Source organism: Pseudomonas sp. IT-P171 (genome assembly GCF_949767765.1).
Classification (GTDB): domain Bacteria; phylum Pseudomonadota; class Gammaproteobacteria; order Pseudomonadales; family Pseudomonadaceae; genus Aquipseudomonas; species Aquipseudomonas fluorescens_B.
The window spans coordinates 283055-395491 of the sequence record NZ_CATKQN010000057.1 but is presented as its reverse complement, the minus strand read 5'-3'; the positions used below and the strand labels follow the sequence as shown (position 1 = coordinate 395491).

Below are 112437 nucleotides of genomic sequence, written 5' to 3'. Positions count from 1 at the left end.
CATTCTTGTACAGCGCACCAATGGCTTTTTTGAAGTTGCCCTTGCTGACGCCAAACATGCTGGTGATCACTGTCGGGTCACTCTTGTCGCTCACCGGCAGCGTGCCGTTGTTTTCACGCAACTTGGCGAGGATCTTCGAGTTGAGGCTAGTGGCCGCTTCTTCACCCACCGGTTGCAGGCTCAGGCTGATCTTGCCGTCGGCCCGGACTTCTTTGATGAAGCCCTTCTCTTCCTTGCCGGCGCGCATGAACTTGAAGATTTCGTTCTTGTGGATCAGGCCCCAATGCTTGTTGTTGATGATTGCCTTGAAGCCCATGTCGGTGGCTTCGGCAACCAGCAGATCAACTTCCTGGCCGGGTGTGTAATTGGCCGGGGTCTTGTCCAGATAACGGTCCAGACGCGCGGTCGCAGTGATGCGACGGGTGTGCTTGTCGAGGTAGACGTGCACCACGACATACTCGCCAGCAGTCATCTGACGCTTTTCTTCGGAATACGGCAGCAACAGATCCTTCGGCAAACCCCAATCCAGGAAAACACCGATGCTGTTGACTTCAACGACTTTCAAACTGGCGAATTCACCGACTTGAACTTTCGGCTTTTCGGTAGTTGCGATAAGTTTGTCATCGCTGTCCAGATAAATAAAAACGTTGAGCCAGTCTTCATCTTCGCTGGGAATATCTTTGGGAATATAACGATTAGGCAGAAGGATTTCGCCATCCGCGCCACCGTCCAGATATAAACCGAAGTTAGTGTGTTTAACCACTTGCAAACTGTTGTAACGCCCGACTAAAGCCATGTCCAATACCCTCATTGCGTGGGCGGCATTCTACCCGTTTTTGCACGCGGCGTTCGACGCCCGGCCAAGAGGCTCGAGAAAAATCCTGTGAAGGTCTTAATTTTCCAGGGATTTGTCGGTCGCGTCCGGCCATTCGTCAGGCCGATCAGCGGATTTTCGTCCCTTCCAGCCAGGCAAAAATCCATTTATACGCACTGATGTTCTTATTCAAAACAGCAGGTTACGGGGATATTTCGAATAATAACTTGCGACGTATCCTGCTTTTGTGATGTGTATTTCAGGGGGATATTTACCAAGCAATTGTCAAGTATTTCCTGTACGATGCGTGGCCAAGTTAATTTTCTACAGGTTAATGGCCGCCATGCGTGTAAAAGCATCCAACAGCAAAGCAAAGCCAGCTCCAGCCGTTGAAACCAGCGAATCGATCAACAACCAGATTGCTGCGTTCCTCAAGTCCGGTGGCGAGATCCAGCAAATTGCCAAAGGCGTCAGCGGCCAGACGTTCGGCCCGTCCAAGCAGATCACGCTCGGCAAAAAGTAACACCGTTACAGATCCTCGCGTCACCTGGTCCGTAAGCGCTTTGAGCTTCGAAGCGCTTGGACTGGAACCCTCTCGCAACACCCCCGATAAATACATCAATATTTCAAAAATCGACGAACGGCCATCGATGCCGAGCATTCGCCGGTATGCTTGCACACGTCTGGATTAAGCGTTTCAGCAGTTTTTCGTTTCTGCTCCTCGCTGTCATGGAGTGACGCATGCTCAAACCCTTTCTGTTTTTGCTCAGCGGCCTGCTGTCATCTTCGGTCGCCAACGCGCAAATCTTCCAGCGTGAACTGGGGGACTTCGATCTCAAGTTGGGCACCACCCCCAGTCGCAGCATGGCCCAGGGGCTGGTCAAACCCTCGACCATCGGCTCCTTTCACGGCGGCCTCGACCTGAGCCATGACAGCGGCTTCTACTTCGGCCAATGGTCACCGAGCATGGGATTGAGCCAGGGGAACAACCTCGAAGTCGATTCCTACATGGGTTTTAAACAACCCTTCGACCAAACCCTCGGATACGAAGTCGGCATGATCCGCTACAGCTATCCGAAGGTGGACACCCTCGACACCCAGGAACTCTTCGGCGGCCTGACCCTGCTGGGCAGCCGTTTCGGCGCAGCCTTCAGCAACGACCCGGACAAACAGAACAGCACCGTGTTCGCCGACCTGGGCGGCAATCAGCCATTCGGCGTCGGGATCAGCATGAAATACACCACCCACCAGCTCAATACTCCGGTGTCGGTGGACGGCGGGTATGTAGGCAGTTTCACCGACTGGTCGTTGACGCTGTCCCGGCCGTTCATGGGTATCGACCTGGACCTGATCTACAGCGACTCAAGCCTCAGCGGCAGCGATTGCTCCGCCTACTCCGGGCACAACAGTCAGTGCGACGGACTCGTCACCCTCAAAGCCGAACACGCGTTCTATTGATCGGCTGAACTGGCGGGCTCATCCTGCGTTCACATGAGAACCTACGCTTTCGCAAGGACTCGCCCATGTCGCGCTGGTTAAAGTGTATTGCCGTCGCCCTCACCCTCAGTCTCGCCCTCGGCGCCTGCAGTCGCGTGGGCCTGGCCTATCGCAACCTCGACGTGATCATTCCGTGGACCCTCAGCGATTACCTGGACATGAACGGCGAGCAAAAAGGCTGGTTCAACGAGCGCCTGAAAGAGCACCTGAGCTGGCACTGCACCACGCAACTGCCGGGTTACCTCGACTGGCTCGACCGTTTGCAGGTGATGGTTGAGACCAATCAGGTGACCGACAACGCACTGCAAACCCGCACCCAGGAAGCCAAACAAGCCATCGCCCAGACCGCACGGGAAATCACCCCGTCGGCCATCGAGTTGTTGCAGGGGCTGGATGACAAGCAAGTCGCGGAGATGAACGACGCCTTTGCCAAGGACCAGCGCAAACGCCAGCAGGATTACCTGAAACCGTCCCTCGATCAGCAGATCAAGGAGCGCGGCGAGCGCATGGAAAAACGTTTGAAAGACTGGCTCGGCCCGCTCAGTCCAACCCAGCGACAACGTGTCGTCGCCTGGTCGAATGCCTTGGGTGACCAGAACACGCAATGGATCGCCAACCGCGCCCATTGGCAGAAGCAGTTCAGTGCCGCAGTGGCGCAACGTCAGAGTCCGGAATTCCCACAGCGAATCGAGACACTTCTGGTGAATCGCGAGAGTTTATGGACGGCCGATTACCGCAAGGCTTACGCCAACACAGAAGCACAGGCGCTAAGCCTGTTCGCGGATTTGATGGCGGAGAGCAAGCCGACCCAGCGTGAGCGGTTGTTGAAGAAAATCGAAGGGGTTCGCAAGGACTTCAATGATTTGAAGTGCCTCAAGGCCGCGAAACAGAGCTAAGAATCAAAAGATCGCAGCCTTCGGCAGCTCCTACAGAGTTCTGTGTACACAGGCAGGAGCTGCCGAAGGCTGCGATCTTTTGCTTTCACCAACGCAATCAGGCGATCTGCGCCTTGGACGCCACCACATCAAACGTCACTGCATCGAGCGCGTCTTCCTGCTCATCCAGCACCTGCCGTGGATGATCATTGCCAGGAATGCTGCTGTCGATCAGGCTCAATAAACTCGAACCCCGTGGCGTCAGCATGTAGTTCGAACCGGTCCCACCCTGCTCTTCAGGCCGAGGTTCGATATAACCCCGCTCCAGCAGCAACTTTTCATATTCACCGGCCACCGCTTTCAGGTGATCCAGGTTTTCAGTCTGCTCGCCCTCCGCACCTTTTTCTGCCGCGTACTCTTCTGCATAGGGCCGCGGCGTGAAGCTGGGGGCCGCGTTTTGCACTTCGTGCAGCAAGCGTTCAATCAAATCCCAGTTATAAGTCGTCATCCTGTCCAACCTCCAAAGCCCGTGAATGTGATGGCCTTCATAGGTTGTGACCGGCAGCGCGCGCAGCCGTTCAGCTTAGGTTTTGAACGGCGCTGACCGGCGGTATGTCGAATTCGGCACAGGTCAAACGACAAGCTTGTGTCAGTCACCTCCCAGCATTGCGCAGGAGAAAACCCGATGAACGTTCAGAACCATCAAATCGTGTCGCGAGAAGAATGGCTCGTGGCCCGCAAACAACACTTGGCCCACGAAAAAGCCTTCACCAAAGAACGGGACAAACTCAGCGCCGAACGTCGCGCCCTGCCCTGGGTGAAAATTGACCAGGACTATCGCTTCCAGGGCCCCAACGGCGAACTGAAAATGGCCAATCTGTTCGGCGGTCGCAGCCAGTTGGTCATTTACCACTTCATGTTCGCCGACGGCTGGGACGAAGGTTGTCCCGGTTGCTCCTTCCTGTCCGACCACATCGACGGCGCAAACCAGCACCTCGCACATCACGACGTGGCCGTAGTGGCCGTTTCCCTCGCGCCATTCGCCGAATTCCAGGCATTCAAACGGCGCATGGGCTGGAAGTTCGATTGGGTGTCGTCAGCAGGCAGCGATTTCAACTACGACTTTGGCGTCTCGGCCCGAGCAGAAGATGTCGCTGCCGGCAAGGCAACCTACAACTACGAAAAATCCGACGGTGCCGAGGAAGAACTCCCCGGCCTGAGCGTGTTTTATCGCAACGAAGCTGGCGATATTTTCCACACCTACTCCACCTATGCCCGAGGGTTGGACATGCTGGTGGGTGCCTACAATTACCTCGACCTCACGCCCAAGGGGCGCAATGAAGAAGAAATCATGGAATGGGTAAGGCATCACGATCGCTATGAAGACAAGGCTTCTTCAAGCTGCTGCCATGGGGGATAGAGCGCATTGTTTGCAAGCAAATGCTATGAGCAAATAAAAAGGGCAACCTGTTGGTCGCCCTTTTGCGTATGTGCAGACACGTGTGGAAAAGCGCTAACTCAGGCATGCCAATCAAATGTTTTGATTGGCGATGGATCACTCATTTACCGCGTGCGACTACTTCACCGGAATATACGAATACCCCTTCACCATGGCTTTCCCTTCCTTGGCGTCCCGCACCCGGACCATCTCGGCCGCGTACTCTTGCGTGTATTCAACGAAGTATTCCTTGCCCGGCTCGACCTGCAGGTTCAAGTACACATTTCGGGGATGCGGGCGCGGTCCGGCTGAGACCTTATGCAAGCCCGGGCTCACCAGAACCCAGGAATAGTTTTTGTCATTGAGCCCCACCACGGCGCTGTCATTGATGCTGAACACGCTGTCATAAAAACTGCCTTGAATGACCTGGGTCCGCATCATGTAAACCAGCGCCTTGCCCTGCGGTGGCGCCGGCGGCTCGAAATACGGCTGGCTGGGGCTGGTATGACCGCATCCGGTCAACAACAGCATGAGCAATAGAACCGGGATACTTTTCATGGCTGCGCTCATTTGTTTTGCCCCAGTAACTGGTTGATCACCGGCCCCATTTTTTCCTCGACCGGCGCGACTTTCGACGGATCGAAGCCGCCCTCACCGGTCAGGTGGTATTGACCAAAGCCGATTTGTTGATCGCCCTTGAAGAGCCGGACACTGGCATCGGACAAGTACGGGGAAAAGTCCCAGGAACGGATGGCGGTGTAGGTCAGACGGTATTCGCAACTGCTCGGAATGGGGGCGGCGTACAAGCGACTTTCGATGTTGTGCTTGCGCAAAAGCGTTTGCAGGCCATCGACGAAATCGCCCACCACCACTTTCGGGTTCTCTTCGATGCAGAGCTGAGAGATTTTGTATTGAGGAGCAACTGGCTCGACGTTGACGTTGGTGCAACCGGTCAATGCCAGTAGAAGGCTTGCCGTGACGGCCCTGAACAGCATGGTCGATCCCTGATTTGCGAGTGATAGCACAATGATACCAGTCTACTAGATTGGCGTCCTTTTTCGGTCAATTGACGGATTCGCTATCAGCCAGCTGCGTGAACAAAAGATGCCAGCGTGCTGAACTTTCCCCTGACCTCAACCCTCAACCGGATAACCCGCCTTAACCGGAACCGAGGCCCACCCCCATGAAAACCCTGCTGAAACTCACCCTCGCCGCCACCCTCGCTTGCGCCCTCCCCGCCTGGGCCTGCACGCCGGAGGAAGCCACCGCCAAACGTGAACAGCTGGCCAAGGAAGTCGCCAGGCTCACGGAGCAGAATCCGAAGAAAGCCAAAGAGATCAACGATGAGTTGCAGAAGATGGATCTGGATACGGCCAGCGCCGATCTACCGGACAAGTGTCAGTTGATAGACCAGCGTTTGAAGGAGTTGGGATCGGCGGAGAAAAAAGCCGAGGGTTGAAGAGAAGATCGTAGCCTCGCTTCGCGCGACAGCTCCGAGGATTCAGGTGCACTCGGAATACCAGGTCGCACACGCTTCATGCAGGAGCTGGCGAAGCCTGCGATCTTTGGACGAAAAAAAACCCGGACAATGTCCGGGTTTTTACTGGATCGCTACCGCGCCTTATTCAGCAGCCGGCGCTTCCGGCTTGCGGCGCTTCAGCGGGGCCATGCCGTCCTTGCTGACCAGCGACAGCGCGTCGGTCTTCGGGCGGTTGGCAATTTTGCGCTTGGTCGGTGCCTTGGCGCCGGTTTTCTTCTTCTCGCCCTTGGCGTCGACCTTTTTCTTCTTCACGCCAACGGCTTTGCCCGAGGCCTTGACCTTTTTCGGCCCGCCGTAGGTGCCTTTGACTTCCTTGATGGTGCGGCGCTCGAAGCTCTGCTTGAGGTAGCGCTCGATGCTCGACATCAGGTTCCAGTCGCCATGGCAGATCAGTGAGATGGCCAGGCCATCGTTGCCGGCACGACCGGTGCGACCGATACGGTGAACGTATTCATCGCCACTACGCGGCATGTCGAAGTTGATCACCAGGTCGAGGCCGTCAACGTCGAGGCCACGGGCGGCAACGTCGGTGGCAACCAGAATTTTGACACCGCCCTGCTTCAGACGATCGATCGCGAGCTTGCGGTCTTTCTGGTCCTTGTCACCGTGCAGGACGAACGCTTTGTATTCCTGCGCCACCAGGCGGCCGTAGATGCGGTCGGCCATGGCCCGGGTGTTGGTGAACACGATGGCCTTCTGATAGGTCTCGTTGGCCAGCAGCCAGTTCACGATCTGCTCTTTGTGCTGGTTGTGGTCAGCGGCGATGATCTGCTGACGGGTGGTCGCGTTCAGATCGCTGACGTTGTTCAGCTGCAGGTGTTCCGGGTTGTTCAGGACCTTGGCGACCATCTCGCGCAGGCCCGAACCGCCCGTGGTGGCGGAGAACAGCATGGTCTGCTGGCGATTGGTGCACTCTTCCACCAGACGCTGCACGTCTTCGGCAAAACCCATGTCGAGCATGCGGTCGGCTTCGTCGAGCACCAGCACTTCGACTTCTTTCAAGTCGAGGTTGCCGGCGTTCAGTTGCTCGATCATCCGGCCCGGCGTACCGATCAGGATATCCGGCACCTTGCGCAGCATGGCGGCCTGGACCTTGAAGTCTTCACCGCCGGTGATCAGACCGGACTTGATGAACGTGAACTGAGCGAAACGCTCGACTTCCTTGATGGTCTGCTGGGCCAGCTCGCGGGTGGGCAGCAGGATCAGGGTCTTGATGCTGACGCGGATTTTCGCCGGGCCGATCAGACGGTTGAGGATCGGCAAGACGAAGGCGGCGGTCTTGCCGCTGCCGGTTTGCGCTGTCACCCGCAGGTCACGCCCTTGGAGCGCCAGCGGAATAGCCGCTGCTTGCACAGGCGTTGGCTCGACAAATTTAAGCTCGGCCACGGCTTTGAGCAGGCGTTCGTGCAGGGCGAATTGGGAAAACACGGGTGCTACCTCGAAGAAATACAAAAAAACAGCTGCATAGGGTAACGGTTTCGAGCGCCGAGGCCGAGTTTCTTTATGCAAACGACCGTAAACAGTGGCTTTTTTGTTGCCTCTTTTGTCCTCAAACGTCATCCAAAGCGTCTTAAATGCTCTAATCGCCCCGACGCGTCCTATAGAAGAACGGTTTTACCCATGGATATCAAACAGCTCTGGCTCAACGTCCAAGACCTTTGGGGTGCTCTCGACCAGCATCCTCTCCTGCATTCCAGCCTCGGGCTGCTTTTGTTGCTGCTGGTGGCACTGGCCCTCGGACGAGTGGCGCGCTATCTCATTCTTCATGCGACCAAAATGCTGGGCCGTCAACCGGCGTTGCACTGGGTCAATGACTTTCGGCAGAACAAGGTGTTTCATCGCCTGGCGCAGATGACGCCGTCGCTGGTGATCCAGTTCGGCCTGCACCTGGTGCCGGAACTGAGCAAAACCAGCTTGATCTTCCTCGGCAACGTGGCGCTGGCCTTCACCATTCTGTTCCTGGTGCTGGCCATCAGCGCCCTGCTCAACGCGTTGCTGGACATCTATGCGCGCACGGAGCATGCCCGAACCCGCTCGATCAAGGGCTACGTGCAACTGGCGAAGATGGTCTTGTACGTGTTCGGGGCGATCATCATCGTCGCCACGCTGATCGACCGCTCGCCGCTGTTGCTACTGTCGGGCCTGGGCGCCATGTCGGCGGTCATTCTGTTGGTCTACAAGGACACCCTGTTGTCGTTCGTCGCCAGCGTGCAGCTGACCAGCAACGACATGCTGCGGGTCGGCGACTGGATCGAGATGCCGCAAGTCGGCGCCGATGGCGATGTGGTGGACATCACGCTGCACACGGTCAAGGTGCAGAACTTCGACAAGACCATCGTTTCGATTCCGACCTGGCGCCTGATGTCCGAGTCGTTCAAGAACTGGCGCGGCATGCAGCAGTCGGGTGGGCGACGGATCAAACGCAGCCTGTTCATCGACGCAAGCGGTGTGCGATTCATCCGTGATGATGAAGAGCAGAAGCTGTCCCAGGTGCATCTGCTGACCGATTACATCAGTCGCAAACAGGCTGAACTCAAGGCGTGGAACGAGGCTCAGGGTAACGTCGCGGCCATGTCGGCCAACCGGCGGCGGATGACCAACATCGGGACCTTCCGCGCCTATGCGCTGGCGTATTTGAAGAGCCACACGGAGATTCAGCCGAACATGACCTGCATGGTCCGGCAGATGCAAACCACGGCGCAGGGGATTCCGCTGGAAATCTACTGCTTCACCCGCACCACGGCGTGGGCGGATTACGAGCGGATTCAGGGGGATATTTTCGATTACTTGCTGGCGGTGCTGCCGGAGTTCGGGTTAAGCCTTTATCAGCAGCCGAGTGGCGGGGATCTCAGGGCCGGGTTGCTCCCGGCCATGCTGGGCGCCAGCCACATTCCAGAGCCTGAAAAACACGTCATGTAACTTCAGGTCTCCCCTTGTGGGAGCGAGCCTGCTCGCTCCCACAAGGGTTTAGTGCGCGACTGCCGGTTGGCGTATACCCAACCGGCTAATCCACACCGCCATCAAAATCACCGAACCACCCAAAAACAAGCGCCCCAGCTCTTCATGCTGATTCCAGATCAGCAGATTGATCAGCAACCCCACCGGCACATGCAGGTTGTTCATCACCGCCAGCGTCCCGCCATTCACCAGGCACGCGCCCTTGTTCCACCAGTACAACCCCAACGCGGTCGAGACCAGGCCGAGGAACACCAGCACGCCCCATTGCAGCGGTGCTTCGGGCAGGAAATTCTGTTTGCCGAACAGCAGAAAGGCCGGCAACGCCACCGCCAATGCGCCGAGATAGAAAAAACCGAAGCGCCGGTAATGCGGCAGATCGCTCGGATGACGCGCCACTAGATGCTTATAAAACACCTGCCCGGCGGCATAGGTGAAGTTGGCCAGTTGCAGCAGCAGGAATCCCATGAAGAAATCCGGGTTGATCCGGTCAAAGCGGATCACCGCTGCGCCGAGCACTGCCACCAGCGCTGCGACCAGCGCCCATGGATTGAAGCGCCGGTTCAGCGCATCTTCAATCAACGTCACATGCAGTGGCGTGAGGATGGTGAACAGCAAGACTTCCGGCACCGTCAGCACCCGGAAGCTCAGGTACAGGCAGACGTAGGTCACGCCAAACTGCAACGCGCCGATCAGCAGCATGCCGCGCATGAACGCCGGTTCGACCGAACGCCAGCGCGTCAGCGGAATAAACACCAAACCCGCCAGCAACACCCGCACCAGCACTGCGAAGTAACTGTCGACATGACCGGCCAGGTATTCGCCGATCAGACTGAAGGAAAACGCCTGGATCAGCGTGACAAAAAGTAGATAGCCCATGCTCGCCTCGTTTTGAATGGCGGCGACGATAGCGGGTTTTGCCGGCGATCGCGAGAACACACATAAACCTGCGGGCAAGCCCGCACACAGGGATCTGTGTCCGCCATCAAACCGCAGACAAAAAAAAGCCCGATCTCGCTAAAGCGTTCAATCGGGCTACAGCACTCAGGAGCAACAAGTGCAAAGGGAGGTCGATGCGCGTACAGGCTTGAAGGGTTGCGCCAGGTCACTAGACCATCCAGCGATTATCTGGCGATTAACGGGTCAGGCGACCTGGGAAAGCTTGGCGTTGGCCTGGTTCAGTCCCTTCTCCTGGAAGTCGCCGCCCAGGTTCATGCCTTCGGCGTGGATGAAAGTCACGTCGTGAATGCCGATGAAGCCCATGACCTGGCGCAGGTAGGGTTCCTGATGATCCGCGGTGCTACCGGCGTAGATACCGCCGCGAGCGGTCAACACGTAAGCGCGCTTGCCACTGAGCAGGCCTTGCGGGCCGGTCTCGGTGTACTTGAAGGTCACGCCGGCACGCAGCACGTGGTCGAGCCAGGCTTTCAGCGTGCTCGGGATCGCGAAGTTGTACATGGGAGCGGCCATGACCAGCACGTCAGCGGCCAGCAATTCATCGGTCAACTGGTTGGAGCGCTCCAGGGAAACCTGTTCGATGTCGCTGCGCTGCTCGGCGGGTTTCATCCAGCCGCCCAACAGGTTGATGTCCAGGTGCGGCACCGGATTGACGGCCAGGTCACGCACGGTGATCTGATCGTTGGGGTGGGCGGCTTTCCACTGGTTGATGAAGGTCTGGGTCAGTTGACGGGACACCGAGTCTTGCTGACGGGCGCTGCTTTCGATGATCAGAACGCGGGACATGGGATGTAGGCTCCATCTGAGAATGCTGTAAGTCGATGGAGTGAAGGTTAAACAGAGTCATATCGATGAAAAAGCGCAAATAATTGCTATAACCCATCAATAAATTCGTTTATAAGCTGGATACACCCTGAGGGAGCAGGCTCGCTCCCACAGGATTTTGGTGCTTATTTCGGGGTGCAGGTCAGATTGATGCGCATCTTGATGATGGTCCGGTTGAACTTGGCGGTGGCATTTTTGTGCTTGCCGGCAGCCACTTCGATATTGCGGGTGCGCGGCGCTTCCGGGCCGTTATTGAAAACCACCTTACAGACTGCATCGGTGCTGCCGTAGTTGTTCACCTGAATGGAGGCGATGTCGGTATCCGTGTCATACGTGTTGTAGTCGATGCTCAAGCCGTTCAACTGTTTTTGTACGTCGATCGGGTAAGCAAAGGCAGTCAGCGGCAGCATCGCCAACACCACACAACAGAATTTTTTCATTCGGCAGTCTCCAATAAGGACTGCCAGCTTAGGACAAGAGGAGCTCAACATGAAAGCGCCCCGCGTGACCCTTGATCAATGGCGAACGCTGCAGGCCGTGGTCGACCACGGCGGTTTCGCCCAGGCCGCCGAAGCGCTGCACCGCTCGCAATCGTCAGTCAGCTACACCGTGGCGCGCATGCAGGACCAGCTCGGTGTGCCGCTGCTGCGCATCGACGGCCGCAAAGCCGTGCTGACCGAAGCCGGCGGCGTGTTGCTGCGCCGCTCGCGCCAACTGGTGAAACAGGCCAGCCAACTGGAAGACCTGGCGCATCACATGGAGCAAGGCTGGGAAGCGGAAGTGCGGCTGGTGGTCGACGCAGCCTACCCGAGTGCCCGCCTCGTCCGCGCCCTGACCGCGTTCATGCCGCAAAGCCGCGGCTGCCGGGTGCGGCTGCGCGAAGAAGTGTTGTCGGGCGTGGAAGAAGTCCTGCTCGAAGGTGTGGCCGACCTGGCAATCACCGGCTTCAGCATTCCCGGTTACCTGGGCGCGGAATTGAGCGACGTCGAATTCGTCGCCGTCGCCCACCCCGAACACGCCCTGCACCGCCTGAACCGCGAACTGAATTTCCAGGACCTGGAAAGCCAGATGCAAGTGGTGATCCGCGACTCCGGCCGTCAACAGCCACGGGATGTCGGCTGGCTCGGCGCCGAACAGCGCTGGACCGTCGGCAGCCTCGCCACCGCCGCGACATTTGTCGGCAGCGGGCTGGGTTTCGCCTGGTTGCCCCGGCACATGATCGAACGCGAACTGAAGGAAGGGACGCTCAAGCTGCTACCGTTGGACCAGGGCGGCAGCCGTAACCCGAGCTTCTACCTGTATTCGAACAAGGACAAACCGCTGGGCCCGGCGACACAGATCCTCATCGAACTGCTGCGCACGTTCGACACCGCGCCGCTGGATGCGCCCTTCGCCGCCCCTGAACAAGCCTGACACGGAGTGAACCCATGGCCTATTTCGAACACGAAGGTTGCAACCTGCACTACGAGGAATATGGCCACGGCACGCCGTTGCTGCTGGTCCACGGGCTGGGTTCCAGTACCTTGGACTGGGAAAAGCAGATCCCGGCGCTGTCCGCCCGCTACCGAGTGATCGTGCCGGATGTACGCGGCCACGGTCGCTCGGACAAACCCCGCGAGCGCTACAGCATCGCCGGATTCAGCGCCGATCTGGTCGCCTTGATCGAGCATTTGAACCTCGGCCCGACACATTATGTGGGCCTGTCGATGGGCGGCATGATCGGCTTTCAACTGGCGGTGGATCAGCCGCAACTGCTCAAAAGCCTGTGCATCGTCAACAGCGCGCCCGAGGTCAAATTGCGCAGTCGCGACGATTATTGGCAGTGGTTCAAGCGCTGGAGCCTGATGCGCGCGCTCAGTCTGGGCGCCATCGGCAAAGCCTTGGGCGCCAAGCTGTTCCCGAAACCGGAGCAGGCCGAATTGCGTCAAAAGATGGCCGAACGCTGGGCAAAAAACGACAAACATGCTTATCTCGCCAGCTTCGACGCGATCGTTGGCTGGGGCGTTCAGGAACGACTTTCCAGAGTGTCCTGTCCAACCCTCATCGTCAGCGCCGACCGTGACTACACACCGGTGTCGCTGAAGGAGACTTACGTAAAACTGCTGCCTGATGCGCGGCTGGTGGTAATCGCCGATTCGCGTCACGCCACCCCGCTGGATCAACCCGAACACTTCAACCAAACCCTGCTCGAGTTTCTCACTGCAGTCGACACCACTACACTCAGGATCACTGACCCATGCTGAAAAAAATCGCCCTCGTCGCTGGCTCCGTTCTGTTTGCCGCCAACCTGATGGCCGCCACGCCCGCCAAGGCACCGCACGTGCTGCTGGAAACCACCAACGGTCAGATCGAAATCGAACTGGACCCGGTCAAGGCGCCGATCAGTACCAAGAACTTTCTTGAGTACGTCGACAGCGGTTTCTACAACAACACGATTTTTCACCGCGTGATTCCGGGCTTTATGGTCCAGGGCGGTGGTTTCACCCAACAAATGCAGCAAAAAGAAACCAAGGCACCGATCAAGAACGAGTCCAAAAACGGCCTGCATAACGTGCGTGGCACGCTGTCCATGGCCCGTACCTCCGTGCCGGATTCGGCCACCAGCCAGTTCTTTATCAACGTCAAGGACAACGACTTCCTGGACCAGGGCGATGGCTATGCTGTCTTCGGTAAAGTCGTGAAAGGCATGGATGTCGTGGACGTCATCGTCAACTCGCAAACCACCACCCGTGGCGGCATGAAAGATGTGCCTGCCGATCCTGTGTTCATCAAGTCGGCCAAGCGCATCGACTAAGTCCAAAACGCACAGGGAGTGTTGAGCGGCCGCCGGTATCCGGCGCCGTTCAAATCGTTTAAAGGAGAGCCCGCACGCGGGCGGAGAACAAATGCTTTATCGCCGTTTTGAAAAACTGATCGACATATTCCGTGACGCCCCGACGGCGGCTCCGCCCGATCGTGTTCTCCCCTTCTATACCTATTACCTGAAGCAAGTCTGGCCAATGTTTGCGGTGTTGCTGATCGTCGGCCTGTTCGGTGCGCTGATCGAGGTGGCGCTGTTCAGCTACCTGAGTCGCATCATCGATTTGACTCAAGGCACACCCAACGTCGACTTCTTCAAGATCCACGGCGTGGAACTGGCCTGGATGGCAGTGGTTGCGCTGATTCTGCGTCCGCTGTTTCTCGCCTTGCATGACATGCTGGTGCACCAGACCCTGAGCCCGAGCATGACCAGCATGATCCGCTGGCAGAATCACAGCTACGTGCTCAAGCAGAGCCTGAATTTCTTCCAGAACGACTTCGCCGGGCGCATCGCCCAACGCATCATGCAAACCGGCAACTCGCTGCGCGATTCGGCCGTGCAAGCGGTGGACGCGCTGTGGCATGTGCTGATCTACGCGATCAGTTCGCTGGTGCTGTTCGCCGAAGCCGACTGGCGCCTGATGATCCCGCTGCTGACCTGGATCGCCGCCTACATCGGCGCCCTCTGCTACTTCGTGCCACGGGTGAAAGAACGCTCCGTGGTGTCTTCGGATGCGCGTTCCAAACTCATGGGGCGGATCGTCGACGGCTATACCAACATCACCACGCTGAAGCTGTTCGCCCACACCAACTTCGAACAGCAATACGCCAAGGAAGCCATCGAAGAACAGACCGTAAAAGCCCAGCTGGCCGGCCGCGTGGTCACCAGCATGGACGTGGTCATCACCAGCATGAACGGCTTGCTGATCGTCACCACCACCGGCCTGGCGTTGTGGCTGTGGACCCAGTCGCTGATCACCGTTGGCGCCATCGCCCTGGCCACCGGCCTGGTGATCAGGATCGTCAACATGTCTGGCTGGATCATGTGGGTGGTCACCGGCATTTTCGAAAATATCGGCATGGTCCAGGACGGTTTGCAGACCATCTCGCAACCGGTCAGCGTCACCGACCGTGAAGCGGCAAAACCGTTGGCCGTTACCCGTGGTGAAGTGCGCTTCGAGCACGTGGATTTTCACTACGGCAAGAAAAGCGGGATCATCGGCGACCTCAACCTGACGATCAAACCCGGTGAGAAAATCGGCTTGATCGGCCCGTCCGGCGCCGGCAAATCGACCCTGGTCAACCTGCTGTTGCGCCTCTATGACGTGCAGGGCGGGCAAATCCTGATCGACGGCCAGAACATCGCTGACGTCGCTCAGGAGAGCCTGCGCGAGCGCATCGGCATGATCACCCAGGACACGTCGCTGCTGCATCGATCGATCCGCGACAACCTGCTTTACGGCAAACCCGATGCCACCGACGCCGAACTCTGGGAAGCGGTGCACAAAGCCCGTGCCGACGAGTTCATTCCGTTGCTGTCGGACGCCGAAGGGCGCACCGGGTTTGATGCGCATGTGGGTGAGCGCGGGGTGAAACTTTCTGGCGGCCAGCGTCAGCGGATCGCCATCGCACGGGTGCTGCTCAAGGATGCGCCGATCCTGATCATGGACGAAGCCACCTCCGCGCTGGACTCGGAAGTCGAAGCGGCGATCCAGGAAAGTCTCGAAACCCTGATGCAGGGTAAAACCGTGATTGCCATCGCCCACCGGCTTTCGACCATTGCGCGGATGGACCGGTTGGTGGTGCTTGAGAAAGGCCAGATTGCCGAGACGGGGACCCATGCTGAACTGCTGGCGCAGGGCGGGTTATATGCGCGGTTGTGGCAGCATCAGACTGGGGGGTTTGTCGGGATCGATTGAGGCTGTTTTGTTGGGTGAATATCCGTTACCAAAACAACGGATATGCCTCCAATCCCAAGCCAACCCAATAAACCGCCATACCCCACCAACCACAAGCTCTGGCACTTTCCCCATCCGCACTGGAATTCCAGAAAAACCCTGCTGTACTCACCCAAGGTCCTGAAGATGAACCTGTCGTAAACCCGCAGGATGCGTCACTCGATTCAGACTCGATAGCTCGCCTATCAAGGAAGATCTCATGTCTCTGTTCAAACGTTCAGTCACTGAGTTGTTAGGTACGTTCTGGCTGGTGTTGGGAGGTTGCGGCAGTGCGGTCCTGGCCGCGTCGTCTCCGCTGGGAATCGGCGTGCTCGGTGTGGCCATCGCGTTTGGCCTGACCGTGCTGACCATGGCCTTCGCCATCGGCCACATCTCCGGTTGCCATCTCAACCCCGCCGTATCAGTCGGTTTGTTCGTCGGTGGTCGTTTCCCGGCCAGGGAACTGCCGGCTTACATCGTTGCGCAAGTCATCGGCGGGATCATCGCCGCCGCGCTGATCTACTACATCGCCAATGGCAAGGAAGGCTTCGACCTCTCAGCAGGCCTGACCTCCAACGGCTACGGCGAACACTCCCCCGGCAAATACTCGATGGCCGCAGGCTTTGTCTGTGAGCTGGTGATGACGGCGATGTTCGTGCTGATCATCCTCGGCGCCACCGATAAACGTGCACCCGCCGGGCTGGCACCAATCGCCATCGGCCTGGCCCTGACGCTGATCCACCTGATCTCGATCCCCATCACCAACACCTCGGTCAACCCGGCCCGCAGCACCGGCCCGGCACTGATTGTCGGCGGCTGGGCCATCGCGCAATTGTGGATGTTCTGGGTGGCGCCGCTGCTCGGTGCGGTGATCGGTGGCGTGACCTATCGGTGGCTGGGCAAGGAAGGCACTTGAGCCCAACGGAGAAGGATCAGCCTTGCCGATAAGGCAAGGCGGTCCTCGCTTCCTCGGCATACGCCAGCACGCCGAGACGTTCCTGCTGCAGGAAGTCCTTTACCGCCGCTTTCAGCCCGGGATGACGCAAGTAGTGCCAGGAATGGGTGATCACCGGTTCAAACCCGCGAATCAATTTGTGTTCACCCTGAGCACCGGCATCGAAACGCTGAAAGCCGTTGGCAATCGCGTAGTCCATGCCTTGATAGAAACACGTCTCGAAGTGCAGCCGGTCGAACTCCGCCAGACAGCCCCAGTAACGGCCGTAAAAACTGTCGCCACCGACGAGGCTGAAGGCCATGGCCACCGGGCGTGAGCCTTGTCTGGCCAGCACCACGCGAATGGACTCCGGCATGCGTTCGGCCAACAGGCTGAAAAATTCCCGCGTCAGATAAGGTCGTTGCCGACGCACTGCGTAGGTGTTGGCGTAACAGGCGTAAACGAAATCCCACTGCGCCTGATCCAGTTGCCGGCCTTCCAGCCATTCGAATTCGAAGCCCTGCCCCGCCACCTGCTCGCGTTCTTTGCGCATCTGCTTGCGTTTGCGTGAACTGAGGGCGTCGAGAAAGTCCTGAAAATCCCGATATCCGCGATTCTGCCAGTGGTACTGACAGCCGATGCGTTGCAGCCAGCCAGGGTGTTCGGCCAGTGCCGCGTCGGTGAACGGGTCCGTGAAGTTGATGTGAGCGCTGGAGAGCTCTTCGATTTCAAGGTAGCCGGGCAAACTCTTCAGCAGTTCGAAACCGTCTTCAACCGTGGCGGCCAGCAAACGCGGGCCGCTGACCGGGCTGAAGGGCACGGCAGTCAGCAGTTTGGGGTAATAGTCGATGCCGGCACGCTCGCATGCATCGGCCCAGGCGTGATCGAACACGTACTCGCCGTAGGAGTGCCATTTGCGGTAGCTGGGCAGCGCGGCGATCAACCGATCACCTTCCATATGCAGCAAATGCTCGGGCTGCCACCCGGAATGCGGACCGACGCTGCCGCTGTCCTCCAGTGCGCTGAGAAAGGCATGACGCAGAAACGGCTGATCATCCGGCACCAGGGCATCCCAGGTGTGCGGCGCTATATCGGACAGACTTTCCAGACGTTGCAACGGCATCACTTCCTTCCCCACTTCTTGGCGTAAAAGCCTCGCGAGTATCGCCTATAGCGTCGCAATCCACACCCGCGATTCGCCGACAGAGCCCGGAATAGAAAGTTCATTCCGATTTTGTATCGTCATCGAGACGCCATCACATTGCCACTGCTTTGTCATAAACCATCGCGATACTGGCGCCTGTTTTTAGAGCGCCGGGTTATAGCACCCGGCCACTGTTTTCCGTCCCTTTGCGGCCGGTTGTGCCCCGGATGGCTCAGTCATCCCCTCTCATCTTCGGAGATTGATATGCGTCTTGCTTCCACGAAAACTGCGGCGGCCCTGTGTGGCGGCCTGCTGCTGGCCATGAGTGTTCCGGCCAGCGCCGCAGTCGACGGCAAACTGCTCGACATGCTGAAGGCTAACGGTTCGATTACCAACGCGCAGTACAGCGAACTGCAAGCCGAACTGGCCCGGGATCAGAAAGAACAGCAAATCGCCCGTCAGGCTCAACAAGAGACCAACGAGCAGATCGCGGCCACCGCGAAGAAAACCGAAGCACTGAGCACCTTCGACCAGAAGCTGGCGTGGGCTGCCAAGACCCAGTTCAAGGGTGACGTGCGTTTCCGTCAGGAGACGGTCAAAAACGATGGCGTATCGAACACCGGCGACCAGGATCGTCAACGTATCCGTGTCCGCCTGGGTGCCTATACGGCAATCAACCCGCAAGTGGACACCGGCATCCGTATCGCCACTGGCAGCGACAACGACTCTCGTTCCACCAACCAGAGCCTGGATGGCAACTTCACCAAGAAGGATATCTGGCTGGACCAGGGTTACGTCGACTACCACCCTGATGCCATCAAGAACCTGCACCTCGTTGGCGGCAAGATGCCACAGCAATGGGTGAGCATGGGCGACATCATCTGGGATAGCGACATCAGCCCGGAAGGTCTGGCACTGACTTACAAATACCCGTTGGGCGGCAGCACCGAGCTGTTCGGCAGCGCCGGCCACTACACCCTCAAGGACAACGTCGACGGCGAAGGCAAGCAGTTCCGTCACGACCTTCGTCTGTACGCAGGCCAGTTGGGCGCTCGTTTCGCGATCACTGACAACCTGAAAATGACCCTGGGTGGCAGTCTCTACGCTTACGACAACGACAACGACATCAACAACACCTGTGCGGCGAACACCTGCCGCCTGGCCATTAACGGCAACACGGCGAACGAGCAGTTCAAACTGTACGAAGGCTTTGGTCAGCTCGACATCGGCGGCCTGCCAATGCCGCTGTCGATCTACGGTCAAGTCGTCAACAACGACGATGCCAGCAACGATCAGGACATGGGCTGGCTGGCCGGTGTCAAGACCAACGTCTTCGGCTTCGGCGTGGACTACAACTATCGCGACGTACAGCGTAACGCGGTGGTCGGCGCCTTCACCGACTCCGACTTCGCCAACGGTTTCACCGGTTCGCGCGGCAGCAAGTTGAAAGTGAGCTACGAGATCGACAAGAACTTCGCCCTCGGCGCGACCTACTTCATGGCTGATTCCGACTACACCAACGCCACGCTGCGGGACTCGAAAATCAACACCCTGCAACTGGATGCTGAAGCCAAGTTCTGATCCCGGCTACACGGCCCGGGCAAGGAAGCCCGGACTGCTTTTACAAACTCGCGTTGCAGTATCGGTCCCCATCATCCGTCCGATACTGCAACGCGAGTTTTTTTGTGCAAAAAAAAGATCGCAGCCTGCGGCAGCTCCTGCATGGGATTACGTAACCCAGTAGGAGCTGCCGCAGGCTGCGATCTTTTAAAGCGAACTCAGCGCTTGCGCAGAATCACGCTGCCAATCGAGTAACCGGCGCCAAACGAGCTGAGCACGGCCAGCGAACCGGCGGCCAGATCGTCCTGGTTCTTGTGAAACGCAATCACCGAACCGGCGGAGCTGGTGTTGGCGTAGGTGTCGAGAATCACCGGCGCTTCTTCTTCGGTGGCTTCGCGACCCAGCAGTTTCCTGACGATCAAGTGGTTCATGCTGAGGTTGGCCTGGTGCAGCCAGAAGCGCTTCACGTCGCCAACATTGAGCTGGTTCTCTTCCAGGTGCGCACCGATCAGCTCGGCAACCATCGGGCAGACTTCCTTGAACACCTTGCGGCCTTCCTGCACGAACAGTTTGTCCCTGGCGCCGATGCCCTCTTCCGCCGCGCGGTTGAGGAAGCCGAAGTTATTGCGGATGTTGTTGGAGAACTTGGTCAGCAATTTGGTGCTGACCACGTCGAACTGGAACTTGGACGTTGCCAGGTCGGCGCGCTCGATGATCACCGCGGTGGCCGCGTCGCCGAAGATGAAGTGGCTGTCGCGGTCACGGAAGTTCAGGTGTCCGGTGCAGACTTCCGGGTTGACCATCAGGACGGCCCGGGCCTGGCCCAGTTGCACGCTGTTGGCGGCCGCCTGAATACCGAAAGTCGCCGAGGAGCAGGCGACGTTCATGTCGAAACCGAAACCCTGGATGCCCAGCGCTTCCTGGACTTCGATGGCGATGGCCGGGTACGCGCGTTGCAGGTTGGAGCAGGCAACGATCACGCCGTCGATGTCGGCGGCGGTTTTGCCGGCGCGCTGCAAGGCTTGTTCGGCCGCGCCGATGGCCATCTGGCAGAGGACCGACCACTCGTCGTTCGAGCGCTCCGGCAGGCGTGGCGCCATGCGTTGCGGGTCAAGAATGCCGTCCTTGTCCATGACGAAGCGGCTTTTGATGCCGGAAGCTTTTTCGATAAACGCTGCGTTGGACTCGGTCAACGCTTCGATTTCGCCACGGGCGATGGCATCGGCGTTGTCGGCGTTGAACTGCGCGACGTAAGCGTTGAAAGACTGCACCAGCTCTTCGTTGGAAATGCTGTTGGCCGGGGTGTACAGGCCGGTGCCGCTGATGACGACGTTATGCATGGTCGTTTCTCTAATCTGTTCAGGCAGAAAGCATTGGCACCGACGTACCAATACACAAAGGGTCTGTTCCCGTGAGAGGAGTCAAACCTGGCATCGCTTTATTCCGTTCCGCCCGAACCTGTGGAGGCTCAAAACCGCGGGGCCGGCGTTTATAGGCGCGAAGTTTGCCATAAACGTTGGGTTTTGGCGCCTTTTGCGAAGTAGCGGCGTATCTCTGTCAGCCTTTTGTGGCGAGGGGATTTATCCCCGTTCGGCTGCGAAGCAGTCGCAAAACCAGCGCACTCGGTGTAACTGATACATTGAGTGCGCTGATTTCAGGGCGGCTTCGCCACCCAACGGGGATAAATCTCCTCGCCACAAAGTCCTCTCCCAAAGGGCCTACGGTTCGACCTGGGTCCATTGTTTGTTCAGGCGCTTGTCGGATATCGGCACTTTGGTCCCCAACTGTTGGGCAAACAGTGAAACCCGGTATTCCTCCAGCCACCAGCGGTACAGCTCAAGCTGCGGATCGCGCTTGCCTTCCTGGGCGTGTTTGCTGGCGCGGGCCTGGTATTGGGTCCAGAGACCGGACAACTCGCCACTCCACACCCGGTCCTTCTGCACCTGCGCCCCGAGTTTCTCGAAGCGTTGCTCGATGGCTTTCAGGTAACGCGGCAGTTCCTTGAGCCACTGCATCGGCGTTTCGCGGACAAAACCCGGATACACCAAATGACTGAGCTGCTGCTTGATGTCATTCAGGGCCACGGCCTGCGCCAGATCGATCTTGCCCTTGAAGCGTTTTTGCAGGCCGTGCCAGAGCTTCAGAATCTCCAGCGTCAATTTGGCCAGCCGCTCGGCGTGCTCGGTCCAGCCGCCGCGTTTGCGCTCGGCCAACGCCGCCAGCCCGGCGCCATCACGCGGCAGCGGGTCTTCGCCGTCGAGGATACAACTGTCGAGACTGGCCAGCAGAATGTCTTCCACCAGACTGTCGACGCGCCCCATGTCGCGGTACATCAAACCCAACTCGGTCAGCCCCGGCAACTTGCCGCGCAGGAATTTCGCCGGCTCGGCCAGCTGTTGCATGAGCAAGCGCTGCAAGGCACGGCGATGCTGGAACTCGGCTTCGGCCGGCGTCGAGAACCGCCCTTCCTTGACCGTGCCGGCCTCTTCCACCAGCGCCGGATACACCGTCATCGACAGCCCGGCAATCTTCTGTTGGGTTTTTTCCGCCACCGCCGCGAAGACTTTCGCCTCCACCGGCTGCTGACTTTTCGCCGTTTGCGGAACGGCCAAAGCCGCCTGGCTCGCTTCAGCGAATCGTGCGGTCAGTTCCGCCAGATCCCGTCCTTCGCCCAGGAACTTGCCCTGGCCATCGACGATTTCCAGGTTCATCCGCAAATGGCTTTCGACTTGCTGCGCCGCTTCGGCCCAGGCTTCATCACTGACCCGCGCCCCCGTCATGCGCAGCAGTTCGCGACCCAGCGCCTGAGGCAACGAGCCCTCGGCAAAGGTCATGCGCTGCAACGCGGCTTTGACGAAGTCCGGCACCGGCACGAAATTCTTGCGCAGCGCCTTGGGCAGGTTGCGCACCAGCGCGATGCACTTGGCCTCGATCACACCCGGCACCAGCCACTCCAGACGCTCCGGCGGCAACATCGGCAACAGTGGCGCCGGCACCCGCAGCGTCACGCCATCACGCGGATGGTTCGGTTCGAAGTGGTAACTCAATGACAGTTCCAGATCACCAATGTGCAAGGTGTCCGGGTAATGTGCGGCGGTGACTTCACTGGCCTCGCGGGCCAGCACGTCTTCTTCGCGCATGATCAGCAGCTGCGGATCTTTCTGGCTGTTGACCCGGTACCAGCTGTCGAACGTCGCGGTCTGATGAATCTCCGCCGGCAGCCGTGCGTCGTAGAAGGCGAACAGGGTTTCTTCGTCGGCCAGAATGTCGCGGCGACGGGCCTTGGCTTCCAGTTCGTCGAGTTGTTCCAGCAGTTGTTTGTTGGCGGTCAGGCATTTGGCCTTTGACTGAATCTCGCCACGCACCAGCCCTTCACGAATGAACAACTCGCGGGAGACCACCGGATCGACCGGCCCGTAATGCACCGGCCGGCGACCGACCACGATCAGCCCGAACAAGGTGATCTGCTCGAACGCAACGACCTGTCCGCGCTTCTTCTCCCAATGGGGTTCGAAGTGGTTTTTCTTGATCAGGTGCCCGGCGAGCGGCTCGATCCAGTCGGCGTCGATCTTGGCGACCATGCGCGCGTAGAGCTTGGTGGTTTCCACCAGTTCGGCGGTCATCAGCCATTGCGGACGCTTCTTGCCGAGACCCGATGACGGGTGAATCCAGAAACGCCGTTGACGGGCGCCGAGGTAATCGCCGTCCTCGGTTTTCTGCCCGATCTGGCTGAGCAATCCGGACAGCACGGCTTTGTGCAGTTTCGGGTAATCCGCCGGCTCTTTGTTGAGGCTCAACTGCATGTCGCGGCATATCAGGCTCAATTGACGATGAGAGTCGCGCCACTCACGCAGTCGCAGGTAATTCAGGAAGTTCTTGCGGCACCAGTTACGCAGCGGACTCGCCGTCAGCGCCTGGCGCTGCTCTTCAAAACCACGCCACAGATTGACCAGCCCGGCGAAGTCCGAGTCCACGTCTTTCCATTGGGCGTGGGCCTGATCCGCCGCTTGTTGACGCTCCGGCGGACGTTCGCGCGGGTCCTGGATCGACATAGCGCTGGCGACGATCAGCACTTCCTGCAAGCTGCCGAGTTTCGCCGCTTCCAGCAACATGCGGCCCATGCGCGGGTCCACCGGCAGCCGCGCCAATTGGCGACCGAGCGGAGTGAGCTGGCTGTTGCGGTCCACCGCCGAGAGTTCTTGCAGCAGGTTGAACCCGTCGCTGATGGCCTTGCCATCCGGCGGCTCGATAAACGGGAAATCGGTGATTTCGCCGAGGCGCAGATGGAGCATCTGCAAAATCACCGCCGCGAGGTTGGTCCGCAGGATTTCCGGGTCGGTAAATTCGGGGCGACCGAGGAAATCTTCTTCACTGAACAACCGCACGCAGATGCCCGGTTCGACCCGCCCGCAACGGCCTTTACGCTGGTTGGCGCTGGCCTGGGAAATCGCTTCGATGGGCAGGCGCTGGACCTTGGCGCGGTAGCTGTAACGGCTGATGCGCGCGGTGCCGCTGTCGATCACGTAACGAATGCCCGGCACGGTCAGCGAAGTTTCCGCGACGTTGGTCGCCAGGACCACGCGACGACCCGGGTGCGACTGGAAAATCCGCTGCTGTTCAGCCGGCGAAAGCCGTGCGTACAGCGGCAGGATTTCAGTGTGTTTGAGCTGGGCTTTGCGCAGCATGTCGGCGGCGTCGCGAATCTCGCGCTCGCCGGGCAGGAACACCAGCACATCGCCAGGGCTCTTGCGTTCGCTGCGTTCGAACGCGGCGATTTCGTCGAGGGTGGCGAGAATCGCCTGGTCCACGGTCAGATCGTCTTCGACGCGGTTGCCCTCTTCGTCCTGTTCCAGGGTCAGCGGGCGGTACCAGGTTTCCACCGGGAAGGTGCGACCGGAGACCTCGACAATCGGTGCATCGTCGAAGTGCTTGGAGAAGCGCTCCAGGTCGATGGTCGCCGACGTGATAATGACCTTCAGGTCCGGACGACGGGGCAGCAGGGTTTTCAGGTAACCGAGCAGGAAGTCGATGTTGAGGCTGCGCTCGTGGGCTTCGTCGACGATGATCGTGTCGTAGCGCTCGAGGTAACGGTCGTTCTGGGTTTCCGCCAGCAGGATGCCGTCGGTCATCAGTTTGATCAGGGTATTGGAATCGCTCTGATCCTCGAACCGTACCTGATAGCCGACCAGCGCACCCAGCGGCGTCGCCAATTCTTCAGCAACCCGGCTCGCGACGCTGCGGGCGGCGATTCGACGCGGTTGGGTGTGGCCGATCAGGCCATGTTGACCGCGACCGATTTCCAGGCAGATTTTCGGCAACTGGGTGGTTTTACCCGAACCGGTTTCGCCGGCAATGATCAGCACCTGATGCTTGAGCAACGCTTCCTTGATTTCGTCGCGCTTGGCGGCGATCGGCAGGCTGTCGTCGTAACGAATCACCGGCAGGCTGGCACGCCGCGCCAGCACCTGATCACAGGACGCCTGCATACGCGTCACCCACTGGGCCAGCTTGGCCTCGTCGGGCTTCTTGCGCAGCTCAAGCAACTGCCGCCGCAGCCGGTGGCGGTCGGCGAGCATGGCGTGATCGAGGTTTTTCAGCAGTTTGTCGATGGAAGGCGATTCGTCAGTCATCAGGTACGCAATAAGTCGTCTAGTGGCGCAGGGGGCGGATTGTCGCAGATTTGGGGCGCGGAGTGACGCGCTTTTGTGGCGAGGGAGCTTGCTCCCGTTCGGCTGCGAAGCAGCCGTAATCCTGTCATCGCGGTTTGCCTGAAGCTCCGAGATGAATGGTTTTGGGGTCGCTTCGCGACCCAGCGGGAGCAAGCTCCCTCGCCACAGTGTGTTCACTCAGGTGGGCTACTCGTTATCGAGACCCTTGCGCCGATACGGGAACACATCAATCACCTTCCCCGCCCGAATCGCCTCTTGCAGGCTTTTCCAGTAATCGGCGTTGTACAACTCGCCATGCAACTGATCGAACAAGCGTCGCTGACCGGCATCGGCGAAAAGAAACGGCGGAAACTCCTCGGGGAACACATCCAGCGGCCCGATCGAATACCAGGGTTCGGACGCCATCTCATCTTCCGGCGTGCGCGGTTGCGGGATGTGGCGGAAGTTGGCTTCGGTCAGGAAGCAGATCTCGTCGTAGTCATAAAACACCACGCGACCGTGACGGGTGACGCCGAAGTTTTTCAGCAGCATGTCGCCGGGAAAGATGTTCGCCGCCGCCAGTTGCTTGATCGCCAGACCGTAATCTTCCAGCGCTTCGCGCACCTGCGCCTCGTTGGCGTTTTCCAGGTAGAGGTTCAACGGCGTCATCCGCCGCTCGGTCCAGCAGTGGCGGATCAACACCGTGTCGCCCTCCACCGAAACGGTGGACGCGGCCACCTCCAGCAATTCTTCCAGGCACGCCGGGTCGAACTTGCTCAGCGGGAAACGGAAATCGGCAAACTCCTGGGTATCGGCCATGCGCCCGACGCGGTCGACACTTTTAACCAGTCGGTACTTCTCGATCACCGTCGCGCGGTCGACGTTTTTCGACGGTGAGAAACGGTCCTTGATGATTTTGAATACGGTGTTGAACCCCGGCAGGGTGAACACGCTCATGACCATGCCGCGCACACCGGGGGCCATGATGAACTGGTCGTCGGTGTTGGCCAGGTGGTTGATCAGCGCCCGATAGAACTCGGATTTACCGTGCTTGTAGAAACCGATCGAGGTGTACAACTCGGCGATGTGTTTGCCCGGCAGAATGCGCCTCAGGAAACCGATGAACTCCGCCGGTACCGGCACGTCGACCATGAAGTACGAACGGGTGAACGAGAAGATGATCGACACATCGGCTTCATCGGTGATCAACGCATCGATCTGAATCCCCCGCCCTTCGCGGTGCAGCAGCGGAATCACCAGCGGCCACTGCTCGTCCCGGGTGTAGATGCGCCCCACCAGGTACGCGCCCTTGTTGCGGTAAAGCACCGAGGAAAACAGTTCGACGCTCAGTTCCGGGTCTTTGCACACCCAGTCCGGCAGGTTCTCGCGCAGTTGCGCTTCGAGACGATGCAGATCACCCGCCAGGTCGGCGTAATCCTCGCTGAAGCGGTAGTCGGCAAAAATGCTCGCCAGCATGTCGGACAGCTTGCCCTGGGGCTTGTAGATACGGGTCTGTGCGGCGCGTGCCCGCCGCAGGCTCGGCCGGGTGGTGTGGATGAACATGCAGCCGTCGCTGATCAGGTCATGACTGAACAGCCCGCAGAAGATCGAGTTGTACCAGGTCTCGGACAGCTCATCGTCGAAGCGCAGGTCGATCAGGCTGATGTAGGCGCTTTTGACCAGTGGCCAACAGCTGACATCCAGCGTGTCGGCGTCGAACGCGACGTGCAGGCGCTCGACCGTTTCGCTGACTTTCTCTTCGTAGAGGTTGATCCGCGCCGCCGAGGCGACTTGCGCCTCCTGCCACTTGGCCTGCTCGAAGCGCGCTCGGGCACCATCGGTGATTTGCCGGAAATGCTCGCGGTAATCGTCAAAGCCATCGAGGATCATTCGGGCGATGTCGGCGGCTGGCCATTGCTGCGGCATGGTGAGACCTCTGCGGGAATTCGGAAGGCCTGAGCTTAGCCAGTGAACCGGGTGCAGGAGAAGCCTAATTTCGGTCCGACAACGAATGAATCACTCGGGAGCACAGTTTTTTCAGACATTTTTTAATTGACCGTTCGGTCAGTAATCAATCTTTATAGTCATCCTCTCTGCACTTAATCGATTCACCTACAGCCCTCTGATTATCAGGCGTTCGGATCCAATCCACGCTCAGGCCAATCGCCAGACGCCGGGTATCCTGCTTTTTCCCTGAAGCCAGCCAATCGAAAAACGCATGCGGATTGGTCTTACCAAAATGATGGCACTTTGATATATAGCTCGCTCTCACCCGCCTAAAAACAAGATCCTCGGTCCACGAGGGCTACCTCCCAAAATGCCCAAGGAGCACTTTAGATGCCGATAAGGAACATGCGCATAGGTTTGCGCGCGAGCTTGAGTTTTGCCGTATTGGCCAGTCTTCTGGTACTGGTCGGGCTGTTCGGACTGGGCCAGATGGCGACCCTGCGCGAAAGTGCGGCGGTCATCGAGGAGTCGTGGATGCCGAGCATCGAGAGCATCCATGACAGCGCGGCCAACATCGCCACCCTCCGTCTCGAATCGTTGCGGCTGATCGCCAACAGCCAGAGCGCCGTGCGGGAAAAGAGTAAAGGCATTCTCAGCGCCCAACGCCAGGAGCTGCTCAAGCGCCTCGATGACCACAAGACGATGCTGTCCAGTGATCAGGAACGGGTGATGCTCGACAGTCTGAACGCGGCCGTGGCCAAGTACCTGGCGATCCTCGACCAGATCCTCGCGCAGATCGATGCGGGCCAGAATGACCAGGCCTACGCCCGCCTCAACAATGAACTGGCCCCGCAGGGCAGCGTGCTGGATAAATCCCTGGAGGCGATGATCAGTTTCAATCAGCAAGGCGCCGATACCGCCGCGGACGCAGCCGCGTTGATGTACCAGCGTGCGCAATGGGTCGTCGGCGCAATCATCGTCGCCGCGCTGTTCGCCACATTGCTCCTGGCCTGGCTGCTGACGCGCAGCATCACCGCGCCGATCAACCAGGCCCTGAACGTTGCACGCCGGATTGCCTCGGGCGACCTCAGCGCACCGATAGACATCAGCGGCAAGGACGAAGCCGCGCAATTGCTCAACGCCCTCGACGAGATGCAAGGCAACCTGCGCACCACCATTCGCGGCATCAGCGACTCGGCGCGGCAACTGGCGTCGGCTGCCGAGGAAATGAGCTCGGTGATGGAGGAAAGTACCCGAGGCCTGCAACAACAGAACGACCAGATCGAGATGGCCGCCACCGCGGTCACCGAGATGAGCACTGCGGTGGACGAAGTCGCCGCGAACGCCGTGTCCAGCGCCGAAGCTTCCCAGGCGTCGAACGAGGACAGCAAGCACGGGCACGTGCAGGTCAGTGAAACCATCAACTCGATTCAGGGACTGGTCAGCGAAGTGCTCAGCGCGTCGGAACAAGCCGAGGGGTTGGCGGTTCAGGCGCAGGACATCAGTAAAGTCCTGGAAGTGATTCGCGCAATCGCCGGGCAGACCAACCTGCTGGCGCTCAACGCGGCCATCGAAGCCGCTCGCGCCGGTGAAGCCGGACGGGGCTTTGCGGTGGTGGCCGATGAAGTGCGTTCGCTGGCGCAACGCACTCAGAACTCCACCGAAGAAATCGAGCTGATGATCAACAATATCCAGCAAGGTACCGGGGCCACGGTCATCGCGTTGCAAAGCAGCGCCGAACATGCCAGCCAGACCTTGCGCCGGGCCAACGGCGCGGGCCAGGCCCTGGAGAAAATCACCGCGTCGATCTCGCAGATCAACGAGCGCAACCTGGTCATCGCCAGCGCGGCCGAGCAGCAGGCGCTGGTGGCCCGGGAAGTCGATCAGAACCTGGTGAACATTCGCGACCTCTCGACCCAGACCGCCGCAGGTGCCACCCAGACTTCCGCCGCCAGCCAGGAACTGTCGCGGCTGGCAGTCGACCTCAACGGGCTGGTCACTCGCTTTCAACTATAACGGTGGCGAGGGAGCTTGCTCGCGCTTGAGTGCACAGCGCTCACCGGTTTGCGGAGCCGTTGCGCGGCCCGGCGGGAGCAAGCTCCCTCGCCACAAGAATTGAGTGCCGGTTTTTCGGTTGCCATAGGCAAGGCTCTCGGCAACACTCTCGTCCCCATCAAGGAAGGAGTGCGTCGTGAGCCCTGTCGATATCGTTCGTTTACTGTCGCTGGCGGCCATCTGGGGCGCGAGTTTCCTGTTCATGCGCATCATTGCCCCGGTGATCGGCTCGATTCCCACGGCGTTTTTTCGCGTGTCGATTGCGGCGGCGGGGTTGCTGGTGATTCTCGGGTTGATGCGTATCAGCTGGGATTTCAAGGGCAAGTTGAAAACGGTGATGCTGCTCGGGGTGATCAACTCCGGGATCCCGGCGACCCTCTATTCCGTGGCGGCCCAGGTGCTTCCGGCCGGTTACTCGGCCATCTTCAACGCCACCACGCCATTGATGGGCGTATTGATTGGCGGTCTGTTCTTCAGTGAACGACTCACCGCCGCCAAGCTGGGCGGGGTGTTCCTCGGTCTGTTCGGCGTCGGCATCCTGACCCGTGCAGGCCCGGTGGCGTTCGACCTGCAACTGCTGATGGGCGCCCTCGCCTGCCTGCTCGCCACCACCTGTTATGGCTTCGCCGGCTTCCTTGCCCGCCGCTGGCTCGATCAGGCGGGTGGTCTCGACAGTCGTCTTTCGGCAGTGGGCAGTATGCTTGGCGCGACATTATTCCTGTTGCCGCTGTTCGGTTACAGCGTGATCAGCCAGCCGCCGGCGAGCTGGGGCGGCTGGAGTGTCTGGCTGTCGTTGCTGGGGTTGGGGCTGGTATGTACCGCGTTGGCGTACATTATTTACTTCCGCCTGCTCAGCTCGGTCGGGCCGGTAAAGTCGATGACCACGACCTTCCTGATTCCGCCGTTCGGGGTGTTATGGGGGGCGTTGTTGCTGGATGAGCCGCTGTCGATGGCGCACATTTATGGCGGAGTTTTGATTGCTGCAGCGTTGTGGTTGGTGTTGAAGACTTCGGTGAAGAAGGTTGCGGCGGTGGCTGCCAAGTGATTTGTGGTGATGCTGATGACGCCATCGCGGGCTTGCCCGCGAAGGCGCCTGCTCAGGCACTACAAAGCTGACTGACTCACCTCCCCATCCACCAGCCGCCGAATCCCCAGCGTATTCGCGTTTTGCAACGCCTCGGGCAACAACGCATCCGGATAATTCTGGAAGCACACCGGCCGCAGGAATCGATCAATCGCCAGCGTCCCCACCGACGTGCCCCGCGAATCCGACGTCGCCGGATACGGCCCGCCATGCACCATCGCCTCACACACCTCGACCCCGGTCGGATAGCCATTGAGCAAAATCCGCCCGACCTTTTCCTGCAGCGACTCGGCCAGCCAGCGGTATTCCAGCAGCTCCTCGGCCTCGCCGATCAGCGTTGCCGTCAGTTGCCCGCGCAAACCGTGCAGCGCGGCCGCGAGTTGCGCCTGGTCTTCGACTTCAATGACGATGGTGGTCGGCCCGAACACCTCTTCCTGAAGCAGTTCATCGCCCTTGAGCAACAGGCTGACATCCGCCCTGAACACCTGTGGCTGCGCCTGATTGCCCTGCTGCGGTTTGCCCGCCAGGTGCGTCAGTCCCGGATGTTCGTGCAGTTCGCCCAGGCCTTTGCTGTAGCTGACGAGTGCGCCGGCGTTGAGCATGGTTTGCGCCGGTTGCTGGTTCATGCTGGCGCACAACGTTTCGAGGAAAGTGCTGAACTGCGGCGAGCGCAAACCGATGACCAGACCCGGATTGGTGCAGAACTGGCCACAACCCAGCGTCACCGAACCGGCGAGTTGCGCAGCGATCTGCTCGCCACGCACCTTGAGGGCTTCAGGCAACAGGAACACCGGGTTGATGCTCGACATCTCGGCAAACACCGGGATCGGTTGCGGCCGGGTCGCGGCCATGTGGCTCAGGGCATTGCCGCCCTTGAGCGAACCGGTGAAGCCCACCGCCTGGATCGCCGGGTGCTTGACCAGCCACTCACCGACACCACCGCCATAAATCATGTTGAACACCCCGGCCGGCATTTCGGTGCGCTCGGCTGCGCGGATGATCGCGTCCGCCACCCACTCGGCGGTCGCCATGTGCCCGCTGTGCGCCTTGAACACCACCGGGCAACCGGCGGCCAGCGCCGAGGCGGTGTCGCCGCCCGCCGTCGAGAATGCGAGCGGGAAGTTGCTGGCGCCAAACACCGCAACCGGGCCGATGGCGATGCGGTACTGGCGCAGATCCGGACGCGGCAACGGCTGACGATCCGGCAATGCGCGGTCAATCCGTGCGCCGTAGAAATCGCCGCGCCGCAGGACTTTGGCGAACAACCGCATCTGACCGCTGGTACGTCCGCGCTCACCCTGAATACGACCGGCCGGCAATGCGGTTTCACGGCAGACAGTGGCGACGAACTCATCACCCAGCGCATCGATTTCATCGGCGATGGCGTCGAGGAAGGTCGCGCGTTTTTCCGCGCTCAGGTTGCGGTAGACCGGGTACGCCGCGGCGGCGGCTTTGGCGGCGGCATCCACTTCGGCTTCAGTGGCCTGGAAGAAGCGGCCGGGCAACGGTTCACCGGTGGTCGCGTCGAGACTTTGCAGCTGCAACGTACCGTTGGCGCTGCGACGACCGCCGATGTAGTTGTGTCCTGTAAGTGTGGTCATGAGTGATTCCTTGGCCGGCTGACAAGCGCCGGAGGTTGAAAGCTTAAAGCGAACGAACCTGGCCGATGGCCAACGGCCGGGCGCTTTCGCCGATGCCGTTTTCCAGCGGTGCGCCGAACGCATCGAGGCTGATCTGGAAGCGATCGCCCGGTTGGGTTTTCACCCCGTCGGCAAATGACAGTGTGGCGGTGCCGAAGTAATGCACGTGGACATCGCCGGGCCGCAGAAACTGCGCGTACTTGAAGTGATGGAATTCGAGGTTGGCAAGGCTGTGGCACATGTTGTCTTCGCCGCTGAGAAACTCTTTTTCCCAGAGGGTTTCGCCGTTGCGGATGATGCGACTGGTGCCCGCCAGATGCCGGGGCAATTCACCGACGCGCAGTTCCGGACCGTAGGCGCAGAAACGCAATTTCGAGTGCGCGAGGTAGAGGTAATTGCGCCGCTCCATGACATGGTCGGAAAACTCGTTGCCCAGCGCATAACCGACGCGATATGGCAGGCCGTCGTCGCCGATCACGTAGAGGCCGGTCAGCTCAGGTTCCTCTCCGGCGTCTTCGGCAAACGGCGGCACCGGGAAGTCCGCGCCGGGGCGCACGACGATGCTGCCGTCGCCTTTGTAGAACCATTCCGGTTGCGCGCCGACCTGGCCGGCGGCAGGTTTTCCGCCCTCCAGGCCCCACTTGAAAATGCGCATGGTATCGGTCATGCCGGCTTCAACGGCGCCGTCCTGCTGGTGCATCTTGTCCCGTGCCGAGGCGCTGCCCAGATGGGTCAGGCCGGTGCCGCTGATCAGGCAATGGGCCGGGTCTTCGTGGTCCAGCGGCGGCAGGACCTGGCCCTGCTGCAACAGCTGCGCGTAATCCGGGCCAGGCTCGGTGCCGCGTGAAGCGACTTCTTCTTGCAGGCTGCGTTGGGCGCGGATCGCCGCGAGTGCCAGTTCACGGGTGCTGCAGGTGCCTTTCAGCACCTGGACCTGTGAGCCTTCGACAACGCCGACCTGGCGCTCACCGACAGAATTTTCAAATTGAATCAGGCGCATGACGGCCCTCCATAAAGTCGGGGATTGGGGTCACTCGATGATGTTGAAGTCGCTCAAAAATTCATCGGAGATTTCCAGGCCCAAACCTGGCGTGTTGTCGTCGAGCTGGATGTAGCCGTTGACCGGTTGCGGCTCGCCCTTGAACACGTAGTAGAAAAGTTCGTTGCCGACCTCGACATCGAACACCGGGAAGAACTCGGCCATCGGCGAGGCAGTGGTGGACATGGTCAGGTGATAGTTGTGCATCTGCCCGGCGTGGGGGATCACCGGCACCGACCAGGCTTCGGCCATGGCGTTGATCTTGCGCGCGGCGGTGATGCCGCCGACGCGGTTGGTGTCGTACTGGATCACGTCGACGGCGCGGCGTTCGAGCAAGTCTTTGAAGCCGTAGGAAGTGAACTCATGCTCGCCGCCGGAGATCGGCATGATCCCCATTTTTTTCAGCTCGATGTAGCCCTCGATGTCGTCGGCAATCACCGGCTCTTCCAGCCATCGCGGTTCGAACTCGGCCAGTTTCGGCAACATGCGACGCGCATATTCGAGGGTCCAGCCCATGTAGCATTCGAGCATGATGTCGATGTCCGGGCCGGCCAGTTCACGCAGGGCGCGCACTTGTTCAATGTTCTTGCGCATGCCCGCCGGGCCGTCTTTCGGGCCGTAGCCGAAACGCATTTTCAGCGCGGTGAAACCCTGGTTCAGATAACCCTGGGCTTCTTCGAGAAACAGGTCGAGGTTGTCGTTGGCGTAGAGCTTGGAAGCGTAGGTCCAGATCTTTTCCTTGGTCCGCCCGCCAAGCAGCTTGAACACTGGCTTGTTGACCGCTTTGCCCATGATGTCCCAGATCGCGATGTCGATCGCCGAGATCGCCGCCATGCCGATGCCTTTGCGGCCCCAGGCGTGGCTCTGGCGGTACATCTTCTGCCAGATGTATTCGTTGTCGAACGGGTCTTCACCGATGGCGATCGGCGCCAGGTAAGTGTCGATGATTTCCTTGGCCACACGTGGCGCCAGCGCACAGTTGCCGATACCGACGAGACCGGTGTCGGTCTCGACTTCCACCACCAGCCAGCCGTGGAAACGGAACGAGCCCATGGCGTCACCGCGCTCGAACAGGATGTCGCTGGCGTTGGTGCAGAAGTGCGCTTGAGGCGGGACGACTTTACCTTTCCACTCGAAAACGCGGGTACGGATTGCTTTGATTTTCATGGGTACGGATTCCTTGCGCTGCCGGCTTTTTGTAGTTGTTTGAGTCGTGTGCGCAGAGCCGTTCGGGTGATCGGCGCTGGTCATTCGATGGAGCGACTTTAGCCAGCGCTTGGGGGCGGCGGATAATCACTTATGCACATCCGTCGATAACCTGGGGTGATAGGAAAAAGCGGATATCCGTTAGATCGGGTTATCAGCCATCACAAAAAAAAGGTGGGAGCGAGCCTGCTCGCGATAGCGATCTGACAGTCACTTCAAGGGTGTCTGTCATGCCGTCATCGCGAGCAGGCGCGCTCCCACAGGGGTATTGCGGTGAGTCAGTAGGTGTTGCCGCCCATCCGGCACGCGATCTCGAAGGCCTGGCGGATCGCGCCGACGTTGGCCTTGCCCTGGCCCGAGATATCAAACGCGGTGCCGTGGGCCGGCGTGGTAATCGGAATCGGCAAGCCGCCCTGCACCGTCACCCCACGGGAGAAGCCCATCAACTTGATCGCGATCTGTCCCTGGTCGTGGTACATGGTCACCACCGCGTCGAAGGCGCTGGCATCCCCCTGAACCTTGAGGAAAATCGTGTCGCCCGGGTACGGACCTTCTGCCGCAATCCCCAACGTTTGAGCCGAGCGCACCGCCGGCCCGATGATGTCGAGTTCTTCGCGCCCGAACGAGCCGTTGTCGCCGTTGTGGGGGTTCAAGCCACAGACGCCGATGCGCGGCTTTTCCAGGCCATTGCGCTTGAGCGCGGTGTCGATCAGCTGGATCGCTTCCACCACCCGCGCTTGAGTCAACATGCCCGGCACCTCGGCCAGTGCCACGTGGGACGTCACTCGAGACGTCCATAGATTGTCGAGCACGTTGAACTCGCAGAACGGCCCATGGAAATCCAGCAGTTCGGCGAACCAGTGCAGCTCATCGTTGTGGGCCATGCCGGCCATGTGCAGCGAGGTCTTGTTCAGTGGCCCGAACAGAATGGCATCGGTGATGCCGGCCTCAGTCAGGCGCAGGGCTTTTTCCAGGGTGTCGAGGCTGTAGCGACCGCCAATGACACTGGCTTCGCTGCGCGGGAATTCACCGAGGGTGTCGCCGCGAAAGTCATAGAACAGCGGCGTGTCATCGACAAACGACAGCTGCTCCAACGACTCCACACGACGGTAAGGAAACTCCACCCCGGCGATGCGCATGCCGCGACGCATTTCCGCCTCGTCGGCAATCAGGATCACGTTGGCCTGGCTGCGGACCTGAGGTTCCGCGAGCAGGCGTGCGATCAGTTCCGGGCCGATGCCGGCCGGGTCGCCCAGGACCATGGCGATGGTTGTCTTGTTCATGCTTCACTCCTCAAGGGTTCGGGCCGTGTCCGGTCAATGGCGCAAGGCTCGCAGCGATAGACCCGCTGCGCGTTGCCGTAGAACAGTCGCTGCTGATCGGCGCCAGGCAGGTCAGCAACGATGGATTTGAAACCGCTGTAGATGTCGTCGAACGAGCCGCACAGGCTGTCCACGGGGAAGTTGCTGGCGAACATCACTCGATGGGTGCCGAACATGGCGATCACTTCGCGCACGATCCACGCGTTGTCCTTTGCACGCCATGCCCGCCCCGCCACGCCCAGGCCGGAAATCTTCACCTGCACGTTCGGCCACTCGGCCAGCCGCGCCATTGCCAGACGCCAGCCGGCCAGGCCTTCGGCACTGCGGTCATTGGGCAAACCGGCGTGGTTGAGAATCAGGGTGGTGCCGGGAAAGTCCCGGGCCAGCCGCTCGGCTTCGAACAGGTTCCACCAGGGTGTCTGCAAATCGAAATGCAGCCCCAACCCTTGCAGCGCGGCGTAACTGCGCCGCCAATGTTCATCGCTCATCAGACTGCGCAGATGCCCGACCTGTGCGGTCGAGGTCGGTCCGCCGGGTTTGTGGCGCACGCTGCGTACCCCCTTGAAACTCGCCTGTTCGGTGAGCACCGCGATGGCATCCGGATGATCCAGCCAGGCCTGGGCGACGATGGCATTGGGGACGCCGTAACGCGCGGCCAGACTTTCGATGAAGCGGGTTTCGCCGATCGGGTCTTGCGGGTCCCATTCGGTCTCGATGTACACCGTTTGCACGACGTTATGCGAGCCGGCATCGGCGAAGTAGTCATCGGGAAAATAGCGCCGCTTGATCGCGCTGTAATCGCCGTAGCGAAACGGGATGTCGGCTTCGGGTGCCAGCCATGGATGGTGATTGATCGTCGGATCCCAGAAGTGGTGATGGGCGTCGATGATCGGACCGTCATACACCTTAGTCATGCCGCACCTCGTCGAGACTGATGAACAATGTGGCCAGCACGAAGACGGCCGAACAGGCGGCGAAGAACCCCAGCACCGGCGCAAAGCCACCGGCCATTTGCAGGATCACGCCGACCAGGATCGGGACTGCAATCCCGCCGGTGCTGCCGGCCATGTTCATCACCCCGCCGATCAACCCGACCCGTGCCGGTGCCGCCAGCAATGCCGGGAAGCTCCAGTAGAGGCTGCCCCACATCAGGAAAAACGCAGTCATGGCCAACAGCGCCACGGCGGCAAACGGGTCAGTCAGGGTCGGCAGCAACAGGAACGCGCCGAGGGCGATCACACCGGAAAATGCCAGCAGGCTCTTGACCGCGACACCGCGACTGACGCCTTTGCGGATCAACCCGTCGCAGAGGAAACCACCGGTCAACGAACCCAGCGCGCCGCAGACGAAAATCACGAACGTCGCCGCGCCAATGCCTTTGATATCGAAGCCTCGGGCCTGCGCCAGATAACTGGGGCCCCAGGTCAGCAACCCGAAATACACCATCGCCCAACTGGCGCGTCCGATGAGCAAACCACTCAGGGAACGGGCGGCGATGCCGAGGCCCTTGACCGGCACTCGCGCCGCTTCGGCAGCAGGCGTCGCGCGCCCGGCGTTGATCTTCTCCAGTTCTTCGGCATTCACTTGCGGGTGACTGGCCGGGTCATCGCGCAGATAACGCCGCGCCAGCCAGGCCAGTACCAGCGTCGCGATACCGGCGATCACGAATGCCAGGCGCCAGGAGTCCAGCGAAGCAATCAGGTAGGCAATGATCAACCCGCCGAGCGCCACGCCCAACGGGCTGCCACTGTCCATCAGCACGGCGCCGCGACTGCGCTCGCTCGGCGCCAGCCACAGGGAAATCAGCTTGCCGCCCGAAGGGAACAACGGCGCCTCGGCAGCGCCCAGCGCAACCCGGGCGAACAGTAACGACAACCCGCCGGTGGCAAACGCCGCCAGCACTTGAAACGTGCCCCACAACCCGGTGGACCAACTGATGACCCGGTGCGGCCCGAAGCGATCGATCATCCAGCCGCCAGGAATCTGCAGCAATGCATAAGCCCAGAAAAAGCTGCTGAGGATCAGCCCTTGCATGCTCGGCGACAGGGAAAATTCATGGGCGATGGTTGGCATCGCTATCGACAGCGACACCCGATCGATCAGGTTGACCATGGTCAGCGCGAAGATGATCGCGAAGATCCGCCAGCGCACACTGCTGGCCTTGTTCGTGCCGGTCAGCGGAGTGGCCGCTGCGACAGGCTGGGCAACTGCGTCGGGCAGCTGCAGGGAAGCACTGGGACGAGCCATGGTGCGTACCTCGATTTATTATTTTTGTGAGATGCAGCATTGCCGCTTCAGGCGGCGTTGGTGAGCACTATCGAAGGCCCAGTGATAACCGTCTAATCAAAACTTGAAATACGGCGATAGCCTCGGGTTATGTCACGCCATGCTTTCAGTGGGCTTTCAATAGGCAGTACCTGCCTGACTTTCCTATCAAACCGCTCTGGCGCAACGGCCTTGGCGATCATGGCGATATTGGCCCTTCAGACCTATAACCGCAGGCTATCGGTGTATGTATTGTTTTGACTAGACGCGAGGACGGAGGCTTCCCACACTCAGGCCAGGCTTGCAGCTTTTGAACACCGACAAGTCACTCATAACAACTACAAAAACGAGGCCTTCCATCATGCGAAATGCATTCCTCCGTCGCACATCCCGTCTGTTTCTTGGCTGCACGCTGATCGCCGCCGGAACCCTTCCCACTCTCGCTCACGCCGCCTGGCAACCGGACAAGAACGTTGAAATCGTCGTCGCTGGCGGCCCTGGTGGCGGCACCGATCAACTCGGCCGCCTGATCCAGTCGATCATCACCACCCACAAGTTTCTCGATGTGAATACCATCGTCCTCAACAAGGGTGGCGGCAATGGTGCCGAAGCCTTCCTCGACCTGAAAATGAACAAGGGCGATCCGGAAAAACTGGTGATTGGCACCAACAACATTTACCTGCTGCCACTGGTGTCCAAGCTCGGTTATCAATGGCAGGAGCTGACTCCCGTGGCGGCCGTGGCCGAGGACGACTTTATCCTCTGGAGTTACAAGGATGCCCCCTGGAAAGACGCCAAAGGCTTCTACGAAGCTGCCAAGGCTGATCCGTCTAAACTGCGCATGGGCGGCAGCCAGTCCAAGGATGTCGACCAGACCCTGACCCTGCTGCTGAACCAGACCAACAACAGCAAACTGGTGTACATCCCGTTCAAGAGCGGCAGTGAAGCCGCGACCCAACTGGCCGGCAAACACATCGCCGCCAACGTCAACAACCCCAGCGAAAGCATCAGCCAATGGCGCGGTGATCAGGTCGAGCCACTCTGCGTGTTCAGCAAGGAGCGCATGAGCTATACCGACAAGGTCGCCGGCGAAAAATCCTGGGCCGATGTGCCGACCTGCCACGAGCAAGGCCTGGGCATAGATCAGTATCGCTTTCCGCGCACGGTGTTCATGCCCGGCGAAGTCACCGCCGAGCAGCGGGCGTTCTATGTCGAACTGATGCGTAAAGTCACCGAGACCCCGGAGTTCAAGGCCTACGTCAAGCAGAACGCGCTGGTGCCGACCTTCCTCGAAGGCGAGCCGCTGACTGCCTACATTGAGAAAGACACCGCCCGCGTCACCCCGGTGTTCAAAGAAGCCGGCTGGCTGAAAAACTGAGTTGCCGACGGCCGTCCGCCTGCGCACGGCCGTCACCTCTGGAGGTGTCTTCATGTCCCATTCTTCGGATTCACCGGCGCTGGTCGGTACCCGCTGGGTCGAACTCGGTCTGGCTGTCTTCACCGCGCTGATCGGCGTGGTGGTGATGTTCGGCAGTGTCGAACAAGGTATCGGCTGGGGCGATTCCGGCCCTGAGCCGGGTTATTTCCCCTTCTACATAGGCCTGATGCTGAGCGCCGCGAGCGTGGCCAACGGCGTATGGACGATGGTGCGCTGGAAAGCCCTGAGCCTTTCATTCGTCAGCCGCAGCGCGTTCAAACAGGTGCTGTCAGTGTTCATTCCGATTGCGCTGTTCGTTGGCGCCATGCCGTTCACCGGCATCTATGTGGCGTCAGCCTGTTTCATCGCCTGGTTCATGTGGCGTGACAAGGTCCGCACCAAGCCTTACGGCAAATTGATGATCGCCAGCGTATCCCTCGGCGCGGTGCTTGCCAGTTACCTGATTTTCGCGCTGTGGTTCAAGGTCCCGCTGGATGCCGGTCCGATGGGCGACTGGATTGCCCTGGCCGGGAGAAATTTCAAATGAGTGAGTTCGATTCCCTGCTGCAAGGCATGAACCTGATCCTGACCCCGGGCCATATCGGCCTGATGGTGATCGGCGTGCTGCTGGGCATTCTGGTCGGCGTATTGCCCGGCCTCGGCGCCCCCAATGGCGTGGCGTTGCTGCTGCCGCTGACGTTCACCATGTCGCCGGTGTCGGCGATCATCCTGCTGTCGTGCATGTATTGGGGCGCGCTGTTTGGCGGCTCGATCACCTCGATCCTGTTCAACATACCCGGCGAACCCTCATCGGTGGCGACGACGTTTGACGGCTACCCGATGGCCCGCGAAGGCCGCGCCGCCGAAGCCCTGACAGCGGCGTTCAGCTCGGCATTGATCGGCGCACTGGCCGGGGTGTTGTTGCTGACCTTCCTGTCGACCAAGATCGCCGCATTTGCCATGTCGTTCAGCTCACCGGAGTTCTTTGCGGTGTACCTGTTGGCGTTCTGCACCTTCATCGGCATGAGCAAGAACCCACCACTGAAAACCGTGGTGGCGATGATGATCGGTTTCGCCATGGCAGCGGTTGGCATGGACACCGTGTCCGGCAACCTGCGCCTGACTTTCGACCAGCCGATCCTGATGACCGGGATCAGTTTTGAAGTGGCAGTGATCGGTCTGTTCGGTATCGGCGAGATCCTCTGCACCGTCGAGGAAGGCCTGGTGTTCCGCGGCGAGCATGCGCGCATTACGCCGATGGTAATTCTGCGCACCTGGGCCAAGTTGCCGCGTTACTGGTGGACGATCGTGCGCAGCACCCTGGTCGGTTGCTGGATGGGCATCACGCCCGGCGGCCCGACGGCGGCCTCGTTCATGAGCTACAGCCTGGCGCGGCGTTTCTCGAAGAATCGCGAGAACTTCGGCAAGGGTGAACTCGAAGGCGTGATCGCCCCGGAAACCGCTGACCACGCCGCCGGCACCAGCGCCCTGCTGCCGATGCTGACCCTCGGGATTCCCGGTTCTGCCACGGCGGCAGTGATGCTCGGCGGGTTGATGATCTGGGGCTTGCACCCTGGCCCGACGCTGTTTGTCGAGCAACACGATTTTGTCTGGGGCCTGATTGCGAGCATGTACCTGGGCAACGTGGTGAGTCTGATTGTGGTGTTGGCCACCGTGCCGCTGTTCGCCTCGATCCTGCGCATTCCGTTCTCGATCATTGCGCCAATCATCATCATGGTCTGCGCCATCGGTGCGTACTCGGTGCACAACTCGTTCTTCGACGTGGTGCTGATGCTGGGCTTCGGCGCGCTGGGTTACCTGTTCAAGAAGCTCGGTTACCCGATTGCACCACTGGTATTGGCCGCGGTGCTAGGGGACAAGGCTGAAGATGCGTTCCGTCAATCGATGCTGTTTTCTGACGGGCAGTTGGGGATTTTCTGGTCCAACCCGTTGGTGGGTTGCCTGACCACAGCAGCGCTGCTGATGCTGTTCTGGCCGCTGATTTCCAAGGCACTGGGCGCCCTGACGGGCCTGCGCAAACCGACCGTCGCCAAGACCAAATCGGTGCTGTGACACAGCAATGCTGGCAACGCCTGACATTTGTTGTCAGGCTTGCCGCAGTCTTTTCTGCGAGCGCGGCCCATGACCCGAATTCCTGATGCCAATGTAATCCACAGTCGACTGCGTCTGCGCCAATTGCGGTTGATGCTGGCATTGCAGGAATTCGGCTCGCTGCGTCGCGCTGCCGATCACATCGGCATGACCCAACCGGCAGCGACCAAGATGCTCCACGAGGCCGAGGACTTGCTCGGCGTCGAGCTGTTCGAACGCCTGCCCCGTGGCATGCGCTCGACCCCGTTCGGGGAAACCGTCATCTACTACGCGCGCATGGTGTTTGCCGAACTCAGCGGCATGCGTGAAGAACTGGTCGCACTGGAATCCGGCAACCTCGGGCGGGTCGCCGTCGGCGCGATTCCGGCGTTGGCCTCGGGGTTGTTGACCCGCACCATCGCCACCTTGAAGCAAAGCCATCCACGGTTGTCGATGAGCATTCAGGTCGATACCAGTGACGTGTTGGTACAGGCACTGCTGCAGGATCAACTCGACATCGTGCTGGGGCGGATTCCGGCCGGTGCGAGGGCCGAAGAACTGCTGTTCGACAGCCTCGGCGAAGAGGCGTTGTGCGTCATTGCCGGCGCGCAGAATCCGTTGGCGCAGGAGAAACACCTGAGCTGGGCGGAATTGCAGAACATGACCTGGGTACTGCAACAGCAACCGAGCCCGATGCGCGCGATCATCAATCAGGTGTTCCACAATGCACGGGTCGACATCCCCAGCAGCATCGTTGAAACCACCTCGATCATGACCTTGCTCTCGTTGATCCAGCAGACTGACATGCTTGGCGTTACGCCGGTGTCGGTGGTCGAGGATTATCCGGGGCGGGATTTGCTGGCGGTGTTGCCGATCAAGTTTGAAGCGCGGCTGCCGCCGTATGGGTTGATTACCCGGCGTCATCGAATTCAATCGTCGGCGATGCAGGCGTTTATGAATTCGGTGCGGGCGGAGCATGCGTTGACCAAGTAACAGGGCCGGATGGAGGTCTGGTTTTTTGGTGTATATCCGTTTCTTGGGTAACGGCGACTATTGATTCCGCCCTGACGTACGGCCTTCCGACGGGGCAGATCAAGGTCGAAAGCCAAGGCGAGGCGACCTGAGAGCCTGCCTGAAGTCCGTCAGGATCATCGGCGCTGAACACCAATGTCATTTCCCCCAACACCCCCTGTGGGAGCTAGCCTGCTAGCGATGGAAGTCCGGACAACACGTTCATTCAGACAGCACGCGTTATCGTTGAAGTCCATCGCTAGCAGGCTAGCTGTGATCTCTCTGTAGGTTGTTCACTCGGGGCTTTTCCAAGTGACTCGCTGTAAAAGCGAAACCGCCAGAAGCCATTACCGCAGAAACGGATAGGTTCCCAACCGCGTCACCCTGTCTTACGAAACACAAACCCCAAACCAACAATAATCAGCACCATCCCAAGCATGCTCAACCCCGCCAGTCTGTTGCCGAAAAACAGGTAATCCATCACCGCGGTCACCGCCGGCACCAGGTAAAACAAACTGGTGACGTTCACCAAATTACCCCGAGCGATAAGCCGATAAAGCAACAGCGTCGCCAGCACCGACACCACCAGCCCCATCCACAACACCGGCACGATAAAACCGCTGCTGTGTTCGAAATGAAACGGCTGGAACGGCACAAAGATCCCGCACAGCAACAACCCCGCGAGGTACTGCACCGGCAACGTGCCGAGGGGATTATCGGTAATGCGCTTCTGCATGATCGAACCGAACGTCATGCTCGCCAACGCCAGCAAACCGAAGAGCATCCCCGCCAGCGACATACCCGCCAGACCGATGCCCTGGTAAACCACCATGACCAGACCGACCAGGCCCAGGGTCAGCCCGAACATTCGGCTGGCTGAACGCTGCCGCTCCATGATCACTACCGTGAGAATCGGCTGTACGCCCATGATTGTGGCCATCACACCCGGCGTGACTTTCAGGTCCAGGGCCAGCAGATAGAAAATCTGATAAGCCCCCAGCAACACCACGCCCGTGGCCATCGCATACAACATCGGCTTACCGCCCTTGGGCCGTTTCAACTTGAGCAACGGCACCAGCAGTACCAACCCACACAGAGCGATAGCAAAGCGGATCAGCAGAAAAGCGAAGGGTGACGCATGGGCCAGGCCCCATTTGGAGAAGATCGCCCCGCTGCTCCACAGCAGAACGAACAGGCTCGTGGACGCCGCCGCGAGCGCGGATTTTTTCGAAAGGACAAACATGAAGACCACCTGTAGTCAGGCAAAAAGCCAACTCAGCCGAAGCTGAAATCCAGTAGTTTTTTCAGGCAGGCGCGGGTAACAGCAACTAGATAGAAACTGATCAGCCCGAAACGCCAACGCCCGGCGGTGATACGACTGCGTACACCGGCGTGCTACGGACAGGTGGGGGGTAATGACTGATCTGCGCAGGCTGCTGATTCCCGCACGGCACGACGCCAGCGTTGACCGCTGAATCGACTACCGCGTTGATGAGGGATGCAGGCATGGGCTGATCTTTTTTGATGAAGTGGACGGTGGGTTGGATAACACCGAGCGCCGACTATAACCAGCGGGCGACCTGGATTGCAATGACTTGGACAAAGGGCCAGTAACGAAAGCTGTCGCGCCGAAACTACCTTCGAGATAAATGTCGGGCGACCATTAAATCGGCGAAAAAAAACCGCTTCAATGAGCGGTTTTTCATTTCTTGCCCGGAATCACCCAAACAACCAATACCCCAACAACGTCAACACCACCACCGCCAACACCGGCCGCAACACGCGGTAAGCCTTGGGGTTGCGACGCTTCCACTGCTTGACCACACCGCTGACCCTGTCACTGGACTTCTTGCTCCAGGCGTAAGCCTTGTTGATTCCGCCAACCCGTTCGTCGTCGAGATTCTGCGGCGCCGTTGCGCGACCGAGCAAGCCACTGACCCAACGGTTGAGGCGGGTCATGACGCGGTTGCTCAGCGGACGTTCGATGTCGCAGAACAAAATGACCCGGGTTTTCTCGGTTTCGTTCTTCACCCAGTGCACATACGTCTCATCGAACATCACATCTTCACCGTCGCGCCAGGCATACACCTGACCGTCGACGAAAATGCGGCAATCATCGGAGTTCGGGGTCGACAGACCCAGGTGATAACGCAGGGAACCGGCAAACGGATCGCGGTGCGGGTTGAGGTGGCTGCCGCCCGGCAGTAGCGCGAACATGGCGCCTTTGACGTTGGGAATACTGCTGACCAGGGCCACGGTTTTCGGACACAGCGCTTCGGCCGATGGCAGGGGTTTGTCGTACCACTTGAGGTAGAAGCGCTTCCAGCCTTTCTTGAAGAACGAACCAAAACCGGCGTCGTTATTTTTCTCGGCGGCGCGAATGTAACCCTCATCGAACAGGTGCATCGCTTCGTCGCGGATGACTTCCCAGTTGTCCTTGAGCACATCCAGCTCCGGGAACTTGCTGCGGTCCAGATAAGGTTTGGACGGCACGCTGGAGAACAGGTACATCAAGGCGTTATAAGGCGCGAAGAGCGCGGAGTGGTTGACGAACTGACGCAAGGCCGGCAAACGCGCCTTGCCGCGCAAATGCACATAAAGAGTACTGCCCAGGAACAGCAGCAACAGCGACGCCTTCGCGGCAAAGGAAAAGGTCATCAACAACTCCTTGAGAAAAAACAACTCTGCACAACGCCATTTACCCGACGTTGCAGCCGGCCATGATAAACATTACCGGCCACGGGAAAAACCCGTCTAACTCAACATTCACTGTTAAGAATTATGCAATAAAGCACTTCTTACCATAGCGCTCCTGAACGGGGGCTGATCTGAATCAACCCCCCACCCCACGATCAAATAATCACGGCTTCGGCAACGTCTATTGCTGATTCTCCTGTTCGGTAAACAGGTCACTGAACAGCATGCTCGACAGGTAGCGCTCGCCAGAATCGGGCAGGATCACCACGATCGTCTTGCCCTGCATTTCCGGGGTTTCCGCCAGGCGTACCGCCACAGCCATGGCAGCTCCGCAAGAGATGCCGCACAAAATGCCCTCTTCCTGCATCAAGCGCAGGGCCATGGCCTTGGATTCATCGTCGGTCACCAGCTCGACACGGTCCACCATCGACAGGTCCAGGTTCTTCGGTACAAAACCGGCACCGATGCCCTGGATCTTGTGCGGGCTCGGTTTGATTTCTTCCCCGGCCAGCTTCTGCGTAATCACCGGCGAAACCACCGGCTCAACCGCCACGGAAAGAATCGGTTTGCCCTGGGTATTCTTTATATACCGCGAAACGCCGGTAATGGTTCCACCCGTTCCTACGCCCGCCACCAGCACATCGACCGCGCCGTCGGTGTCGTTCCAGATTTCCGGACCGGTGGTTTTCTCGTGGATGGCCGGGTTGGCCGGATTCTCGAATTGTGCGGGCATGAAATAGGTGGACGGGTCGCTGGCAACAATTTCAGCAGCCTTTTCGATCGCGCCTTTCATGCCCTTGGCCGGTTCGGTCAGCACCAGTTCGGCGCCGAGCGCCTTGAGCACTTTGCGACGCTCGATGCTCATGGACGCCGGCATGGTCAACATCAGCTTGTAGCCCCGAGCAGCGGCAACAAACGCCAGACCAATGCCGGTATTGCCAGAGGTGGGCTCGACGATGGTCATGCCAGGCTTGAGTTTGCCGGTGCTTTCGGCGTCCCAGATCATGTTCGCTCCGATCCGGCACTTGACCGAATAACCTGGATTGCGCCCCTCGATCTTGGCCAGGATGGTCACGCCACGCGGTGCGATGCGGTTGATCTGCACCAGCGGCGTATTGCCGATGGAATGGGCGTTGTCAGCAAAAATACGGCTCATGGCTGGGTCCTTATGCAGCGTTGAATTAGCCCTTCACGGTATGCCTGTTGCCCGTGGTCGTCCAGTCGGGTCGAACGTCCGGTGACCACCGCAGTCAATGGTCTTACATCGCCGGAGATTTGCCATCATGAAACGTCGATACAGCTGGCCCTTGTGGATCCTCGTCGGCCTCGTTGTGCTACTGATTGCCTTGCATGTGGCCCTGCCCTACATGGTGCGTGACTACTTGAATGACAAGCTCGCCGACATGGGCGACTACCGTGGACAGATCACCGACGTTGACCTGGCACTGTGGCGCGGCGCCTACAAAATCAACGGGCTGAAAATCGTCAAGGTCGATGGCAAGGTCCCGGTGCCCTTCGTCAATGCGCCGTTGATCGACCTTGCCGTCAGCTGGCACTCGCTCCTGTACGACCACGCGGTGGTGGCCAAGGTGCAGTTCTTCAACCCCGAGGTGAACTTCGTCGATGGCGGCGCCAACAAGCAAAACTCGCAGACCGGCCAGGGCACCGACTGGCGCGCGCAATTGAGCAAACTGGCACCGATCACCCTGGACGAAGTACGTATCTTCGATGGCAAGATCAGCTTCAGAAATTTCAACTCCAAGCCTCCCGTGAACATGAACGCGACCCAGGTCAACGCCAGCATTTACAACCTGACCAACGTCGTCGACAAGGAAGGCAAGCGCGACGCACGCTTCGATGGCAAAGCGCTGCTGCTGGGTCACGCCCCATTGGAAACCACCGCGACCTTCGACCCGCTGAGCAATTTCGAAGACTTCCAGTTCCGCCTGCGCGCCAGGGACATTGAACTCAAACGCATGAACGACTTCGCCTCGGCCTATGGCAAGTTCGATTTCAATGCCGGGCACGGTGATGTGGTGATTGAAGCGCAAGCGAAAAAGGCCCAATTGACCGGCTACATCAAACCGCTCCTGAAGGATGTTGACGTTTTCAACTGGCAGCAGGACGTAGAAAACAAGGACAAAGGGCTGTTCCGGTCCATTTGGGAGGCCATAGTCGGCGGCTCCGAAACCGTGCTGAAAAACCAGGGCAAAAACCAGTTTGCCACGCGTGTGGAACTGAGCGGCAACGTTCATAGGCAAGACATCAGCGCGTTCCAGGCGTTTTTGCAGATTTTGCGTAATGGTTTTGTCCAGGCCTTCAATGCCCGGTATGAACGGCCGAAGCCGGAAGCGGACTGAGTCAAGATGTGACGCCCCATTCAGAGACTGAATAAGCCGTCTGCGTTCACAGTCGACCGGGCAGCGCGTTATAGTCGAGTACTACAATTATTGCGCCCCGCCCTGCCCCGTCAGGTCGGCGTTACCGTTCGAGGATTAGCAGATGAAGTTCGAAGGCACCCAGGCCTACGTCGCCACCGATGACCTGAAGCTGGCGGTCAACGCCGCCATCACCCTGGAGCGCCCGCTGCTGGTCAAGGGCGAGCCGGGCACCGGCAAGACCATGTTGGCCGAGCAACTGGCCGAGTCCTTCGGCGCCAGGCTGATCACCTGGCACATCAAATCCACGACCAAGGCGCATCAAGGCCTGTACGAGTACGACGCGGTCAGCCGCCTGCGCGATTCGCAGCTGGGCACGGAAAAGGTTCACGACGTTCGTAATTACCTGAAAAAGGGCAAGCTCTGGGAGGCTTTCGAGTCTGAAGAGCGGGTGATCCTGCTGATCGACGAAATCGACAAGGCCGACATCGAGTTCCCGAACGACCTGCTGCAAGAACTCGACAAGATGGAGTTCTATGTTTACGAGATCGACGAGACCATCAAGGCCAAGAAGCGCCCGATCATCATCATTACCTCCAACAACGAAAAAGAGCTGCCTGACGCCTTCCTGCGCCGCTGCTTCTTCCACTACATCGCCTTCCCGGATCGCGTCACGATGCAGCGGATCGTCGATGTGCACTATCCGGACATCAAGAAGGACCTGGTCAGCGAAGCGCTGGACGTGTTCTTCGACGTGCGCAAGGTGCCGGGCCTGAAGAAAAAGCCATCGACCTCCGAACTGGTGGACTGGCTGAAGCTGCTGATGGCCGACAATATCGGCGAGGCCGTGCTGCGCGAACGCGATCCGACCAAGGCCATCCCGCCGTTGGCCGGTGCTTTGGTCAAGAACGAACAGGACGTGCAACTGCTTGAGCGTCTGGCGTTCATGAGCCGTCGCGGCACCCGCTAAGAGGCTGATGCCATGCTGCTCAACCTGTTCAATGAAATGCGTGCAGCCAAGGTACCAGTCTCGGTGCGCGAGCTGCTGGACCTGATCAACGCGCTGAAACAGCGCGTGACCTTCGCCGACATGGACGAGTTCTACTACCTGTCCCGGACGATTCTGGTGAAGGACGAAAAGCATTTCGACAAGTTCGACCGGGCCTTCGGTGCTTACTTCAATGGCCTGGAAAAACTCGACGATCACCTTCAGGCCTTGATTCCCGAAGACTGGTTGCGCAAGGAATTCGAGCGCTCGCTGACCGACGAAGAGCGGGCGGCGATCCAGTCCCTCGGCGGCCTGGACAAGCTGATCGAAGAGTTCAAGAAACGCCTGGAAGAACAGAAAGAACGCCACGCCGGCGGCAACAAGTGGATCGGCACCGGCGGCACCAGCCCGTTCGGCTCCGGCGGGTTCAACCCGGAAGGCATTCGGGTCGGTGATGCCGGCAAGCGCCAGGGCAAGGCAGCCAAGGTCTGGGATCAGCGCGAGTACAAAAACCTCGACGATTCGGTGGAACTGGGCACGCGCAACATCAAGGTTGCCCTGCGCCGGCTGCGTAAATTTGCCCGTCAGGGTGCGGCGGAAGAGCTCGACATCGATGGCACCATCGATCACACCGCGAAAGACGCCGGGTTGCTGAACATCCAGATGCGGCCGGAGCGGCGCAACACCGTCAAGCTGTTGCTGCTGTTCGACATCGGCGGCTCGATGGATGCCCACGTGAAAATCTGCGAAGAGTTGTTCTCGGCCTGCAAGACCGAGTTCAAGCATCTTGAGTACTTCTACTTCCACAACTTCATTTACGAGTCGGTGTGGAAGAACAACATGCGCCGCACCTCCGAACGCACCTCGACCCAGGACTTGTTGCACAAGTACGGCGCCGACTACAAAGTGATCTTCATCGGTGACGCCGCCATGGCGCCCTATGAAATCACCCAGGCCGGCGGCAGCGTCGAGCACTGGAACGAAGAAGCCGGTTACGTGTGGATGCAGCGGTTCAAGGAGAAGTACAAGAAGCTCATCTGGATCAACCCGTATCCGAAAGATACGTGGGGCTATACGTCGTCGACCAATATCGTGCGGGATTTGATTGATGACCAGATGTACCCGCTGACGTTGCGGGGGCTTGAAGAAGGGATGCGGTTTCTTTCCAAATAGCACACCGAACTTGTGGCGAGGGAGCTTGCTCCCGCTGGGTCGCGCAGCGCCCCAAAAGCTTGGCGGCTGCTTCGCAGCCGAGCGGGAGCAAGCTCCCTCGCCACAGGGTTCGCATGGCCCCTCTTACAACCCGCGCAAATCCCGCTCTTCAATCGGCCGGCTCTGGCGCAGGCGCTTGCCGCCCAGCACCACCCAATCGATCAGCCTGAACAGGCATTCAATCCCGAACGACAACAGCAACGCGCCACTCATGCCCCAGATCATCGCTTCTGGCGTCAGCAGGATCTGGTAGCTGTAGCCGTTCCAGGTTTCCTTGCGGATGTCCGGGTCGGCGGCCAGTACAACCTGCAGGAAACGGATGTACCACGGGCCTTGCATGGCCTGGAATTGTTTATCGAGGGCCAGCTGACGGGTGAGCAGGTTGCTCAGGCTGTCGGCATCGCTGCGAAAGATCGGGTCTTCGCTGGCGCGGTAATGGGCGACCAGGGCCTGCATGTCGCCCTTGAAGAATTGATTGGCGGTGCCCTGAAAGCCGCTAAGACCGGTCTGCGCCTCGATCAGGTGGGCCTCGACCCGCTTGGCGTAATCGTTGATGAACCCCGGCACCTGGACACCGATCAACAGGCCCGCCGCGAACAACACCAGCCGTAGATAACTGAGCAACATGTGAGCGTCCTTTATTCGGTCTTGCCCTGGCTGACGCATTCACCGCGTCGCCACAGGCTCCATTGGCCCGGTTCATAGCGGGTCCAGGTTTCGTTTTCGGTCAGGGGTTCGGTGGCGATCACGGTGACCACATCGTTGGGCGTGGTTTCGGCCTGGAAGTCGACGATCACATCGACATCTTTCAAGCGCGCCGGGCCGAACGGTGCACGACGGGTAATCTGCGCCAGTTTGGTCGAGCAGTAACAGAAGAGCCAATCGCCATCGCTGAGCAGGCAATTGAACACACCCTTGCCGCGGTATTCGGCGCAGGCGGCCACCAGATCGGGCAAAAGCGCTTCGATCTCTACCGGTTCCGGAAACGCTGCGCGCACACGATTGAGCAAATCACAAAAGGCCGCTTCACTGTCGGTATCGCCGACCGGGCGGTAAAAGCTTGTGATGGGTTGAAAATCCGCGAGCTGGCCGTTGTGGGCGAAACACCAGTTGCGCCCCCACAGTTCGCGCACGAACGGATGAGTGTTGGACAGGCAGACCTTGCCGACATTGGCCTGGCGGATGTGCCCGATCACCACTTCGCTCTTGATCGGATAGCGCTGCACCAGATTAGCAACTTCCGACTCACTGCTGGCCGCCGGATCCTGGAACAGCCGCAGGCCACGGCCCTCATAGAACGCGATGCCCCAACCGTCACGGTGCGGACCGGTACGACCGCCGCGCTGCATCAGACCGGTGAAGCTGAACACGATATCGGTCGGCACATTGGCGCTCATGCCCAATAACTCACACATGTTCGGACTCTCTGTAAGGCAGGGGCAAGGTTACAAACGCGGTTCTACGCGCATACGCTGAGGGTTGCTCGGGACCGGCGGGCGACCATAACGGTCATCACCGGCACCGCCGAAAGGATGATCGTCTTCAGGATCGTCGGCCTTTGCCGCAGCCTTGGCAGCCGCCGTCCGTTCCTTGCGCGCCTTGGCGGCGCGCTCGATCGGGAAGCGGATCGCGACGAGCACCAGATAAAGGCCGAAGGCGATCATGCCGTACATGAGCAAGTCGGAGACCGCCCGCCAGGCGTTGTTGCCAACCTTGAACGCGAGGTCCAGGGCGGTGATGGCGATGGCCGGGGCGACCTTTTCCTTCACCGGATCGATGATCGTCGGACTGAACAGCAACACGGCGACCAGCAGTCGCAACGGCTCCCGCAGCCAGCGCCACATCCAGCGGGTCATGCGCATCCACACCAACAGGCAGCCTAAAGCGGCGAAGGCGTAGAGGCCCCAGGCGATCAGATAGTCGTTCTCGGTCATGGTGTCCATGGCAAGGCAGGCAAAGAGGCGCTTATAGTAACGACTTTTCGCACGTCAGGCTTGTCCCAATGCCAGCCGGTCAAGACTCCCACAGGGATCTGTGAAAGGCATCAGGATGTTTCCTGCCCCCTGCGAAGCCCTAATTCCGTACATCGTCCGAGACCCCTTCATGCCCGTATCCGCCAACATGACCAGCGCCCCGATTGCCCACAAGGCCGAAGGTTCTGACCCGTATGCCTGGCTACAGGAACGCGACACCGACGCGGTGCTCGATTACCTCAAGGCTGAAAACCGCTATCAAGAGGCGCAAACCGCCGATCAGGCCGGGTTGCGCGAAACCCTGTTCGAAGAGATCAAGGGCCGGATTCTCGAAACCGACCTGTCGCTGCCCTCCCCGTGGGGCCCGTATCTGTATTACACGCGCACCACGGCCGGTGACGAATACGCTCGTCACTACCGCTGCCCCCGCCCGGCGGATGACAGCCTGCAGCTCGATGAAGCCCACGAACAACTGCTGCTGGACCCGAACGAACTGGCCAACGGCGGCTTCTTTTCCCTCGGTGCGTTCAGTATCAGCCCGGACCACCAACGCCTCGCCTACAGTATCGACTCCACCGGCGATGAGATTTACACCCTGTTCGTGAAGGAATTATCCAGCGGCCGCGTCAGCGAACTGGAATTCTCGGACTGCGATGGCAGCATGATCTGGGCCAACGACAGCCTGACGCTGTTCTTCGGCGAACTGGACGACACCCACCGCCCGCACAAACTGTTCCGCTATCGACTGGACGGCACGGCGGCCGAAGAAGTGTTCCATGAGTCGGACGGCCGCTTCTTCATGCATTGCTATCGCTCGAGTTCGGAGCAGCAATTACTGCTGGCGCTGGGCAGCAAGACCACCAGCGAAGTCTGGGTGCTCGACGCGTCCCAGCCGCAACAGGCGTTCACCTGCATCGCGCCGAGGGTTGAAGACCATGAGTACGACGTTGATCACGGCGCACTCGATGGCCAATGGACCTGGTTCATTCGCACCAACCGCGACGGCATCAACTTTGCCTTGTACACGGCTGTCGATACCGGCATTGCGCCGACCGAAGCCGACTGGCAGAACCTGATTCCCCACAGCGACACCACGATGATCGACGGCATGAGCCTCAACGCCCGGGCCTTGACCCTCAGCCTGCGTGAAGGTGGCTTGCCGATCATCCAAGTCCACCCGCAAGACCTTCCGAGCTACCGCGTGCAGTTGCCGGATGCGGCCTACAGCCTGCACGTGCAAAACAGCCTGGAATTCGTCAGCGACCGCATCCGTTTGCGTTACGAAGCGCTGAACCGTCCGGCGCAGATCCGCCAACTGGAACTGGTCAGCGGCGAACAGAAAGTGTTGAAGGAAACCCCGGTGCTCGGTCCGTTCGACGCCGACGCCTACGTCAGCCAGCGCCTGTGGGCGACAGCGCCGGACGGTACGCAAGTGCCGATCAGCCTGGTCGTCAAACGCGAAGCCCTCGGTAAGCCGACGCCACTTTATCTGTACGGCTACGGCGCCTACGGCGAAAGCCTCGACCCGTGGTTCTCCCATGCGCGCCTGAGCCTGCTGGATCGCGGCGTGGCGTTTGCCATCGCCCACGTGCGGGGTGGCGGCGAACTGGGAGAAGCCTGGTATCGCGCCGGCAAGCAGGAACACAAGCACAACACCTTCAGCGACTTCATCGCCTGCGCCGAGCACCTGATCGCCAATGGCTTCACCACATCAAAGCAACTGGCGATAAGCGGCGGCAGTGCTGGCGGCTTGTTGATTGGCGCGGTGCTCAACATGCGTCCGGAACTGTTCGGCGCGGCAATTGCCGAAGTGCCGTTCGTCGACGTGCTGAACACCATGCTCGACCCGGAGCTGCCGCTGACCGTCACGGAATACGACGAGTGGGGCAATCCTGAAGAGCCGGACGTTTATGATCGGATCAAGGCCTACGCCCCGTACGAAAACGTCACTGCACAGGCTTATCCAGCAACGCTGGTGGTCGCCGGCTACAACGACAGTCGCGTGCAATATTGGGAAGCGGCCAAATGGGTGGCCAGGTTGCGCGCGACCAAAACCGACAGCAACCCGCTGCTGCTCAAGACCGAGCTGGGCGCCGGGCATGGCGGGATGAGCGGTCGTTACCAGGGATTACGTGACGTAGCACTCGAATACGCATTTGTTTTCAAGGTTTTGGGGATTGCCTGAGGAACTTGGCCTGACACGTCGGTCTTAAGACCAGACACCGGGTCTGCTCCCACACAATTCCAATGTGAGAGCGGGCTCGCTCGCGAAGAGGCCAGCACATTCAACATCAATGTTGGGTGTTACACCGCCTTCGCGAGCAAGCCCGCTCCCACAAGGGATTGAGGACATCCCGAAAACCGGAACCAGACACAAAAAAAAGACCGTGACGACATGTCAGAACCAACCCTGTTGAACAACGAAATCCGTGACTGGCTGATGGACTGCGGCCTGTTCGACCAACTGCTGCCTGCAGACTTCGCTGCCGCTTCCGGCTACTTCAGTATCAGCACCGTGGCCGAAGGCGAAGAGATTTTTCACGAAGGCGACGCCGGCAGCTTCATGTGCATCATCCATACCGGCCAGGTGGCGGTGCAAAAATCCGGCAGCGACGGACAATTGGTGACCATGGCCACCTTGCGCAGCGGTCGGGCGTTCGGCGAAATGGCCGTGCTTGATGGTGAGCGTCGTTCCGCCAGTTGCGTGGCGGCGAGCAATTGCCAGTTGCTGAACCTGGGCAAGGACTCGCTGGAAAAGATGCTCAACGACGCGCCGAAAATCGCCGCCAAGATCATCCGCGCCCTTGCCGTCTCCCTGTCCAAACGCCTGCGCATGGCCGATGGGCAACTGTTGTCACAGCAGGTCTAACCGCCCGGCGACTTGATCTTCGTATTGTTCTGCTCCAGGCCCGGCAACGTCTGGTCCTTGGGCGGGCTGGGCACTTCGATCGGTGGCAACAGCGGTGGCCCGCCACCGCCGGGCCCGGCTTTGTGCGGGATGGTCGGGGTGATCTGCGGATACGGCGTCGGCGTCGCGGTGCCGGGCGAACCGGGCAGCGGCGCCGGGCTGGTCGGAATGGTTTGCAGCTCTTGGGCCTGCACTGCAGTTATCGAGAGCGCGGCCAAGGCAATGACCGTTAGAATGGTGCGCTTCATCAATGGCTCCGTTGGCCTTGTTGTCTGGTTGCAGGCTACTCCCAACGGCGTTCGTTTGCCTCCCCCCCTGCCCCTCCTTCTCAAGAGAGCCCCATGAAACGTTTCGTTCTCCTCGACACCGCCCCCATTCCTGAAAACGGCGGCGCCCTGTGCCTGTTCGAATACGGTGAGGATTTCGTCATCAAGATCCAGGGCGGCGACGGCGGACAGCTGATGAACACCCGCATGCACGGCTCCGAAGACGCATTGGCCGAAATCCCCTGCCGCAAGGTCGCTGGCCGGCCGAATTCGCGGGTGCTGATCGGTGGCCTGGGCATGGGTTTCACCCTCGCCTCGGCCCTCAAGCATTTGGGCAAGACCGCAGAAGTCGTGGTCGCTGAACTGGTGCCCGGCGTGGTCGAGTGGAATCGCGGGCCATTGGGCGAGAAAGCCGGCAATCCGTTGCTCGATCAGCGCACGGTGATCCGCATGGAAGACGTGGCCAAAGTACTGCAGGCCGAGCCGCAAGGATTCGATGCGATCATGCTCGACGTCGACAACGGCCCCGAAGGCCTGACCCAGAGGGCCAATAGCTGGCTCTACTCCGCAGGCGGCCTGAGCGCGTGCGCCAAAGCCCTGCGGCCAAAAGGGGTGCTGGCCGTCTGGTCGGCCAGCGCCGACAAGCAGTTTTCCGACAAACTGAAAAAAGCCGGCTTCAAGGCCGAGGAAGTCCAGGTCTTTGCCCACGGCAACAAGGGCACCCGCCACACCATCTGGATTGCCGAGAAGCTCAAGGGCTGAGCTAAACTTCGTTCATAACCGTCATTAGTCTTTTACAAAGGTGAACCCATGAGTTCGTCAACGCCGACCAACACTTCGAAGCTGGACCGCATCCTCGCCGACAACCAGCGCGACAAGGAAATGGGTTACCGCGACAAAGCCCTGAAAATGTACCCGCACGTGTGCGGCCGCTGCGCCCGCGAGTTTTCCGGCAAGCGCCTGAGCGAACTGACCGTGCACCACCGCGACCACAACCACGACAACAACCCGCAGGATGGTTCGAACTGGGAACTGTTGTGCCTGTATTGCCATGACAACGAACACTCGCGGTACACCGATCAGCAGTATTTCGATGAAGGCTCGTTGAGCACGCCGAAGATCGCCAAGGCGACGCATAACCCATTTGCGGCGTTGGCCGGTTTGATGAAGAAAGACGACTGAATATCTTCATTGTCTGACCTGGCCCCATCGCTGGCGGGCTAGCTCCCACAGGGGATCTTCTGCGCACATAAGTATGTGTGAACGCCCCAGATCCAATGCGGGAGCTAGCCTGCTGGCGATAGCAATTGTCCAGTCACCACCAATCTCAAATCAGACACCCCCTCCCCCAATCCCCGTATAATCGCGGTTTTTTCCCCGAAGGCACCCCGCTCGTGGCAGACAAACGGTACAGCTGCATTGGTTTGTTCAATCCAAAATCACCGGAAAACGTCGGCTCGGTCATGCGCGCCGCCGGCTGCTACAACGTGGCGTCCGTGTTCTACACCGGCAAGCGTTATGACCGCGCCGCCGACTTCGTCACCGACACCAAACGCGTCCACTACGACATCCCGCTGATCGGCATCGACGACCTGAAAAAAATCCTGCCACTGGGCTGCGTACCGGTCGCCGTGGAGCTGGTCGAAGGCGCACGCTCGCTGCCTGAATACACCCACCCGGATCGCGCGCTGTACATCTTCGGCCCGGAAGACGGCTCGCTGGATAAAGAGATTCGCGACTGGTGCGAAGACGTGGTCTACATCCCGACCACCGGTTGCATGAACCTCGCTGCCACGGTCAACGTCGTGCTGTACGACCGCATGGCCAAGGGCCTCAACACCCGCTCAGGTCCGAAATTCCGCTGAATCGACGCACATCCGATGGAACAAGCCGCCCGCCTCGGCAGTCAGCTTAATTATCTATTCTTGAAGCAGTCCTTCCCGCCAGGAGACAGATCATGAGCGAACTCAAACGCGTAGAGCGCATCGAATCCACCCCGTTCCAGACCCATTCCGAGCAGAACGTTCAGGGTTGGGAGCGCATCGGCTCCCTGGCCGGTGGCGTGGTGATGGTCGGCAAGGGCCTGCGTCGCGGCGGAATATTCGGTTTGCTCCAGGTGGCCATTGGCGGCGTAGCGCTGGCCCGTGGCATTACCGGCCACAGTTCGGCCAAGAGCCTGCTGGAGAAAAGCCGTCAGGACATGAACAACGTGCGGGCGAAAATCGAGCGTGCCGGGGAAGAGTTGGGTCGGCTGAAGGCGAATGCCGAGGCGGCGACCAAAACCGCGACCGTCACCGGGAATGATTCGTTGAAGTCGCCGAAAACCGGGGTTTGATCTGAGTTTTCGTTGAGGCTTATGGCCTCTTCGCGGGCAAGCCCGTTCCCACAGGTTTTAGTGTTGGGCCACGAATTTGTGGACACCCCTGATCCTTGTGGGGCTTGCCCGCGATGGCAACTTTACTGGAGCAACCCGGTATCCAAGACTTTGGAAGACTCGCCAATCACACTCTCGGCCAGCTGAACGAACGCCTTGGTATCGACACTCTCCAAATGCATCGCCCCGCGCATCACATCGTCCAGCGAACGCTTGTTACGGGTCTTGATACGAATCTCCTGATCCAGCTCACCCAGCAATAAAACTGCTTTGCCTATCTGTGCCGGGCTGATCTGCTCACCCCGCAAGGTCGTGACCTTCTGGCCTTCTTTGGCCAACTTCTTCTGCAAATGTTCATACCGCTCATCACTCATCCCGCCGGCACGTCGCACCAGTTCGATGGCGTAATACTCGGCAAAACCTTCGCTGATCCAGTCACTGCGCTGCTTGTCATTGATCCGCCCGAACACTTGGGCCAGTTCACGTACCAGCACACTGCTGCCGCTTTCGCTGACCAGTGGCAGGCGCGTATTCAGATAGATCGACTCGCGCGCGGCCAGGCTGCCCCGCCACATCGGGTCGTTGGCGCCGACAATCAGCAACTTGGCAGGATGACGCGGGAACACGGCCTGCACTTGCGGCCAGACAAACGTCAGCAGCGTCAGCACATCCATGCGGCGCATGCCCTGGCCTTGGGGCGAGGCGACGGTGACTTCGGTTTCCCCCAATCGGGTGCGACGGGTGCCGAGGTGACCGGCAAGCATCCAGCCAGTAGGCCGATCGAACAGGCGGGAGACGTTATCGATGCGGAATTTGTTCTTGCCGATCCGTGGCCAGGCGGTTTCGACGCTTTTCCAGCCGGTGGGCAATTCGAATTCCAGGCGTGACACCAGCTCGATGCCATCCTGCTGATCGAGTCTGGCAGCGGGCACCAGGTCGTCGCCGCGCATCAGCGCCCAGGTCGGGGTCATGCGCGTGTCGAAGCTGCCGCTCTTGCGGCCATGGCTGATGCGCACACGGTAGGTCAGGCTGGCCTTGTCGGCGGCCGGGCGCCAGACACCACGGGCCGGCTTGCCGGGCGTGAGTTGCCATTGGCCATCGGCCTTGAAATCGCTGTAATGGCTGCCGTCGCCGAGGTCGAAATCCAGGCTGCGCACCGCCGAACCCTGGGCCAGGGTCAGCCGCACTTCAGCCTGATCGCTTTGCGGCAACAGGCGCACGTGGTAATCCAGGTCGACCTTCTTCGCCGCCCACACGGGCGAACCAAAGGCCAGCAGCCCGACGGCCAGCGCCAGCCGCAATCCCACAGCCATACACACTCCTTTGTAAAACTAACCTGCCCGGAAAATCAGATGGTCTTCCCAATCCTCTTCGGCCACGCTGCCTTCGGCGAGCATGCGCCCGGACTGGGAAATGCGTTCGTGGTGCACGGCGTCGCGATCACCGCACACCAAGTGGTGCCAGAGTGGCAAATCCTTGCCTTCGCTGACCAGGCGATAACCGCAGGTCGGCGGCAGCCATTTGAACTCATCGGCCTTGCCCGGCGTGAGCTGAATGCAGTCCGGCACGAATTCACGGCGGTTCGGGTAATCGCTGCACTGACAGGTTTTCAAGTCCAGCAACTTGCACGCGATGCGCGTGTAGTAAACGCTGTTGTCCTCTTCATCCTCGAGCTTTTGCAGGCAGCACAGACCACAACCGTCGCACAGCGATTCCCATTCCTGCTGATCGAGCTGATCGAGGGTTTTGCGTATCCAGAACGGTTCGACTTTGGCGGCCATGGCTCAAGCATCAACATCAGGTAGTGAAAAGGCCGCCAGTCTAGTGTGCAGCGGCCCGCGGGCCAAGCATTGGCGACTGCCGGTAGAACGGGACTTGTCAGTTATTGCGCCGCCAAGTAGCTTTGCCAGTCGCAAGGAGCCAGACCTGCGTGCCATTAACGCCCAACTGCGTTGCATCCAGATGAAGTACCAGGCTCACGAAAAACCTCATCGCCCAGCCTGACTGTGCCCGCCGGTTTTTTACTCGACCCTCTGACTCACATGTCGCAAGGAATCTCTGCATGAGTGCCAATCCACGCGTTGCCGATTACGCCATCCACCCTCAATTTACCGATCGCTGGTCGCCCCGTGCCTTCACCGGCGAAGCCATTCCAGAAGAAACCCTGCTGAGCTTTTTCGAAGCCGCACGCTGGGCACCCTCGGCCTACAACTCGCAGCCTTGGCGGTTTCTCTACGCGCGCCGGGATACGCCGAACTGGGAGCGTTACCTGGGTTTGCTGAACGAATTCAACCGCAGCTGGGCGCAACACGCCTCGGCGCTGGTGATCGTGATCTCGAAAACCACCTTCGCGGTGCCTGGCGCCACCGAAGAAACTCCAGCCCTGTGGCACACCTTCGACACCGGGTCGGCCTGGGGCCATCTGGCGTTGCAAGCGAGCCTCAGCGGCTGGCACACCCACGGCATGGCCGGTTTCGATCAGGAGCTGACCCGCAAGGAGCTGAACATTCCTGAAGGTTACGCACTGCACGCAGCAGTGGCGGTGGGCAAGTTGGGGGACAAGGCGACGCTGGCGGATTACCTGCAAGCGCGCGAAGAGCCGAGCCCGCGTCGTCCGTTGAGCGAACTCGCAGCTGAAGGCGACTTCACCCTCTAAGCCACACCGCAAAACAACTGTGGGAGCAAGCCTGCTAGCGATGAGGGAACGTCAGCCAACAATGATGTCGACTGACACACCGCCATCGCGAGCAGGCTTGCTCCCACGGTGGGTTTTGCACACTATTCAAGCAAAGTGGATTCAATACCCGCGATTGAAATCCACTTCCCCGCGCAACGCCTCGCCCGCCTGATACGCCCGCACATTCTCGACGAACAGCTTCACCATCATCGCTGGCGAAGTCGGCGCCGAACTGTGTCCGGTGAGCAGCAAGCCCCAGGCAGTCCAGAACGGGTGACGTTGCGGCAGCGGTTCCTGACGGCAGACGTCGATCACCGCGCCTGCCAGATGCCCTTCCTTCAAGGCCTCCACCAAATCCGCATCGACCACCGCCACGCCACGCCCGACGTTGATGAACAACCCGGTCGGCTTGAACTGCTTGAACAGCGCCGCGTCGTACAGGTCGTGAGTCGTCGGCGTATTCGGCAGCAGATTGATCACGTAATCCACCTCACCAACCAGACGCGGCAAGTCCGCCAGCGCCCCCACTTCGACAAACGGGGCCTGCTCGCGAGCTTCGCTGGCGATGCCATACAACTCGACGCCAAACGGCAGCAGAAACTGCGCCACGGTCTGACCGATGTCACCGGTGCCGACAATCAACACCTTACGCCCCGCCAGGCTTTGGCCCTGGCGGCTGTCCCATTTGCGCTCGACCTGACTGACCAGGCGCGGCAACACTTCGCGCTCGTGGCCGAGCATGTAGGTCAGCACGTATTCGGCCATGACCTGACCGAAAATCCCCACCGCGCGGGTCAGGCGATAGTGGCGTGGCAGGCCGTCGGCCAGCAGCGGCGTGATGCCGGCCCAGGTCGATTGCAACCATTGCGGCTGGTGACCCTGGCGCAACAGGGTCGCCAGAAGGTCCGGCTGCCCCAGCCAGATCGGGCAATCGGCGGCCTGGCGGGCCAGTTCAGCGGAGTCGCCGCTGGTCAGTACTTCCAGATCAGGCGCTGCCTGGCGCAACAGTTGGGCATATACAGGGTGGTCGTGTTCAGCAATCAGAACGCGCATGGTTCAAACCTTTCAAAAGCAGTGCAGACGGCCACCGAGGGGGTATCGCTCCCTCATCGTGGCCATCGCCAAAATCATTCCAGTGTTTCACGCAGACTCTGAACAGAGCCTGTCTGCCGATCACATCGGATCGTTGCGTCGCAACAGTTCTTCCGGCAAATGTTCGATGTATTCGTCTTCGGCCGGCGGCATTTGCAGGTGGTAACCCTGCTTCTCGAGGTTTTCCAGGACCACGGTGATGTCCTCGCGCGACAGCTTGCGCTCGGGGGTCAGCACCAGGTCGAACGCGTGGTGCGGTTTGCCGAAAGCGGCCATCAGACTTTCCGGGACGCGCTCCAGTGCATCGCTTTTGAGCACATAGAGGTACATCTCGTTTTTCTTCAGGCTTCGATAGATGGAGCAAATACGTTTCAAGGCTGTTCTCCGGCGGTGGCCAGGCTGTCGAGCAGCGCCTGGCCCATCAATTCGCGGCGCCAGCCACGCAGCGAATCAGGCAATTGGTAAGGACCATTGGGGAAGCCGCTCTTGAGCAGCGCTTCCAGGGTTTTCTTGCGCAGCATCAGCTCCGGCGCGATGTTCAGGCGCTCGGCTTCGGCCTGGCCAAGTGCTCGCAACTGTTTGATCAGGGCTGCCGCATCTACCGGCAACGGCTCCGGCACGGCAGGCGGCCATTGATCTGGCGACACACTGCCAGAGCGCTTGATCAGATCAAGCAGAAATTCGCCGTCCTGACGCACGGTACGCGGGTGCATGTCTTCGATTTTCGCCAGCGCGCCGAGGTTGTCCGGTTGCGTCCGCGCCAGCGGCCACAGGGAGTGTTCACGCAGGATGCGATTGCGCGGCAAGTCACGGGCGCGGGCTTCGTGTTCGCGCCAGGCGCAGAGTTCACGCAGCACGGCGAGTTGGGCACGGGAGAGTTTCCAGGCCAGTTTGGCTTCGCGATAGACCTGGTACGGATCAACTTCACGACGCAGGTTGGCCACCAGCTCGGCGCCGTCTTCCAGGACCCAGGCATATTTATCGTCAGACAGTTTCGGACGAAGCTGTACGAAAACTTCCGCGAGGTGCAAGGCATCTTCGGCGGCGTAGCTGATCTGAGTGTCGGATAGCGGACGTTGCAACCAGTCGGAACGGGTCTCGCCCTTGGGCAGGTCGATGCCGAGCACTTCCTGCACCAGCCGCGAATACCCCATGGAGAAACCGAGGTTCAGGTACGCAGCGGCGAGTTGAGTGTCGAACAGCGGCGCCGGCAGGCTGCCGGTCAGGCGCAGCAACACTTCGAGATCTTCGCTGCACGCGTGCACGACTTTGACCACGGCCGGGTTTTCCAGCAACGCCGCCAGGGGTTGCCAGTTATCGATGGTCAACGGATCAATCAGGTAAGCGCGTACGCCATCGCCGATCTGCAGCAGGCCTGCGATCGGATAGAAGGTGTCGACCCGCATGAATTCGGTGTCGAGGGCAACGTAGGGCAGCTGCTGCCACTCGGCGCAAAACCGGCCGAGGCTATCGTTGTCGCGAATCCAGTGAATATCGATGGCCACACGGCTCTCCCTTGAAGAATGGCGCGCAGTATATATCGCCCCCGGCGATTTCTGCGCCTCCACTGAACAAGAGCTTTAGCGAAAACACCTGCCTGGTGGCAAGAAATGTCTGACAGAGGGAGGTTATCTGGCCTTACGCAACACGTAGACGCGCATTCGCTCGCAACCGGGCAGGAAGTCCTGGTGACTGAGCAAGTGAAAACCCGCCTGTTTGAACTCGTCTTCCACTTCGGCCTTACTGGCCAGCGGCCGAGCCTGAACCCCTTGTGTATCCGGCCGCCGGCGCTTGAAACGGGTGTCGACCCGCACCGCCACAATCACCGTATCGCGGCTGACCCGGTGGAACTCCCCCAGCATGGCCAACCGATGCTCGGGGCTGGCGAGCTGCTGAAACAGTTGCATGCAAAAAATGCAGTCCACCGCATTCGCCGACAAGCCGATGGCGAATGCCGAGCTTTGAAAAGTCTTGACCCGTTTCAGCAGGTGTTGCGGGTGGTGGGTCGGTGCGTGATCGAGCATGTCCTGAGACGGGTCGGACGCCAGAATCACCCGGTTCGTGTGTTCGGCCAGCACCGGCCAAAAGCGCCCGGCCCCGCAAGTCACGTCGAGCACCAGGCCTGGCTCGCCAGCCGCCTTGAGCGCGTTACGCACCAGTTGCTCGTCACGCCAGAACGCCAGGCGCCCGGCGAGTCCACGTGAGTGCGGCTGCAGGCAGACGCGGGCGTGTTCCTGATCGTGGCGCCGGGCGAACTCGAGCTCGATGGCGGAAGGGGGTTGAGCGGACATGTAAGGGGCTCTTGTAGGAAGAATCTGCCGGAACGCAGATTAACGGCCGGTTCGTGAAAAAAAGGTCGTGGCCCTCACTCTTTGGCCAGGACACCGTCAATCACCGCACCGCGACAGCCGGCAAACATGTCCAGATCCTGGTTGTAGACCTTGCTGTTGACCTCCAGCAAACCGATCATCGAATGGAACAGGTTGTCCTGGCTCAACGGTTTATCACGGCTTAGCTGCAAGCAATGAGTGTCTACCGAGAAAGACTTCTGATAACTGTCAGAGAACCAGGCCAGCATGGCGACATGCTTCTGTTGATCGGGCGCCAGCATGTAAGGCGTACCGTGAAGGAACAGGTTGTATTCGCCGAGGGACTCACCGTGGTCCGACAGATACAGCATCGCTGTATCGACTTTGTCCTGGTTGCTGCGCAGCAGGTCGATCAGGGTCGACAGCACATGGTCGGTGTACACCAGGGTGTTGTCGTAACCGTTGACGATACTTTCGCGACTGCAATTGTTCAGCGCATTGCTTTCACACACCGGGGTAAAGCGTTCGTACTCTTTCGGGTAGCGCTTGAAGTACTCAGGACCGTGACTGCCCATCTGATGCAAGACCAGCACGGTGTCTTTGTCCAGGGTGTCGATGAAGTGCTGCAACCCCTGCAGAAGGATTTCATCGCGGCATTCACTGTTGGCGCAGAGCGTCGGGTCTTTCAGGTTGCTGACATCATCGAGGGTGACGCGGTCGCAAGTGCCTTTGCAGCCCGACTGGTTATCGCGCCAGATGACATCCAGCCCCGCTCGCTTGAGCACATCCAGCAGACCCTCCTCATTCTTTGCCTTGCTCGCGCTGTAGTCTTTGCGGCCCATGTTGGAAAACATGCACGGCACCGAGACGGCTGTTTCCGTACCGCAGGAGTACACGTCGGTGAAGGCAATCAGGCCCGCCTCCTTGTCCAGTGCTGGCGTGGTGTCGCGGTCGTAGCCCAGCACACCAAAGTTCTCGGCCCGGGCACTCTCACCCACCACCAGCACGGTCAGGGATTTGCGGCCGTGAGCTTGCCAGGCCGGGTTTTTCCTGGCGTCCTCACCAATTTTTACGAAGGGTTGCCGGGCCGAAACGACTTGTTCGCGCAGGAAGCCGAAGGAGGCACCGATATAGTTGCTGGGCACTACCATCAAACGCAATTCGTGGTGATTTCGAAACAACGACGAGAGGCCCTGATAATTAACTAGCGCCACACCACCTAATACCACTACCGACGCAACACTTACCAAAGCCTTACTTAATAGTTCGCGATGCCAGCGGCGGTAATTTACCGATGTTATCCACAACAACCACGATGGCAAAACACCGAGCAAAAGAATATAAACCAGCAACTTTATCGAGAGTAAGTCACGGACTTCCGTTGCATTGGTTTGCGCAAAATTACGCAACATGCCGGTGTCTATCAGCACACCGTATTGGCTCATGAAATAAGCCACCCCGGCGCTGATCATAAAGATCAACGTCAACAGCGGCTTCATCAACGGCCGAAAAGCCAGCAGTGTCAGCACTATGTTGAAGGCAGCCAGAATCATCAAGCCGAAAGAAACACGCAGGGCGATGCCGTCGCCATCGAAGGCGGTGATTTCAAACAGGTGTTGCCAGAGCACTAAATTGAAGCCCGCCAACAGAAAGGTACTGGCAAACAACGTCACCCATTCCGGGCGCACGGCTTTAATCTTCAACATGATAATCGGCTGTTCCTGTAAAGAAGTGCCGTCAGCAAATGTGAAAAGTTCATTTACCGCGACAGCACTAACCTTAGGCGGCCAACCATCAATTTTTTGTGAAAAAGAAGCCAACGATTAGTTGGCTTCCTGTATGAGGTCAAAACTTAAGTTGTATTTGAGAATGGTTCAGGCCTGGTTCAGGTACCAACGCCAATCCTGTTCACCGACTTCGCCCATGAACTGCCGATACTCGGCACGTTTAACGGCGAGATAAACGCCGAGAAACTCTCCACCGAAGGCCTCCCGCGCCCACGTCGAACCTTCCAGCGCGCGCAAGGTGGTCAGCCAGTCGGTCGGCAGCAGCTCCGTGGCCTGGGCGTAACCGTTGCCTTCGACCGGAGCCCCCGGGTCCAGTTGTTCGCGAATGCCGCGATGGATGCCGGCCAGGATCGCCGCTGCCGCCAGATACGGGTTGGCGTCGGCGCCGCAAATGCGATGTTCGATGTGTCGCGAGAACGCCGGCCCGCCGGGCACGCGCAAACTCACGGTGCGATTGTCCACGCCCCAAGTGGCAGCCAGCGGCGCGTAGCTGTTGGTCTGGAAGCGACGGTAGGAGTTGGCGTTCGGACAGAACAGCAGCAACGAATCGAGCAAGGTACTGAGCATGCCGCCAACTGCCTGTTTCAGCAGCGGCGTACCGTCCGTGGCGTCGCTGGCGAACAGGTTGTTGCCGTCCTTGTCTGCGAGGCTGACGTGCATATGCATGCCAGTGCCGGCCAGGTCGTCGAAAGGCTTGGCCATGAAGCACGCCGTCATCCCGTGTTTGTGCGCCACGCCCTTGACCAGCCGTTTGTAGCGCACGGCTTCATCCATCGCCTGCAAGGCGTCGGTGCGATGTTCGAGGGTGATTTCCACTTGCCCCGGCGCGTATTCGGAAATCGCCGTGCGCGCCGGAATGCCCTGGAGTTTGCAGGCGCTGTAGAGGTCGGCCAGGAATGGTTCGATCTGCTCCAGTTCGCGCAAACCGTAGACTTGAGTGCTGCGCGGGCGTCCGCCGTCAACGTCTCGAGCCGGTTGCGGCCGACCGTTGCTGTCGCGCTGCTGATCCAGCAGGTAAAACTCCAGCTCCGCCGCCATCACCGGGTAGTAACCGTCCGCCTGCAAGCCTTCGATCACCTTCGCCAACAGGTGGCGTGGGTCGGCGATGGTCGCCGGCATGCCCTCCTTCGGGTGCATGCTGACCTGCACCGCCGCCGTCGGAATCAATCGCCACGGCATGCGCGTCAAACTGCCGCTGATCGGGTAGGCCCGGCAATCAATATCGCCCACGTCCCACACCAGCCCGGAGTTTTCAACGTCGTCGCCGTTGATGGTCAGGCCCAGGATGGTACTTGGCAAAGGCCGGCCACTTTCATACACCGCCAGCAATTCATCGCGATGCAACAACTTGCCCCGTGGCACGCCGTTGTTGTCGAGGATGAACAACTCGAACATCTCGATATCCGGATTCTGTTCAAGAAAGGTCAGGGCTTCTTGCTTCGTGGCGAAGGATGTCGTGGCACAACTCATAGGAACTCTCTTGTTTCCGCGTCAGGCAAACGCGCAGGCGCTGCCGATTTGATCCCTGCGTACGGTGCGGGACCTGTAAGAACAATCAACGGGAAAGGTGGGAATCCGGCGGGCGCGCGTGACGGCAATGCCACAACGCCCAGAAGGCGAGTTCGGAAGGAAGTGCGACCGGACAACCGTCCATAGAGAAGACCGCAGTAAACAGATGAACCGCAGCGTCACATGGCAGGATAAGTCGTTAAATCGGGATTTGAAGAACTTTGGTTGCGAAATGGCTAAACATTCTCTGAATACTGACTTAACTCTGTGTTGCAGCAGAACTATTTAATTTCTAGATACCACCCCGGACTTTCTGATTTGCGGCCTCCAGGCCTCGCGCGCCTAATCTGGCCCTTGTCATTCAAGGTCCAATCGATGGAAAACGTCCGCGCCCCTTCCCGCCCTGCCCTCTGGCTGATGGTCAGCATCATTCTCGTCGCACTCAACCTGCGCCCCTCCATGGCGGCGGTCGGTCCTTTGCTGTCGGCGATTCGCGGCGATATCCCGCTGAGTTTCAGCCTGGCCTCGCTGCTGACCATGTTGCCGGTGATGGCCATGGGACTGGCGATGTTCTTCGGGCTCAGCGTCAGCCGATGGCTCGGCGCACAGCGCACGGTGGTGGTGTCGCTGCTGATCATTGGCGTGGCGACGGTGTCGCGCCTGTTCCTCGACTCCGCGGCCGAACTGATCCTCAGTGCCGTGCTGGCAGGCATCGGTATTGCCCTGATACAGGCGCTGATGCCCGCGCTGATCAAGTCCCGTTTTGGCGACAACGTCTCTGTGTGCATGGGCCTGTACGTCACGTCGATCATGGGCGGCGCAGCGATAGCCGCGTCCTTCGCGCCGCTGGTGATGATGCGCACGGGTAGCTGGCGGATGGGCCTGGCGATCTGGGCAGTACTGGCGCTGGTCGCACTGCTGGTGTGGCTCGTCCAACGCTCGGGGATGCCGATACGGTCTGCTCAAGCGCAGCGAAATGGGTCGTTCTTCGCCAATTCCCGCGCCTGGTTACTCGCGATCTTCTTTGGCTTGGGTACTGCGTCCTACACCTGTGTACTGGCCTGGCTGGCGCCGTACTACGTGGAAAAAGGCTGGAGCGAACAAAACGCCGGTTTGTTGCTGGGTTTTCTGACGGCCATGGAGGTGTTGTCGGGCCTGCTGACGCCTGCGATCGCCAATCGCAGCCGCGACCGACGTCTGGTGCTGGTGGTGTTGCTGGCACTGATCATGGCCGGTTTCTGCGGGCTGACTCTCAGCCCGCAACACCTGAGTCTGTTGTGGCCGTGCCTGCTGGGGCTGGGCATCGGCGGATTGTTCCCGATGAGCCTGATCGTGTCGCTGGATCACCTGGACCAGCCACAACGTGCGGGCGCCCTGACCGCCTTCGTTCAAGGCATCGGCTACCTGATCGCCGGTCTCTCGCCACTGATTGCCGGGAGGATCCGCGATCAACTCGGCAGTTTCGAATGGGCCTGGTGGTCGCTTACGGGCGTCATGGCGCTGATGCTGCTGATGGTCCTGCGTTTTGACCCACGGCACTACGCCCGTCACATTCACTGATCCGGAGCAGCCACCATGCAACACACCGGTTTCGCCACCGCTCACCTTGGCATGCTGCTCTGGGCACTTTTGATTGCCGCTTCATTTTCCGCGGCGGCGCAGGTCAGCCAGGCCATCGACCCGGTCCTGCTGACCGGTTTGCGCCTGCTGTTTTGCGCCTTGGTGTTTTTGCCGCTGCGGCTGTTCAAGGGCGACGCCGCCATGACCCGCAACGGACTGCTCGGCCATGCCGTACTCGGCTTGTTGCTGGCGGTGTATTTCGGCTCATTGTTCGAGGCACTGCGCTACACCTCTGCCGTCAACACCGGGACCCTGTTCACCCTGGTGCCACTGCTGACCCTGTTTTTCGAAGCGGTGTTGATGCCCGACAGCAGCCTCCGGAAACGCGTCGCTCCAATGCTGCTGGCGGCTGCCGGCGCCGTATTGCTCGTGCTCAAAGGTACGGGGCCGGACGAATTGCCTTCGCTCTATGCGGTGTTGGTGTATGGGATCGGTTGCCTGGCGATGGCGCTCTACTCTCCCTTGAGCCAGCGACTCAAGGCTGGCAGCCTCAAAGGTCGCGGCCCGGTGGGCATGACCTTCTGGAACATGCTGTTCGGCGCGCTGTTCTTGCTGGCGTTCTGTGGGTTTAGCGGTGGCTGGCGATCGGCGTCCTTGCTGACCCTGAACGACTTCGGTTGGCTGATCTACCTGGCGCTGTTCGCCACACTGGCGACCTTCTGGCTGTTGCATCGGGCCATCGGCGTCATCGCCCCGTCGTCGGTCATTTCCTACATTTACCTGAGCACACTGTTCATCACGCTGTTTCATTGGCTCTGGTTGCGTCAGTCGCCGCTGCCGCTGGAGATCATCGGTGCCGTGCTGGTCGGCATCGGCATGCTGGCGCTGTTGATGTCCAGCCGCCGCGCCATGCCTGCAACTGTTCGGACCTGAAAGTCGCCGGCACTGCCTTCCAACTATTAGTGAAACTTCCTACAGGGCATTCTCCTGGCACCATCGTTCCGTTAGGATCTTTCGCACGAGTTTGCGCTCAATCAGCGCAAGGATCACAGCGAGACGAATGGATGCTGAACAGTAACTTGCTTAGAAAACTCGACATGCAGGACCTCATGGTGTTTGTAGCCGTGTATGAACAAAGCAGCGTCACCAGCGTGTCCGAAACACTCTGTGTCAGCCAGTCCACCGTGAGTTACTGCCTGAAAAAGCTGCGCACCGGTTTCGAGGACGAGTTGTTCATCAACACCCGCGCCGGTATGCGACCTACCTGCAAAGCCAGCACCATGTACGCCCATGTGCTGAGAATTCTGGAAAGCATCAACCTGTGTCACGCCGGTGCACCGACGTTCGACCCTAGTTTGCAACCGGTCACCTTCAACATTTGCGCACCGGAATACTTCGAGCAGTTGATCCTGCCGCGCCTGTTGAAACGTTTCGATTTCGCCGATTGGCCGGTGATGGTCAACATGCACAAGTTCGAAACCGACATCCCGGCCGAGGAACTGCGCGACGGCAGTCTCGACCTGGTGATTTGCTTCGGCCCGAATTTTCATCGCAATCACACCGACTTCAAATCCCGGATGCTGCTGGAAGATGATCTGGTCTGTGTCTTCGATAAACGCGCCACACCGCTGGAACCGCGCCTGAGCCTGCAAGCCTTTACCGAACGCCGGCATGTATTTCCGACACCCTGGACGTCCAGCACCAACATGGTCGACGGCTGGTTGGCGCAGCAGGCGCAAAAACGGCAGATAGTCGCGCGATCCAACAGCTACAGCGCGGCGCTGAAAATGATCACCGGCACCGACTTCATCGTCACCCTGCCCCGACGCATCCAGCAGTTGCTGGCCAGCGAGGTCATCTTCAATCACTGCGAAGCGCCCAACGGTCTGCCGGGGTTCACCCTCGACATGCAGTGGAGTCAAAGTGCCGATGAAGACGGCGCCAATGCCTGGTTGCGCGAGCAGGTGGTGCAGGCCTGCACCGAGCAGGACATGACCTGAGACTCAGTTGTTGATGGCGACTTTGCTGTAGGACTCTCGATCAATGTCGAGGATTTCCACGGCCAGCTGGACTTCCACGCCCGTTGGCCACTCACACAGTTCCTGCACCACGGCCAGCAGGCTTTCGGACAACTGTTTTTTGATCGCCGGCGAGCGGCCACTCAACAAGGCCAGCTTTACATGCACGAATGCCCGCTCAGCCAATGCGGTGCCGACCTTGAACGACTCGACCTTTACCGCGCGACTCTTGATGTCGTATTCGGCAGCAAACTGACCGGAAGCCACCAGCGTATTGTTCAGCCTGATCAGGGCCACATCGGCATTCAGCTCGGGCAGGTTGGCGGTGTATTCCATGTGCAGGTGGGGCATGATGTGGCTCCTTGAGGTTGGCGCAAAGGTCGTACATATATCACAGAGTTGCCCTGCTCACTGAAGCGGCGGCGACTCGAAGCGCTCACTCATGAACGCCTCCAGTCGCGAGCGCAACCAGCGTTCGGCAGGGTCGGTGTCGACGTGGCTGAGCCAGACCATGGACAGGTCCAGGGTCGGGGTCTTGAACGGAAAAGGCTCCGTGAACAGCTGACCGGACGCCGCCATCGCCTCGGCGGCGTAATCCGGCAGGCTGGCGATCAGATCGGTTCCGGCGAGCAAGGCGGGTAACGAGCTGTATTGCGGCACGGATAAAACCACCTGGCGCGTACGACCAATCTCCGCCAGCCACTCATCGGCGTAACCACTGACATTGGCGGTGTGCGACACCAGCACGTGAGGGCGCGAGCAATATTCATCGAGGGTCAGCGGCGTGTCGGACGCATCGGCACGCAAGATACTGGGCTGGATGTGCCGCAGCAATTTGCGCTTGGCATTGGCCGGGAGACCGCGGGTCTGGCTGATACCAACGGTGATATCGCCGGACGCCAGCAAATCGGGAATCCGCCAGTAATCGACATGCTGCACCACAAACACCACCTTCGGCGCTTCCTGGCGCAGGGCACGCAACAACGGTGGCAGAAGACCAAACTCGACATCGTCCGACAGCCCGATGCGGAAAGTCATGGTGCTGCTGGCGGGGTCGAAGTCATGGGTCAGACTCAAGGCCACCGATAGCGAATCCAGCGCTGGCGACAGGTATTGAATCAACTCCTCGGCCCTGGCGGTCGGCTCCATGCGATGACCGACGCGAATGAACAGTGGATCGTTAAACATCGTGCGCAAGCGGTTGAGCGCCGAACTGATGGTTGGCTGCCCGAGAAACAACTTCTCCGCCACCCGGGTGACGTTACGTTCGAGCATCAAGGTTTCGAACACCACCATCAGGTTGATATCCGCCTTGCGTAGTTCGTTGCGATTCATCCACTGCCCCCCCAGTCCCCAAATCTGCTGACAGTTTAGGTAGCTGCCGCAAGCGGCGTCTATGCGACTCAAGCAGTCTGCGTTTGATCCGAGCGCAAGGTTGCTTGCAAAGAAGCTGCCCTCATTGAGCAGCTTCACCACCTGAAGATCAGATTTCCTTTATCGGCGTGTGATCGTGAGTCCCCTTGATCAGGCTGATGGCATGCGCGCAATCCGCCTTGTTGACGTACGCCTCGCCGCTGGCAATCGTTTCATGGTTCCCCGCCCTCAAGCGCCACCGCCATTGACCTTTGCCAGTCTGGGGGGTGCCACGGGTTTGCCTGTAAATCTCAAAATACATTGATCGCTCCTTGCGATTGGCTGATGACGGCAGATCAGTGACCTGCGAAACCAGAGTAGATGAGGATTTTTGGCGGTGGGGAGTTTCAGTGTCAGGGGATATTGCGAAGGAAAACCTTGAATATTCAGAGCGGCAAATGGATTCGGGGGTGGGTAAACAGACTGACTCAGGCAAGTAACTTTTCTCGTGAAACGGTATATCTTTCTTACGCCGGGAGGCGACCGAATCCGACGCAGCAACGCCGCTGACGGTGTTCCTTCCGTAGAATCCAAGCGCGACCAAACACCTGTCTTCGCGTCCGGATTTCCTGGAAATCCGGTCAGTAGAATGCAGGTTTTCTGTTTCATTAAATGGAGTTGTACATGCACCGGGGCATCACGTTTACTCTCATCATTCTGACCACAGCACTAAGTGCATGTACGTCGAACAGTCCCTCCACGGACCCGTCCCTCGTGGGCTCATGGCAAGGAATGCGCGAAGAACACGGCAAATGCCAGTTCCTGTCCTGGAATACGAATTTCGAGCCCAATGGTCGCTTCTCGATCACCTTCTTCCGAGACGCGCAACGGACCCAACCCATTCAAACCGAGCGAGGTTCCTGGTCTGCGGCGAATGGCAAGAATGAAATGAAAACGGACGGTGTCCGGACTCCGGAAATCTATGAGTACAAAATACTGGATGGGAACACCATTCACTACGTAAACACCGTCACAGATCCTACCGCCGACTGCCAAGAGGACTACGCGTTTACGGAACATCGTATTCGCAACTAAGCGTTAACCCCCTCACTCCGCCGAGAACCAAAAAGCCCCGTAGATTTTCATCTACGGGGCTTTTCTATGTAACGTCCAGCCGATTGCAGCAGAGTGAGGGGGACAGTTTCAGTTTTTCCAGTCAGGAGCCGCATCGGTGCGGGAATCCCGGGGATGTGGATGCGTTGATGATTACGCCGCCTTCGTTTTGAGGTTCGTTCACAGATTTTTCTGATGAGTCGAGGCATCAGCTTGCAGGGTTAGCGGTTGATCTGCGACCAGCTCCACATCACTCTCAAGCTCTGCCCGAGGCTCTGGGGCGACAGTGTCAGAACGGGCTAAAAGCCGCTGTACACCTCTTTCAATCAGCGAAAGCAATCCATAGCTGATAAAGCCAAAGATCAGCCCGACAACCAAAATGCTCAAAGGATGAATTTGCACGGCGTCCTGGCTTTCCAGCATGTATTGAAAAGCCTGAACAGCCACAGCCACACAGGCCGCAGCGGCTGCTATCAGCTTCACAGACAACCAAAGACGCCGCCATCTGTTCATGACATCACCTGTCATTCGATCAGTTGCTCTGTATTGCAGGATAGACAATGAGCTTGGTTCACGGGATGTGGTGTTGCATTGCTGTGTTCCTCGACGCGATGGCCGCGTTCTTCCCCCAAAAATCCCCCAAAACAAAACGCCAGAAACGAAAAAGCCCCGTAGCTTAATCAGCTATGGGGCTTGATGAGATGGTCAGCCAGAATCCCTGCAGATTTAAGCTTGCAGGGATTTTTTGTTTAATCCTGCGGCAGACTCCGGCATCGTCTGACAGCCCCTTCCTGATTTGTCCAAGCCCCTGGCGGCATCACGTTTAGCCCCTAAGCTCTGCGCCGTGCGGGGCAAAAAGGCCCTGACCATCGACAATCATGCGAACTCAAAAGGAGCCTCTGCAATGGCTAGAGATAAAGCAAAAGACGACACACACTTCAACTGCACCCAGCCCCATGAAGCCGACTACGTCGCAGGTCTTTACCCTCATGCAAAGGAAGAGGTCAAAACGTTCCTGGCATCGGCCTGCAAGGACAAAACCCTGCATAACTCCACCCACAAAGACGTCTATGAGCTGATCAAGAGGAAACTGGGTCACTCGCAGCCGTAAGATTCACGTTCACGGGATAACTCCTGCTTGTTCAAGGAAAGCCCGAACGCCGCGCCCCTGCAGAGCTGCGCCGATGCTCGAGCTCCACCCTCAAAAAAAGTAAAAAACGCCGCCTTTTTAGACTTAGAGAAGCGGCGTTTTCGCATTCGGGATTTGTCCGTTTTTGTAAGGCCATAAGAATATCGGGGTGACTCTCGGCGCAGTTGTAGGCAAAATCCGGGAGTTGCGTACGAACGTGCTTCTGCTGCGTGTTTCAGTAAGTTAGCGCCTTGATGACGTCAGTTTCAGCGGGATACTCTCAAGACGTCGCTGGAATTCCAGCGATCGGGCTTGGTAACCCGACGAGTTGCGCAACAGCGCCCCCTTCACATTTTCTTGGTGTTTGTACGCCTGAAAACTTGTGTTATGGCGGTTGTGCGCGGGACGCTTTCGAGCGTGCCGGTCTCCGTGACTCCCGGTTTACCAACCTGCGCACAGCTGCCACCCATTCGCTTGGTAACGAAATGGCAGCTCCTCACGTCACGGAGCTAGACATGGATACTTCAAATCCGCACAAAAGCAGTCATTCCCCTCAACACAATTCCAAGTCGTATAAAACCTCACCGCTCGACCTAACCCGCCGCCTCATTGAAGGAGGTGACAAATGAGCGACAAACCCGAGCTGACGACCATTGGCCTCACACCGTTCCACTATTGCTCCAACCAGCCGTTATTCCGCGTAAATTCCGGCGTACCTGTCGGGAAAGCCTTGGCGCAAGCATCTGACCTTCTGTACCTGGCCAAGCTGTTGACTGTCGATGCGGCTTACGCCAAGGACACAGACAGACATGCTTGGGCAGCGCATTACCTGACCGCCATGAGCAAGGCCGTCGTGGATGACGTACACAAGGTGCTGACGAGGTGGCCACCGGTGAACACCGACGCCTGATACGTACATGTAGACGTCCCTAAAAACGCCCTGAAAAATCTACAGAAACGAAAAAGCCCCGTAGCTTGTTCAGCTACGGGGCTTTTTCTATGTAATGGCGGAGAGATAGGGATTCGAACCCTAGGTACCGGTGAAGGTACAACGGATTTCGAATCCGTCCCATTCGGCCACTCTGGCATCTCTCCAACGGCGCGCATCATAACAACACTTTTGCCGGAAGCGAACCCCCTGAGCGAAATATTTCTGTGCTATCAGATGCTTGCGTCGATTAAAGCGGTACGCCCAGACGATTGGCGACTTCTTCGTAGGCTTCGATGACGTCACCGAGGCCCTGACGGAAGCGGTCCTTGTCCATTTTCTTGCCGGTGGCCTTGTCCCACAGACGGCAGCCGTCCGGGCTGAATTCGTCACCCAGGACGATGGAGCCGTCGGAGAACACGCCAAATTCGAGTTTGAAGTCGACCAGCAGCAGGCCGGCGTCGTCGAACAGTTTGCTCAGGACTTCGTTGACCTTGAGCGACAGTTCTTTCATGCGAACCAGTTGCTCGGCGGTGCCCCAGCCGAAGGCCACGACGTGGGATTCGTTGATGAACGGGTCGCCCTTGGCGTCGTCCTTCAGGAACAGTTCGAAGGTGTAAGGGTTGAGCTTCATGCCTTCTTCGACGCCCAGGCGCTTGACCAGGCTGCCGGCCGCGTAGTTACGCACGACGCACTCGACCGGGATCATGTCGAGTTTTTTCACCAGGCATTCGTTGTCGCCCAGCAGTTTGTCGAATTGGGTCGGCACGCCGGCGGCTTCGAGTTTCTGCATGATGAAGGCATTGAACTTGTTGTTCACCATGCCTTTGCGGTCGAGCTGCTCGATGCGCTTGCCGTCGAACGCCGAGGTGTCGTTGCGAAACAGCAGGATCAAGCGGTCAGCGTCGTCGGTCTTGAAAACCGATTTGGCTTTGCCGCGGTAGAGTTCTTCACGTTTTTCCATGATGGGCTCCGCTTGCTAAGTAGGTGGGCTAGGCGATGTGTCGCCAGTCGAGCCCTGAATCTTGATCGGCCAATTGCAGCCAGTCCGGGTCGCACCCGAGGGTGTCGACAAAACATTGCCGGGCCAGCTGCGGCAGGTTGTTCTTGCTGCTCAGATGGGCCAGGACCAGGTGTTGCAGGCCTTGCCAGCCCAACTCGGACACCAGGAATGCCGCCTGGTGGTTGTTCAAATGTCCCAGTTCACCGCCCACCCGCTGCTTGAGAAAGTACGGATAGTGACCGCGAGCCAGCATGTCTCGGCAATGGTTGGCCTCGATCATCAACGCATCGAGATCCCGATAGCCGTCCAGCACTTTGTTGCAGTATGAACCCAGGTCGGTCAACAGGCCGAAGCGCCGCTCACCGTCACTGAACACATATTGCGTCGGTTCCTGTGCATCGTGGGCCACGGCAATGACGCCGATGCTCAGTGCGCCGATCTGCAATTGCTCGCCGCCCGCCAGAAGGCCGGCCGGTTCAATCGGTTTGCGCATCCCGCGCAGGGTGCCGCGACTGAGGTAGACAGGCAGATTGTAGCGCCGAGACAGCAAACCCACGCCATGCACGTGGTCGGCATGTTCGTGGGTCACGAGTATCGCGCTCAGTTGCGCCGGGTTCACACCCAGGCGCAACAGGCGTTTTTCGGTTTCCCGCAGGGAGAAACCACAATCCACCAGCACGTACGTATCAGCGCTGGCTATCAGCGTGCCGTTCCCTTGGCTACCGCTGCCGAGAACGGCAAAACGCATGTGATCAGCCCAGGTTGTCCTGAATCACGCTCAACACTTTGCGCGCCACATCAGCCGGCGCCACGGTGTTGATGTTTTTCTCGACGGTGACCTGAACGGTATCGCCTACCTTGCTCAGGCGAACCTGATAACGCTCGGCACGGGCTTCCACTTCTTCCTTGCTCGGCGCACTGCCGAACAGGCCGCTGAAGAAACCAGGCTTCTCGTCTTTCTTCTCGGCTTTTTCAGACAGGTTGATGTAGTACAGGCCCAGGCTGCGGTTGATGTCTTCAACGCGCCATTCGCCCTGTTCCAGCGCACGACCGACGCTCGACCAGGCACGGTCCAGGTCGTTACCGACGTTCAGAACCGGGTTGCCGCTGCCGTCTTCGCTCAGGCTGACGCGACTTGGCGTATCGAAATCACGCGAAGCCAGCATGGAGACCGAACCGCCCTTCTCCGAGATGCGGCTCATGCTCGCGAGCATGTCGTCGACCAGTGCCGCGTCCAGGCCGGTGTTGACCGAACGGTTGGTGAAGGCGACATCGGCGGTGCTGCCGGCAGGACGCTCGGCGCTTACCACGTAGACTTCACTGGTGTTGCGCTGCACGCCCGGCTCGATACGCACCCGCACGCGGGTTTCGCTGTCAGCGCCGACACCGGCTGCGCTCAGGCGCTTGGCCATCGCTGCGGACAGTTCGTCGGAATGCTGCCAGGTGGTGGTGAATTCGCCGGTTTGCGGACGCTGTTCATCCAGACGGAAACCGTTGTCCTGGAAGAACTGCACAGCCACTGGCCAGACTTCGGCCGGCGGGTTCTGAGCGACGATCCAGCGCGAGTCACCGGTTTTCTGCAGCGAGTAGGCACTGGCGTCGGCAGCGGCGGACAGCGGCTGCGGACGCGGCACGATGTATTCACCCTTGACGGTGTCATCGGCCACGTTGCGCGGGATCGGCAGCAGCGGATCCAGGTGTTTGGAGGTGCTGACGTCCGGTGGCAATTGCATCGGTGCAGTCTGTTGCGCTTCCAGGTAATCGCTACCACGGTCACGGAAATAACCTTCCGGGCCCCAGACCCATCCACAGCCACTGGTGCTGGAGATAATCAAGGCAAGTGCGGAAAGTCCGGCCATTCGCTTCATGCGTTGTACTTCCTCAATTAAACCAGGACGCTGCACTGGCGCAGAGCCGTGCGGAGCGTTTCATGACAAGGTGCGCTCAGCCAGGTCAGCGGCAGGCGAATGCCTTCGTGCATCAGGCCCATTTCAACCAAAGCCCACTTCACCGGAATCGGGTTGGCTTCGATGAACAGGTCCTTGTGCAGCGGCATCAGTTTTTCGTTGATTGCCCGAGCGGTCTCGGCATCGCCCTTGAGCGCGGCCTCGCACAGATCGGCCATTTCGCGTGGAGCAACGTTGGCGGTGACGGAAATGTTGCCCTTGCCGCCCAGCAGGATCAGTTCGACGGCGGTCGGATCATCGCCGGACAGCACGATGAAGTCCTTGCTCACGCCATCGAGGATTGCCTTGGCGCGCTTCATGTCGCCGGTAGCTTCCTTGATACCGATGATGTTCGGCACGGTGGACAGGCGAATCACGGTCTCGGCCTGCATGTCGCAGGAGGTGCGGCCAGGAACGTTATAGAGAATCTGTGGGATGTCGACCGCTTCGGCAATGTGCTTGAAGTGCTGGTACAAACCTTCCTGAGTCGGTTTGTTGTAGTACGGAACGACCAGCAGGCAGGCGTCGGCACCGGCCTCTTTGGCATTACGGGTCAGTTCGACGGCTTCGCGGGTCGAATTGGCACCCGTACCGGCGATGACCGGAATACGGCCGTTGACCTGTTTGACCACGGCACGGATGACAGCGATGTGCTCGTTGACGTCGAGGGTCGCCGACTCGCCGGTAGTACCGACCGCGACAATGGCATGGGTGCCGTTTTCAAGGTGGAAGTCCACGAGTTTGCTGAGGCTGTCCCAGTCAAGACGCCCTTGTGCATCCATGGGTGTGACCAGTGCCACCATACTGCCCGCAATCATGAAACCGCTCCTGCCGGAAAAAGAGAGCCGTAATGGTACTGGCGCCAAGATGCTTGTACAAGCGAAGTACTGCGCTGCTGCCATTCCCCTTGGCGCTGCTTTTCGCTACCCTTCAGACTTTGATCGGTACTGACATGCTCGTACGCCGGGTTTCAGCCTCCATTTTCGGCATCACAAGCCCCGATCCAGCGTTGCCACCCTTCGCTCTTGCCTTGATAGAGCACGTTGCAACCTTCGGCCCGGGTTTTCTGAATTCGCATCCGCAGGCTCGCCCCCGGTAAAAAAAGCCCGTAGAAGTATCGACCGCTCATCGCTTTAGGAATGCTGCATGTCCACCCCCACAGTTCGCGAACAATTCCTTGTCATCAGTGCCCTCGGCGCCAACCCCATGGAGCTGACTAACGTCCTGTGCCGCGCCAGCCATGAAAACCGCTGCGCCGTGGTCACCTCTCGCCTGACCCGCCATGGCGAGTGCAGTGCGTTGATCCTCGAGATCTCCGGCAGCTGGGACGCCCTGGCGCGTCTCGAAGGCAGCTTGCCGACCCTCGCCAAGAAACACGCCTTCACGGTCAACGTGGTGCGCAGCGCGGCGCTGGAGAATCGTCCACAGGCCCTGCCGTACGTCGCCTACGTCAGCTCGGCGTACCGCTCGGACATCATCAACGAGCTGTGCCAGTTCTTCATGGACCACAACGTCGAGCTGGAAAACCTGACCTGTGACACGTATCAGGCGCCGCAAACCGGCGGCACCATGCTCAACGCCACGTTTACCGTGACCTTGCCGGCCGGTGTGCAGATCAGCTGGCTGCGCGATCAGTTCCTGGATTTCGCCGACGCGCTGAACCTGGATGCCCTGATCGAACCGTGGCGCCCACAAAACCCAATGTAAGGAAGCTTTCATGGCCGTTGCCATCGACCAACCGGTTGCCGACTTCGAAGCCCCCGCCACCAGCGGGCAGACCGTCAGTCTCGCGAGCCTCAAAGGCAAGCAAGTGGTCATCTACTTCTATCCGAAGGACAGCACGCCGGGTTGCACGACCCAAGGCCAGGGCTTTCGTGATCAGCTCGACGCCTTTAAAGCGGCCAACACCGAAGTCTTCGGCGTGTCGCGTGACAGCCTGAAATCTCACGAGAACTTCAAGGCCAAGCAAGCGTTCACCTTCGAGCTGATCAGCGACAAGGAAGAAGCGCTGTGCCAGCTGTTTGATGTGATCAAGCTGAAGAAGCTTTATGGCAAGGAATACATGGGTGTTGATCGCAGCACGTTCCTGATCGACAAGAATGGTGTGCTGCGTCAGGAATGGCGGGGCGTGAAGGTGCCGGGGCATGTGGACGCTGTTCTGGCGGCGGCTCAGGCGCTGAACAAGGCCTAATTACCTGGCGCCTGTTCTGGCGCTTTCGCGAGCAAACCCGCTCCCACATTCAATCGCATTCTTACAGGAAGAACGCGGTTGAATGTGTGTGCGGGCTTGCTCCGGGCCGCGTTCCGACGAAGAGCCCCTTACCCTCACTGAAAAAATCAGGGTGATCCGTTAAAGCAGCGGCGCCACTACCGGTTCCTTGCGCGGCCAGGCATCAAGCACCGCCTTGAACAACGTCGCCAGCGGAATCGCGAAGAACACTCCCCAAAAGCCCCACAACCCGCCAAACAACAGTACCGCGCAAATGATCGCCACCGGATGCAGGTTGACCGCTTCCGAAAACAGCAGCGGCACCAGCACGTTGCCGTCCAGCACCTGGATGATTCCGTAAACCGCCATCAGATAGATGAACTGGTCGCTCCAGCCCCACTGGAACAACGCAATCAACAGTACCGGCACCGTCACGACTACCGCGCCGACGTAGGGCACCACGACCGACACACCCACCAACAGCGCCAGCAGCGCCGCGTAGTTGAGCCCCAGCACGACAAACCCGATGTAGGTCGCACCACCGCAGATAAAGATTTCGATGACCTTGCCGCGAATGTAGTTGGCGATCTGCCGGTTCATTTCATGAGCGACGCGAGTAATCAACGCGCGCTCGCGAGGCAGGTAACCGCGTACCCACTGGCCAATCATTTCCCGGTCCTTGAGGAAGAAGAACACCAGGATCGGCACCAATACCAGGTAGATCATGATGTTCACCAGCAGCGGCAGACTCGACAGCGAAAACGTCAGCGCCCACTGGCCGAACTTGCCGATCTCACCCCGTGCAACTTCGATGGCTTGCAGCACCTGTTCATCAGACACCAGGTGCGGGTAGCGTTCGGGCAGCAGCAATAACAACGATTGCCACTTGGCGAGCATGCCCGGCAGTTCATTGAACAGCGTGATCAGCTGATGCCAGAGCAACGGCACAACGATCACGATGAACACCAGCAAAACACCCATGAACAACGCAAACACCAGCCCCACGGCCACCCCGCCCGGCATGCGCAAGCGCTCAAGGGTCACCACCAGTCCCTGCATCAGATACGCCAACACCATACCGGCGAGCACTGGCGCGAGCATGCCGCCCAGCGTCAGGACGGCGGTAAACGCCAGAAACAGCAAAACCGCGAGCACCACGGCTTCTTCGTCGGAAAAATAGCGCTGAATCCAGTCGCGTAACACCTTGAACATCAAAAATCCCTTAGAAACGAATGCGCCAGGTTTCAGGCTTTCTTCAACCAGTAGCGGTAAACGCCCGCTTCATCTTCTTCACGAAGCAGCGTATGACCGGCCAAACGGGCAAAGGTGCGAAAGTCACGCTGCGAGCCCGCATCGGTGGCGATCACCTTGAGCACCGCGCCGCTGGTCATGCGATTGAGTTCCAGCTTGGCCTTGAGCAACGGCAACGGACAATTCAGGCCGCTGGCGTCCAGTTCGGCGTCATGGTCTACAGCGTTGGTCATTGCATCACTCCGGGTCATGTGGTCGAGGGGCTTAGAATATCTGGTCCGAAGCGTACTGTCCGGCTACAGTAAGGTCTTTGTCGACTAAGGCTTTGTGCATGACTTTTTTGCGCCCTACCCTGCTGACGCTCGCTTGCCTGCTTGCCTCACCAGGCTTCGCCGACGACCTGCCGTCACTCGGGGACGCCAGTTCTGCCATTGTCTCGCCACAACAGGAATACCAGTTGGGCCGTGCCTGGCTGGCGCTGCTGCGCAGTCAGGTTTCCCAGCTCAACGATCCGCAGCTCAAGGATTACGTCGAATCCAGCGTCTACCGTCTGGTGGAGACAAGCCAGGTCAACGACCGCCGCCTGGAATTCATCCTGATCAACAGCCCGCAACTCAACGCCTTTGCGGCGCCGGGCGGGATTGTCGGGGTCAACGGCGGTTTGTTCCTTAATGCCCAGACCGAGGGTGAATACGCCTCGGTACTCGCTCACGAACTGGCTCACTTGTCGCAGCGCCACTTTGCACGTGGCGTCGAAGCGCAACAGCGCATGCAGGTGCCGATGATGGCTGCGCTACTGGCCGGCATCGTGATTGCCGCTGCCGGTGCGGGCGATGCCGGGATCGCGGCCATTGCGGGCACACAGGCGGCGGCGATTCAGGAACAGCGACGCTTTTCACGCCAGAACGAACAAGAGGCCGACCGCATCGGCATCCTTAACCTTGAAAAAGCCGGTTACGATCCACGCTCGATGCCAACCATGTTCGAGCGGCTGGCGCGCCAATACCGTTTCGACGCCAAGCCGCCGGAATTCCTGCTGACTCACCCGGTGACTGAATCGCGGATCGCCGACACCCGTAACCGCGCCGAACAGGCCAAACCGGGCGGTATTGAAGACTCCATGCGTTATCAACTGATTCGCGCGCGGGTCCAACTGATCTACGAGGAAACCCCAGGCCTGGGCGCCAAACGCTTTCGCGCCCAGCTGGATGAGAACCCGAAAAACGATGTCGCACGCTATGGCCTGGCCATCGCCCAGATCAAGGGTGGCCAACTGAATGAGGCACGTGAAAACCTCAAGTTGCTGCTGGCCAAGTCGCCGAACGAGATCATCTACAACCTGGCGCAGATCGATCTGGACATCACCAACAATCGCCTGCCGGATGCTCAAACCCGGGTCGACCGGATGCTGACTCAGTATCCGGGCAACTATCCGCTGAATCAGGTGCGCGTCGATTTATTGCTCAAGCAGAACCGTGCGCCCGAAGCGGAAAAGGCACTGGAAACCCTGCTCAAGAGCCGCCCGGATGATCCGGACGTCTGGTACATGGTGGCTGAAACCCGCGGCCTGTCAGGCAACATCATTGGCCTGCATCAGGCTCGCGCCGAGTACTTTGCACTGGTCGGCGACTACCGCCAGGCCATCCAGCAACTGGACTTCGCCAAGCGCAAGGCCGGAACCAACTTCCCACTGTCTTCGCGGATCGACGCTCGCCAACGGGAGCTGATGGAGCAGGAGCGGATGATCAAGGACATGATGGGCTGACGCTTTTCAACAGGCACAAAAAAACCGCCTCTTTCGAGGCGGTTTTTTATTCAGCCGACAACCGGTTTATTCAGCCAGTTTGAAGGTGATGAAGCTGGCGCGATTTTGACGCAGAACCCGCATCGACACCGAGCGGTTCTTCGGCAGCGCCTTGGCGATATCAGTGAACTCCTTGGTGGAACCAATCGCCTGATTGTTCAGGTGAGTGATAACGTCGCCCGGCTGCAAACCAATCATGGAAGCAGGACCGTCCTGGACTTCCTTGATCACCACACCACCTTTGAGGTCGTAGGTTTTCTTCTGCTCGTCGGTCAGCTCGGCCACGGAAACACCCAGGCGATTGCTGCTGCGCTCAATACTGGATTTCGGCAATGCGTCCAGCTCTTTGCCTTCTTCCGGGATAGCGCCGACCGTCAGCTCGACATTCTTGCGCTTGCCTTCACGGATCACTTCCAGGTTGGCTTTCGAACCAGCTTTCAGTGCGCCCACCAGGTGCGGCAGATCTGCTGACATGACGATCGGTTGATCGTTCATGCTCAGGATCACGTCGCCCACTTGCAGACCACCCTTGGCAGCCGGGCCATCGTCCTGGATCTGAGCCACCAGCGCACCGGCCGGTTTTTCAAGACCGAACGACTCGGCCAGATCCTTGTTCACTTCCTGAATGACAACGCCCAACCAGCCACGGCTGACTTTGCCGCCGCTTTTCAGCTGATTGGATACGTCCATGGCTACGTCGATAGGAATCGCGAACGACACGCCCATGAAGCCGCCGGAACGGGTATAGATCTGCGAGTTGATCCCGACGACTTCGCCCGCCAGGTTGAACAGCGGTCCACCGGAGTTGCCCGGGTTGATCGGCACGTCGGTCTGGATGAACGGCACATAATTTTCGTTCGGCAGACTGCGACCGACAGCGCTGACGATGCCCTGAGTCACGGTATGGTCGAAACCGAATGGCGAGCCGATTGCGACCACCCACTGGCCGGCCTTCAGGTCTTGGGATTTGCCAAGTTTGAGAACCGGCAGATCCTTGCCTTCGATTTTCAGCAAGGCCACGTCGGAACGTGGATCGGTGCCGACCAGCTTGGCTTTCAGCTCACTGCGATCAGCCAGACGAACGAGAATTTCGTCGGCATCGGCGATCACATGATTGTTGGTGAGGATGTAGCCGTCAGACGAGATGATGAACCCCGAACCCAACGACTGGGCTTCGCGCTGGCGATCACCGCGAGGTGAACGCGACTGTGGTGGCATGCCACGCTCGAAGAATTCTCGCAACATCGGCGGCAAGCCTTCGAGGTCAGGCATCTGCTCGCTCACTTTGCGATCCGGCAGCTTCTGCGTGGTACTGATGTTCACCACAGCAGGCGAGGCCTGTTCGACCAGTTGCGTAAAATCAGGCAACTCGACTGCTTGAGCAGCGACCGCCTGACCGAGCACCAGTACAGTGGCAAAAATGGAGAGGTAAGACTTCAAGCGTGGTATCGACATACGGCTCCCGTTACGACGAGCATGGTTAAGCGATATGGAGCAAGGAACACCGGGAACGATACGCCGGTATTTTTGTTCCGGGAACAACAAACAAGGCCAGAGCCGAGGGGCTCTGACCTATAAAAAATTATGGGGATATTTGCAAATTGAAATGCTCACCAAACATTTCGATATCAGCTCACTACTGGGTTGCAGTGGCATCACTGCGCATGGACAGCGCAATCCGTTCAGCGGTGCCAACAGGAATTTCACCGACCACGGTAACCATCATATCGCCTTGGGGCGTTGTCAAGCGCCGGGATACGGCGACGGTCGGGCCCAACTGAGTGCGAGTATCTGTGACCTTTGCACCATTCAGTGGCTCAAGGAACACCGAGAAACGGGCCAGACCATCGTCATACATCAGACTGTTGACCTGGGTTTTTGTCTCTGGATCCTTGCGCGAGGTACTGCTGGTCAGCTCGAAGCCTGCAGGCAGCCAATCCGAATGCCAGCTCTGGGCAACCTTGACCGCTGAAGCCTTGTCGCTGTCGAGAGCGACGGTTTTGCAATCACTGCCAGGCTGCAGATCACTGTCGGACGGAATACCAGAGGTATCCATCTGCGTGAACTGGAAGCGCTCCAGCAACTGCCCCTTGTCGTTCAGGAGCAACGATTTGAGCGGCAATCCGGTTTCTTTGTCCAGGTGCAGTTCAAAACCATACCGGTGCTGATCGCGCGGTTTCAGGGAAACGATTACCGCAGCACGCCCGGCAACACGCGACTTGCCGATGACGGCAAGGTCGTACCAATTCTTGAGCTTCTGTGGATCTAGAGCACGAGCAGCGGAATTGCGGGAGTCCCCAAGTCCTGCGATCAGGGTGCCGCTGACGCATTGAGTATGCCCATCAATGCGCACGACTTCCTGAGCAGAGCCATCAAGCTGGAGTATACGCTCGCGGACCTTGCCATCCTGGACGCGGTGCCAGATGTTGTGGGTAGAAAAACTACCGTTTCGCTCGTAGACAAAAGTACCGCGAAAGCTTTGCTGTTGCTCGGCCTGACCAAGACGGGTCAACCAGTCCTGGGCTTCATCGGCGTGGGCTGGAACAATGAACCAGCCACCGAGCAGAAGCGAAAGTAGAGGTATGGCGCGCATGATCCTCCTTAACGGTTTTCCAGGCTTGCTGCACGAGCGTAAGGCAGAGCGCTCTCAGTACCTTTCAGTGCAGCCTGTTGAGCATGTTGGCGCAAGTAGCCTGGCAAACGTTGATCGTGCCAGCCCGGCTGACCTTGCAAAACGCCGTTGGCCATAGGACCAGTGGCTTCCGAACTCTCATTATAGCCGGCCAATACAGCTGGACCCTTGACCTGAGGAACGGCCAGACTCGGTTGGCTGGAATGCTGAGCCAGCTCGACACCCGCGATCTCGTCCTGATTGTACAGACGAACACCTGCCAATACGGCAACGGTGACCGATGCTGCAACTGCCAGACGACCCAGGCTGCGCCATGGACCACGGGAAGCTTTTGCCGGTACGGCTTCGTCAGCCAGCGCAGCGGAAACGGCCGCGGCGATATCCAGGCGTGGAAGAAGCAGATCCTTATGCATCACTGCCCGAGCGATTTGATAACGAGCCCATGTTTCACGGGTTTCAACATCGTCAAAGGCATTCAACACCCGACGCAATTCCAATTCGTCCGCTTCGTTATCCATCACTGCGGACAGCGATTCCTGCAGGGCTTCACGACTCATGGCGTTCCTCTCTTGGCTGTCGCCGCTGTCTCAGTTTTCCTGCAACAACGGCTGCAGGGCTTTATCGATGGCCTCCCGAGCGCGGAAAATCCGGGAGCGCACGGTACCCACCGGACATTGCATGACGCTCGCAATGTCCTCGTAACTCAGACCATCGAATTCACGTAAAGTTAAAGCCGTACGCAAATCTTCTGGCAGTTGCTGAATGGTTCGATGGACGGTGCCTTCGATCTCATCCCGCAGCAATGCACGTTCTGGCGACTCGAGATCCTTGAGGCCATGATCGCCATCGTAGAACTCTGCATCCTCGGAACTGACATCACTATCCGGCGGCCGGCGGCCGCGTGAAACCAGATAGTTTTTCGCCGTGTTGATGGCGATGCGGTAAAGCCACGTATAAAACGCGCTGTCTCCGCGAAAATTTCCAAGTGCACGGTATGCCTTGATAAAGGCTTCCTGTGCCACATCCTGGGCTTCATGGGTGTCGTGCACGAAACGCACGATCAACCCGAGAATTTTGTGCTGGTATTTCAGCACTAGCAGATCGAAAGCTCGCTTGTCGCCGCGCTGAACGCGCTCGACGAGCTGCTGATCCTCTTCCTGGGTTAGCATGAACTCTCCTCGATAAGCTCGGAGGAAGCTTGCATAACTAAACGACCAGACTTGCAAACATAGACTCGGGCTTTTCGCAAAAGTTCTCCCCCTCCAAGCAAGTTTCCTGCGGGCTCTGATTGGCACGCACGAAAAGCGCAGCTCGAGCTAACCCGGCTGCGCGAATAATCTTGTCATCGGATTCGACAGCAAGGATCAATCCGCAATCCCACGCTGAAGCCGACACTGTCCCTTGATTCAGGCAACGGTCTATTGATCTTGGGCCTTTGGCAAAAGTTCCAAATATTTATAGCTGTGCCATACCGACATTGTGCAACCCTGAACGGAAAAAGACTGTTAAATCCACGATACAGTCTTCTTGTCGCCGAACGGGTCGAAAAACCATCCGACGAAACGTCAGGTCTTTTCTGTCACTGTAGTTTCACAATGCCATGTCAGCCCGGCTATTGTGCCGCTCCCCCCCTCTATATACTAGTGGGCTGTGTGGCCGCCTTGACTCCTCGTTCCAGTAGTCTGGCGCCAACCCCGACCCGGGTCGCTTTGAGCGGAATCCTGAAATGAGCCAACAGTTTCAACACGATGTTCTGGTCATTGGCAGCGGTGCAGCCGGTTTGAGTCTTGCGCTGACCTTGCCCGATCATTTGCGTATCGCCGTACTGAGCAAGGGCGACCTCGCCAATGGCTCGACATTCTGGGCTCAGGGCGGTGTCGCTGCCGTTCTGGACGACACCGATACCGTTGAGTCCCACGTCGATGACACCCTCAACGCCGGCGGCGGCCTGTGCCACGAAGATGCTGTGCGCTTTACCGTCGAGCACAGCAAAGAAGCCATTCAATGGCTGATCGATCAGGGCGTACCCTTTACCCGCGATGAGCAGTCCGGCACCGAGGACGGGGGGTTCGAGTTCCATCTGACCCGCGAAGGCGGTCACAGCCATCGGCGCATCATTCACGCCGCCGACGCCACGGGCGCAGCGATTTTCAGAACCCTGCTCGACAAAGCCAGACAACGTCCCAACATCGAACTGCTGGAACAGCGCGTCGCGATCGACCTGATCACCGAGAAACGCCTGGGCCTGGACGGCGACCGCTGCCTCGGCGCCTACGTGCTCAATCGCGGCACAGGCGAAGTCGACACCTACGGCGCACGCTTCGTGATCCTCGCGTCCGGCGGTGCCGCCAAGGTCTACCTCTATACCAGCAACCCCGACGGTGCCTGCGGCGATGGCATCGCCATGGCCTGGCGTTCGGGCTGCCGGGTGGCGAACCTGGAGTTCAACCAGTTCCACCCAACCTGCCTGTATCACCCACAGGCCAAAAGCTTCCTCATCACCGAGGCGTTGCGTGGTGAAGGCGCCCACCTGAAACTGCCCAACGGCGAACGTTTCATGCAGCGTTTCGACCCGCGCGCCGAGCTTGCGCCACGGGACATCGTCGCCCGGGCGATCGACCATGAGATGAAACGGCTCGGTATCGACTGCGTCTATCTGGACATCAGTCATAAACCCGAAGCCTTCATCAAGACACACTTCCCGACGGTGTACGAGCGTTGCCTCGAGTTTTCCATCGACATCACCAAGCAACCGATTCCGGTAGTTCCTGCAGCGCACTACACCTGCGGCGGCGTGATGGTCGATCAGCAAGGTCGCACCGACGTGCCGGGGCTGTATGCGATTGGCGAAACCAGTTTCACCGGCCTGCACGGCGCCAACCGCATGGCCAGCAACTCGCTGCTGGAATGCTTCGTTTACGCGCGCTCGGCGGCTGCAGACATTCTTGAACAGTTGCCTCAGGTTTCGATTCCCGCCGCCCTGCCCGTCTGGGACGCGAGCCAGGTCACCGACTCGGATGAAGACGTGATCATTGCGCACAACTGGGATGAACTGCGGCGATTCATGTGGGACTACGTTGGCATCGTGCGCACCAACAAGCGCCTGCAACGGGCGCAGCACCGCGTGCAGTTGTTGCTGGATGAAATCGACGAGTTCTACAGCAACTACAAGGTCAGCCGGGATTTGATCGAATTGCGTAACCTGGCCCAGGTCGCCGAGTTAATGATTCTGTCAGCCATGGAGCGCAAGGAAAGTCGCGGCCTGCATTACACCCTCGACTACCCGAACATGCTGCCGGTTGCGCTGGACACTATTCTGGTGCCACCCACCTACGCCGACTGAACGTAAGCCGGACCCGCAGGCGTCGGTGCAGATCCGCCGCCTGCGAATCCCGTGGCACGCAAATCGACCGGATCCGCCGCTCCCCCCGCAAACGAAAACGCAACACCACGACCAACGGCAACGCCAGGCTGTCCCGCCGCAGTTGAATCACCTGCCAACCGGCCGCCTCATTCCACAGCTGCCAGCCATCGGCATCGCGACGCAAGCCGCTGAACGCCTGCGGATGTGTCAGCAAAATCTGTCTTGGCAATGCCCAAATGCCATGCGCCAGGCAGCAAAAAGCGCCGAGCAAACTGGCCCAGACCGGTATGGAAAGCAAAAACAGCGAACCCAGTGCGAAGAACTGGGCCAACAGATACGCCGCCAGCAACTGCCGTGAAGCATGCCAGCGGCATTCGAACCCATTACTTGGGCTGGACACGATCCAGGATCATGCGAACCATGCGCTGAAGCTCCGGGTCTTCCGATTCGGCGCGTTCCATGAACCAGCCGAACATGTCCTGATCTTCGCATTCGAGCAGCTTGCGGTAGCAATCGCGGTCGACATCATTGAGGTGCGGGTAGACCTCTTTCACGAATGGCACCAGCAACACGTCAAGTTCAAGCATGCCGCGGCGGCTGTGCCAGTAGAGGCGATTCAGTTCAACATCTTCGACCATGGAGCGCTCCTCAAATAGGCGGCAAGTATACAGCCCCGGACACCATCGAACAGTCGGCTTTGGTCGGGCACTGCCGAGCTTTTGTGAACTACCCATTTCATGGGCGCCCCCTTATGATGTCCCCCAGACTCTTTTACCCTGCGATGTCCCATGGCCGATTCTGCTTTTTTCTGCACCCTGTCTCACGAAGGCGTTCTCGCGGTCCGCGGCGCGGATGCCGGTAAATTTCTGCAAGGCCAACTGACCTGCAATCTCAACTACCTGAGCGACACCCAGGCCAGCCTCGGCGCCCGCTGCACCCAGAAAGGCCGGATGCAATCGAGTTTCCGCATCCTGCTGCAGGGCGACGGCGTGCTCATGGCCATGGCCAGCGAGCTGCTGGAGCCGCAATTGGCGGACCTGAAAAAGTACGCGGTGTTCTCCAAATCCAAATTGACGGATGAAAGCGCCGCGTGGGTCCGCTTCGGCATCGACCATGGCGATGCTGCATTGACCAATCTGGGTCTGGAACTGCCGGCAGACACCGACAGCGTCGCGCGTAATGACGGGCTGATCGCCGTCCGCGTTTCGCCAGACCGTGCAGAACTCTGGGTTACCGCCGATCAGGCCGATGCCATCAAAAGCCGGTTATCCGCCCTGTTGACCGAAGGCGCTCTCAACGAATGGCTGCTGGGCCAGATCCGCGCAGGGATCGGCCAGGTCATGCCGAGCACCCGCGAACTGTTCATTCCGCAGATGCTCAATCTGCAAGCCATCGGTGGCGTGAGCTTCAAAAAGGGTTGCTATACCGGCCAGGAAATCGTCGCGCGGATGCAGTACCTGGGCAAACTCAAGCGTCGCTTGTATCGCCTGAAGCTGGACGCCAGTGATTTGCCTGAGCCCGGTACGCAACTGTTCTCCCCGACCCACGGCAGTTCCATCGGCGAAGTGGTGCTCGCCGCACACACCGGACAAGACATTGAACTCCTGGCCGTGCTGCAAGCCGAAGCAGCAGAAAGCGGTGATGTTCACCTGGGCACACTCGAAGGGCCTGCCCTGCATTTGCTCGACCTGCCTTACGAACTGGATCGCGATCGTGAAATCCAGCGTTAACGGCAGCACTTGTCGCAACACCTAGAGAAAAGAAATGAGTGAGCTGGCGGATAAGGTCCAACAGGATTTGGTTGAGGCCATCGATAACGATGACCTGGTTCTGCCAACATTGCCGGAAGTGGCCCTGCAGATTCGCAAGGCCGCTGAAGACCCGGAAATCAGTGTCAGCACCCTGAGCAAAGTGATCGGTCGTGACACCGCGTTGTCGGCGCGCCTGATCAAAGTGGTCAACAGTCCACTCCTGCGCGCAACCCAGGAAGTCACTGACTTGCACACGGCCATTACGCGCCTGGGCGTCAACTACAGCAGCAACCTGGCCATTGGCCTGGTCATGGAGCAGATTTTCCACGCGCGTTCCGACGTGGTGGAAAAGAAGATGCGCGATGTCTGGCGCAAAAGCCTGGAGATCGCCGGCATCAGTTACGCGCTGTGCCGCAGCTACACGCAACTCAAACCTGATCAGGCGGCTCTCGGCGGGCTGGTGCATCAGATTGGCGTACTGCCGATCCTGACCTACGCCGAAGACCACTACGAACTGCTGTCGGACCCGGTCAGCCTCAACCATGTCATCGACCAGATTCACCCGTTGCTGGGCGACAAGCTACTGCGGGTCTGGGAGTTTCCGGAAATGCTGGTACAGGTGCCGGGGTTGTATCTGGACTTCAAGCGTGAGTCCGAACGCGTCGACTATGTGGATCTGGTGCAGGTGGCCAGTTTGTATTGCCACAAGGACACCGACCATCCCATTGCCCGTATCGACCCGCTCAGCGTGCCGGCCTTCAAGAGGCTGGGGATCGATCCGGAGAACGAGGCGATGTGCAGGGATCTGGAAGAATCGCGGTCGATGTTTTATTGATTGTTGTGGCGAGAGGAGCTTACCCCGCGATAAAACTCACCCGCACCTTCAACCCCGCCTGTTCACCGTCGTGCAGGCTGATCTGCGCCAGGTGTGCGCGGCAAATCTCGCCGACAATCGCCAGCCCCAACCCCGAGCCGGCGACTTGCTGGTTACGTCGATAGAAGCGTTCGAACACCCGGTCGCGTTCTTCCAGCGGAATCCCCGGTCCATCATCCTCGACCTCCAGCACCGCCGGCGCCGAGACCCGCAAGATCACATTGCCGCCGGAAGGCGTATGGGCCAACGCGTTATCCACCAGATTGCTCAATAGCTCGTTCAGCAGCGTCGGCTCACCACGCAGCCATACCGGCTCGTCCGCCTCCAACGCCAGCGCCACACCGCGGGCATGGGCCAGCGGCGCCATGGCCATGCCGAGCTCGCGGGCCAGCTGACTCAAGTCCAGCAACTGCGCGCCGCCCTCGGCGATCGCCCGCGCACCGTTCTCGACTCGCGCCAACGAGAGCAACTGATTGGCCAGATGGGTCAAGCGGTCCGTGCTTTGGGCCGCCGTTTCCAATGTGTTGCGCCAGGTCTCGGGTTCGGTCGAGCGCAGGCCCAGCTCAAGCCGGGCCTTGAGCGCCGCCAGTGGCGTGCGCAGTTCGTGGGCGGCATCGGCGATGAATTGCGCCTGTCGCTCGAACTGCCCACGCAGACGTTCGGTAAAGTGATTGAGCGCACGCACCAGCGGCCACAATTCGTGCTGCACTTCCACCAACGGCAGCGGCCGCAGATCGTCGGACTGCCGCTCTTCCACCGCCGTGCGCAAACGCTCCAATGGACGCAACGCCGCACTGACCGCAAACCACACCATCAGCAATGCGCCGACCGCCAGCATGCCCAATCGCAGCAACGTGTCTGCTGCCAGGCTGCGGGCCATGCTGACGCGCGCTTCATCGGTTTCCGCCACGCGGATTTCCGCCATGCCGTTCATGTTCGGCTCGCTCACGGGTTTGAGCAGGCTCACCACCCGCACGTTCTGCCCCTGATACGTTGCGTTGTAGAAACGTGCGAGCGCAGGATAGTCATCGGTGCGCGGCGTTCCCGGCGGGGGTGGCGGCAGGTTTTCGTAACCGGAGATCAACTTCTGATTGATGTCATTGACCAGATAGAAAATCCTCCCGGCGCTGTCGTAAGCGAAGGTATCGAGGGCGACGTAAGGCACATCGGCGCTCAGGCTGCCATCGCGCTGGGACACCCCGGCGGCGATGGTGCGTGCCGAAGCCAGCAAGGTCCGGTCGTACGCGGTGTCGGCAGCCTCGCGCCCGTTCCAGTACGCGCTCAAACCACTGGCCAGCATCAACACCACCAGCAACAGCGCCAGATTCCACAACAACCGCCAGCGCAGGCTGCTGGGCTTATGCATCGCGGCTTTCCAGCAAATAGCCGAGCCCGCGGAAGGTCACGATAGCGACCGGTTGGCCGTCGAGTTTCTTGCGCAAGCGGTGGACGTAGATTTCGATGGCGTCGGGGCTGGCTTCTTCGTCGAGCCCGAACACCTGGGCAGCCAGTTGCTCCTTGCTCATCACCCGACCAGGACGCGCTATCAGCGCTTCGAGCACCGCCTGTTCGCGAGAGGTCAGGGTCAGCAATTCTTCGCCAAGGGTGAAGCGCCGGGTGTCCAGATCGTAAGCCAGTACGCCGCAGGTCTGCTGGCGCTCGCCGCCGAGCACGCTGCGGCGCAGCAAGGCTTTGACCCGGGCTTCGAGTTCGGTGAGTTCGAAAGGCTTGGCCAGGTAGTCGTCAGCGCCAAGGTTCAAGCCATGGACCCGGTCCTTGACGTCGCTGCGCGCGGTCAACATCAGCACCGGCAGGTTCTTGCCCCGGGCCCGCAGGCGAGCCAGCACTTCGAAACCATCCATGCGCGGCAGGCCGACGTCGAGGATCGCCATCGCGTATTCCTCGCTACTCAAGGCCAGGTCGGCAGCCACTCCGTCATGCAGCACATCCACGGTCAGCCCGGTGCTCTTGAGCGCCTGGGCGACACTGTCGGCGAGTTGCAGATGGTCTTCGACGAGCAGAACACGCATGGATCTTTACCTCATTCAGGGATGTTCGACGCCATTCTTTGGCGCGGAGTTTACAGCCGCATCCGCCGCTGTGAAGCCCGAAAACCGTGAAAGCCCACTGAAAGGTTAGTGAAAGGTTCGACCGTTACAGTCGGCCCACGGATGGTTTCGACTGTAAGCCACCAACCTTGCTTTGAAATGTAGCTCCCGAAAAACGCCTTGATGCGTTTTCGCCAATAAGAACAATAACGAGGTACGTCGCCATGCTGTCCACACAGCTCCAGGTTTTCCCGCCGCGCCCCTTTTCTCGCTTCCCATCGTTTACGCTCGTCAGCGCCGTTTCCGGCTGCGCGACGCGAAACCGCTGCATCTGAAACATCCCCAAAAACAACAACTCCCGTGGAGAAAACAATGAACCGATCACTGCGCCGTTTCGTCCTCGCCGCCAGCTGCATGCTGGTTGCCGGCCAACTGATGGCCGAGCCGAAACGCCCGGAATGCATCGCCCCGGCCTCGCCTGGCGGCGGTTTCGACCTGACCTGCAAACTGGCGCAGAGCGCGCTGGTCAACGAAAAGCTGCTGACCAAACCGATGCGCGTGACCTACATGCCCGGCGGTGTCGGCGCGGTGGCGTACAACGCGGTGGTCGCTCAGCGTCCGGCCGATGCCGGCACGCTCGTGGCGTGGTCCAGCGGTTCGTTGCTGAACCTGGCCCAGGGCAAGTTCGGTCGTTTCGATGAAACCAACGTGCGCTGGCTGGCCGCCGTCGGCACCAGCTATGGCGCCATCGCGGTGAAAAGCGATTCGCCCTACAAGACTCTGGATGATCTCGTTCAGGCCCTGAAGAAGGATCCGAGCAAAGTGGTGATCGGTTCCGGCGGCACCGTCGGCAGCCAGGACTGGATGCAAACCGCGCTGATCGCCAAGGCCGCCGGAATCAACCCGCGCGATCTGCGTTACGTCGCCCTCGAAGGCGGCGGTGAAATCGCCACCGCCCTGCTCGGCGGCCACATTCAGGTCGGCAGCACCGACATCTCCGACTCCATGCCGCACATCCAGAGCGGTGACATGCGCCTGCTGGCGGTGTTCTCCGAGAAACGCCTGGACGAGCCGGAAATGAAAGACATCCCGACCGCCAAGGAGCAAGGCTACGACATCGTCTGGCCAGTGGTTCGCGGCTTCTACCTCGGGCCAAAAGTCAGCGATGAAGACTACGCCTGGTGGAAAGACTCCTTCGACAAACTGCTGGCGTCCCCCGAGTTCGCCAAGCTGCGCGATCAGCGTGAACTGTTCCCGTTCGCCATGACCGGCCCGGAACTGGACACCTACGTGAAGAAGCAGGTCGCGGACTACAAAGTGCTGGCCAAAGAGTTCGGCCTGATTCAGTGATCGCCTCTGTCTAGCGGCTGCGGCCCCCGTTCCGTGGGGCCGCGGCACAGGAGTTTCCTATGCTCTTACAACGCATTTTTGCGTCGGTGCTGTTGCTGGCCTGTGTGGGTCTGGCACTGATGGCATGGCCGTACCAAGCGGCCTTTTCTTATGAACCGGTGGGTCCTCGTGCGTTTCCGCTGCTGATGCTCGGGCTGATGGGCGCGGCTCTGTTGTACATGGTGTTCCGTCCCGCACCGATCAAGCACAACCCCGACGAACCGCCGATGGACCGCGAAACCCTGACCAAAATCGGCATCTGCGTGGTGCTGTTGCTGGTATTCGCGGGCACGTTCGAACCGCTCGGTTTCATTGTCGCGAGCATCTTGATCGGCGTCCCCATGGCGCGCCTGTACGGCGGCCGCTGGCTGCCCAGCGCGATCATCATCAGCCTGATGGCGATCGGTCTTTACCTGCTGTTCGACAAGTTGATGGACGTACCGCTGCCGCTGGGCGTGCTCGACGTTCTGGAGAACTGATATGGATACTCTTGGCTATTTGGGTCAGGGTTTCGGCGTCGCGCTGAGCCCGTACAACCTGGTGACTGCCCTGTGCGGCACCTTGATCGGAACCGTTGTCGGCTTGTTGCCGGGCCTGGGCCCGATCAACGGCGTGGCGTTGCTGATCCCGATCGCATTCGCCCTCGGGCTGCCACCGGAGTCGGCGTTGATTCTGCTGGCCGCGGTGTATCTGGGTTGCGAGTACGGCGGCCGGATCAGCTCGATCCTGCTGAACATTCCGGGCGAAGCCTCCACCGTCATGACCACCCTCGACGGTTACCCGATGGCCCGTAAAGGCTTGGCCGGTGTGGCGCTGTCGCTATCGGCGTGGAGTTCGTTCATCGGTGCGTTCATTGCAACCTGCGGCATGGTGCTGTTCGCCCCGCTGCTGGCGAAATGGGCGATTGCCTTCGGGCCGGCGGAATATTTCGTCCTGATGGTGTTCGCGATTGTCTGCCTGGGAGGCATGGCCGGTGATCGCCCATTGAAGACCTTCATCGCAGCGCTGATCGGTCTCTTTCTGTCGACCGTCGGCATCGATGCCAACAGCGGTGTGTACCGCTTTACCGGGGATAACATTCACTTGACCGACGGCATTCAGTTCGTCGTGCTGGTGCTGGGCCTGTTCTCCATCAGTGAAATTCTCCTGCTGCTGGAAAAAACCCACCACGGTCAGGAGGCAGTAAAAGCCACCGGCCGCATGATGTTCAACTTCAAGGAAGCCTCAGCGGTGTTCGTGGTGAACATTCGTTGCGGTCTGCTGGGCTTCATCATGGGCGTGTTGCCGGGTGCCGGCGCGACCCTTGCCAGCGCCGTGGCCTACATGACCGAGAAGCGCATTGCAGGTACCAAAGGCACATTCGGCCAAGGCGACATGCGCGGCCTCGCGGCACCGGAAACCGCTATCGGCGGTGCCGCGTGCGGTGCACTGGTTCCCATGCTGACACTCGGCGTTCCAGGCTCGGGCACCACCGCGGTGATGATCGGCGCGCTGTCGCTGTACAACATCACCCCGGGTCCGCTGCTGTTCCAGCAGCAACCCGACATCGTCTGGGGCCTGATCGCCTCCCTGTTCGTCGCCAACATCATGCTGGTGATCCTCAACATCCCGATGATCCGCATCTTCACCCGCATCCTCGCCGTGCCGAACTGGGCACTGGTGCCGGTGATCGCCATCATCACCGGGATCGGCGTCTACGCGGTGCACGCCACCACGTTCGACCTGTTCCTGATGATCGGCATCGGCATCTTCGGTTACATCCTGCGCAAGCTGGACTTCCCGTTGTCGCCTGTCCTGCTGGGCTTCATCCTCGGAGGCTTGATGGAGCAGAACCTGCGTCGCGCCCTGTCGATTTCCAACGGTGCGCTGGAAATCCTCTGGTCGAGCCCGATCACGTTCGGTTGCTGGGTCCTGACGGCGATCATGCTGTTGATGCCACTGCTGCGGATCTGGCGTAAACGTTCGGCTGCTCAACGCGCCATTGCCGATGTCTGATCGAACACCTTTCAAAGCCTGGTGGGGTACGCCGCTGGTCGGCGCGCTGGGCGGTTACCTGGCCAGCCTTGTCGGCTGGCCGCTGCCATGGATGGTCGGCTCGTTGCTGGCGATCATCCTGGTGCGCTGTCTGACACCGTGGCAATTGGCGGAAATCCCCGGTGGCCGCAAGTGCGGCCAATGGGTTGTCGGTATCGGCATCGGCCTGCACTTCACCCCGGTGGTGATGGAGCAGGTGCTGAGCCACTTTGGTCTGATCTTCTTCGGTGCGTTGGTCACCAGCCTCTCGGCCATCGTCGGGGTCTGGTTGATGCGGCGCACCGGTGAGGATCGCGCCACCGCGTTCTTTTCCAGCATGCCCGGCGGTTCCGGGGAGATGGTCAACCTCGGCGCGCGCAATGGCGCCGTGCTCAGTCGCGTAGCGGCCGGGCAAAGTTTGCGGGTGCTGGTAGTGGTGTTGTGTGTGCCGGCGGCGTTCAAGTATTTGCTGGGCGACGGCGCGCCCATCGTTCATCCGACGGCCGTCAACGGGTGGTGGCTGGCCCTTCTATTCCCGGCAGGCGCGTTGGCGGCCTGGCTTTGGGAACGTCTTCGTCAACCCAATCCGTGGCTGTTCGGACCGCTGCTCGTGAGCGCGGCGGTGAGCATTGGTTGGGATTTGCATATCGGCTTGCCCCATGGCGGCAGCCAGATAGGCCAATGGCTGATTGGCAGCGGCCTGGGCTGTCACTTCAACCGGCAGTTTTTCCGGCGGGCGCCTTCGTTTATGGGGCGGACCTTGATCGGAACAGTGCTGACGATGTTGATCGCCACGGCGGCAGCGCTTGGGTTGAGTGCGCTGACACATCTGGATTTGCGTTCACTGACCCTGGGCATGATGCCCGGCGGGATTGCAGAGATGAGCCTGACGGCGGAAACCCTGCAATTGTCGGTGCCGCTGGTGACAGCGATGCAGGTGATGCGGTTGTTGTTTGTATTGTTTCTGGCCGAGCCGTTGTTCAAGTATTGGAATCGGGTGCCGGAGCAGCCCTGACTCGATCCCTGTGGCGAGGGAGCTTGCTCCCGTTGGGTCGCGAAGCGGCCCTCTGCATTCTCCCAGTAAAACTAAATCTGCAGGATTTTACGACTGCTGCGCAGCCGAGCGGGAGCAAGCTCCCTCGCCACAAAAGCCCTCTGTCGTGCCTAAACCGGCGGCAACCGCCACTCAATCGGCGTCTCGCCATTCTGCTCAAGAAACTTGTTGGTCCGGCTGAAGTGCCCGCACCCGAGAAACCCGCGATAAGCGGACAGCGGTGACGGGTGCACCGACGTCAGCACCAGATGCTTGGTCGCATCGATCAGTTTCTGCTTGCTCTGGGCATGAGCGCCCCACAGCATGAACACCAGGTGCGGTTGCTGCTGGCTGACCACTTCAATGATCCGATCCGTGAAAAACTGCCAGCCCTTGTCTTTGTGCGCATTGGCGTTGGCACGCTCGACGGTCATGGTGGTATTGAGCATCAACACGCCCTGGTCAGCCCAGCTCTGCAGGTAACCGTGATTGGGAATGTCGATGTTCAGGTCACGCTTCAGCTCTTTATAGATGTTCACCAGCGACGGCGGTGCCGGCACGCCCGGTTGCACCGAGAAGCACAAGCCATGGGCCTGGCCCGGGCCGTGATACGGGTCCTGGCCGAGGATGACGACCTTGACCTTGTCCAGCGGCGTCGAATTGAGCGCATTGAAAATCATCGGTCCAGGAGGATAGATTTCCTTGCCCGCGGCACGTTCCTGTTGCAGGAAATTGCGCAACTCTGCCATGTAGGGCTGGTCGAACTCAGCACGCAGTGCCTCCTTCCAGCCCGGTTCGAGTTTGATACGGTCGTCAGCAGTCATGGTTACATCCGGTAAAAACAATGGGGCGAACCCTAGGAAAGCCCGGCACGCTTGTCAATTGATCAGACACGGAACCGGCACTTTCCTGCATTGCGATCATACTGAACGCTCAAATTCCCGATCGAGGTCACGATGAATCTGCACTTCGAAGAACTCACCGGCACCGACGGCGCCCGCATCGGCGTCGCCAGCCTGGATGCCGAAAAGTCCCTGAACGCCCTGTCCTTACCGATGATCAACGCCCTGCGCGATCAATTGGACGTCTGGGCCAAGGAGCCGCAAATCGTCTGCGTGTTACTACGCGGCAAAGGTGCCAAGGCCTTTTGCGCCGGCGGCGAAGTGCGCAGCCTGGTGGAAGCCTGTCGCGCGCATCCCGGTGAAGTACCGCCGCTGGCCGCGCACTTCTTCGCGGCGGAATACCGACTGGACTTCAACCTGCACACCTACCCGAAGCCGTTGATCTGCTGGGGCCACGGTTATGTGCTGGGGGGTGGCATGGGCCTGCTACAGGGCGCGAGCACCCGCATCGTCACGCCGAGCAGTCGGTTGGCGATGCCGGAAATCAGCATTGGCCTGTATCCGGATGTTGGCGCCAGTTGGTTTCTGTCGCGGTTGCCTGGGAAACTCGGTTTGTTCCTTGGCCTGACCGGTGCGCACATGAACGGTCGTGATGCGATCGATCTGGACCTCGCCGACCGTTTCCTGCTCGATGAACAACAGGAAGCGCTGATCGAAGGCCTGCTGCAATTGAACTGGCAGGAACAGACGGCCATGCAGCTCAACAGTCTGCTCAAGGCCCTGCAGCAGGAAGCACTCGCGCAGATGCCCGAAGCCCAGTGGCTGCCGCGTCGTCAGCAGATCGATGAACTGCTGGACGTCAGTGACGTGCAATGCGCGTGGAAGGCCATCAGCCAACAGCGTGATAGCACTGACCTGCTACTGAGCCGTGCTGCGCGGACGATGAGTGAAGGTTCGCCGCTGACCGCTCACCTGGTGTGGGAGCAGATCATCCGCGCCCGGCATATGTCGCTGGCTCAGGTTTTCCAGATGGAATACACCTTGAGCCTCAACTGCTGCCGTCATCCGGAGTTCAGTGAAGGCGTGCGGGCGCGGTTGATCGACAAGGATCAGAAACCGCACTGGCATTGGCCGGACATCAATAATGTGCCGGATGCGGTGGTGGAGGCGCATTTTCATAAGGTTTGGGAGGGGCGGCATCCGTTGGCGGATCTTTCCGAGTACTAGAATCCGGGTCTTGCCCGCAATAGCCGTATCAAGAGTTCTATCGCGGGCGAGCCACTCGACCCGCATAAAAAAAGCGGCGCTTGATGCGCCGCTTTTTTGTTGAGGTTTCGTAGGAGGCTACCGGTGACCGCCACGCCCATCATGGCCGTCCCGTCCACCCCGGCCATCGCGTCCACCATGGCCGCCGCGATTGTCGTTGTTCCAGTTGCCACGGTTACGACCATCCCAACCGCCCCGGCCATTGCCGTCCCAACCCCGACTCTGATGAGCCCGGTAGTCGCCTCGTGGCGATGGCTGGTAATAACGCGGCGCCGGTTGATAAACCCGCGGCTGGTGATAATACCGCGGTGTTGGCTGGTAGTAGCGTGCCGGAGGTGCGTAATACCGGCGCGGGGACGTGTAGTAACCGCCATTCGAGTAGTAAGGCCCGCCACCGGAGTAATAAGGCGCGGGGGACGTGTACACCTCGGAACTGTAGTAACTGCCTCCTCCATCGGCATAGGGCACGCACGCACCGAGAGACAATCCCACTACAGCTATCAGAAGAATTCGACGGAGCATTTTTTGAAGGAGCATGGCGGCCTCCTGGACCGCGAGTGAGCCACACCAGCGACGCTGGCGAGCGACAGTCAATTATTCGGTGACTGTCGAAGGATCAGACATCGATTTCGAAATCTGGTGCGGTCTTGCAATAAGTTGAAACATCTCGCCGATGAAAGGTTTTTCATCTATTCACGTACTGATTAGTGGTGGCCACCGCGATATCCACCGCCGTAATGACGGGGCGCATGCCCGCCCCAATAGTAGTAGCGATAGCCGCCATAAAAGCGTGGGCCATAGTAGTAGCGCGGGCCGTAATAGTAGGGATACGGCGCATAGCCGGGGTAGTAGTAAGGCGTGGAATACACGTCGTAGGAGCCGGCGTAGTAATAGCAGCCGGACAGCCCGACACCGAGCACAACACTCAGCAGCAGTCGACGAAACATGATGGCCTCCTGAAAGACCCGCAGCCGATACAGGCCGGCTGACACCTGTTTTGACTGGCAACGCGGCGGCGAGTGCCGGGGCTCGCAGACCTTCGGATCAGCGGCCGGCCACGCTGCATCTCAGTGCACGGACGCACCATCACAAAGCAGCGAACCGCCCTTCCCTTCAGTCGGCCAAAGGCAATCCCTCGGCCCAGAGCGCTTCGGCCGACTTGGCACGGCTCTCGCTTTAACAAACCCGTGCAGGAGTCATCACAGGTTCGCGGCACCACAATTTGCAATGGCTGACTAGGGTTCCGGCTCGCTGACGCGAGTGGCTGGTCCGAGAGTTGGCGACCTCCAGTTGAGGTTACACGGCGGGACAAAAGCCCGGGAGACAAGCCACCGTTTACGGTGCCGCGTTGACTCCTGCCCGCCCTTGATCAACTGGAGAACCACCCATGCTCAAGCTTCGTTTACCCGCCCTCCTCGCCGCTGCGTTCGCAGCCTTCGTGAGCGTCTCGTCCCACGCTGCGCAAAAAGATCATTTCAGCGTCTGCTGGACCATTTATGCCGGCTGGATGCCTTGGGAATACGCCGGCAGCCAAGGCATCGTCGACAAATGGGCGAAGAAGTACGGCATCAAGATTGATGTGGTGCAGCTCAACGACTACGTCGAATCCATCAATCAGTACACCGCCGGCCAGTTCGACGGTTGCACCATGACCAACATGGACGCGCTGACTATTCCGGCCGCCGGTGGCGTCGACAGCACCGCGCTGATCGTCAGCGATTTCTCCAACGGCAACGACGGCATCGTGCTCAAGGGCGACGGCAAAAAAGTCAGCGACCTCAAGGGCATGGACGTCAATCTGGTGGAGCTGTCGGTTTCCCACTACCTGCTGGCCCGGGCACTGGATTCGGTGGACCTCACCGAGAAAGACCTGAAAGTGGTCAACACTTCGGACGCCGACATCTCGGCGGCCTTTAACACGGATCAAGTCAACGCTGTCACTACCTGGAACCCGATGCTTTCGGACATCAAGGCCAAACCGGGCGTGACCGAAGTCTTCAACTCCAGCCAGATCCCCGGCGAAATCATGGACATGATGGTGGTCAACAGCGCCACCCTCAAAGACAACCCGGCCCTGGGCAAAGCGCTGACCGGTGCGTGGTTCGAAGTGGTCGAGTTGATGAACGCGAAAAACGCCGCCAGCAAAGCCGCCCTCGAACACATGGCCAAGGCCTCGGGCACTGACCTGGCAGGTTTCCAGGCGCAACTCGACACCACCAAATTGTTCGCCACGCCCAAAGAAGCCTTGGCGTTTTCCACCAGCAAGCAATTGCCGGAAACGATGCGCAAGGTCGCCGAGTTTTCCTTCCAGCACGGCTTGCTCGGTGAAGGCGCCAAGGACACCAGCGCCGTCGGCATGGCCTTCGCCAATGGTGTGACCAGCGGCGACAAAGCCAACCTCAAGCTGCGCTTCGACCCGAGTTACGTGCAGATGGCCGCCGACGCCAAGCTGTAAGAAGAGGACCTGGCCATGCGCCTGATCAATCGTCACCCGGATCGTCCGAGTCGCCTGCTGTTGGTGATCCTGCCGTTCGCCCTGGTGCTGCTGGCCTACTTCATGGGCTCGGCCGAACGGCTGCTGGACAACCCCAACGACAAACTGTTGCCGAGTGCCGTGCAGATGACCGACGCGGTGAAGCGCCTGGCGTTCACCGCCGACAGCCGCACCGGTGAATACGTGCTGTGGCAAGACACCGCGTCCAGCCTGCGTCGCCTCGCCATCGGCCTCGGTATCAGCGCGCTGGCCGGGCTGTGCCTGGGCATCGCCGCCGGGACGTTGCCGCTGTTCGGCGCGCCGTTGTCACCATTGCTGACGGTGCTGTCGATGGTGCCGCCGCTGGCGATCCTGCCGATTCTGTTCATCGTGTTCGGGCTGGGGGAGTTGTCGAAAGTGATGCTGATCGTGATCGGCATCACCCCGTGTCTGGCACGGGACCTGGAACAGCGCGCCCGGGAAATTCCGGTCGAGCTGCTGATCAAGGCCCAGACCCTCGGCGCTTCAACCTGGACGTTGATGCTGCGCGTGGTGCTGCCACAACTGCTGCCGCGCCTGCTGATCTCGCTGCGGCTGATGCTCGGTTCGGCATGGTTGTTCCTGATCGCTGCCGAAGCCATCGCTTCCACCGACGGCCTCGGCTACCGGATTTTCCTGGTGCGTCGTTACCTGGCGATGGATGTGATTCTGCCGTACGTGGTGTGGATCACCCTGCTCGCCTGGCTGATGGACTGGGGCCTCAAGCGCCTGACCCAGCGCGCGTTCCCCTGGTATGAAGGAGCCCGCGCATGAGCTTCATCACGGTAAAGAATGTCTGGCAGCAATACGCCGATCAAGTGGTGCTCGAAGGCTTGAACCTGAACGTCAACGAGGGTGAGTTCTGCACCCTGGTCGGCGCATCGGGTTGTGGCAAATCCACTTTCCTTCGACTGCTACTCGGTCAGGAGCGCGCTAGTCGCGGCGAGATTTTGTTGGACGGTCAGACGCTGGCCGGAGAACCGGATTCGAGCCGTGGCGTGGTGTTCCAGCGCTATTCGGTGTTCCCGCACCTGACGGTGCTCGACAACGTCGCCCTTGGCCTCGAACTGCCGCGCTCGCCGCTGCTTGGGCGGTTGTTCGGCAGCGCTAAAAAAGAGGCGCGGGAACAGGCCTCGGTGCTGCTGCACAAAGTGGGGCTCGGCCACTCGCTGGACAAGTACCCGGCGCAGCTCTCCGGCGGCATGCAACAACGGTTGGCCATCGCCCAGGCGCTGATCATGAAACCCCGCGTGTTGCTGCTCGACGAACCGTTCGGTGCCCTCGATCCGGGCATCCGCAAAGACATGCACGCCTTGCTCCTGGAGCTGTGGCGCGAGACGCAGCTGACGGTGTTCATGGTCACCCATGACCTGTCCGAAGGTTTCAGCCTCGGCACCCGTTTGCTGGTCTTCGACAAGGTCCGCGTCGACCCGCACGCCCCCGGCGCCTATGGCGCGCGCATCACCTACGACATCCCTTTGAACAGCGACCGCCGCGCCTCCCGCGCCGCCGTCGATGCCTTGCCGGCTGAGCTGGCAGGCACGCTTCGTATCGCTTAGAGGAATCTGCACATGACTGATTCGACCCAACTGTTCCCGCCCTTCGCCGAAGAAATGCTCCCCGGTGGCGGCCATCGTTCGTTCGTCCTGAAACGCGGCCAACTGCTGCGTCTCACCGACCTGCGCGGCGGTGCCAATGTCAGCCTGACGCTGCTCAACGCCAATGAAAAAACCGAACGACTGAACCTGCCCGACAGCCTCAAATGCCAACACACCGCCAAGCTCACCACTGGCCATTGCCTCTACTCGGACATGGGCCGCGTACTGGCAGCAATCACCGCCGACACCTGCGGTTGGAGCGACAGCCTCGGCGGCGTGCTCTGCGCTGAGGAAGTCGCGGAAAAATACGGCGCAGGCCGTTATCAGGAACTGCGCAACGGCTTCTTCCGCAACGGCACCGACAACCTCTTGGTGGAACTCGGCAAGTGGGGGTTGGGCCTGTCGGATCTGCTGATGACGCTGAACCTGTTCAGCCGCGTGAACGTGGATGAGGCCGGCCATTTCCATTTCGTCGAAGGCCACTCCAAGGCCGGCGACTACATCGAGTTGTACGCGCCGATGGACACGCTGGTGGTGCTCACCGCGCTGCAACACCCGATGGACCCGTCGCCGGACTACGCGCCGAAACCCTTGAAGTTGAGCTGGATGAACGCCGACCCCAGTGTCGCCGAACACTGCCGCACCTCGCGCCCGGAAAACGAGCGCGGCTTCATCAACACCGACCGTTTGTTTGCCTGAGGATCGCTGCCATGTCACTCGCAATCGCCACCGCTCAAAAGCATCCAGAAACGGCGGTCTACCGCGCCACCATCCCCGCCGGTGAACCCTGGCTGATGGAAGTCAAGGCCGGCCAGACCCTGCGCATCCTCGATCTGGAAGGTAACCAGGCCGTCGATACCTTGTTCTACAGCGTCGCCAATCCAAAAGAACGCTACGACGTGCAACGCACCTTGCGCCGGCAAAATAGCGTCTACCTGAGCACCGGCAGCGTGCTGTATTCCAACCTCGGCAAACCGATGCTGACCATCGTCGCCGACACCTGCGGCCGCCACGACACCCTGGGCGGAGCCTGTGCGCAAGAGAGCAACACCGTGCGTTACGCCCTGGAAAAACGCTACATGCACAGCTGCCGCGACAACTACCTGCGCGCCTGCGTCCACGACGGGCGACTGGGCAAGGGCGACATCGGACCGAACATCAATTTCTTCATGAACGTGCCGGTCACGGCGGATGGCGGGCTGACGTTTGAAGACGGCATTTCAGCACCGGGCAAGTACGTAGACCTGCGGGCGGAGATGGATGTGATCGTGCTGATTTCCAATTGCCCGCAACTGAACAATCCGTGCAATGCCTACAACCCTACTCCTGCGGAGTTACTGGTATGGAACTGAAATTAGTGTGGTTGCGCAGATGGTTGTTTGCCCTGTGCCAGGCCCGTTCCAGCCAATGCCTCAAACAGCCAAAAAACCACTGAAACATGTGGGAGCGAGCCTGCTCACGATAGCGGTGTGACAGTCGACATCGATGTTGAATGTTCCGACGCCATCGCGAGCAGGCTCGCTCCCACAGGGGGCGGTGGTGTTTTTGAGTGAACGTTTTTTGCCGTCGGGGACGACCCCGGCGCCCAACGAAAAACTGCGGGACGGCCCGCATCCCCTCCGGGGTCTATGCCATGTTCGAAAAAGTCCTGATTGCCAACCGTGGCGCCATTGCCTGCCGCATCCTGCGCACCCTGCGTGAACTGCACGTCAACGGCGTCGCCGTGTACTCCGAAGCCGATGCCGCGAGCCTGCACATTCTGCACGCTGATGAAGCCCACAGCCTCGGTGAAGGCGCGGCGGCCGGCACCTATCTGGCGGTCGACAAAATCCTCGCCATCGCCAAAGCCACCGGCGCCACGGCGATCCATCCCGGCTACGGTTTCCTTTCGGAAAACGCCGCGTTCGCCGAAGCCTGCGAAGCCGCCGACATTGCTTTCATCGGCCCGACCCCAGAACAGCTGCGCGTGTTCGGCCTCAAACACACCGCACGTGCCTTGGCCAAGCAACACGGCGTGCCAATGCTCGAAGGCACCGAACTGCTCGACAGCCTCGACGCGGCGCTGATCGCCGGTGAACAGGTGGGTTACCCGGTGATGCTCAAAAGTACCGCCGGTGGTGGTGGCATCGGCATGCGCGTGTGCCGCAGCGCCGCCGAGTTGAGCGAATCCTTTGAAGCGGTAAAACGCCTTGGGCAGAACAATTTCAGCGACGCCGGGGTGTTCATCGAGAAGTACATCCAGCGCGCTCGGCACCTGGAAGTTCAGGTGTTCGGCGACGGTCGCGGTGAAGTGATCGCCCTCGGCGTACGCGATTGCTCGGTGCAGCGCCGCAACCAGAAAGTCCTCGAAGAAACCCCGGCGCCGAACCTGCCCGATGGCATGGCCGATGAGTTGTGTGCCGCCGCGATCAAACTGGCGAAAGCGGTGAATTACCGCAGCGCCGGCACCGTGGAATTCGTCTTCGACAGCGAGGCCGGACGTTTCTATTTTCTCGAAGTGAACACCCGTTTGCAGGTGGAGCACGGCGTCACCGAACAGGTGTGGGGCGTGGACCTGGTGCGCTGGATGGTGGAACTGGCGGCCGGTGATCTGCCGCCGTTGAGCGTGTTGAGCCAAGGCTTGAAAGCCGCCGGCCATGCGATTCAGGCGAGGTTGTATGCGGAAGACCCGGGTCGGGATTTTCAGCCAAGCCCCGGTTTGCTGACCGCTGTGAATTTCCCCGTCGCCGATGGCAAACAGCTGCGCATCGACACCTGGGTCGAGGCCGGCTGCGAGATTCCGCCGTACTTCGATCCGATGATTGCCAAAGTCATTTGTTGGGCGCCGACTCGCGAAGAAGCGCGGGCCGATCTGCATCAGGCATTGGGCGACAGCCTGCTCTACGGTGTGGAAACCAACCGCGATTACCTGCGGCAGATTTTGCTCGATGCGCCCTTCGCCAGCGGTCAGCCGTGGACCCGTTGCCTCGAACATCTGGTCTATCAGGCCAACACGTTCGAAGTACTCAGCGCCGGTACGCAGACCAGTGTTCAGGACTATCCCGGACGCCTTGGATACTGGGCCGTGGGCGTGCCGCCGTCGGGGCCGATGGACAGTCGCGCGTTGCGCCTGGGCAACCTTTTGCTGGGTAACGACGAAGGCGCCGCTGCGCTGGAAATCACCATGAGCGGGCCGTTGCTGCGTTTCAATTGCGACGCCGTGGTGACGGTCACCGGCGCAGTCATTCCGTTGACGTTGAACGGTGAAACCGTGGCGATGAACACGGCGCTGCTGATTCCTGCCGGGGCCACGCTGAGCCTTGGGACGATTGCCGGTGCGGGCGCCCGCAGCTATCTGTGCCTGCGCGGCGGGCTGCAAGTGCCGGATTATCTGGGCAGTAAAAGCACCTTCACCCTCGGTCAGTTTGGCGGGCATGGTGGTCGAGCCTTGCGCGCCGGCGATGTGTTGCATGTGCCGGCGTTGAGCGATCACAGCATCGGTGAGCAACTGCCGGAAATCCCTGAGTTACCTGCCGTGCGGCAAATCCGGGTGATCTACGGCCCGCATGGCGCACCGGAATACTTCACCGAAAACTACATCGGCACCTTCTTCGCGACTCAGTGGGAAGTGCATTTCAACTCCAGCCGCACCGGCGTGCGGCTGATCGGGCCGAAGCCAGAATGGGTACGTGCGGACGGTGGCGAGGCGGGGCTGCATCCGTCGAACATTCACGACAATCCGTACGCCATTGGCGCCGTGGATTTCACCGGGGATATGCCGGTGATCCTGGGGCCGGATGGTCCGAGCCTGGGCGGGTTTGTGTGCCCGGTGACGGTGATCGAGGCGGATCTCTGGCAGCTTGGGCAACTCAAGGCTGGCGACAAAGTCCAGTTCTTCCCCGTCGATCTCCAGACCGCCCGCACTCTCGCCCTGAAATGGAATCCCCCCTGTGGGAGCGGGCCTGCTCGCGATGAGGGCAGTACATTCAGCATTAATGCGACTGACACACCGCTATCGCGAGCAGGCTCGCTCCCACAGGGGATTGTGTCGCCTGTGGTTTTGGATTTGGGTCAGGGAGATACGCGGTTGGTTGCACGCCTTTCGGGCGATACGCATTTGCTTCTGGAGATTGGTGCACCGGAACTGGACCTTGTTCTGCGCTTCCGCGCCCACGCCCTGATGCAAGCCCTGGAAAGCAAACACCTGCACGGTGTCATCGACCTCACACCCGGCATCCGCTCACTGCAAGTGCACTACCAACCCGAACAACTTTCACTGACCGATCTGCTCGGCATCGTCGCCGGTGAATGGGACGCGGTGTGCGCCGCCAAGGACCTGCAAGTCCCTTCGCGCATCGTTCATTTGCCACTGTCCTGGGACGACCCGGCCTGCCAATTGGCGATCGATAAATACATGACTACCGTGCGCAAGGACGCGCCATGGTGCCCGAGCAATCTGGAGTTCATCCGCCGCATCAACGACCTGCCGAACCTCGACGAAGTACAGCGCACCGTGTTCGACGCCAGTTACCTGGTGATGGGCCTGGGTGACGTGTATCTCGGCGCACCGGTCGCCACCCCGCTCGACCCGCGGCATCGTCTGGTGACCACCAAGTACAACCCGGCGCGCACCTGGACCGCGGAAAACTCGGTGGGCATCGGCGGTGCGTACATGTGCGTGTACGGCATGGAAGGCCCTGGCGGTTACCAGTTCGTCGGTCGCACCTTGCAGATGTGGAACCGCTACCGGGAGGTCGCCGCGTTCGATGGTAAACCTTGGCTGCTGCGCTTCTTCGATCAGATCCGCTTCTACCCGGTGAGCGCCGATGAACTGCTGCGCATCCGTCGGGATTTCCCCCTCGGGCGTTTCGAGCTGAACATCGAGCACAGCCAGTTGAACCTCGCGGACTATCAGGCGTTTCTGGTGAAAGAAGCCGAGACCATTGCCGCGTTTCGCGAGCAGCAACAAGGCGCGTTCAACGCCGAGCGTGAGCGCTGGATCGCCAGCGGCCAGGCGCATTTCGACAGTGAAGAAGCGGTCTCGGAGACGAGCGAAGATTCAGCGCTGGCCAGCGGCGAAATGAGCGTCGACAGCCACATCGCCGGCAACCTCTGGCAGGTTCAGGTGCAGACCGGCAGCCGCGTGGCCGCCGGCGATGTGCTGGTGATTCTGGAGTCGATGAAGATGGAAATTCCGCTGCTCGCGCCCATGGCCGGCGTGGTGCGCGAGATCCGCGTGCAACCGGGTTCGGCGGTGCGCGCCGGACAGCGCGTCGTGGTGCTGGAACTCGACTGAACCCATTTGAAAAAGGATTAACGCCATGACCATCAATCTGCAACTCGACGCCCTGCGCAGCGCTTATCGCGTCGGCAACATCACGCCTCGTCAATTGCTGCTGAACCTGCGCGACAGAGCCGCGGCGCTGAACCCGGACTATCACCTGTTCATCCACTTGCTCAGTGTTGAAGAACTGGAACCGTACCTCGCCGCGCTCGACGGTCGGGACATCGACAGCCTGCCCTTGTATGGCGTGCCGTTCGCGATCAAGGACAACATCGATCTGGCGGGCATTCCGACCACGGCAGCGTGCCCGGCGTTTGCCTATGTGCCGCAGCAGTCGGCGACCATCGTCGAGCAGTTGCTGGCGCTGGGGGCGATCCCGCTGGGCAAGACCAATCTTGATCAGTTCGCCACTGGCCTCAATGGCAGTCGCTCGCCGTATGGCGCCTGCCCGAACAGCGTGCTGCCGGAGTATCCGTCGGGCGGTTCCAGCGCCGGCTCTTCGCTGGCGGTGGCGCTGGGGGTGGCGAGTTTTTCGTTGGGCACGGACACCGCAGGTTCCGGGCGCGTGCCGGCGGCACTGAACAATCTGGTGGGGATGAAAGCCACCAAAGGGCTGATCTCCACGGCGGGTGTGGTGCCGGCGTGTCGCACGCTCGATTGCGTCACGACGTTTACCGCGACGGCGCGGGAAGCGAGCCAGTTGCTGGCGCTCACCGCACACCTTGATCCGCGGGACGAATACAGCCGCAGGAATCCGCTGTGGAATGACGGCTCGGCGTTTGGCACTCCGCGTCCCTTCCGCTTTGGTGTGCCACGTGCGCAGGACCTGGAGTTCTTCGGTTGCCCGCAAGGTCCGCTGTTGTTTGGAGACGCCGTCGATCAGCTCAAAGGGTTGGGCGGTGAAGCGGTGGAACTGGATATGTCGCCGTTTCTCGAAGCCGCGCGTTTGCTTTACGAAGGCCCGTGGGTGGCGGAGCGCTACAGCGTTGCCGGTGAGTTGATGGAGCAGAACCCGCAAGCGGTGTTGCCGGTGATTCGTGCCGTGCTGGCCAAGGCGCCAGCGGTGAGCGGCGTGCAAACGTTCCGTGCGCAGTATCGGCTGCAAGCCTTGAAAGCCCTGTGCGACAAGGCGCTGGAAGGACTGGATTGCGTGGTCACCCCGACCATTGGCCGCCCGTTGACATTGGCGGAACTTGAAGCTGAGCCGGTGCTGCGCAATTCTGAATTGGGTTACTACACCAACTTCATGAACCTGCTTGATTACGCCGCCGTCGCCGTGCCAAGCGGGTTCATGGGCAATGGTTTGCCGTGGGGTGTGACGCTGTTTGGCCGGGCGTTTACCGACCAGTATCTGTTGAGCGTGGCGGATGCGTTTCAGCGTCGTTCGCAGGCGCCTGCCGCTTCGGCAGTCGCCCGTAATGACCGCGCTCGGTTGGTGGTGTGCGGTGCGCATCTGGATGGATTGGCACTGAACTGGCAACTGAAGCGGCGCGGCGCGACGTTGGTCGAGTCAACGTTCAGCTCACCGGACTATCAGCTGTATGCGTTGGCCGGTGGTCCGCCGTTTCGTCCGGGGATGGTTCGGGTGAAGGACGGCGGCGTGGCGATTGCGGTGGAGGTCTGGGAGTTGCCGAGCAGTGAACTGGGTTCGTTCCTGACCGGGATTCCGGCGCCGCTGGGGTTGGGCAAGGTGCAACTGGCGGATGGGCGTTGGGAGAGCGGGTTTATCTGTGAGGCATATGGATTGGAAGGTGCGGTGAATATCAGTCATCTGGGTGGATGGCGGGCGTATCTGACAGATCGGGGTTGATCTCACGATTCGCGGGCAAGCCCGCTCCCACAGGTTTTGCGCAGTCCTTGTGGGAGCGGGCTTGCCCGCGATGGCGTCCGCACAGACGCTATCGCACCTGATCCCGACCGATTCACCCCACAAATCCCGCAGTTATTTCCCCGCAGTCCCACTAGAATGCTCCCCAACGGGTCACTGCCAACGGAATCGTCATGCCGCTTCACTCGCCGCTGTATTCGCAACGTTCGCTGGTCCTCACGCTGATCGCGCTGCTGGGCGCGGGGTTTCTCGCCACGTCATTCCTGAGCTACTACGCCTCGCGCGCCTCGATCCGCGACAACATCGTCAACACCGAGCTGCCGCTGACGTCGGACACGGTCTATTCGGAAATCCAGAAAGACCTCGTCAGACCGATCCTCATTTCCTCGATGATGTCCCGCGATACCTTCATGCGCGACTGGGTGGTCAACGGCGAAAACGATCCCGACCAGATGACCCGCTACCTCAACGAGGTCATGACCCACTACGGCGCCTACACCGCATTTTTCGTCTCCAACGGCACGCTCACCTACTACCACGCCAAAGGCGTGCTCAAGCAGGTCAAGGCCAATGAACCGCGCGACGCCTGGTATTTCCGCGTGCGTGACATGGCCGACCCCTACGAGATCAACGTCGACCCGGATCTTGCCAACAAGGACAACCTGACCTTCTTCATCAACTACAAGGTCTACGACTACAACAACCGTTTCATCGGTGCGGCGGGCGTCGGCCTGACGGTGGATGCGGTGATCAAGCTGATCGACAAGTATCAACAGCGCTATCAACGCAGTGTGTATTTCGTCGACAGCTTCGGTCGACTGGTGCTCACCGGCGCCGAGGGTGGCCCCCAGGGTGCGCATATCGGGCAAAAACTCAGCGAACTCGAGAGCATGACGGGCCTGGTTAGCCAGTTGCCCAAACCCCACAGCGGCAGCTACGAATATTCCGTCCAGGGCCAGGGGCATTTCCTCAACGTGCGGTTCATTCCGGAGCTGAACTGGTACCTGTTCGTCGACAAGCGCGAAGACGGCGCCCTGAGTGAAATCCGTCAGTCGCTGTACCTCAATCTGCTGATCTGCCTGCTCGTTACGCTGATCGTGCTGATGCTGCTCAACCGGGTAATCAAGCGCTATCAGGGCAAGATCCAAGCGCAGGCGACGCTAGACAGCCTCACCGAACTGCCGAACCGTCGCGGCTTCGACCTGCTGGCCGCGCAAGCCATGCACGAAGCCCAACGCGAACCGAAACCGCTGACCGCGTTGCTGCTGGACCTGGACCACTTCAAGGCCTTGAACGACACCTACGGTCACCTCGCCGGCGATCAAGTGCTGATCGGCTTCGCACGGGACCTGGAGAGTTGCCTGCGCCATTCCGACATCGTTTGTCGCTGGGGCGGTGAAGAGTTCATTGTGTTGCTCAAGGACACGGACGGTGAAACCGGTCTGAAGATCGCCGAGAAAATTCGCCAACATGTCGAGGAACAGCGTTATGCCTACAACGATCAGGCCTTGCACCTGACGGTGAGCATCGGCTTGACCAC

107 protein-coding genes, 1 tRNA gene, 2 pseudogenes and 1 riboswitch (2 of these 111 only partly in view) are annotated in these 112437 nt (G+C 59.7%); of the genes and pseudogenes, 54 read left to right on the top strand and 56 right to left on the bottom strand.

Translation table 11 applies throughout. The features are described from left to right. Positions 1-796, bottom strand: partial view of a S1 RNA-binding domain-containing protein gene (locus tag ACM6I5_RS26185; RefSeq protein ID WP_084323383.1) — the 5' portion only. Its footprint begins 41 nt before the window's first position; 796 of the gene's 837 nt are visible here — the first part of the coding sequence; the start codon lies at positions 794-796; the stop codon falls past the left edge of the window. A 352-nt stretch (positions 797-1148) separates the two neighbouring features. Here ACM6I5_RS26185 and ACM6I5_RS26180 point away from each other — a divergent pair, with 352 nt between their 5' ends. The 3 genes from ACM6I5_RS26180 (at position 1149) to ACM6I5_RS26170 (ending at position 3207) form a co-directional block, all read left to right on the top strand. Beyond that, the gene (locus ACM6I5_RS26180; protein ID WP_017337097.1) at positions 1149-1337 is read left to right on the top strand and encodes a hypothetical protein; all 189 of its coding nucleotides are present in this window, start codon (positions 1149-1151) and stop codon (positions 1335-1337) included. A 218-nt stretch (positions 1338-1555) separates the two neighbouring features. Next, entirely contained in the window at positions 1556-2272 is a 717-nt protein-coding gene (locus ACM6I5_RS26175; RefSeq protein ID WP_017337096.1) for a TorF family putative porin, read from the top strand. 65 nt (positions 2273-2337) lie between these two features. Then, the gene (locus tag ACM6I5_RS26170; protein ID WP_414884955.1) at positions 2338-3207 is read left to right on the top strand and encodes a DUF6279 family lipoprotein; all 870 of its coding nucleotides are present in this window, start codon (positions 2338-2340) and stop codon (positions 3205-3207) included. 97 nt (positions 3208-3304) lie between these two features. Here the strand turns inward: ACM6I5_RS26170 and ACM6I5_RS26165 are convergent, their stop codons facing one another. Then, positions 3305-3694: a transcriptional regulator gene (locus ACM6I5_RS26165; RefSeq protein ID WP_414884954.1), complete on the bottom strand. Its 390-nt coding sequence runs from the start codon at positions 3692-3694 to the stop codon at positions 3305-3307. A 177-nt stretch (positions 3695-3871) separates the two neighbouring features. On the opposite strand from ACM6I5_RS26165, the gene ACM6I5_RS26160 reads away from it, so the two are divergent. Then, entirely contained in the window at positions 3872-4606 is a 735-nt protein-coding gene (locus ACM6I5_RS26160; RefSeq protein WP_414884953.1) for a DUF899 domain-containing protein, read from the top strand. Between the two features lie 156 nt (positions 4607-4762). Here ACM6I5_RS26160 and ACM6I5_RS26155 read toward each other — a convergent pair whose 3' ends face one another. Both ACM6I5_RS26155 and ACM6I5_RS26150 read right to left on the bottom strand, forming a co-directional pair. Continuing rightward, positions 4763-5182 (bottom strand): DUF2846 domain-containing protein, encoded by a 420-nt coding sequence (locus ACM6I5_RS26155; RefSeq protein WP_414879626.1) that lies wholly within the window; start codon positions 5180-5182, stop codon positions 4763-4765. A gap of 8 nt (positions 5183-5190) precedes the next feature. Next, positions 5191-5619, bottom strand: a complete 429-nt coding sequence (locus ACM6I5_RS26150) for an Sbal_3080 family lipoprotein (RefSeq protein WP_017337091.1) — start codon at positions 5617-5619, stop codon at positions 5191-5193. 188 nt (positions 5620-5807) lie between these two features. On the opposite strand from ACM6I5_RS26150, the gene ACM6I5_RS26145 reads away from it, so the two are divergent. Further along, the gene (locus ACM6I5_RS26145; RefSeq protein WP_017337090.1) at positions 5808-6083 is read left to right on the top strand and encodes a hypothetical protein; all 276 of its coding nucleotides are present in this window, start codon (positions 5808-5810) and stop codon (positions 6081-6083) included. A 162-nt stretch (positions 6084-6245) separates the two neighbouring features. On the opposite strand, the gene ACM6I5_RS26140 is transcribed toward ACM6I5_RS26145, so the two are convergent. Beyond that, positions 6246-7592, bottom strand: coding sequence for a DEAD/DEAH box helicase (locus ACM6I5_RS26140; protein ID WP_414884952.1), 1347 nt, complete (start codon positions 7590-7592; stop codon positions 6246-6248). A gap of 192 nt (positions 7593-7784) precedes the next feature. On the opposite strand from ACM6I5_RS26140, the gene ACM6I5_RS26135 reads away from it, so the two are divergent. After that, the gene (locus ACM6I5_RS26135) at positions 7785-9083 is read left to right on the top strand and encodes a mechanosensitive ion channel family protein (RefSeq protein WP_414879624.1); all 1299 of its coding nucleotides are present in this window, start codon (positions 7785-7787) and stop codon (positions 9081-9083) included. Between the two features lie 48 nt (positions 9084-9131). Here the strand turns inward: ACM6I5_RS26135 and ACM6I5_RS26130 are convergent, their stop codons facing one another. From ACM6I5_RS26130 to ACM6I5_RS26120, 3 genes are all read right to left on the bottom strand, one after another. After that, positions 9132-9998 (bottom strand): carboxylate/amino acid/amine transporter, encoded by an 867-nt coding sequence (locus ACM6I5_RS26130; RefSeq protein WP_414884951.1) that lies wholly within the window; start codon positions 9996-9998, stop codon positions 9132-9134. 264 nt (positions 9999-10262) lie between these two features. Next, entirely contained in the window at positions 10263-10862 is a 600-nt protein-coding gene (locus ACM6I5_RS26125; RefSeq protein WP_017337036.1) for an FMN-dependent NADH-azoreductase, read from the bottom strand. A gap of 164 nt (positions 10863-11026) precedes the next feature. Then, the gene (locus ACM6I5_RS26120; protein ID WP_017337035.1) at positions 11027-11341 is read right to left on the bottom strand and encodes a hypothetical protein; all 315 of its coding nucleotides are present in this window, start codon (positions 11339-11341) and stop codon (positions 11027-11029) included. Positions 11342-11390: 49 nt separating this feature from the next. On the opposite strand from ACM6I5_RS26120, the gene ACM6I5_RS26115 reads away from it, so the two are divergent. From ACM6I5_RS26115 to aqpZ, 5 genes and pseudogenes are all read left to right on the top strand, one after another. Then, positions 11391-12314 (top strand): LysR family transcriptional regulator, encoded by a 924-nt coding sequence (locus ACM6I5_RS26115; protein WP_017337034.1) that lies wholly within the window; start codon positions 11391-11393, stop codon positions 12312-12314. Between the two features lie 14 nt (positions 12315-12328). Continuing rightward, a pseudogene (locus ACM6I5_RS26110) lies at positions 12329-13134 on the top strand (alpha/beta fold hydrolase). A 3-nt stretch (positions 13135-13137) separates the two neighbouring features. After that, positions 13138-13695, top strand: a complete 558-nt coding sequence (locus tag ACM6I5_RS26105) for a peptidylprolyl isomerase A (RefSeq protein WP_017337032.1) — start codon at positions 13138-13140, stop codon at positions 13693-13695. A gap of 91 nt (positions 13696-13786) precedes the next feature. Next, the gene (locus ACM6I5_RS26100; protein ID WP_017337031.1) at positions 13787-15619 is read left to right on the top strand and encodes an ABC transporter ATP-binding protein; all 1833 of its coding nucleotides are present in this window, start codon (positions 13787-13789) and stop codon (positions 15617-15619) included. Positions 15620-15857: 238 nt separating this feature from the next. Further along, on the top strand, positions 15858-16553 hold the full coding sequence (gene aqpZ, locus ACM6I5_RS26095; protein ID WP_414884950.1) for an aquaporin Z: 696 nt from the start codon (positions 15858-15860) through the stop codon (positions 16551-16553). Positions 16554-16569: 16 nt separating this feature from the next. Here the strand turns inward: aqpZ and ACM6I5_RS26090 are convergent, their stop codons facing one another. Then, on the bottom strand, positions 16570-17694 hold the full coding sequence (locus ACM6I5_RS26090; RefSeq protein WP_414884949.1) for a GNAT family N-acetyltransferase: 1125 nt from the start codon (positions 17692-17694) through the stop codon (positions 16570-16572). Positions 17695-17979: 285 nt separating this feature from the next. On the opposite strand from ACM6I5_RS26090, the gene ACM6I5_RS26085 reads away from it, so the two are divergent. Further along, positions 17980-19296, top strand: a complete 1317-nt coding sequence (locus tag ACM6I5_RS26085) for a putative porin (protein WP_017337028.1) — start codon at positions 17980-17982, stop codon at positions 19294-19296. A 197-nt stretch (positions 19297-19493) separates the two neighbouring features. Here the strand turns inward: ACM6I5_RS26085 and ACM6I5_RS26080 are convergent, their stop codons facing one another. The 3 genes from ACM6I5_RS26080 to aceK all read right to left on the bottom strand — a co-directional run bounded on the left by ACM6I5_RS26080 (position 19494) and on the right by aceK (position 26849). Beyond that, complete coding sequence (locus tag ACM6I5_RS26080; RefSeq protein WP_414884948.1) at positions 19494-20615, bottom strand: beta-ketoacyl-ACP synthase III; 1122 nt, start codon at positions 20613-20615, stop codon at positions 19494-19496. A gap of 378 nt (positions 20616-20993) precedes the next feature. Continuing rightward, positions 20994-24905: an ATP-dependent RNA helicase HrpA gene (gene hrpA, locus ACM6I5_RS26075; protein ID WP_414879620.1), complete on the bottom strand. Its 3912-nt coding sequence runs from the start codon at positions 24903-24905 to the stop codon at positions 20994-20996. A 225-nt stretch (positions 24906-25130) separates the two neighbouring features. Further along, positions 25131-26849, bottom strand: coding sequence for a bifunctional isocitrate dehydrogenase kinase/phosphatase (aceK, locus tag ACM6I5_RS26070; RefSeq protein ID WP_414884947.1), 1719 nt, complete (start codon positions 26847-26849; stop codon positions 25131-25133). A gap of 411 nt (positions 26850-27260) precedes the next feature. Here aceK and ACM6I5_RS26065 point away from each other — a divergent pair, with 411 nt between their 5' ends. Together ACM6I5_RS26065 and ACM6I5_RS26060 are read left to right on the top strand one after the other, a co-directional pair. Further along, positions 27261-28886 carry a methyl-accepting chemotaxis protein gene (locus ACM6I5_RS26065; protein WP_414879618.1) on the top strand — a complete coding sequence of 542 codons (1626 nt, stop codon included), beginning with the start codon at positions 27261-27263 and terminating at the stop codon, positions 28884-28886. A 175-nt stretch (positions 28887-29061) separates the two neighbouring features. Further along, entirely contained in the window at positions 29062-29970 is a 909-nt protein-coding gene (locus tag ACM6I5_RS26060) for a DMT family transporter (protein WP_017337023.1), read from the top strand. 59 nt (positions 29971-30029) lie between these two features. On the opposite strand, the gene ACM6I5_RS26055 is transcribed toward ACM6I5_RS26060, so the two are convergent. The 6 genes from ACM6I5_RS26055 to ACM6I5_RS26030 form a co-directional block, all read right to left on the bottom strand. Next, positions 30030-31610, bottom strand: a complete 1581-nt coding sequence (locus tag ACM6I5_RS26055; protein WP_414879617.1) for an aldehyde dehydrogenase (NADP(+)) — start codon at positions 31608-31610, stop codon at positions 30030-30032. 43 nt (positions 31611-31653) lie between these two features. Then, the gene (gene araD1 / locus ACM6I5_RS26050) at positions 31654-32649 is read right to left on the bottom strand and encodes an AraD1 family protein (RefSeq protein WP_414879616.1); all 996 of its coding nucleotides are present in this window, start codon (positions 32647-32649) and stop codon (positions 31654-31656) included. A gap of 30 nt (positions 32650-32679) precedes the next feature. Continuing rightward, positions 32680-33855 carry an L-rhamnonate dehydratase gene (locus ACM6I5_RS26045; protein WP_414879615.1) on the bottom strand — a complete coding sequence of 392 codons (1176 nt, stop codon included), beginning with the start codon at positions 33853-33855 and terminating at the stop codon, positions 32680-32682. 317 nt (positions 33856-34172) lie between these two features. Continuing rightward, complete coding sequence (locus tag ACM6I5_RS26040; RefSeq protein ID WP_017337019.1) at positions 34173-35177, bottom strand: 4-hydroxythreonine-4-phosphate dehydrogenase PdxA; 1005 nt, start codon at positions 35175-35177, stop codon at positions 34173-34175. Further along, the gene (locus ACM6I5_RS26035; protein ID WP_017337018.1) at positions 35174-36130 is read right to left on the bottom strand and encodes an amidohydrolase family protein; all 957 of its coding nucleotides are present in this window, start codon (positions 36128-36130) and stop codon (positions 35174-35176) included. Before ACM6I5_RS26035 ends, ACM6I5_RS26040 begins: the two co-directional genes overlap by 4 nt. After that, a complete protein-coding gene (locus tag ACM6I5_RS26030) occupies positions 36123-37463 on the bottom strand; it encodes an MFS transporter (RefSeq protein WP_414879613.1) in 1341 nt (446 codons plus the stop codon). Before ACM6I5_RS26030 ends, ACM6I5_RS26035 begins: the two co-directional genes overlap by 8 nt. Positions 37464-37842: 379 nt before the next feature. Here ACM6I5_RS26030 and ACM6I5_RS26025 point away from each other — a divergent pair, with 379 nt between their 5' ends. The 4 genes from ACM6I5_RS26025 (at position 37843) to ACM6I5_RS26010 (ending at position 41982) form a co-directional block, all read left to right on the top strand. Further along, positions 37843-38859, top strand: coding sequence for a Bug family tripartite tricarboxylate transporter substrate binding protein (locus ACM6I5_RS26025; protein ID WP_017337016.1), 1017 nt, complete (start codon positions 37843-37845; stop codon positions 38857-38859). 52 nt (positions 38860-38911) lie between these two features. Continuing rightward, positions 38912-39445 (top strand): tripartite tricarboxylate transporter TctB family protein, encoded by a 534-nt coding sequence (locus ACM6I5_RS26020; protein ID WP_017337015.1) that lies wholly within the window; start codon positions 38912-38914, stop codon positions 39443-39445. Further along, a complete protein-coding gene (locus tag ACM6I5_RS26015; protein ID WP_414879612.1) occupies positions 39442-40971 on the top strand; it encodes a tripartite tricarboxylate transporter permease in 1530 nt (509 codons plus the stop codon). The genes ACM6I5_RS26020 and ACM6I5_RS26015 overlap by 4 nt, the downstream gene beginning before the upstream one ends. A gap of 69 nt (positions 40972-41040) precedes the next feature. Beyond that, complete coding sequence (locus ACM6I5_RS26010; protein WP_017337013.1) at positions 41041-41982, top strand: LysR family transcriptional regulator; 942 nt, start codon at positions 41041-41043, stop codon at positions 41980-41982. Positions 41983-42379: 397 nt separating this feature from the next. Here the strand turns inward: ACM6I5_RS26010 and ACM6I5_RS26005 are convergent, their stop codons facing one another. The 4 genes from ACM6I5_RS26005 to cysK form a co-directional block, all read right to left on the bottom strand. Further along, on the bottom strand, positions 42380-43243 hold the full coding sequence (locus ACM6I5_RS26005; RefSeq protein ID WP_017337012.1) for a DMT family transporter: 864 nt from the start codon (positions 43241-43243) through the stop codon (positions 42380-42382). A gap of 100 nt (positions 43244-43343) precedes the next feature. After that, positions 43344-43508, bottom strand: a complete 165-nt coding sequence (locus ACM6I5_RS26000) for a hypothetical protein (RefSeq protein ID WP_193393006.1) — start codon at positions 43506-43508, stop codon at positions 43344-43346. Between the two features lie 211 nt (positions 43509-43719). Then, positions 43720-44658, bottom strand: coding sequence for an aspartyl/asparaginyl beta-hydroxylase domain-containing protein (locus ACM6I5_RS25995; protein ID WP_017337011.1), 939 nt, complete (start codon positions 44656-44658; stop codon positions 43720-43722). A 220-nt stretch (positions 44659-44878) separates the two neighbouring features. Continuing rightward, positions 44879-45853: a cysteine synthase A gene (gene cysK / locus ACM6I5_RS25990; RefSeq protein WP_017337010.1), complete on the bottom strand. Its 975-nt coding sequence runs from the start codon at positions 45851-45853 to the stop codon at positions 44879-44881. Between the two features lie 127 nt (positions 45854-45980). Between cysK and ACM6I5_RS25985 the strand changes: the two genes are divergently transcribed. The 3 genes from ACM6I5_RS25985 to ACM6I5_RS25975 all read left to right on the top strand — a co-directional run bounded on the left by ACM6I5_RS25985 (position 45981) and on the right by ACM6I5_RS25975 (position 49236). Then, on the top strand, positions 45981-47057 hold the full coding sequence (locus tag ACM6I5_RS25985) for a DUF748 domain-containing protein (RefSeq protein WP_017337009.1): 1077 nt from the start codon (positions 45981-45983) through the stop codon (positions 47055-47057). Between the two features lie 142 nt (positions 47058-47199). Further along, positions 47200-48045, top strand: a complete 846-nt coding sequence (locus ACM6I5_RS25980) for an AAA family ATPase (protein ID WP_017337008.1) — start codon at positions 47200-47202, stop codon at positions 48043-48045. A gap of 12 nt (positions 48046-48057) precedes the next feature. Beyond that, positions 48058-49236: a vWA domain-containing protein gene (locus ACM6I5_RS25975; protein WP_017337007.1), complete on the top strand. Its 1179-nt coding sequence runs from the start codon at positions 48058-48060 to the stop codon at positions 49234-49236. A 123-nt stretch (positions 49237-49359) separates the two neighbouring features. Here the strand turns inward: ACM6I5_RS25975 and ACM6I5_RS25970 are convergent, their stop codons facing one another. Genes ACM6I5_RS25970 through ACM6I5_RS25960 form a run of 3 tightly spaced genes read right to left on the bottom strand, consistent with a single transcriptional unit; the run spans position 49360 to position 51218 of the window. Continuing rightward, positions 49360-49902, bottom strand: coding sequence for a DUF2937 family protein (locus ACM6I5_RS25970; protein WP_017337006.1), 543 nt, complete (start codon positions 49900-49902; stop codon positions 49360-49362). 11 nt (positions 49903-49913) lie between these two features. Continuing rightward, positions 49914-50690 (bottom strand): class II glutamine amidotransferase, encoded by a 777-nt coding sequence (locus ACM6I5_RS25965; RefSeq protein WP_017337005.1) that lies wholly within the window; start codon positions 50688-50690, stop codon positions 49914-49916. 30 nt (positions 50691-50720) lie between these two features. Continuing rightward, positions 50721-51218: a hypothetical protein gene (locus ACM6I5_RS25960; RefSeq protein WP_017337004.1), complete on the bottom strand. Its 498-nt coding sequence runs from the start codon at positions 51216-51218 to the stop codon at positions 50721-50723. Between the two features lie 160 nt (positions 51219-51378). Between ACM6I5_RS25960 and ACM6I5_RS25955 the strand changes: the two genes are divergently transcribed. Further along, positions 51379-53433, top strand: coding sequence for a S9 family peptidase (locus ACM6I5_RS25955; protein ID WP_414884946.1), 2055 nt, complete (start codon positions 51379-51381; stop codon positions 53431-53433). Positions 53434-53643: 210 nt separating this feature from the next. Beyond that, a complete protein-coding gene (locus ACM6I5_RS25950) occupies positions 53644-54117 on the top strand; it encodes a cyclic nucleotide-binding domain-containing protein (RefSeq protein WP_017337000.1) in 474 nt (157 codons plus the stop codon). On the opposite strand, the gene ACM6I5_RS25945 is transcribed toward ACM6I5_RS25950, so the two are convergent. Beyond that, positions 54114-54404, bottom strand: a complete 291-nt coding sequence (locus ACM6I5_RS25945; protein ID WP_031318505.1) for a hypothetical protein — start codon at positions 54402-54404, stop codon at positions 54114-54116. The two genes, ACM6I5_RS25950 and ACM6I5_RS25945, sit on opposite strands and share 4 nt — an antisense overlap. A gap of 93 nt (positions 54405-54497) precedes the next feature. Here ACM6I5_RS25945 and ACM6I5_RS25940 point away from each other — a divergent pair, with 93 nt between their 5' ends. The 4 genes from ACM6I5_RS25940 (at position 54498) to ACM6I5_RS25925 (ending at position 56757) form a co-directional block, all read left to right on the top strand. Beyond that, positions 54498-55184: a spermidine synthase gene (locus ACM6I5_RS25940; protein WP_017336998.1), complete on the top strand. Its 687-nt coding sequence runs from the start codon at positions 54498-54500 to the stop codon at positions 55182-55184. 48 nt (positions 55185-55232) lie between these two features. Then, positions 55233-55604 (top strand): YajD family HNH nuclease, encoded by a 372-nt coding sequence (locus ACM6I5_RS25935; RefSeq protein ID WP_017336997.1) that lies wholly within the window; start codon positions 55233-55235, stop codon positions 55602-55604. A 212-nt stretch (positions 55605-55816) separates the two neighbouring features. After that, complete coding sequence (locus tag ACM6I5_RS25930; protein WP_017336996.1) at positions 55817-56287, top strand: RNA methyltransferase; 471 nt, start codon at positions 55817-55819, stop codon at positions 56285-56287. A 92-nt stretch (positions 56288-56379) separates the two neighbouring features. Then, positions 56380-56757 (top strand): DUF2892 domain-containing protein, encoded by a 378-nt coding sequence (locus tag ACM6I5_RS25925; RefSeq protein WP_414884945.1) that lies wholly within the window; start codon positions 56380-56382, stop codon positions 56755-56757. A gap of 122 nt (positions 56758-56879) precedes the next feature. On the opposite strand, the gene ACM6I5_RS25920 is transcribed toward ACM6I5_RS25925, so the two are convergent. Then, complete coding sequence (locus tag ACM6I5_RS25920; protein ID WP_414884944.1) at positions 56880-58109, bottom strand: hypothetical protein; 1230 nt, start codon at positions 58107-58109, stop codon at positions 56880-56882. A gap of 18 nt (positions 58110-58127) precedes the next feature. Then, the gene (locus tag ACM6I5_RS25915; RefSeq protein ID WP_017336993.1) at positions 58128-58577 is read right to left on the bottom strand and encodes a YcgN family cysteine cluster protein; all 450 of its coding nucleotides are present in this window, start codon (positions 58575-58577) and stop codon (positions 58128-58130) included. A 281-nt stretch (positions 58578-58858) separates the two neighbouring features. Between ACM6I5_RS25915 and ACM6I5_RS25910 the strand changes: the two genes are divergently transcribed. Further along, on the top strand, positions 58859-59452 hold the full coding sequence (locus ACM6I5_RS25910; protein ID WP_017336992.1) for a nitroreductase family protein: 594 nt from the start codon (positions 58859-58861) through the stop codon (positions 59450-59452). Positions 59453-59593: 141 nt separating this feature from the next. Here ACM6I5_RS25910 and ACM6I5_RS25905 read toward each other — a convergent pair whose 3' ends face one another. The 6 genes from ACM6I5_RS25905 to ACM6I5_RS25880 form a co-directional block, all read right to left on the bottom strand. After that, positions 59594-60526, bottom strand: a complete 933-nt coding sequence (locus ACM6I5_RS25905) for a D-2-hydroxyacid dehydrogenase (RefSeq protein WP_017336991.1) — start codon at positions 60524-60526, stop codon at positions 59594-59596. A 120-nt stretch (positions 60527-60646) separates the two neighbouring features. After that, positions 60647-60940 carry a YcgL domain-containing protein gene (locus ACM6I5_RS25900; RefSeq protein WP_007898694.1) on the bottom strand — a complete coding sequence of 98 codons (294 nt, stop codon included), beginning with the start codon at positions 60938-60940 and terminating at the stop codon, positions 60647-60649. Continuing rightward, positions 60937-62070: a ribonuclease D gene (rnd, locus tag ACM6I5_RS25895; protein ID WP_017336990.1), complete on the bottom strand. Its 1134-nt coding sequence runs from the start codon at positions 62068-62070 to the stop codon at positions 60937-60939. The genes ACM6I5_RS25900 and rnd overlap by 4 nt, the downstream gene beginning before the upstream one ends. A 123-nt stretch (positions 62071-62193) precedes the next feature. Continuing rightward, positions 62194-62856 (bottom strand): class I SAM-dependent methyltransferase, encoded by a 663-nt coding sequence (locus tag ACM6I5_RS25890; protein WP_414884943.1) that lies wholly within the window; start codon positions 62854-62856, stop codon positions 62194-62196. A 74-nt stretch (positions 62857-62930) separates the two neighbouring features. Next, the gene (locus ACM6I5_RS25885; protein WP_414884942.1) at positions 62931-64580 is read right to left on the bottom strand and encodes a phosphoethanolamine transferase; all 1650 of its coding nucleotides are present in this window, start codon (positions 64578-64580) and stop codon (positions 62931-62933) included. Positions 64581-64748: 168 nt separating this feature from the next. Next, positions 64749-66131, bottom strand: a complete 1383-nt coding sequence (locus ACM6I5_RS25880) for a glutamine synthetase family protein (protein WP_017336987.1) — start codon at positions 66129-66131, stop codon at positions 64749-64751. 414 nt (positions 66132-66545) lie between these two features. On the opposite strand from ACM6I5_RS25880, the gene ACM6I5_RS25875 reads away from it, so the two are divergent. The 3 genes from ACM6I5_RS25875 to ACM6I5_RS25865 all read left to right on the top strand — a co-directional run bounded on the left by ACM6I5_RS25875 (position 66546) and on the right by ACM6I5_RS25865 (position 69730). After that, a complete protein-coding gene (locus ACM6I5_RS25875; protein ID WP_414884941.1) occupies positions 66546-67730 on the top strand; it encodes a cyanate transporter in 1185 nt (394 codons plus the stop codon). Between the two features lie 15 nt (positions 67731-67745). Further along, positions 67746-68663 (top strand): DMT family transporter, encoded by a 918-nt coding sequence (locus ACM6I5_RS25870; protein ID WP_414884940.1) that lies wholly within the window; start codon positions 67746-67748, stop codon positions 68661-68663. Positions 68664-68794: 131 nt separating this feature from the next. Beyond that, positions 68795-69730, top strand: coding sequence for a LysR substrate-binding domain-containing protein (locus ACM6I5_RS25865; protein WP_414884939.1), 936 nt, complete (start codon positions 68795-68797; stop codon positions 69728-69730). 3 nt (positions 69731-69733) lie between these two features. Here the strand turns inward: ACM6I5_RS25865 and ACM6I5_RS25860 are convergent, their stop codons facing one another. The 3 genes from ACM6I5_RS25860 to ACM6I5_RS25850 form a co-directional block, all read right to left on the bottom strand. Then, a complete protein-coding gene (locus ACM6I5_RS25860; protein ID WP_017336983.1) occupies positions 69734-70099 on the bottom strand; it encodes a 5-carboxymethyl-2-hydroxymuconate Delta-isomerase in 366 nt (121 codons plus the stop codon). 57 nt (positions 70100-70156) lie between these two features. After that, entirely contained in the window at positions 70157-71083 is a 927-nt protein-coding gene (locus ACM6I5_RS25855) for a LysR family transcriptional regulator (protein WP_017336982.1), read from the bottom strand. Between the two features lie 148 nt (positions 71084-71231). Next, entirely contained in the window at positions 71232-71423 is a 192-nt protein-coding gene (locus ACM6I5_RS25850) for a YegP family protein (protein ID WP_017336981.1), read from the bottom strand. A gap of 362 nt (positions 71424-71785) precedes the next feature. On the opposite strand from ACM6I5_RS25850, the gene ACM6I5_RS25845 reads away from it, so the two are divergent. Continuing rightward, positions 71786-72196: a hypothetical protein gene (locus tag ACM6I5_RS25845; RefSeq protein ID WP_017336980.1), complete on the top strand. Its 411-nt coding sequence runs from the start codon at positions 71786-71788 to the stop codon at positions 72194-72196. An 86-nt stretch (positions 72197-72282) separates the two neighbouring features. After that, positions 72283-72387 (top strand): annotated as a pseudogene (locus ACM6I5_RS25840) (Cro/Cl family transcriptional regulator); the annotation flags it as partial. A gap of 7 nt (positions 72388-72394) precedes the next feature. Here ACM6I5_RS25840 and ACM6I5_RS25835 read toward each other — a convergent pair. Then, positions 72395-72727 carry a hypothetical protein gene (locus tag ACM6I5_RS25835; RefSeq protein WP_084322672.1) on the bottom strand — a complete coding sequence of 111 codons (333 nt, stop codon included), beginning with the start codon at positions 72725-72727 and terminating at the stop codon, positions 72395-72397. Between the two features lie 391 nt (positions 72728-73118). On the opposite strand from ACM6I5_RS25835, the gene ACM6I5_RS25830 reads away from it, so the two are divergent. Together ACM6I5_RS25830 and ACM6I5_RS25825 are read left to right on the top strand one after the other, a co-directional pair. After that, the gene (locus ACM6I5_RS25830; protein WP_017336978.1) at positions 73119-73325 is read left to right on the top strand and encodes a hypothetical protein; all 207 of its coding nucleotides are present in this window, start codon (positions 73119-73121) and stop codon (positions 73323-73325) included. A gap of 643 nt (positions 73326-73968) precedes the next feature. Then, positions 73969-74253: a DUF3077 domain-containing protein gene (locus tag ACM6I5_RS25825; protein ID WP_017336977.1), complete on the top strand. Its 285-nt coding sequence runs from the start codon at positions 73969-73971 to the stop codon at positions 74251-74253. Between the two features lie 95 nt (positions 74254-74348). Here ACM6I5_RS25825 and ACM6I5_RS25820 read toward each other — a convergent pair. The 5 genes from ACM6I5_RS25820 to dapA all read right to left on the bottom strand — a co-directional run bounded on the left by ACM6I5_RS25820 (position 74349) and on the right by dapA (position 78038). After that, positions 74349-74438 (bottom strand) — tRNA-Ser (locus ACM6I5_RS25820). A gap of 83 nt (positions 74439-74521) precedes the next feature. Beyond that, positions 74522-75235, bottom strand: a complete 714-nt coding sequence (purC, locus tag ACM6I5_RS25815; protein ID WP_008034929.1) for a phosphoribosylaminoimidazolesuccinocarboxamide synthase — start codon at positions 75233-75235, stop codon at positions 74522-74524. Positions 75236-75263: 28 nt separating this feature from the next. Then, positions 75264-76022 (bottom strand): MBL fold metallo-hydrolase, encoded by a 759-nt coding sequence (locus ACM6I5_RS25810; protein ID WP_008034928.1) that lies wholly within the window; start codon positions 76020-76022, stop codon positions 75264-75266. A 4-nt stretch (positions 76023-76026) separates the two neighbouring features. After that, positions 76027-77142: an outer membrane protein assembly factor BamC gene (gene bamC, locus ACM6I5_RS25805; RefSeq protein ID WP_414879599.1), complete on the bottom strand. Its 1116-nt coding sequence runs from the start codon at positions 77140-77142 to the stop codon at positions 76027-76029. A gap of 17 nt (positions 77143-77159) precedes the next feature. After that, the gene (gene dapA / locus ACM6I5_RS25800; protein ID WP_017336975.1) at positions 77160-78038 is read right to left on the bottom strand and encodes a 4-hydroxy-tetrahydrodipicolinate synthase; all 879 of its coding nucleotides are present in this window, start codon (positions 78036-78038) and stop codon (positions 77160-77162) included. A 328-nt stretch (positions 78039-78366) separates the two neighbouring features. Here dapA and ACM6I5_RS25795 point away from each other — a divergent pair, with 328 nt between their 5' ends. Both ACM6I5_RS25795 and ACM6I5_RS25790 read left to right on the top strand, forming a co-directional pair. Further along, positions 78367-78927: a glycine cleavage system protein R gene (locus ACM6I5_RS25795; RefSeq protein ID WP_017336973.1), complete on the top strand. Its 561-nt coding sequence runs from the start codon at positions 78367-78369 to the stop codon at positions 78925-78927. Between the two features lie 10 nt (positions 78928-78937). Further along, positions 78938-79411 (top strand): peroxiredoxin, encoded by a 474-nt coding sequence (locus ACM6I5_RS25790; protein ID WP_008034924.1) that lies wholly within the window; start codon positions 78938-78940, stop codon positions 79409-79411. 159 nt (positions 79412-79570) lie between these two features. On the opposite strand, the gene ACM6I5_RS25785 is transcribed toward ACM6I5_RS25790, so the two are convergent. Then, on the bottom strand, positions 79571-80641 hold the full coding sequence (locus ACM6I5_RS25785) for an AI-2E family transporter (RefSeq protein ID WP_017336972.1): 1071 nt from the start codon (positions 80639-80641) through the stop codon (positions 79571-79573). Positions 80642-80673: 32 nt separating this feature from the next. Continuing rightward, positions 80674-80913: a sulfurtransferase TusA family protein gene (locus ACM6I5_RS25780; RefSeq protein ID WP_414884938.1), complete on the bottom strand. Its 240-nt coding sequence runs from the start codon at positions 80911-80913 to the stop codon at positions 80674-80676. Positions 80914-81011: 98 nt separating this feature from the next. Here ACM6I5_RS25780 and ACM6I5_RS25775 point away from each other — a divergent pair, with 98 nt between their 5' ends. After that, positions 81012-82445 carry a M48 family metalloprotease gene (locus ACM6I5_RS25775; protein WP_017336970.1) on the top strand — a complete coding sequence of 478 codons (1434 nt, stop codon included), beginning with the start codon at positions 81012-81014 and terminating at the stop codon, positions 82443-82445. A gap of 66 nt (positions 82446-82511) precedes the next feature. Here ACM6I5_RS25775 and ACM6I5_RS25770 read toward each other — a convergent pair whose 3' ends face one another. From ACM6I5_RS25770 to rpoE, 4 genes are all read right to left on the bottom strand, one after another. Continuing rightward, a complete protein-coding gene (locus ACM6I5_RS25770) occupies positions 82512-83939 on the bottom strand; it encodes a DegQ family serine endoprotease (RefSeq protein WP_017336969.1) in 1428 nt (475 codons plus the stop codon). A 181-nt stretch (positions 83940-84120) separates the two neighbouring features. After that, entirely contained in the window at positions 84121-85077 is a 957-nt protein-coding gene (locus ACM6I5_RS25765; RefSeq protein WP_414884937.1) for a MucB/RseB C-terminal domain-containing protein, read from the bottom strand. 8 nt (positions 85078-85085) lie between these two features. After that, on the bottom strand, positions 85086-85673 hold the full coding sequence (locus ACM6I5_RS25760; protein WP_017336967.1) for a sigma-E factor negative regulatory protein: 588 nt from the start codon (positions 85671-85673) through the stop codon (positions 85086-85088). Positions 85674-85703: 30 nt separating this feature from the next. Further along, on the bottom strand, positions 85704-86285 hold the full coding sequence (rpoE, locus tag ACM6I5_RS25755) for an RNA polymerase sigma factor RpoE (RefSeq protein WP_003172477.1): 582 nt from the start codon (positions 86283-86285) through the stop codon (positions 85704-85706). A gap of 557 nt (positions 86286-86842) precedes the next feature. On the opposite strand from rpoE, the gene nadB reads away from it, so the two are divergent. Then, a complete protein-coding gene (gene nadB, locus ACM6I5_RS25750) occupies positions 86843-88459 on the top strand; it encodes an L-aspartate oxidase (protein ID WP_414879597.1) in 1617 nt (538 codons plus the stop codon). Here the strand turns inward: nadB and ACM6I5_RS25745 are convergent. Beyond that, positions 88428-88880: a protein YgfX gene (locus ACM6I5_RS25745; protein ID WP_414884936.1), complete on the bottom strand. Its 453-nt coding sequence runs from the start codon at positions 88878-88880 to the stop codon at positions 88428-88430. The two genes, nadB and ACM6I5_RS25745, sit on opposite strands and share 32 nt — an antisense overlap. Then, on the bottom strand, positions 88864-89118 hold the full coding sequence (locus ACM6I5_RS25740) for a succinate dehydrogenase assembly factor 2 (RefSeq protein ID WP_007944081.1): 255 nt from the start codon (positions 89116-89118) through the stop codon (positions 88864-88866). The genes ACM6I5_RS25745 and ACM6I5_RS25740 overlap by 17 nt, the downstream gene beginning before the upstream one ends. A 150-nt stretch (positions 89119-89268) precedes the next feature. Between ACM6I5_RS25740 and ACM6I5_RS25735 the strand changes: the two genes are divergently transcribed. Together ACM6I5_RS25735 and ACM6I5_RS25730 are read left to right on the top strand one after the other, a co-directional pair. Continuing rightward, positions 89269-90210, top strand: coding sequence for a YgfZ/GcvT domain-containing protein (locus ACM6I5_RS25735; RefSeq protein ID WP_414879595.1), 942 nt, complete (start codon positions 89269-89271; stop codon positions 90208-90210). Positions 90211-90244: 34 nt separating this feature from the next. Beyond that, positions 90245-91066: an HDOD domain-containing protein gene (locus tag ACM6I5_RS25730; RefSeq protein WP_414879594.1), complete on the top strand. Its 822-nt coding sequence runs from the start codon at positions 90245-90247 to the stop codon at positions 91064-91066. A gap of 19 nt (positions 91067-91085) precedes the next feature. Here the strand turns inward: ACM6I5_RS25730 and ACM6I5_RS25725 are convergent, their stop codons facing one another. Together ACM6I5_RS25725 and ACM6I5_RS25720 are read right to left on the bottom strand one after the other, a co-directional pair. Then, complete coding sequence (locus ACM6I5_RS25725; protein ID WP_414879593.1) at positions 91086-92471, bottom strand: sensor histidine kinase; 1386 nt, start codon at positions 92469-92471, stop codon at positions 91086-91088. After that, on the bottom strand, positions 92464-93135 hold the full coding sequence (locus ACM6I5_RS25720) for a response regulator (protein WP_084322654.1): 672 nt from the start codon (positions 93133-93135) through the stop codon (positions 92464-92466). The genes ACM6I5_RS25725 and ACM6I5_RS25720 overlap by 8 nt, the downstream gene beginning before the upstream one ends. Positions 93136-93525: 390 nt before the next feature. On the opposite strand from ACM6I5_RS25720, the gene ACM6I5_RS25715 reads away from it, so the two are divergent. Genes ACM6I5_RS25715 through ACM6I5_RS25700 form a run of 4 tightly spaced genes read left to right on the top strand, consistent with a single transcriptional unit; the run spans position 93526 to position 97570 of the window. Then, complete coding sequence (locus ACM6I5_RS25715; RefSeq protein ID WP_414879592.1) at positions 93526-94503, top strand: Bug family tripartite tricarboxylate transporter substrate binding protein; 978 nt, start codon at positions 93526-93528, stop codon at positions 94501-94503. A gap of 59 nt (positions 94504-94562) precedes the next feature. Beyond that, the gene (locus ACM6I5_RS25710; RefSeq protein ID WP_414879591.1) at positions 94563-95021 is read left to right on the top strand and encodes a tripartite tricarboxylate transporter TctB family protein; all 459 of its coding nucleotides are present in this window, start codon (positions 94563-94565) and stop codon (positions 95019-95021) included. A gap of 1 nt (position 95022) precedes the next feature. After that, complete coding sequence (locus tag ACM6I5_RS25705; protein ID WP_150653772.1) at positions 95023-96537, top strand: tripartite tricarboxylate transporter permease; 1515 nt, start codon at positions 95023-95025, stop codon at positions 96535-96537. After that, positions 96530-97570 (top strand): AbrB family transcriptional regulator, encoded by a 1041-nt coding sequence (locus ACM6I5_RS25700; RefSeq protein WP_017336956.1) that lies wholly within the window; start codon positions 96530-96532, stop codon positions 97568-97570. Before ACM6I5_RS25705 ends, ACM6I5_RS25700 begins: the two co-directional genes overlap by 8 nt. Before the next feature lie 149 nt (positions 97571-97719). Here the strand turns inward: ACM6I5_RS25700 and ung are convergent, their stop codons facing one another. After that, the gene (ung, locus tag ACM6I5_RS25695; RefSeq protein ID WP_010462292.1) at positions 97720-98412 is read right to left on the bottom strand and encodes a uracil-DNA glycosylase; all 693 of its coding nucleotides are present in this window, start codon (positions 98410-98412) and stop codon (positions 97720-97722) included. A 132-nt stretch (positions 98413-98544) separates the two neighbouring features. Here ung and ACM6I5_RS25690 point away from each other — a divergent pair, with 132 nt between their 5' ends. Beyond that, on the top strand, positions 98545-99657 hold the full coding sequence (locus ACM6I5_RS25690) for an enoyl-CoA hydratase/isomerase family protein (protein ID WP_414879589.1): 1113 nt from the start codon (positions 98545-98547) through the stop codon (positions 99655-99657). A gap of 117 nt (positions 99658-99774) precedes the next feature. On the opposite strand, the gene ACM6I5_RS25685 is transcribed toward ACM6I5_RS25690, so the two are convergent. Both ACM6I5_RS25685 and ACM6I5_RS25680 read right to left on the bottom strand, forming a co-directional pair. Beyond that, the gene (locus tag ACM6I5_RS25685) at positions 99775-100233 is read right to left on the bottom strand and encodes a hypothetical protein (protein ID WP_017336954.1); all 459 of its coding nucleotides are present in this window, start codon (positions 100231-100233) and stop codon (positions 99775-99777) included. A 167-nt stretch (positions 100234-100400) separates the two neighbouring features. Beyond that, positions 100401-100643: a hypothetical protein gene (locus ACM6I5_RS25680; protein ID WP_017336953.1), complete on the bottom strand. Its 243-nt coding sequence runs from the start codon at positions 100641-100643 to the stop codon at positions 100401-100403. Between the two features lie 277 nt (positions 100644-100920). Continuing rightward, positions 100921-101021: riboswitch (guanidine-I (ykkC/yxkD leader) on the top strand. A 62-nt stretch (positions 101022-101083) separates the two neighbouring features. Between ACM6I5_RS25680 and ACM6I5_RS25675 the strand changes: the two genes are divergently transcribed. From ACM6I5_RS25675 to ACM6I5_RS25640, 8 genes are all read left to right on the top strand, one after another. After that, entirely contained in the window at positions 101084-102151 is a 1068-nt protein-coding gene (locus ACM6I5_RS25675) for a putative urea ABC transporter substrate-binding protein (RefSeq protein ID WP_017336952.1), read from the top strand. 15 nt (positions 102152-102166) lie between these two features. Then, a complete protein-coding gene (locus tag ACM6I5_RS25670; RefSeq protein WP_407012078.1) occupies positions 102167-102982 on the top strand; it encodes an ABC transporter permease in 816 nt (271 codons plus the stop codon). Beyond that, a complete protein-coding gene (locus tag ACM6I5_RS25665; protein ID WP_414884935.1) occupies positions 102979-103767 on the top strand; it encodes an ABC transporter ATP-binding protein in 789 nt (262 codons plus the stop codon). The genes ACM6I5_RS25670 and ACM6I5_RS25665 overlap by 4 nt, the downstream gene beginning before the upstream one ends. 12 nt (positions 103768-103779) lie before the next feature. Further along, positions 103780-104505, top strand: coding sequence for an urea amidolyase associated protein UAAP1 (locus ACM6I5_RS25660; RefSeq protein WP_414879588.1), 726 nt, complete (start codon positions 103780-103782; stop codon positions 104503-104505). Positions 104506-104516: 11 nt separating this feature from the next. Further along, a complete protein-coding gene (locus tag ACM6I5_RS25655; protein ID WP_017336948.1) occupies positions 104517-105158 on the top strand; it encodes an urea amidolyase associated protein UAAP2 in 642 nt (213 codons plus the stop codon). A gap of 281 nt (positions 105159-105439) precedes the next feature. After that, a complete protein-coding gene (gene uca, locus ACM6I5_RS25650; RefSeq protein ID WP_414884934.1) occupies positions 105440-109081 on the top strand; it encodes an urea carboxylase in 3642 nt (1213 codons plus the stop codon). 25 nt (positions 109082-109106) lie between these two features. Next, positions 109107-110879, top strand: a complete 1773-nt coding sequence (gene atzF / locus ACM6I5_RS25645) for an allophanate hydrolase (RefSeq protein WP_414884933.1) — start codon at positions 109107-109109, stop codon at positions 110877-110879. A gap of 191 nt (positions 110880-111070) precedes the next feature. Next, on the top strand, positions 111071-112437 hold the 5' portion of the coding sequence (locus tag ACM6I5_RS25640) for a sensor domain-containing diguanylate cyclase (protein ID WP_017336945.1). The gene runs 121 nt beyond the window's last position; the window shows 1367 of its 1488 coding nt (coding positions 1-1367); its start codon is at positions 111071-111073; its stop codon lies beyond the right edge, outside the window.

Excerpts from the sequence above, each read along its gene's own strand:
- ACM6I5_RS26180 (WP_017337097.1), top strand. The coding sequence starts at position 1,149 with ATGGCCGCCATGCGTGTAAAAGCATCCAACAGCAAAGCAAAGCCAGCT.
- ACM6I5_RS26175 (WP_017337096.1), top strand. The coding sequence starts at position 1,556 with ATGCTCAAACCCTTTCTGTTTTTGCTCAGCGGCCTGCTGTCATCTTCG.
- ACM6I5_RS26170 (WP_414884955.1), top strand. The coding sequence starts at position 2,338 with ATGTCGCGCTGGTTAAAGTGTATTGCCGTCGCCCTCACCCTCAGTCTC.
- ACM6I5_RS26165 (WP_414884954.1), bottom strand. The coding sequence starts at position 3,694 with ATGACGACTTATAACTGGGATTTGATTGAACGCTTGCTGCACGAAGTG.
- ACM6I5_RS26160 (WP_414884953.1), top strand. The coding sequence starts at position 3,872 with ATGAACGTTCAGAACCATCAAATCGTGTCGCGAGAAGAATGGCTCGTG.
- ACM6I5_RS26155 (WP_414879626.1), bottom strand. The coding sequence starts at position 5,182 with ATGAAAAGTATCCCGGTTCTATTGCTCATGCTGTTGTTGACCGGATGC.
- ACM6I5_RS26150 (WP_017337091.1), bottom strand. The coding sequence starts at position 5,619 with ATGCTGTTCAGGGCCGTCACGGCAAGCCTTCTACTGGCATTGACCGGT.
- ACM6I5_RS26145 (WP_017337090.1), top strand. The coding sequence starts at position 5,808 with ATGAAAACCCTGCTGAAACTCACCCTCGCCGCCACCCTCGCTTGCGCC.
- ACM6I5_RS26135 (WP_414879624.1), top strand. The coding sequence starts at position 7,785 with ATGGATATCAAACAGCTCTGGCTCAACGTCCAAGACCTTTGGGGTGCT.
- ACM6I5_RS26130 (WP_414884951.1), bottom strand. The coding sequence starts at position 9,998 with ATGGGCTATCTACTTTTTGTCACGCTGATCCAGGCGTTTTCCTTCAGT.
- ACM6I5_RS26125 (WP_017337036.1), bottom strand. The coding sequence starts at position 10,862 with ATGTCCCGCGTTCTGATCATCGAAAGCAGCGCCCGTCAGCAAGACTCG.
- ACM6I5_RS26120 (WP_017337035.1), bottom strand. The coding sequence starts at position 11,341 with ATGAAAAAATTCTGTTGTGTGGTGTTGGCGATGCTGCCGCTGACTGCC.
- ACM6I5_RS26115 (WP_017337034.1), top strand. The coding sequence starts at position 11,391 with ATGAAAGCGCCCCGCGTGACCCTTGATCAATGGCGAACGCTGCAGGCC.
- ACM6I5_RS26105 (WP_017337032.1), top strand. The coding sequence starts at position 13,138 with ATGCTGAAAAAAATCGCCCTCGTCGCTGGCTCCGTTCTGTTTGCCGCC.
- ACM6I5_RS26100 (WP_017337031.1), top strand. The coding sequence starts at position 13,787 with ATGCTTTATCGCCGTTTTGAAAAACTGATCGACATATTCCGTGACGCC.
- aqpZ (WP_414884950.1), top strand. The coding sequence starts at position 15,858 with ATGTCTCTGTTCAAACGTTCAGTCACTGAGTTGTTAGGTACGTTCTGG.
- ACM6I5_RS26090 (WP_414884949.1), bottom strand. The coding sequence starts at position 17,694 with ATGCCGTTGCAACGTCTGGAAAGTCTGTCCGATATAGCGCCGCACACC.
- ACM6I5_RS26085 (WP_017337028.1), top strand. The coding sequence starts at position 17,980 with ATGCGTCTTGCTTCCACGAAAACTGCGGCGGCCCTGTGTGGCGGCCTG.
- ACM6I5_RS26080 (WP_414884948.1), bottom strand. The coding sequence starts at position 20,615 with ATGCATAACGTCGTCATCAGCGGCACCGGCCTGTACACCCCGGCCAAC.
- hrpA (WP_414879620.1), bottom strand. The coding sequence starts at position 24,905 with ATGACTGACGAATCGCCTTCCATCGACAAACTGCTGAAAAACCTCGAT.
- aceK (WP_414884947.1), bottom strand. The coding sequence starts at position 26,849 with ATGCCGCAGCAATGGCCAGCCGCCGACATCGCCCGAATGATCCTCGAT.
- ACM6I5_RS26065 (WP_414879618.1), top strand. The coding sequence starts at position 27,261 with ATGCCGATAAGGAACATGCGCATAGGTTTGCGCGCGAGCTTGAGTTTT.
- ACM6I5_RS26055 (WP_414879617.1), bottom strand. The coding sequence starts at position 31,610 with ATGACCACACTTACAGGACACAACTACATCGGCGGTCGTCGCAGCGCC.
- araD1 (WP_414879616.1), bottom strand. The coding sequence starts at position 32,649 with ATGCGCCTGATTCAATTTGAAAATTCTGTCGGTGAGCGCCAGGTCGGC.
- ACM6I5_RS26045 (WP_414879615.1), bottom strand. The coding sequence starts at position 33,855 with ATGAAAATCAAAGCAATCCGTACCCGCGTTTTCGAGTGGAAAGGTAAA.
- ACM6I5_RS26040 (WP_017337019.1), bottom strand. The coding sequence starts at position 35,177 with ATGAACAAGACAACCATCGCCATGGTCCTGGGCGACCCGGCCGGCATC.
- ACM6I5_RS26035 (WP_017337018.1), bottom strand. The coding sequence starts at position 36,130 with ATGACTAAGGTGTATGACGGTCCGATCATCGACGCCCATCACCACTTC.
- ACM6I5_RS26030 (WP_414879613.1), bottom strand. The coding sequence starts at position 37,463 with ATGGCTCGTCCCAGTGCTTCCCTGCAGCTGCCCGACGCAGTTGCCCAG.
- ACM6I5_RS26025 (WP_017337016.1), top strand. The coding sequence starts at position 37,843 with ATGCGAAATGCATTCCTCCGTCGCACATCCCGTCTGTTTCTTGGCTGC.
- ACM6I5_RS26020 (WP_017337015.1), top strand. The coding sequence starts at position 38,912 with ATGTCCCATTCTTCGGATTCACCGGCGCTGGTCGGTACCCGCTGGGTC.
- ACM6I5_RS26015 (WP_414879612.1), top strand. The coding sequence starts at position 39,442 with ATGAGTGAGTTCGATTCCCTGCTGCAAGGCATGAACCTGATCCTGACC.
- ACM6I5_RS26010 (WP_017337013.1), top strand. The coding sequence starts at position 41,041 with ATGACCCGAATTCCTGATGCCAATGTAATCCACAGTCGACTGCGTCTG.
- ACM6I5_RS26005 (WP_017337012.1), bottom strand. The coding sequence starts at position 43,243 with ATGTTTGTCCTTTCGAAAAAATCCGCGCTCGCGGCGGCGTCCACGAGC.
- ACM6I5_RS26000 (WP_193393006.1), bottom strand. The coding sequence starts at position 43,508 with ATGCCTGCATCCCTCATCAACGCGGTAGTCGATTCAGCGGTCAACGCT.
- ACM6I5_RS25995 (WP_017337011.1), bottom strand. The coding sequence starts at position 44,658 with ATGACCTTTTCCTTTGCCGCGAAGGCGTCGCTGTTGCTGCTGTTCCTG.
- cysK (WP_017337010.1), bottom strand. The coding sequence starts at position 45,853 with ATGAGCCGTATTTTTGCTGACAACGCCCATTCCATCGGCAATACGCCG.
- ACM6I5_RS25985 (WP_017337009.1), top strand. The coding sequence starts at position 45,981 with ATGAAACGTCGATACAGCTGGCCCTTGTGGATCCTCGTCGGCCTCGTT.
- ACM6I5_RS25980 (WP_017337008.1), top strand. The coding sequence starts at position 47,200 with ATGAAGTTCGAAGGCACCCAGGCCTACGTCGCCACCGATGACCTGAAG.
- ACM6I5_RS25975 (WP_017337007.1), top strand. The coding sequence starts at position 48,058 with ATGCTGCTCAACCTGTTCAATGAAATGCGTGCAGCCAAGGTACCAGTC.
- ACM6I5_RS25970 (WP_017337006.1), bottom strand. The coding sequence starts at position 49,902 with ATGTTGCTCAGTTATCTACGGCTGGTGTTGTTCGCGGCGGGCCTGTTG.
- ACM6I5_RS25965 (WP_017337005.1), bottom strand. The coding sequence starts at position 50,690 with ATGTGTGAGTTATTGGGCATGAGCGCCAATGTGCCGACCGATATCGTG.
- ACM6I5_RS25960 (WP_017337004.1), bottom strand. The coding sequence starts at position 51,218 with ATGGACACCATGACCGAGAACGACTATCTGATCGCCTGGGGCCTCTAC.
- ACM6I5_RS25955 (WP_414884946.1), top strand. The coding sequence starts at position 51,379 with ATGCCCGTATCCGCCAACATGACCAGCGCCCCGATTGCCCACAAGGCC.
- ACM6I5_RS25950 (WP_017337000.1), top strand. The coding sequence starts at position 53,644 with ATGTCAGAACCAACCCTGTTGAACAACGAAATCCGTGACTGGCTGATG.
- ACM6I5_RS25945 (WP_031318505.1), bottom strand. The coding sequence starts at position 54,404 with ATGAAGCGCACCATTCTAACGGTCATTGCCTTGGCCGCGCTCTCGATA.
- ACM6I5_RS25940 (WP_017336998.1), top strand. The coding sequence starts at position 54,498 with ATGAAACGTTTCGTTCTCCTCGACACCGCCCCCATTCCTGAAAACGGC.
- ACM6I5_RS25935 (WP_017336997.1), top strand. The coding sequence starts at position 55,233 with ATGAGTTCGTCAACGCCGACCAACACTTCGAAGCTGGACCGCATCCTC.
- ACM6I5_RS25925 (WP_414884945.1), top strand. The coding sequence starts at position 56,380 with ATGAGCGAACTCAAACGCGTAGAGCGCATCGAATCCACCCCGTTCCAG.
- ACM6I5_RS25920 (WP_414884944.1), bottom strand. The coding sequence starts at position 58,109 with ATGGCTGTGGGATTGCGGCTGGCGCTGGCCGTCGGGCTGCTGGCCTTT.
- ACM6I5_RS25915 (WP_017336993.1), bottom strand. The coding sequence starts at position 58,577 with ATGGCCGCCAAAGTCGAACCGTTCTGGATACGCAAAACCCTCGATCAG.
- ACM6I5_RS25910 (WP_017336992.1), top strand. The coding sequence starts at position 58,859 with ATGAGTGCCAATCCACGCGTTGCCGATTACGCCATCCACCCTCAATTT.
- ACM6I5_RS25905 (WP_017336991.1), bottom strand. The coding sequence starts at position 60,526 with ATGCGCGTTCTGATTGCTGAACACGACCACCCTGTATATGCCCAACTG.
- ACM6I5_RS25890 (WP_414884943.1), bottom strand. The coding sequence starts at position 62,856 with ATGTCCGCTCAACCCCCTTCCGCCATCGAGCTCGAGTTCGCCCGGCGC.
- ACM6I5_RS25885 (WP_414884942.1), bottom strand. The coding sequence starts at position 64,580 with ATGTTGAAGATTAAAGCCGTGCGCCCGGAATGGGTGACGTTGTTTGCC.
- ACM6I5_RS25880 (WP_017336987.1), bottom strand. The coding sequence starts at position 66,131 with ATGAGTTGTGCCACGACATCCTTCGCCACGAAGCAAGAAGCCCTGACC.
- ACM6I5_RS25875 (WP_414884941.1), top strand. The coding sequence starts at position 66,546 with ATGGAAAACGTCCGCGCCCCTTCCCGCCCTGCCCTCTGGCTGATGGTC.
- ACM6I5_RS25870 (WP_414884940.1), top strand. The coding sequence starts at position 67,746 with ATGCAACACACCGGTTTCGCCACCGCTCACCTTGGCATGCTGCTCTGG.
- ACM6I5_RS25865 (WP_414884939.1), top strand. The coding sequence starts at position 68,795 with ATGCTGAACAGTAACTTGCTTAGAAAACTCGACATGCAGGACCTCATG.
- ACM6I5_RS25860 (WP_017336983.1), bottom strand. The coding sequence starts at position 70,099 with ATGCCCCACCTGCACATGGAATACACCGCCAACCTGCCCGAGCTGAAT.
- ACM6I5_RS25855 (WP_017336982.1), bottom strand. The coding sequence starts at position 71,083 with ATGAATCGCAACGAACTACGCAAGGCGGATATCAACCTGATGGTGGTG.
- ACM6I5_RS25850 (WP_017336981.1), bottom strand. The coding sequence starts at position 71,423 with ATGTATTTTGAGATTTACAGGCAAACCCGTGGCACCCCCCAGACTGGC.
- ACM6I5_RS25845 (WP_017336980.1), top strand. The coding sequence starts at position 71,786 with ATGCACCGGGGCATCACGTTTACTCTCATCATTCTGACCACAGCACTA.
- ACM6I5_RS25835 (WP_084322672.1), bottom strand. The coding sequence starts at position 72,727 with ATGAACAGATGGCGGCGTCTTTGGTTGTCTGTGAAGCTGATAGCAGCC.
- ACM6I5_RS25830 (WP_017336978.1), top strand. The coding sequence starts at position 73,119 with ATGGCTAGAGATAAAGCAAAAGACGACACACACTTCAACTGCACCCAG.
- ACM6I5_RS25825 (WP_017336977.1), top strand. The coding sequence starts at position 73,969 with ATGAGCGACAAACCCGAGCTGACGACCATTGGCCTCACACCGTTCCAC.
- purC (WP_008034929.1), bottom strand. The coding sequence starts at position 75,235 with ATGGAAAAACGTGAAGAACTCTACCGCGGCAAAGCCAAATCGGTTTTC.
- ACM6I5_RS25810 (WP_008034928.1), bottom strand. The coding sequence starts at position 76,022 with ATGCGTTTTGCCGTTCTCGGCAGCGGTAGCCAAGGGAACGGCACGCTG.
- bamC (WP_414879599.1), bottom strand. The coding sequence starts at position 77,142 with ATGAAGCGAATGGCCGGACTTTCCGCACTTGCCTTGATTATCTCCAGC.
- dapA (WP_017336975.1), bottom strand. The coding sequence starts at position 78,038 with ATGATTGCGGGCAGTATGGTGGCACTGGTCACACCCATGGATGCACAA.
- ACM6I5_RS25795 (WP_017336973.1), top strand. The coding sequence starts at position 78,367 with ATGTCCACCCCCACAGTTCGCGAACAATTCCTTGTCATCAGTGCCCTC.
- ACM6I5_RS25790 (WP_008034924.1), top strand. The coding sequence starts at position 78,938 with ATGGCCGTTGCCATCGACCAACCGGTTGCCGACTTCGAAGCCCCCGCC.
- ACM6I5_RS25785 (WP_017336972.1), bottom strand. The coding sequence starts at position 80,641 with ATGTTCAAGGTGTTACGCGACTGGATTCAGCGCTATTTTTCCGACGAA.
- ACM6I5_RS25780 (WP_414884938.1), bottom strand. The coding sequence starts at position 80,913 with ATGACCAACGCTGTAGACCATGACGCCGAACTGGACGCCAGCGGCCTG.
- ACM6I5_RS25775 (WP_017336970.1), top strand. The coding sequence starts at position 81,012 with ATGACTTTTTTGCGCCCTACCCTGCTGACGCTCGCTTGCCTGCTTGCC.
- ACM6I5_RS25770 (WP_017336969.1), bottom strand. The coding sequence starts at position 83,939 with ATGTCGATACCACGCTTGAAGTCTTACCTCTCCATTTTTGCCACTGTA.
- ACM6I5_RS25765 (WP_414884937.1), bottom strand. The coding sequence starts at position 85,077 with ATGCGCGCCATACCTCTACTTTCGCTTCTGCTCGGTGGCTGGTTCATT.
- ACM6I5_RS25760 (WP_017336967.1), bottom strand. The coding sequence starts at position 85,673 with ATGAGTCGTGAAGCCCTGCAGGAATCGCTGTCCGCAGTGATGGATAAC.
- rpoE (WP_003172477.1), bottom strand. The coding sequence starts at position 86,285 with ATGCTAACCCAGGAAGAGGATCAGCAGCTCGTCGAGCGCGTTCAGCGC.
- nadB (WP_414879597.1), top strand. The coding sequence starts at position 86,843 with ATGAGCCAACAGTTTCAACACGATGTTCTGGTCATTGGCAGCGGTGCA.
- ACM6I5_RS25740 (WP_007944081.1), bottom strand. The coding sequence starts at position 89,118 with ATGGTCGAAGATGTTGAACTGAATCGCCTCTACTGGCACAGCCGCCGC.
- ACM6I5_RS25735 (WP_414879595.1), top strand. The coding sequence starts at position 89,269 with ATGGCCGATTCTGCTTTTTTCTGCACCCTGTCTCACGAAGGCGTTCTC.
- ACM6I5_RS25730 (WP_414879594.1), top strand. The coding sequence starts at position 90,245 with ATGAGTGAGCTGGCGGATAAGGTCCAACAGGATTTGGTTGAGGCCATC.
- ACM6I5_RS25725 (WP_414879593.1), bottom strand. The coding sequence starts at position 92,471 with ATGCATAAGCCCAGCAGCCTGCGCTGGCGGTTGTTGTGGAATCTGGCG.
- ACM6I5_RS25720 (WP_084322654.1), bottom strand. The coding sequence starts at position 93,135 with ATGCGTGTTCTGCTCGTCGAAGACCATCTGCAACTCGCCGACAGTGTC.
- ACM6I5_RS25715 (WP_414879592.1), top strand. The coding sequence starts at position 93,526 with ATGAACCGATCACTGCGCCGTTTCGTCCTCGCCGCCAGCTGCATGCTG.
- ACM6I5_RS25710 (WP_414879591.1), top strand. The coding sequence starts at position 94,563 with ATGCTCTTACAACGCATTTTTGCGTCGGTGCTGTTGCTGGCCTGTGTG.
- ACM6I5_RS25705 (WP_150653772.1), top strand. The coding sequence starts at position 95,023 with ATGGATACTCTTGGCTATTTGGGTCAGGGTTTCGGCGTCGCGCTGAGC.
- ACM6I5_RS25700 (WP_017336956.1), top strand. The coding sequence starts at position 96,530 with ATGTCTGATCGAACACCTTTCAAAGCCTGGTGGGGTACGCCGCTGGTC.
- ung (WP_010462292.1), bottom strand. The coding sequence starts at position 98,412 with ATGACTGCTGACGACCGTATCAAACTCGAACCGGGCTGGAAGGAGGCA.
- ACM6I5_RS25690 (WP_414879589.1), top strand. The coding sequence starts at position 98,545 with ATGAATCTGCACTTCGAAGAACTCACCGGCACCGACGGCGCCCGCATC.
- ACM6I5_RS25685 (WP_017336954.1), bottom strand. The coding sequence starts at position 100,233 with ATGCTCCTTCAAAAAATGCTCCGTCGAATTCTTCTGATAGCTGTAGTG.
- ACM6I5_RS25680 (WP_017336953.1), bottom strand. The coding sequence starts at position 100,643 with ATGTTTCGTCGACTGCTGCTGAGTGTTGTGCTCGGTGTCGGGCTGTCC.
- ACM6I5_RS25675 (WP_017336952.1), top strand. The coding sequence starts at position 101,084 with ATGCTCAAGCTTCGTTTACCCGCCCTCCTCGCCGCTGCGTTCGCAGCC.
- ACM6I5_RS25670 (WP_407012078.1), top strand. The coding sequence starts at position 102,167 with ATGCGCCTGATCAATCGTCACCCGGATCGTCCGAGTCGCCTGCTGTTG.
- ACM6I5_RS25665 (WP_414884935.1), top strand. The coding sequence starts at position 102,979 with ATGAGCTTCATCACGGTAAAGAATGTCTGGCAGCAATACGCCGATCAA.
- ACM6I5_RS25660 (WP_414879588.1), top strand. The coding sequence starts at position 103,780 with ATGACTGATTCGACCCAACTGTTCCCGCCCTTCGCCGAAGAAATGCTC.
- ACM6I5_RS25655 (WP_017336948.1), top strand. The coding sequence starts at position 104,517 with ATGTCACTCGCAATCGCCACCGCTCAAAAGCATCCAGAAACGGCGGTC.
- uca (WP_414884934.1), top strand. The coding sequence starts at position 105,440 with ATGTTCGAAAAAGTCCTGATTGCCAACCGTGGCGCCATTGCCTGCCGC.
- atzF (WP_414884933.1), top strand. The coding sequence starts at position 109,107 with ATGACCATCAATCTGCAACTCGACGCCCTGCGCAGCGCTTATCGCGTC.